This is a genomic window from Labrys sp. (in: a-proteobacteria) (assembly GCF_047605565.1).
GTDB classification, from domain to species: Bacteria; Pseudomonadota; Alphaproteobacteria; order Rhizobiales; family Labraceae; genus Labrys; species Labrys neptuniae.
Map to the genome: position 1 here is coordinate 54172 of NZ_JASGFM010000007.1, position 115343 is coordinate 169514.

Here is a 115343-nt window from a genome sequence, read left to right on the forward strand (position 1 = left end):
GAACACCCGGATGGAAGCACCGGGTCTGAGCGGCTCGGCCGCCGAGGTCGGTGTGATCGGCATTGGCCGAGCCGCCTCGGCTGATCTCACCATCAGCCGAACGATACGCCGAATGCTTTCGCATCGATCGTCTCGTACCTTCCAAACAGGTATCTCGATTCTTTGTTCCCTACTCATGCAACGGCCCGGCTCTCGGACCTGGGGGAAAGGTCGGCAACGAGGAACCGGACCGCCGGACTCTACACTGCGAGGCCGGTCATTGGGCGACACAAGGCATCCACGACCTCACCCTTTCCGAACCATGACGGACCAAGACTGTTCCCGCTAAAATGCGTGAAACACATGGCTCGGCGAAGCTTTCTCTGGGAGGAACGCTGGCCAGGCCGCCTCGTCGGCCCCCCCCATTGCCGAGCAGCACGACTGGCTCCGGAGCCGATGGCCTCAGCCTAGCGGCATTGTCGATCGAACCGTCCACGCTCCCTTATAGTCGAGACTGCCATGCTCATCCAACGTCGCCGCGACAGGGGTCAGCACCAGCTGCGCACCAGCCGCGGCAACCGCCACTTCTTCTGCGGTATGGGCGAGAATACGGCCGATCAGTGGTTCTCCGACCCCTGGCACCAGCGTTATCGGAGCACCCTCGTAAAAGTCAGGCTGACTATGGCCAGGGGCGGGGGAGAATGTGACGATGCTCCCCACCGCAAGAGGCTCGGGAATGTCGGAAACCATGGGTGCTCTTCCTTCAGGTGCCGCGAAAGTCTTCAAGCGATATCGCTGCGGGTAGTATGGCTGCTGCTGCATTGCGCTCAGGCCGAGCCCTCAAACTCGGGTCGCGTCATCAACGCGTCGAAGTGTTCGACTTCGAAGATCTGAGGTGTCTTGCCGGGATCCCGAACAGCCGAAAAATCCGTGAACTGGTCTGGGTGGGCCCTGGCCTGCCGATACCGCATCACGGCTTCCTTCAGGCTGATGTCATGGCCTTCGAAACTGACGATTTCTTCGGGATCGTAATCAAACATCGAGGTCATTGTGCTGCCCTCCCCAGCATCGAACCCGCGAACGGTACGAAAGATCCCGTTGCGACATTCATCTGCAGCAATGCCACGCGAAACTTTCAGCCTCGCCGCTGGTTCCAGGAAACGACTCGATCGGGAAAGTTCCATGCCAGAAGCCGATTGCCCGCCGCCGCGGGCGACCTATCGTTTGCAGCTGAACGCCCGCTTCAATTTTGCGGCGGTCGAAGCCATAGCCGCCTATCTCGCCCAATTGGGAGTGAGCCACGTCTATGCCTCCCCGTTCCTGAAAGCGAGGCCGGGCAGCAGCCACGGCTACGACATCGTCGATCACTCGGCCCTCAATCCCGACCTCGGCACCAAGGAAGATTTCGATCTGATGATGCAGGCCCTACGCGCCAACGGCCTGGGCCTGATCCTCGATTTCGTCCCCAACCATATGGGCGTGAACGGTGCCGACAATCCCTATTGGCTCGACGTGCTCGCATGGGGCCAGGAGTCGGCCTATGCCGGCTGGTTCGACATCGACTGGCAGCCCGAACCTTCGCATCTCAGGGGCAAGGTCCTGGTCCCCGTTCTCGGCGACCAGTACGGCGCAGTGCTTGCCGGTGGTGGCCTCGAGCTATGTTTCGATGCCAGGGCCGGGGAGATCGCCATCTGGGCTCACGGCGCCCACAAGCTCCCCATCCATCCCGGACATTATGGCCGTGTCCTTGGGAGCGACCATGCCGCGCTCGAAAAACTGAGCGATGCCTTCTCCCACCTCGAAGGGTTCCACCCGCATGAACAGCGCAGGGCCGGACAACTCAAGGCCGATCTTGCCGCTTTGGTCGCAGCCGAACCGACGGTGACGGAGGCCGTCGCGGAGCGTCTGGGGCGTTTCGCCGGCATGGCCGGCGAGCTGGAGAGCTGGAAACGGCTCGACCAGCTGATCGCCGACCAGCATTGGCGCGTGGCTCATTTCCGTGTAGCCGCCGACGATATCAACTACCGCCGCTTCTTCAATATCAGCGATCTTGCCGGCTTGCGCATCGAACATGAGGAGTTGTTCGACCACGCCCATCGCTTTGTCTTCGAGTTGATCGCCGAGGGTGTGCTGGACGGGTTGCGCATCGACCATATCGATGGCCTGCTGGATCCCAAGACATACTGCCGGCGCTTGCGCGAGAAAGCGCCGCGGCCAATCTACCTGGTCGTCGAGAAGATCCTCGGAGAAAATGAGGAACTGCGGGAGGATTGGCATGCCGACGGCACGACCGGCTACGAATTCGCCAACCTCCTTACCAATCTGCTGATCGACCCGAGCGGCCAGGCACAGCTCGATGAGCTTTATCGCCGCTTCACCGGCGAGCGGCGCAGCTTCAAGGCCATCAGCCGCGAGGGCAAGCTGGCCATCATGGCAGACGAAATGGCCGGCGAACTCGACGGGCTGGCTCGCGAGGCTGCCCGCATCGCGCGTTCCAATCCGCGCACTGCCGATTTTACCCGCAATGTCCTGCAGCGTGCACTCAGGGAAATCGTCGCCGGGTTTCGTGTCTATCGGACCTATGTCGATGCGGAGGGTGCCAGCGCTGCCGACCTTCAGGAACTCGAAAGTGCCTTCACCCAGGCGCGGCGCTCGGGGCGTGGCATAGACCATTCGGTGTTCGACTTCCTGTTCTCACTGCTCGGCGGCGAGGCCGTTGCAAAGCCCGGCAGCGGTTTCAGCCGGCAGGACGTCATGCGTTTTGCCATGCGGTTCCAGCAATATACCGGGCCGATCATGGCCAAGGGGGTCGAGGATACCGCCTTCTACCGCTACAACCGCTTCATTGCCGCCAATGAGGTTGGCGGCCACCCCGGCCATCTCGGCGCCAGCGTCGAGGCTTTCCATACCGCCAATCTCGCCCGCCATGCGGGCGCCATGCTCGCGACGTCGACGCATGACACCAAACGTGGCGAGGACTGCCGGGCACGCCTTGCCGTTCTCAGCGAGATCCCGGTGGATTTTACCGAAGCCACCGCCCGCTGGCGGTCCATGCTCGACGGGAATGAGACCAGGCCTGATGGCAACGACATCTTCCTGCTCTTCCAGTTGCTCGTGGGTGCCTGGCCCGTGGACCTCGTCTCCACCGATATCGGGGCGTTGGAGCGGTTCCAGGAGCGCCTGCAGCTGGCCATGCTCAAATCGGCGCGCGAGGCCAAGGTTCACACCAACTGGGCAGCGCCCGACGAGATTTATGAAAAGTCCCTGCACGACTATGTTGCGGCCGCTTTCGCGAACCAGGATTTTCTTGCCGATTTCATCGGCTTCGAAAAACGCGTCATCGAACTCGGTGCTGCCAATAGTCTCACGCAGACCGTGTTGAAGTTCACCGTGCCCGGCGTTCCCGATATCTATCAGGGGGCGGAGGCCTACGATTTCAGCCTGGTCGATCCGGACAATCGCCGCCCGGTCGACTGGGTCTGGCGCCGAGAGAGCCTGGGAAATATTCGGCCGGTCGCGCGAGACAACCTTCTCGACGGAAGCGCCAAATTGGCCACCATCGCCAAGCTGCTCGAGTTGCGCCGCCGGCATGAAGCCTTGTTTGCCGTAGGAGACTATCGGCCCATCGAGATGGCAGGCGATCGCGTCATCGCCTTCTCGCGACAGCATGGCGACTGCGCCCTCGTCGTCGTGGCCGCGCGGTTCCCCGGTCGTGGCGCCATCGACGGCTTTCTGCCCCTCGCCCACCATTGCCCCGTCTATGGCGATCTCCTCTCTGGACGCCAGATCACCCCCGGCAAGGAAGGCATCGATCTTGCTATGCTGCTGGCAGAGCTGCCCGCCGCCGTGCTGGTGCCGCAGACACCGCCGGCAATCCGGCACTCGCAGCCATGATCATGCCGCCAGGCCACTACGAACCACGCTTCGGCCCCGTCCTGCGCGACGGCAAGGTTCTGTTTCGCCTTTGGGCGCCCAGGCAATGCCGGGTCGGCCTGCAATTGGGACAGACGACATATCCGATGCACAACCATGGCGGCTGGCATTGCCTGCCGGTGGCCGCCGACTTTGGTGCCCGATATCGCTTCGTGTTGGAAGACGGCATGACCGTGCCGGATCCGGCCAGCCGCTTCCAGCCCGAGGACGTCCATGGTCCGAGCGAGCTGGTCGACCCGGCGGCCTATCGCTGGCGCAATACGGACTGGCAGGGACGCGCCTGGCACGAAACGGTGCTTTACGAGCTTCATATCGGAACTTTCACGCCGGAAGGGACTTTCGCCAGCGCGGCGCAACGGCTCGACTATCTCAGGGAACTGGGGGTGACCACCATCCAGCTCATGCCGGTGGCCGATTTTCCGGGGAAACGCAACTGGGGCTATGACGGCGTCCTTCCCTTCGCGCCGGACGCAGCCTATGGCCGGCCGGAGCAACTGAAAGCCTTCATCGACGAAGCGCATGGCCTCGGCCTCTCGGTGCTGCTCGACGTCGTCTACAATCACTACGGAGCCGAGGGGAACTATCTGCCGCTCTATGCTCCCGTCTTCACCGAACGCCACCAGACCCCTTGGGGCCCCGCCGTCAACTATGACGACGAAGGGTCTGCCGAGATCCGGGCCTTCACCATCGAAAACGTGCTCTATTGGCTGGAAGAGTTCCGCCTCGACGGATTGCGTTTCGATGCCGTGCACGAGATACGCGATGCCGGGGACCGTCATCTCCTTGCCGAGATCCGCGCCGCGGTCGGCGCCCTCATCGGCAATCGTCCTGTCCATCTCGTGCTGGAGAATGAGGAAAACAACGCCGAATGGCTCGCCCGGCAATCGGAAGGAACACCGGCCTTCACCGCGCAATGGAATGACGACGTCCATCACGCCCTGCATGTGGCCGTGACCGGCGAAAACGCAGGCTATTACGGGGACTATGCCCATCGGCCCGAATTGCTCGGCCGCGCCTTGGCACAGGGCTTTGCCTTCCAGGGCGAAACGATGGCCTATCGCGGCAGTCGTCGCGGGCAACCCTCGGCCCATCTGCCGCCGGATGCCTTCGTCGCCTTCCTGCAGAATCACGACCAGATCGGCAATCGCGCCTTTGGCGACCGCATCCACCACCATCATCCGCTCCGAGCCGTGAAGGCCGCCGCGGCGGCCTATCTCCTGGCACCGCAGATCCCCATGCTGTTTCAAGGCGAGGAGTGGGCCGCCTCTACGCCTTTCACGTTCTTCTGCGACGTCGAGGGTGAACTGGCCGATGCGGTGCGCGAGGGGCGGCGCAACGAGTTTTCGCGCTTTCCCGACTATGCCGATCCGCAAGCGCGCGAAGCCATTCCCGATCCCGTCAGCGAACAGACCTTCCGCTCCGCCAAATTGCTGTGGCCGGAACGGGAGAAGCCCCTGCATGCGGACATGCTGAATTGGTACCGGCGCATCCTATCGGTTCGAGCCACGAAGATCGTACCGCTCATACCGACCTTCCTGCAGGCCGGTATGTACACAGTCGACGAGAACGGGGTCGTCTGCGTCGATTGGCGCAGCACCAGCGAAACGGTGCTCCGCCTCGTTCTCAATCTCAGCGACACGCCGAAACCGATGGAGACGGCCATCCAGGGCCAGCCCATCTGGACAGAAGGCCAATGGGAGGGCGCAACGCTCGGCGCCTGGACCGCAATTTGGACGCTTGAAACACCGGAGAGGCCGCCGGCGTAATGTGTCTCGACGACGCCGGCAGCCCCACCAGCGCAGCCAGGAGGCAATTTCTCCCGCATCGTCCCGATCTCATGTAGAATGCGTGTCTCAGACATAGCGAGGCTGCATCCCGAGGGCTTGAATCGGCGCTCATATGCCAGGACGGCACTGCTTAGATGGCAAAGCTATCCCCTGCCCAAATCCGTGCATTGACCGCGCTCGAGGCGGGCGTCGAAGTCAGGATGACGCCCGGTGGCGTGCCGATCGGGCACATGCCCGACGGCGTTCGATCACATCGGACCTTTTGGCGTCTGCGTATCCTGGGCTTCGTTGCCATCAAGCCCCGGCCATCGGCCAATTACTGGGAAATTACAGAGGCTGGCAGAACCGCGCTGCAGGCGGAGAAGTAGCGCAACAGGCAGGCCCGATCGGCCCCCTAGATCGCCTTCGACCGTCGACGCCGGCCATTTTCGGGCATGACCAATAACGGAACCAAAGCCTAAAAATCTGCTCCAGAAGGCAGCAGGACTTTTGGGGGATGCAGCAGGCATGCCCGAGCCAGGGCGACGACCGGTGAGACGGACGTGAGGAACTATCGCGCCGCTCATCGGTTGAGTCCTTGTCGACTTTAGACAGCCCAACTCGCCCGCTGCCTGACAGGCCAGCGGGCTGTTCTTTTCCAAGAGGAGAAGGCGTAGAGGGCGCTCGCGAACGCGAGAAGCGACACGCAGTGGGCATCATGCCCACGGTCCTAGTACAGGGCCTGCTAACCCCAAAGGAGCAGGACCGGTGAAACCGATTTTCTGTATTTTCGAACGCAGCTTCGACCGCCATCCGATCGAGGTGAACGTGAATCTCATCCTCTATCTGGAGGGCAATGACGACGGCACGACGACCATGTATTTCAGGAGAGACGAATTCGTGGTCGTCAGGGGCACCCTCGCGGACACCCGCAGGCATATCGAAACCTGCACGTCGATGACCCCGCCGGCGGACGTCGCAGCCTGAAAACAAGGAGCAATTGCCGCCGGCAGGAAACCCGCATTGCTCCCTTCCCCTGCTTGCCCGCTCGCTGTTCCCAAGCGCGGCGGGCAATTTTTTTAACCATAGGATTTCAGGCGGTCTTGATCCCGAAAACGCCATTGCTAGATTTCCGCACTGGAAGAGCCATCATTGCGCTCGCGTTTGTGTGGGATGGTAGGAATGGACGAAGCGCAGGAGACGACGGGTCGTTCTGAAGGGACAGAGACCAGAATCCCGATATTCTGTACATTCGAACGAAGTTTCGACCGACATCCGATCGAAGTGAACGTGACTCGCATCTGCTATATCGAGGGCAATGAGCCCGACAGCTCGACCCTGTATTTCGACAGGGAGCACTTCGTGGTCGTTCATGGCAAGGCCGAGCAGATCCGGGCACGGATCGAAACCCGGGTTTGGCAGTCGCAGATCCTGCTCCGATAGCCCCGCTCCCGCGCAACAAGCGGTCCGGCTGCGAAGCCCTGCGCTCGGCGAAAAGCAGCGTTGCCGGGCCATCTCGGCTTGCGCCACGGGCTCGATCAGCCCGCCATATGGTTCATCATCGACCCCACGCTAAGAGCACCGCAGGGCTCGAGTGGGGGCGCGAATGCCGGTGACCGGGTCTACGGTGCTACCTCAACGGCAACTGCAGTCCGGTCAGGAGGATTGAGAGATCCGGTGAAATTGGTCTGTAATGCGAGGCTATCGGTACCCGTAAAGCCCGGATTCGGCCGATACGTGACTGCAGTCATCGGTATCATCCTGGCATTGCATTTGTAGAGATGGCTTGTCGTCGGGTAGGCGGGATGGTCTTTCACGTGAACAACCGTGGCAATGCCATTGCGCGGAGGCGTGATAATCTTGACGGAAGGTGGCAGGTCATACATGACGCAATCGTTGGCGACCTGATACGCGCTGTACACCGTGACGGACTGATCTTTTTTCGTATGGCGAGTAACGGATGGGCCAACCCTCAACCCCTTCTCGAGTGGTTTATTGTCGGCACAAGCTCCCAAGACACATGCTACCCCTAACGGCAATAAGATATAGACCTGCCTCATGACTTGCATACCTTTCCCTGAAACTTCGACTAATCAACGACGAAGGGGATCTGAATGCAAGTTTAAATTTATCCGAACTACATACACGCGCCAACTACAATAATTCGAATAATTATCTTCATATAAATTCTTATTTTAGTGGAGGTTATAATGTGTTTTTAAATTTAATTTCGTATTATTATAGTTTACGAGCCTAAATTTATCTATAAATTCAAAATATTTATTATTATAATCTTAGTTTTTATATAAAATTACGTCGTCTCATGCTTTTTCATGCCCTCGACGCCTGAATTAACTGATACGGCCACCAGGATAAGCATTGGCGACCTTTGTGACGGCGCCGAGAAGGCGCCCGGCGATCTAATTGTCGATCTCGGTTCGCCCCCTGTCTCAGAGGCCGGCATATTCTAAGTCGGACAGGAAGGAGCCACACGGATCGGAGAAGCGTGCATTTGCAGGCACGGCTGGCGTCAGATGATGCCATGCTCTTTTAGAAGTGCCTGCTCGTCGCCTGATACCCAACCAAATATCTTCGCCTCGGAATCCAGTATCTGAACGAAATAGTGGACATCAAAATCGATCACTTTGTGCCCTCGACCCTTCTGGGCATAGGTGGCGGTCCAAGCGACATGGGCTAGGCAATGACATTCGTCTATGGAGGAAAGGCGGACATTGCGTATGCGCATCTCTGTCGTCCCGATTGCCCGATAATGTGCATATCCCTGCACGATCGCCTGTTTGAACTGATCGTCGTTCTTTCCAGTCATGACGTCGGCGGGTGCGGCGCCGATAAATTCGGGCGCGTACAGTGAGGCGACCTCGTCCATGTCCGCATGGCCACCGAGAGACTGATTGCAGAAGTTCTCGTATCGCTCGAATAGCTTCCTTACAGCCGCCTCCATCATAGCGTTCTCCTGGAAACTCGGTACTGGACAGCCAGAACTGCGGTGCTTCCCATCCGTTCCAAGCACAATTCCGCCACCGTACGCTATCGCCATTCCGCCGGGCGGTTCGAGCATTCCTCGGGAACCGAATGCCACCGAGCGAGTTCGTAAGCTCGCATAGCAGACGAGAGGGCGCCACATCGATCCTGCGCACAGATTGATTTGCAGCTTTCGATGTCGGCGCCAGAGCAACAACAAGAACATCTTGCAGCAAGGCGGAACAATGAGCGGGACTGAGGGGGACCTCGATCCAAGAACGGAGCGCAGCCCGGCTGTCGAGCCAAGCAAGCCACGTATACTCAAAGTTCTCGGCCCGGGCTTAATCACCGGCGCTTCGGACGACGATCCCAGCGGAATTGCGACTTATTCCCAGGTGGGTGCGCAATATGCCTATGGCGCGAGCTGGACCCTGTTGTTTTCCTACCCCCTCATGAGCGCCATCCAGATGATCAGCGCCCGTCTCGGACGAACCACGGGACGAGGCATAGCCGGCAACCTGCGCAGATATTATCCCAATTGGCTGGTCTATACGGGCGTCTGCCTGCTGGTGATCGCCAACATCATCAATATCGGGGCCGATATCGGCGCAATGGGCGACGCCGTCAAACTCATCATCGGCGGCCCGGCCCTGGTCTATGTCGTGCTTTTCGGAGCCGGATGCGCAATCGCGCAGGTATTCCTGCAATACAAGAAATACGTTCGCATTCTCAAATGGCTCAGCCTGGCCTTGCTGAGCTATGTCGCGACGCTTTTCATCGTAAAGATCGACTGGGCGGCTCTCGCGACGGGATTCTTTACGCCGCATATCGAGCTTTCCTCCGACTATCTCATGGCAATTGTCGCAATCTTTGGCACCACCATCAGCCCGTATCTCTTCTTTTGGCAGGCCTCGCAGGAAGTGGAGGACCTCAAGGAAAAGCCCAAGCGCCACCCTTTGAAGGATAGTCCGGAACAAGCCAAGGAGGCCGATCAAAGGATTGAACTGGATACGCTCGCCGGCATGGGCGTTTCCAACTTCATTGCGCTGTCCATCATGGTCACGGCGGCCGCGACGCTCAATGTGCACCACATCACCGACATTGGCAGTTCAGCGCAGGCGGCTGAAGCGCTGGAGCCCGTTGCAGGCAAATTTGCCGAGCTTTTGTTTGTCATCGGCATCGTGGGAACAGGGCTCCTGGCCGTGCCGGTGCTGGCCGGATCGGCCGCTTACGGGCTCGGAGAAGCGCTGCGCTGGCCCACCGGACTGGCCCGCAAGCCCAAGGACGCCAAGGCCTTCTATGCCACGATAGCGATCGCAACCATGCTCGGCGTGGCCTTGAATTTCGCCCCCGTCAATCCGATCCAGGCCCTTTTCTGGAGCGCCGTGGTGAATGGCGTCGTCGCTGTGCCGATCATGGTCATCATGATGCTGATGTCGACCGACAAAAGAATCATGGGCGAGCAGGTGATCGGCGGCTGGCTGCTTGGCCTGGGCTGGCTCTCCACGGGTGTCATGGCGCTATGCGCCGTAGGGATGGGCGCGTCTGCCGTCTTGAACTAGCCGTATCGACGAAAAGCCGCTGCCTCGGCCAGGGAGCCTATTGCACTTCCATCTCCCGCACCGACAACGGCCCCGTTCGTAGTATCGGCGACCATCGTTGCACCGACAAACGCCGCGGCAATCCAACAGGCAGCACCTGCCCCACACCGGGCGCTGAGTTCCGGCCGATCAAAACACCGACAACGGCGAGGCAACATGTCCCGGCGGAGATCGCAGTACGGCTCGCCCCCGATCGACACTGGCAACGGGACCCGTAGTTGCGAAATCGGCCGGGCGCTCAAGCAGGAAGAGGACACGCGGGGCGCCATGCCCCTATCCTACTTCGCCTCGATCGCCAGGTTGGCGAAACAACATTTAACAAGATCAAGCTTCATCCCGTGATCCGGCCGGCCTACCCTCTTCCTTGCTTCCATCGCGCCCGGCGGAAGCAATCGCCAGCAGTATTCACAGTCTGCTGGCGAGGCCCGGCCGCCTCTCCATTCGATCGAGCGGCCGGGCTCCTTCAGGCTGTTTGATTGCCGTGGAATGTCGAGATGATCTGCGGCAGATGGTCGGCGAGGAACTGGCTCGCCTGGGCCGGATCAACGCCGAACTTCTCCGCCAGCGACGTGACCATAGGCGAACCCAGGGCCTGGGAAATCTGGTCGGCAGTGACCGCCTGATTTTCTCCGTTGCCGATCCACGACGAAACTGCTTCGCCCAGTCCGCTTTGCGACAACTGGGTCGTCAGCCCCTGCAGGCCATCAATACCGTGTTGCCCGAGGAGATCGGGCAAGTGCTGTGACACCAAATCGGAAATCGAGCTTCCAGTCTGCCCTTGCAATGCACCAAGAATGTTGTCGAGCAATCCCATGACATCCTCCAGAAATGATAGTTGGCTTGCCTGCAAAGGCTAGCAACTCGTAAACAGCCCCCGCCCCACAGGGTAACGCTAGGTAACATTATGATGCAAGGCCCGGTCGCCCTTTCATTGAACGATCGGCCAGGCTCCGTTGGCCGCGGACGCCGGAAACAACTCTTAACAACATCCCGCTTCGTTCCGGGACGCTGCCGATTTAGCCTTCAAGCGCTCCTGACCACTCGGGGGAGCCGCCGGCTGTCCCGCAACGACATGGCCGGCAGGCCCGGCCGCATGCCGCCGACTGATCCTCGCGGCCGGGCCACCCCAAACCGGGCCGAAGCCCTCCGTGTGCCCTCCCCCGTTTCACCGGACAGTCGACCCGGGGTCGAGATAGCCCTGATGCGCTGGCGAGGGAAGCTATCCCAGGGCGGAATGGACTGCTCCAGGCAGTTCAAGCCCAAGATCACGTCAGTCTTGCGATGATGCGATCGGGTATTTCTGGCTCAAAAGACATCGTAACTGGTTGCGGGCTATGGCACCTTTGATTTGAACCTGCGATCGCAAACGCCTGCTTCTATTCACACGAGAATGAAGCGCCAAAAGCAAACCCCGCCAAGTCATTGCTTGAACGAGAATTCGTAAATCATCCCCCATAGGCGGCGACAGCCGGCCCGAACATGCCTGGTTCCAGCTTGGCGCCAAGACCGGAACGTTGCGGAACGGTATCCGTTGCAATGCAATCCCACCGGACTGGAACAATTCGGGGCCCAGCGAGATATATCTGGAAAGCATAGCCGGCAGGTCGCGAATCCGACGCGAACTCCTGGTCATGTATCCGGCAGGCCGGCTGGGAGAGTCGCGCGACATCGGCAATCTCGCGGTATCGCTTGCCTCCAATGAGAGGCGATTTGCGACCGGGCATGTTTTTGTGATGGACGGAGGCCGCACCAAGAAGCTGCCGCATCAGACGGGCTCGCCTGGAGGGCACCCAACTTCCGTTTCACGGCGAAATTCAGTGTGGTGTAGCAATAGTGCAGTGGGCACGAGTGACAACGACAGTCGGATGAACCAACCCCTTATACAATACTAATTATTTGAAGCAGGTATTAAACTGTAGAAACTTGAGAGGTGTTTTGACAGCTTTGGCAAGCCCATGCCAATTCTCAGCATCAAAAAACAGGCTATCTCCTGTTTCCAATTTATGACTATTCAAGCCATGGCGATATATCATCTCACCTTCCAGCATGAAAATTAAAACATACCCCTTTCCTTGGGATGACATGTTCGAATATTCATTATCATAAATCACCACCAAAGAGGGGTTGGTGTTAAGAAGATCGTTATAAGAATCGACAGAGCCAAGATCTAAATTATAGACACCTTTCTGGACAGGGAATACACTCGATCCAATCACATCGGCTTGCCTGACAAAGATAACTTTACGACGCCTCTCTGTTCGTTTTATCAGCGTAGACAATGAAACGCCCAGAATTCTTGCCAAGGACTGTATGATCGTCAGGGAGGCCGTGATGGTGCCTCGTTCAATCTTCGACAGGGTACCACCTGAAATTTGAGCCGCGCGTGCAAGATCGACGGCAGAGATCCCTTCACGCTCCCTGCAGACCCGTAGCTCTCGACCGATCGCGACCGGAAGGCGTTCCTTCTTTCTTCTTACCGACAATCGCGCCCTCCCACCGCCAAATTGCTCAATGGCATTGTGCCGCCTTAAGCCGATGCATGCGCTCCAGCAGGGAAGGAGACGCCGGCTCGAACGCCGACGTAGTCCGGCTGACCGGCTCTCCATCGATGATGCCCGCTTGTGCCCTCGCGGAAAGATCGCCACGAGCGCATGCCGTTTGCCCTGCCGTTGGAGCAGGATGTCCGCGCCGGCCTTTCAGGCAAGCCCTCCGAGGAAAGCCGCACCGGTAATCGCAATAACGGCTCCGGCCGAACGGACGAGAAGTTCTCCGCGGCCGTTTCGCGATCTGCCGATTGCCAGGCCGGCTCCCACGCCGATGGCATGCAGCATGGCGGTTCCGAGCATGAAGCCCACGCCATAGGTGAAGCCGCCGATATTCTCTGGCATCTCGGCTCCATGCGCATAGCCATGGAAGATCGCGAAAAACCCGACGAGAGCCATTGCCACCGGTACGGCCGCGCGCAACCGAAAGGCAACGGCGGCGCCCAGCACGAGTACGGAAAGGCCGATGCCCAGTTCGACAAACGGCAGCGTTACGCCGGCTAGTCCCAGTACGCCGCCGAAAGCCATGACGGCCACAAAGCTCAACGGGACGAGCCAGATCGCCCGCCCGCCCAACTGGGCAGCAAACAATCCGACGGCGACCATGGCCAGGATATGGTCCGGTCCACCGACGGGGTGCAGGAAACCATGCGCGAGCCCGCTGGTATCGCCGATGCCCGTATGGGCATTGGCAGCGGCTGTCATGGCGCCGACAAGGATCGCAGCAACCAATGGAACGGTGCAGCGGGATTTCATGGGCTATCTCCTTTCGAAATCAGTCAGCGGCCCCCGAGATCTCATTTTCTCCGGGGCATGGGCGAATGGCCGAACGCGGCTTGGCAACACAGCGAGAACAGCCGGTCGGTGGCTTTGCGAGCCGCGATCGCATCTGCGGCAAGACAGCGAATGCCCAAGCCGACCGCGTTGGGGAGGACGCTCACACCAATGATGGAACGGCCCTCGACCTGCGAGCACTGCAGGTCAGCCTGGGAAGGAAGACGGGCAGGAGGAGCGAGGACGAGATAGCTCGCCATGACCTGCCAGCGCCCCATCGGTGAAGTTTGGCTGCACAGCGCATCGCCGCCGAGCCGGAAACTATCGCGGACGACCAGCCTCCCGCTCGAATTGCGGATCACGACATCCGAACTGAGCTGGTCGAAGCGGCGTCCTTCAGCCCGGGGATCATGCGTGGTGAATGCATCGCAAAGGAACATGACCGCGTCATCCGCCAGGCGCGCCTCCAGGCTGGCAGCAAAGGACGCACCTGGAAAGAGCACGAGCGGGTCGGGCGCATAGGCCAGAAAAGCCCCGCCCTCGACCTCGATGACAGTCCTCTGTTGAGCGGGCCGGCCCTGGCAATCATGAACGATCGTGGCGGCCTGGGTCGTTATGTGGGCGGCAGCGCCCGCCCCCACTCGAAATCGGCATGAGAGCCGTTCCCCTCGATAGAGACCTCCGGATGACGATTGCTGATAGAGCGTAAGCAAGGAAGGAATGGCCGGATCCAGCCGGAAAGGCCGCGTCAGATGAAACGGGTAGGAGACGAACTGGCGCGCGAGCGTCGTTCGCGCACCATGCCGGATGAAGTCCAATTCGAAACGGCCCCGATGTTCGGCCATGATGTGCACGGCCGGATCACCAGGTGACGATGGTGGCTGCCAATGCTGCGTCATCGGAACAACACGTCGGCCAGGATGCGGTCCACGATTGCGCCGATGCCCTCGGCCTTGCGGCAATTGGTCAGCACCAGCGGACGACCGTGGCGGGCCGCGCCGGCCTCGCTTGTCATGCGGTCGAGATCGACGCCGACATGGGGCGCCAGATCGCTCTTGTTGATGACAAGTAGATCGCATTTGAGCACGCCCGGGCCATTCTTGCGGGGAATGTCGTCGCCTCCTGCCACATCGATGACGAACATCCACCAATCGACGAGGTCGAGCGAGAAGGTGGAGGCCAGATTGTCGCCGCCGCTCTCGATCAGGATCAGTTCGGCATCGGGAAAACGCTGCTCCAACTCGTCGGCAGCGGCGATGTTGAGGGTGGGATCTTCCCGAATGACGGTATGGGGACAGGCGCCAGCCTCGACAGCCGCAACCCTCGCCGGATCGATCAGGCCGGAACGCCGCAGACGCTCGGCATCTTCCGCCGTCACGAGATCGTTGGTGACGACCGCCAGCGAGACACCTCGTGCCGCAAAAGCCGGGATCAGTCGTTCGATGAGCGCCGTCTTGCCCGAACCGACCGGCCCGCCAATGCCAACCCTGGCAGCGCCCACGCGGGTCGATGGCCGATCCTTCAACAGATACGTCGCGTCCATGGCGTCACCTCAGCATATAGCGTTGTGCCAGCGGCAGCTCCCGCGCCGGCTCACATGTGGCAAGCTCGCCATCGACAAAGACGTCGAAGGTCTGGGGATCGACGCGTATCTGGGGGCAGACGTCGTTATGGAGCATGTCCTTCTTGGATAGCCCCCTCGATCCCCGGGAGGGCAGCAGCGCCTTCTTCAAATCGAGCGTGGAGGCCAGCCCTCGGTCGATGGCGGCCGGATTGACGAAGCAGGCCGACAGCGCCTGCCTGGCCCGCCCGAACGCTCCCCATTGCGGACGCAACAAGAGGGGTTCGCAGGTCATCAGCGAGGCTGCGCTGTCCCCCATCGCGCCCCAGGCTATGAAACCGCCCTTGATGACCAGTTCGGGCTTGATGCCAAAGAAGGCCGGGCGCCAAATCACGATATCCGCGATCTTGCCGTCCTCGAGCGAGCCGACATGGTCGGCAATGCCGAAGGTGCGTGCCGCATTGATGGTGTATTTCGCGACATAGCGTTTGATCCGCTCATTGTCGCCAAGACGCGTCTTCTCCTCAGGCAGGCGCCCTCTTTGCTGCTTCATCTTGTCGGCGAGCTGCCAGGTCCTGCAGATGACCTCGTTGATGCGGCCCATGCCCTGGCTGTCCGACCCCAGCATCGAGATCGCGCCGATATCGTGCAGGACGTCTTCGGCGGCGATCGTCTGCGCCCGGATGCGGCTTTCCGCAAAGGCCACGTCTTCGGGTATGGAGGGGTTGAGGTGATGGCACACCATCGTCATATCGAGATGTTCGTCGAAGGTATTGATGGTATAGGGATTGGTGGGATTGGTGGAGGACGGCAGGCACCACGGTACGCCGGCAACACGGATGATGTCGGGCGCATGACCGCCTCCCGCACCTTCGGTGTGGTACATGTGGATGGTGCGCTCCTTGATGGCGGCCAGCGTATCTTCCAGGAAACCGGACTCGTTCAGCGTGTCGGTATGAATCTGGACTGGAAAGTCCATATCGTCGGCAACCGACAGGCAGGTGTCGATGGAAGCGGGCATCGTGCCCCAGTCCTCGTGCAATTTGAGGCCGAGGCAGCCCGTTTCGATCTGTTCGACCAGCGAGGCTGGCTTGTGCGAGTTGCCTCGCCCGAGGAAACCGAAATTGATCGGCCATTGCTCGGCGGCCTGCAGCATCTTGCCGACATTGAAAGCGCCGCCGCAATCGATGCCGACGGTGATGGGCCCAAGCGAACCGCCCAGCATCGTGGTGATGCCGGAGGCGATCGCGTGCTCGCAAAGCTGGGCGCTGTCGAAGTGGACATGGACATCCAACGCACCGGCAGTGGCAATGAGGCCCTCGCAATCACGCACCGTCGTCGCCGCCGAGACGATCAGGCGAGGGTCGACATTGTCCATGATCGCTGGATTGCCGGCCTTGCCAATACCGACAATACGCCCGTCCTTGATGCCCAGATCGCCCTTGACGATCCCGAGCACGGCATCGATCACCGTGACGTTGCACAAGAGAAAGTCCAGCGCCCCCTCGGCGCTGGTCACGCCCGCGGCTAGGCCCGCGCCATCGCGCAGTGTCTTTCCACCGCCATGAAGACACTCGTCGCCATAGGTCGCGTAGTCCTTCTCGACCACCGCGATGAGCGAGGTGTCGCCGAGCCGGAAGCCGTCACCCGTGGTTGGTCCATACATCGCGGCATAGTCGCGCCGGGAGAGCGATGCCATCTGTCTTCTCCTTTCAAGCGCCACGAAAACCGGCGGCACGAGCACGCTCGAGGGCCGCTGCCTTGGCGTTGGGATCCCGGGCCGAGCCGTCCGACAACGCATTCAGTCCCGAAAGCATCTGCTGCCCGCCGAATGTGGTGAGCTCCACTTCTCTCTCCTGCCCCGGCTCGAACCGCACCGCCGTACCGGCGGCGATATCAAGGCGCATGCCGAAGGCGGCGGCGCGGTCGAACTCCAGAGCCCGGTTGACCTCGAAGAAATGGTAGTGGGAGCCGATCTGCACGGGACGGTCGCCGGTATTGACCACCCGAACAGCCCGTTTCTCCCTGCCGGCATTGAGTTCGATTTCGCCTTCCTCGCTGACGATCTCTCCCGGCTCGAAACTGTCGTGAGGGCCGTCGGGGGCAGGACGCAAGGGATCGTGAACCGTGACCAGCTTGGTGCCGTCCTTGAATGTCGCCTCCACCTGCAACATGGGAAGCATGGCGGCGACACCGGACATGACGTCGTCCTGCGTGAGAATCTGCGATCCCAACGCCATCATTTCCGCCACGGAGCGTCCCTCGCGTGCCCCTTCGAGGATCTCGTCGGAAATCAAGGCCACGGCTTCGGGATAATTGAGCTTCAGGCCCTTGGCGCGTCTCTTGCGGGCCAGTTCGGCCGCGGTGAAGATGGTCAGGCGTTCCAATTCAGTGGGCGTCAGCAGCATGAATGTGCTTCCCTCTTTGACCGGGCTAGTTGGAAAACAGCCGCTGGCCGCCGCCGCGATGAAAAGAGACGGCGATTTCAGTCAGCGGATTGAACGAGCGGATCGGTTCGTCGTCGGCCACCGGCTCGCGACAAATTCCGGCAATGACCGGCAGGGCCGCGGTGAGGATGGCCTGCGCTTCGATGGCACCGATCAGACCCAGTCTGATCGCGGCGGTAGCCAGCGATGCGGCGGCCTGATAGCCGCCGATCGAGGCAGCCGCGGTTTCATCGAGCCCGACCGACCGCCAAAGCAGGCCCTGCATGACGGCCAGATGTCCGCAGGCGGAGCCCTCACGCACCAATGCCCGGTAATCCGACGCTTTGGGCGTACCGATGCGGGCGTGGGTCGTCAGCAGCGCCATGCCGTTCCGGCGCGAGCCGGCCCTGAGACCATCCACGAAGGTCGACGCTTCGACCTCGCGGTCCAGCTCCGCCACCCCTGCCAGTTCGCTTCCGCAGCGATGAGCCCTGATCAAGGCGACGCGATCGGCCCCGGCCCAGCGATGGCCGAGCTGCGTGAGGATGAAATCGGCAAGGTCCCAGCCACCCAGCGTCTCCTTCAGGAGCGCTGACGCTTCCAGCCCCTGGGAGAACGCAAAGCCTCCGGATGGAAACTGGCTGTCGGCATGCTGCAGCGCCACCAGCAAAGGGCTCGGATCGAGCGTGCTCATTGGTGCTCTTCGGCCGCCAGAACAGCTCCGCTCCTGACCAGCGGGTCTATGCGCGCAATATAGTCGGCGGCCGGGCCATCCAGCGAGACCAGCAGGTCCTTGCCCTCGAAACGCACGCGCCAATGCAGATTGCCGGCATGATAGCCCAGCTCCAGCGCTTCCTCGGCCCCACGCGGTGAAAGCCTGAGCCAGCGCTGTTCGCCGGCTTTGACGACGATGGCCCTCCTGGCCTCCATGAGCAGCACCGCCCCGTCGAACAGCTTCTGGTCGCGCGGAAGCGTGATGGCGAGCTCTTCGCCACGTTCGGTCCGGGCGAGCAGGCGGCGACGATCGAGATCCCCGACAGCGATCTTGACCACCTCCAGATCACCGTGATGTTCGAGATGGTGAAGATGCTCATGCAGGCCGGGATCGGTGCTGGCCCCGACAAGGCTCTCGATGCGAAGCATGCTGGGTTCCTCCCATTGTCTGGTTGCGGCGCCTGTCCTCGCAGCGCGCTACAGGCTCATATGCCGGTGGACGAGTTCGTGAGTGAGTTCGCTGGTCGGTCCGGCCGCCGCGACGCGCCCCTTTTCGAGAATGGCGAAGCGGTGTGCCGCTGTTCGAGCAAAGCGGATCTTCTGTTCGACCAGGATGATCGTGAGGCCGTGATCACGGTTGAGCGCGATGATTGCCCGCTCGATATCCTCGACGATGTTGGGCTGGATGCCTTCGGTGGGCTCATCCAGGATGAGGAGGCTTGGATCGGTGGCGAGAGCGCGGGCGATGGCCAATTGCTGCTGCTGGCCGCCCGAGAGGTTCGTTCCCCGCCGTCCAAGGTGGTCCTTCAGGAATGGAAAGAGGCTCCAGACAAGCGGTGGCACGTCGGTCTTGCGATCGGTGCGCGCATTGCAGCCAAGCAGGATGTTGTCGAGCACGCTCATGCCCGGAACGATTTCCCGCCCCTGGGGCACATAGCCGATGCCACGCCGGGCGCGATCATGGGTCAGGGCCCTGCCGATCTCGTGGCCCTGGAATTCGATGCTCCCCGTGGTGCGCACCCCGATGCCGAGAAGGCTGCGCAGCAATGTGGTCTTGCCCACGCCATTGCGTCCCAGGACGCAGAACGTCTCGCCCTTGCGTATCTCCAGATCGAGGTCGTGGATGATATGGCTGGTACCATAGAAGGCATTGACATGGCTGATCTTAAGCATGGCTGAGCGTCGCAGAACCGAGATAGGCTTCGATGACAGCGGGGTTCTTCTCGATGTCATCCGCCGTTCCCTCCGCCAGGACCGAACCTTGGTGGAGAACGGTTATGGTGCGGCAGATCCTGCGCACGAACGCCATGTCATGCTCGATGACGAGCACGGTGTGTTCACCGGCCAGCGCCAGCAGGAGCTCGGCGGTCTTGTCGGTTTCGGCAGCCGTCATTCCGGCGGCTGGTTCGTCGAGAAGAATGACCTTGGGATCCTGGCTGAGGACCATGGCCAGCTCCAGCCATTGCAATTGGCCGTGGGACAATTCCCCGGCCTTGCGCTTCATGAAGGATGACAGCCCCGTCCGTTCGGCGACCGCCAATTCCCGGTCGGTCGGCCCCCGCGAGAAGCGCCGGAACAGATTGTCGCGAACCTTGACGTAGCGGTTGCTTGCGATCTGCAAATTCTCGAGCACCGTCATCTCCTTGAAGACGGCAGGTGTCTGGAACTTCCGGCCGACGCCGCCACGCGCAATCGCCGCCTCGCCGATGCCGGTGATGTTGCGGTCGCGCAGCCAGATCTCGCCTTCCGACGGCAGCACCTTTCCGCACAGCAGATCGAGCAGCGTCGATTTGCCGGCACCGTTCGCACCGATGATGACCCTCAGTTCACCATCTTCGATCGACAGGTCGACATTGCTCACGGCCGGAAAGTCGTCGAAGCGGACGGTGAGATTGCGGGTCGTCAGAATGGGCGGAGTCGCTGCCTGCGGTCGTGCGGCCTCTATCCTGGTCACGGCGTTCATGGGTAGGCCTCCCGTCGTGAGGAATTGTCACGCGGGGTGCGTTCGAACCACGCCTTGATGAGGCCCACGATGCCGTTGGGCATCACCAGCACCACGAAAACGAACAGCCCGCCCAGGATGATCGGCCAAACCGGCTGGAGGACGGCATTCTCGCTGGCATAGGAGCCGACGAAATTCACCAGCAAAGCCCCGATACAGGCGCCCAGCAGGGACGCCCGCCCGCCGGTCGCAGCCCAGATCACCATGGAGATGCTGAACGACGTCGCCATCAGGGAGGGTGAGGCGAACTCCGCCGTCAGGGTGAACAACATGCCTGCCAGCCCTGCTATGGTGGCCGAGAGGCAGAACACGAATAATTTGTAGCTCTCGACGTCATAGCCCAGATAGCGGGCCCGGGCCTCGTCCTCGCGGATCGCCTTGAGAACCTGTCCGATGCGAGCGGAAAGAAGCAGGCGAAGCCCGAGCACGACGAGAAACAGAATGCCGGCAACGGCGTAATAGACGCTGGGTCCGTAAGGGTCGAATTCAAAACCGGCAATCGTCAGCGGGGCAAAGCTGGCAAGGCCGTTGAAGCCGCCGGTCAAGGGCTGATTGTTGATCACGAGCAGTTGCCCGATCAGCGCGAACGCCAGGGTGATGATGCTGACATAGACGCCCGTCGTGCGCCGCTTGAACATGACATAGCCAAGTCCCGCGGCCAGGGCACAGGGCACCAGCAATCCCGCGATCATGCCGACCGCGACCCATCTGAAGGGAATCCACAGGAAGGAGCCCGGGGTGACGCAGCAAAGATCGCGCACGGCGTCCGGCTGCATATTGAGCAGCATCAGATCCGGCACCGGGTTGTTTTCGGGCACCGCCAGCGTGAGCGACATGGCAAGCATATAGGCGCCCATTCCAAAGAACAGGCCCTGGCCCAGGCTGAGTATTCCCGTATAGCCCCAGGCCAGACTTATCCCGACGGCACAGATTGCATAGACGAGATAGGTCGCAACCCGGTTGGTCCAGAAGCTGTTGAGGAAGAACGGGAGGGCGAACACCACCGCAAAGAACACTATGTAGGCGGCAATGGAAGTGCTTCGATATGTCATACGCTCATCCATGTCTTTGGGAGTGTCAGCGGCTCTTGGTCACGAACAGGCCTTGCGGCTTGAACAGCAGGATGAGGATGACCACGGCAAACAGAACGGTGCGGCCATACACATCATTGAGCCAGGTGGCGACGAAGCTCTGAACCTCGCCAAGTATTCCGGCAGCGGCGAAGGTGCCCAGCAGCTGGCCCACGCCTCCGGCGACCACCACGAGAAAGGCGTCGACGACATAGGAAGTTCCCATGTCCGGCGACACTGTCTTGAACCCGGAGACGAGAACACCTGCTACACCCGCAAGACCGCAGCCATAGGCGAAGGCAAGGGCATTGACCTTCTTGTCGTTCACGCCGCAGGCGGCAGCCGTGTTCCTGGCCACCGATACGGCTCTTAGCTGGCTACCAAAGCGCGTGCGGTAAAGGAGCCACCAGGTCGCGGCCCCAAGCAGGACGGCAACCCCGAAGACAAAGGCCCGATAGACGGGGATATTGGCTCCCAGCAGATGCCAGGTCTGCTGCAGCTCGACCGGTACCGGGACATTTTGCAGGTCCGCTCCGAGCCCATCGATCTTGATGCCGAACAGGGCCAGCCCGAAATGGATGCGGACGAGCTGCTGAAGAATGAGGGCGATGCCCCAGGTCGCCAGCAGAGTATCAAGCAGACGTCCGTAGAGACGGCTGACGACCGAGCGTTCGATCGCCAGGCCGAACATCGCCGTGACCAGGAACGCCAAGGGCAGGCACAGATAGATATTCAAGCCCAGATGACGGGTCGCCAGCACGGTGACGTAGGCACCGATCATCACCATCTCGCCATGGGCGAGATTGATGACTTTCATGGTCCCGTAGATGATCGCAAGACCGAGTGCGACCATGAACAGGATCGATCCGATGCTCAGCCCGATGACGAAGGTTTCCATCTCAAACCCGATCGCAAGTGGCCGGTGGCCGTGCAGTGCCTGCAGCGGCCTGGAGTCCGACCGATGACGCGTTAGAGCGAAGCGCCGCTCGTGGTGCAGAGGCGTTTCTCCGCGCTTTCCCCGACGCTGGAATAGGGCAGCGGCAGCAGCGGCTCGGGATATTGGTCGACGATGTCGAGCAATCCATCGGCCCGTGTCTTGCCGATGCGGGGCGTCAGGTAGCTGTGGAGGTTCTGCGGGTCGATCGTGACCTTGCCTTGCGGGGCGTCGAAGGACATTCCGCCGACGGCCGAAACCACCCCCTTGGCCGTGAATTCACCCGCCTTCTCGGCCGCCATCGCCCACATGTGAACGCCGATATAGACCGCCTCCATTGCGGCATGGGTTACGGCATCGGCGCCGGCATAGGCCTTGAACGCCTTCACGAAAGCCTGGTTCTGCGGCGTTTCGACGGTCTGGAAATAGGGCAGGGATACGTAGCTGCCGAGGGCATATTCCGGCCCCATGGCCTTGATCTCGACCTCTGTCGTGGTCGACGAGCACAAGGGCAGCTTGTCGAAACTATAGCCCTGGTTGCGCAGCTCGCGATAGAAGGCGACGATCGAATCCCCGACGACATTGGAAAAGATCACATCCGCGCCGCTCGCCCCGATCTTGGACACCATCGATGCCCATTCGGTGTGGCCGAGCGGCAGATATTCGTCGCCGACGACCTCCATGCCGATCTTCTGGCAGATTGTTTTCGAAGTCTTGGCCATGCCCCGCGGAAAGGCATAGTCGGAACCGACGATGAACAGCTTGCTACGTCCAAGCTTCTTCTTCAGCCAGGGCAGTGAATTCTCGAGTTGCTGATTTGGGACCGCCGATCCGGCATAGAGTACGTTCTTGGAGCACTCTTCTCCCTCGTACCAGGTCGGCCATACCAGCAGGCTTTTGCGGCGCTCGACCACGGGCAGCACCGCCTTGCGGCTGGCGGTGGTGTAGCAGCCGAAAATGACCGGCACCTGGTCTTCCATCACCAATTTGCGCGCTTTTTCACTATAGGTGCGCGGCTCGGAAGCAGGATCTTCGATCACGGGGCGCAATTGCTTGCCGAGCACGCCTCCTTTGGCATTGATCTCGGCAATTGCCATCTGGGCACATTGATTCATCGATTTCTCGACGATCGCCGTCGTGCCTGTGAGCGAATACATGATGCCGACCGGCACCTCTTCGGCTGCCCAGGCGCGATCGCCCAGACGCAGGATGGCTGGTGCTGCCAATCCCATGGCCGCGAATCCGCTTGCCTTGAGAAAGGCACGCCTTGTCTTATCGTTCATTACCCCTCCTCTGCGCCTCGATGGGCGCGTCCTTGTCTTCGAGCCGCCCCTCGCGGCCGTGCAGGATCATTCGGAAGTCTCGCGAGCGCGCCGAGCACGCCCTGACCGTTGCGGTCCAGCCTCACCAGCTCAGCAGGAGGGCTGCAGTCGAAAGATGATGAACCGGGCTCCTTCTTTTCGATGTGGGTCCTGCCGCATGGGCGCGCACGAGCCCCAGGCGACAAGGTCTGGACAAAGATTTTCGGATAGAGAGTAAAAGCATTGCCTCGCACGCGCCGGCTCGCGCATGCTCAGTGTCGCCGATACTGCAAGACAGGGAGGCCAACAGCCTTGTCGGCCTAACCAAAACAAAAAACCCGCCAACTCCGAACGGGAGTTTGCGGGCTGCACAGCCAAATGGCGAAGACTACACTGTCGATCGCCGAGAGTGACGCCGTTTCACCGGACGTCAACTAAGTTTCATACTAGGCACGACTTTCCTTGAACGTCAAGAGCTCATAAGCATTGATAATTGCGGTGGCGACATCGTCCATCGCCACACGTTTGCCCATCGCCTGTTTGCGTATGCTTTCATAGGCTTCCGGTTCGCTGAGCCCCTGTGTTTCCATAAGAATGGTCTTGGCTCTCAGGATCCGGTTGTTGCCGGCGAGTTTGCGTTCGAGCTTGCGGATCCGCTTGGCCGCGCTTTGGCGCTCCATCCACAGCGAACGGGCGATGATCAGGTTGGTGAGCAATCCAAAGGGACGAATGGGCCGCTCGATCACGGCCAGTGCACCGCATTCGAGCACCACCTGGAGCGTGCTCGGATCTTCGAACGACACGACGGCCAAGACAGCAGGGTCCGAGGGTTCGACAGGCCTGAAAAGGCGCAGAATCTTGTCCCGGTTTTCTTGTTCGATGGAGACCAGCACGACGACTGCGGTCGCGCTGACGGCCTGAGGCAGCGGCCATGTCGTTTCACAGCTGCAGCCGATGCGGCGCAGATGTTCGACCAGCGCCACGCCCTGGGCATCGGGTGGATGTATGACCTGCACGCGCAGGCCCTTGAGATCCTTGAGCAGATGGGCTGTCATCGCCTGCTCCCATCAGGCCTTGCGACGCGCGGGGGTCAGACCGCTGGCCCAGCCGTCATGCGCTGCGGTAACGAAATAAGGGTCCGGCCTTACCCGTGCCTCCGACTCCCAGATGACGTCGAATTTGCCTTGCGGATTGAGCCTGCCGATACGCGCCCACAGTTCTGTATGATGGTTGTCGGGGTCGATACGAATCCGCCCCTGTGGCGCGTCGAATTCCAAGCCCGCCAGATGGCGCACAAGGGCGTCGGGATTGTCGGTCCCGGCCCGTTCAAGCGCCGCTGCATAGAGATATGTCTGAAAATACGCGGCTTCCGCGCTGGCAGTCACCGGCGCATCCTCGCCGAAACGCTGTTTGAAGGCCGTGACGAAGCGCCTGGCGGCCGGCGTGTCCAAAGTCTCGAAAAACGACGCTGCCGTCAGGTGCCCTGCGGCCAATCCCGACGGCATCAGGGCCACCTCCGCCTCTGTGGTCGCCAGGCTGGCAATGGGCATCGCACTGGGGTCGAAACCCGCTTCCCGATAGGCCTGGTACAGAAGCACCGCCCCCGTGCCGACGACGTTGGACACCAGCACGTCCGGCTTGAGCTCCTTTATACGTTTGATGACCTTGTCGAAATCCTTTCGAACCGCTTCAACCGGAACATAGATCTCATCTAGAATCGTTCCGTCTGCCAAGGTAACCAGGTCGCTTACGACTCGATTATATTCATATGGAAAAACATAGTTTGAACCAACCAACAGAAATCTCTTGCCGTAATTCTCGATCAGATATTGCGCCAATTGGACAGCATTCTGATTTGACGATGAACCCGTGTAGAAGCAATTGTTGGAATATTCAAATCCTTCATAAAATGTAGGATAGAATAATAATCCGCGATAGGCCTCGATCTCCGGAAGAACGGCCTTTCGTGCCGTCGACATATAGCAACCGAAGATGACCCGGATCCGATCTTCGGTCAGGAGCCGAACAGCCAGTTCGCGATATCGACGCGCCGAACATTCAGGATCGTAGAATGTCGGCGCAATTCTTCGCCCAAGCACGCCTCCCGCAGCGTTGATTTCTTCGGTGGCCAGGAGCGTCGCATTTGCTTCGGCTATTTCCGCGGCAGCTGTTACGCCGCTCTTGGAAAATAGAACGCCGATTTTCCAATCGTCATTGGTCACAACTATCACCTGAGAACGGAGCACAGACAGGAATACGCCTGTCGGGCCGGTCGACACAGGCGAGAGCGAGAAACGCCACTGTTTCTCTGGCTATAGGAGTATACTTGCAAGGTTGCGAGTGCAATGCGTCAGCAGCGCGTGGCGGCATGGAGGGGCGCCAAAGTGGCGATGCCGAGCGTCTTGTGCCGAGGCCTTGTCGCAGATCGATCGTCAACCTTGGCCGCAGCCTGAGGGTTCCTCCATTTCAGAGGAGCGTGTTTATGCTCTCAGGCAGCGCCTTTGTGAGCGTCGGCGATCTTTTCCGCCATCATGATCGTCGGGAGGTTCGTGTTCGCACAGGGAATCGTGGGCATTAGCGAAGCATCGCAGACGAACAATCCTTGCAACCCACGCACCTGTCCCGTGGCATCCGTCACCGCCATCCTGTCCCCGTCGGGACCCATGCGGCAGGTGCCGGACGGATGCCAGACGCCGCCGACGGTTTCGGCGATATAGGCCTCGAGCTCGCCACGGTTGCCGACCAGCCTGAGGGGATCGTCGTAGTTCGACAGCATATGGGGAAACACCTTCTCGCGCAGCCGGCCGATCAGATCGAGGCCCACCGCTCCGATCCCAGTGATGACGGCGCCGGGCGCGCTCGGCTTGGAAAAACGCTTGCCGATCTCCGACATGCCGCCGGCGTAAACGCCGGAGACCACCGAATTCACCGTCGGGTCGAGCGCCAGGCTCACGGCGCGCTCGAAGGCATCGGCCAGGCGTACGAGGTCGCGCCTGTCGGAGAGCATGCGGAAATCGATGCGCGGCGGACCGTCCGGGGATGCGGGATCGAGCAGGAGCTGGCCACGCGAATAGGACTTGTTCACCCAGAAGAAGACGGAACCGAGCTGGCGCCCCACGGCATGCCAGGCCGCGCGGGTGACGAAGTTCATATGCATGTCCCCCGGCGGACATCCTTCCAGGCCGGAGGAGAAGCGATAACCGATGGGAATGTGGTAGTCGGGCACGCCCCGCTGGCGTGCGGCCGGCCTTAGAAAGGGCACGATACCGGCCGAGGGATGCTCCATCAGGTTCTGGCCGACGCCGGGCAGGTGATGCAGGGCCTCAATGCCGCAATCGCCCAGATGGGGGGCCGGACCGATGCCCGAGCGCATGAGGATGGCGGGCGAGGACAGCGCGCCGGCGCTCAGCACCACCCGGTTCGCCTGCACGATCTGGCTGGCGCCTCCCCGCATGGCGATCACGCCAACGGCCCTGCCATCGGCCAGGACGATGCGGGAGGCGGTGGTGTGGGTCCGGATTTCCAGGTTGGGGCGCGCCCTGACCTGCGGCGTCAGATAGGCCCAGGCCGTGCTGACGCGGCGGCGCTGCTCGTCCATGTTGACGGCCATTTCGAAAGTGCCCTCCTCCCACGCGCCGTTCTGGTCGGGCAGGAAGGCAATGCCGCGCGCCTTGCAGACCGCCAGCATGGCACGGGTGAAGGGCGTCCAGATCTCCTCGCCGCGCCGACGGATCGGAAACGGGCCGCTCCTGCCATGGAAATGGTTGTCGAAATCGAGGTCCCGCTCGAGCTTCTTGAAATAGGGAAAGCAGGCCTGCCACGACCATCCTTCCAGGCCCATGTCCCGCCATTCGTCATAATCGAACGGGGCGCCGCGATTGGCGCCGATGCCGTTGATGGCTGACCCGCCGCCCAGGACCCGGGCCTGTTCATAGCGGGTGCTCTTGCTTTCCGGCCGGTTGGAACCGCCATAGGGCAAGGATGCCTTGAGGCCGTCCCAGGTGTAGCGCGGGTTGGAATAGGCAATGCCGGGATAGGGCGAGGCAAGATCGGGAAAGTCCTCCGGGCGCGCCGCATCCATGCCCGCCTCCAGAAGGATCACGCGGACGGCCGGATCCTCGGTCAGCCTGGCGGCAAGCACGCAACCCGCCGACCCGCCGCCGACAATGACATAGTCCACCCTGTCCGGCTCGGCGGCGGTCATGGCGATGCTCCTGTTGCAAATCCTGGCTGAGGTTCTATTGGGCGAGGTCGATCGTCATCGTCTTGAGGTCGCACATCTCCATGAGCGTGTGCCGCCCGCCGGTCCGGCCCAGGCCGCTTTGCGTTCCCGCCGCGCCGCCCGCCGGGATATGGGGTTCCCAGTAGCAGCTCTTCTCATTGACGTTGACGATGCCGACCCTGAGGCTTTCGGTATAGAAGAACGCCTTGGCGATCGTGCTGGTGAAGACAGCAGCCGAGAGCCCGAACGGGCTGGAAGCGGCAAGCTCCAGCGCCTCCTCGTCGGTCTCGAAGGTCAGCACCGGCGCCACCGGGCCAAAGGATTCCTCGATATTGAGCAGGCTTTCGCGACCCAGCCCGGTAACCACCGTCGGCTCGAAATAGAGATTTGTCGGCATGCCGGCAGCGATCCTGCCGCCGGTCACCACCTGGGCCTTGCGCGCCAGGGCATCGTCCATATGGCTCAGCATCTTGTCGAGGCCTGCGGCATTGTTCAGGGGCCCCATGGTTGTCGCGGGATCGAAGGGATCGCCCATGCGCACGGCAGCGGCCGCCTTGACCAGGCCCTCGACGAAGCGGTCATGCACGGATTGATGCACGAGGATCCGTTCGGTCGCGGTGCAGATCTGCCCGGCATTGGCAAAACAGCCGGCCCCGACCCTGGCGGCTGCCCTGTCGATATCGGCATCGGGCAAGACGATGGTGGGGCCATTGCCGCCCATTTCCAACAGCAGCGGCTTTCCCGCCCCGCGGCTTGCGATCCGCGCGCCCGTGGCCGAACTGCCAGTGAAGCCCACGGCATGGGTGCCGGGATGGATCACGGCCTCGTCGCCGACTTCGGCGCCATCGCCCAGCACCAGATTGACCACCCCATCCGGCAGGCCAGCCTCGATCAGGCACTCCATCAAGGCCACCGCGATCAGCGAGGTGGTGGGAGCGGGCACCCAGACCACCGTATTACCGGTGGCGATCGCGGGACCGAGATAATAGAGGCAGGGCAGTGCGAGAGGAAAATTCCAGGGCGTTATGATGGCGAAGACGCCCTTGGGCTGCAGGAAGCTGAAGGCGCGCTTATGAGGATCGGCGACGGGAAAGGCCGACGTCTCCAGCCATTTCATCTGCTCGGCCGCGTTGCGAAAACCGAGGGCAGCGCCCGCGACCTCGGCCTTGGCCTCGGCATGGTAGGGCTTGCCCTGTTCGAGGCAGAGCAGGCGCGCCAGCTCATCGCCCCGCCGCTCGATTTCCTCGGCAATCTTCAGGCAGAGAGCCGCCCGAGCGAAGACGCCCATCCGGCGCATGGCTTCGCGTGCGCCCTCCGCCGCCTGTACGGCCCGGGAGACATCCTGGCGGGTGGAGAGCGCCAGATAGCCCAGCGCTTCGCCGGTTGCCGGACTGTCGATCTTCAGGAACCGGCCGGAACTGCCGGCTGTCCAGGTCGATCCGATACGATTTGTACCCAGTCGTAGACCTTGTTCGGGTTCGTTCACGATGGCCATGCCGCGCAGATGAGGCCCATCGAGGGAAGTTCTGAACTGAACGGTCATCATGAACTCCTTTGACCATAGTTGGACTGGATGGCGAGAACGGCCTCGCGGCTGCGGCTGACGGCGGCCTCGAACAGACGCGCGCCTGCCGAGGGCGAGGCCTGCGACGGCGTGCCGATCACGCCATTGTCCCGGATGGCTTCGAAGGGGCGCCATACGGTGATGGCGGGGGCCGCGAAAAGATGCGGGTCGGGCCAGCTCGGTGGTGTCGTCCCGGCGGGGATAAGGGTCTCGCGCACGGTTTGGGGCAGCACATGCATCATCAGCGAGGTTTCGAGTGCGCAGGCATGGCCCGTTCCGCCAGCGGCGTCTGGCAACACCTCTGCGGCGATGTCGGCAATCAGATCGAAATAGGAAAAGCCAGCGGACACCATGCCGCGCTGACCCAGCGTGGTCACCGCGACCTGGATGGCAGCCCTGTTGCCGCCATGCCCATTGAGGATGACGGGCAGGAAGCCGTCGACCCACAGGCATTCGCCGAGATCGGCCAGGACCGCGATGAAGGTCTGCGGACTGAGGCTCATCGTGCCGGGAAAGGCGCGGTGGTGCTGGGACGAGCCATAGGCGAAGGGCTCGCAAACCCGCATGCCCGTTTGCCCTTCGGCGACAGCCCGCGCCACCGCGCTCGCCAGCCAGATGTCGACGCCGAGCGGCAGATGCGGGCCGTGCTGTTCGACGGCGCCGGTCGGCAGCAGCGCGACGGGGCGCGAAGGCTGCGAGGCTGCCAGCGCCCGCACATCGGGACTGGTCATGGCGGCAAAGGCGGATGACCCCGGGCCGTCCTGTCCGGGAAGAGGTATCGTCATCGGGCAATCTCCATGAGGCGGGCCTTGGCGTGGGTCATGGCCGCGTCGGCCAGCAGCGCCAGCATGATGATCGCGCCCTTGTAGAGCTCCAGGCTGGACGGGTCGGTTCCGAAAATACGCAAGGCGGTGGTGAGGAGGCTGACGATCAGCGCCCCGACGACCGCGCCCCAGACCGTGCCGCGGCCACCGAATATGCTCGTCCCGCCGAGGACAGCCGCAGCGATCGCATCCAGCAGCAGCGAGGTGCCCCCGATATTGGGCGTGACCACCGGCACGCGGCTGATCATGATGACGGCCGTGAGGAACGCGAACAGGCCAGAGGCGGCATAGACCAGGATGGTGTGCCGCGCGACCGGGATGCCTGCCAGTTCGGCCGCGGCCGGATCGGAACCGAGCGCATAGGTGCGCAGGCCGAAGCGGCTGCGGCGCATCAGCACCATGGCCAGAAGCACGATGATCACCGTGGCGAAGATGACGTGGGGCAGGCCGAAAGAGCGTTCGACGCCGACGAATTTGAGCACGGGCTCGCGAACCACCAGCACGCCCTTGGAGGCGACGGCCAGCGTGGCGCCCTGCAGGGCCACCATGGAGGCCAGCGTCGTCACGAAGGGCGGTATGCGCAGAAGTGCGATCACCAGGCCGTTCGCCAGCCCCACCAGGAGCATGGCGCACAGCCCGATCGCCAAGGCGCCCGCCAGCCCCATTCCCATGTCGATGAGGCTCGCGACCAGCACGGCGCAAAAGGCGACGCCGATGCCGGCCGACAGATCGATGCCGCCCGTCAGCAGCACGATCATCGCGCCGAGTGCCAGCACCGCCACGGGCGTGGCTTGCGATACGATGTTGATCAGGCTCTGGCCGGACACCACCCTGGGATCCAGCGAGCCGAAGACGATGGTCAATCCCGCCAGCAGGATCAGCGGAGAAAGATCGAGAATGCGCGGCAACATGCCTTTCCTCATCGCGATCGTCATGTGCCGCTCGTATCGCTGCCGGATGTTTGCCAGGGGACCGGCCGGTTTGGCCGTCGCACGATCGCCGAAGGCCAGCGCCATGACCTGTTCTTCGCTCGCCCCGCGCGCGAGTTCGCCGACCGAATGGCCTTGGCGCATGACCACGATGCGATCGGCGACGCCCAGCACCTCCGGCAGTTCGCTCGACACCATCAGGATGGCAGCGCCCTCTTGCTTGAGCCTGGCGATGAGGCGGTGCAGCTCGGATTTGGCACCGACGTCGACGCCGCGCGTCGGTTCGTCGAGCAGGATGATCCTGGGTTTGGTCGCCAGCCATTTGCCGATCACGACTTTCTGCTGGTTGCCGCCGGAAAGCTCGATCGTCGCCTTCCCAGGCTGTGCCGGGCGCACGCCCAGCGAGCCGATCAGCTCGCGCGCCAGCGCGGCGATCCGCGCCGGGGAGAGAATGCCGAGGCGGCTATGGCCCCGGATCCAGGCCAGCGAAAGGTTGTCGCTGACCGACATGGTGCCGACGAACCCTTCCAGATGGCGGTCCTCGGGAATGTAGACGATGCCCGCGCGATTGGCGGCCTTGAGGTCCCCTCCCCGCTGGGGCTTGCCGAAGATGGTGATCGCCCCGGTTTGCGGCGCGCCCATGCCCGCGATCAGGCGCAGCACTTCCGAACGGCCGCTGCCCATCAGGCCGGCCAGTGCGACGATCTCGCCGCGATGCACGTTGAGCGAAGCGGATTTGAGCCGCTTGCCGTCGGATAGCGCCTCGACCTCGATGGCCCTTTCGCCGATATCGGCCTGGCGATGGGGGAAGACGTCGCCGACGTCGCGTCCCACCATCATCGCGACGATCTCGGCCTCGCTCGTTTCGGCGGTGCGGCGCTCGCCGATGAACTTGCCGTCGCGCAGCACCAGGACACGGCTGCACAGGTTGAAGATCTCCTCCATCTTGTGGGAGATGTAGAGGATACCGGCGCCGCGGGCCTTGAGCCTGTCGATCAGCCCATAGAGCTGGTCGCGCTCGCGGTTGGAGAGCGCGCTGGTCGGCTCGTCCATCACCATGAACCAGGCATCGGACAGGACCGCGCGCGCGATCTCCACCATTTGCTGCCGACCCACGGACAACGTGCGAAGTTCGGCGTCGACCGCAATGTCGAGCGAAAACTCGTCCATGACGGCCTGGGCTTCGCGGCGCATCCGTGCCCGGTCGAGCAGGCCCAGGCGCGTGCGCGGCTCGCGGCCGACGAACAGGTTCTCCTCCACCGTCAGGTCGGGCGACAGGCTGAAATGCTGATGGATGACACTGATGTCGCGCGCCTCGTTGGAGGAATGAAAGTCGACCGTCTTGCCGTCGATGACGATCTCGCCCTCGTCGGGGCGATAGATCCCGGAGATGCACCTCACCAGGGTGGACTTGCCGGCCCCGTTCTCGCCGGCGAGCGCGACCACCTCGCCGGACGAGACAGTAAAGGACACGCCGTCGAGCGCCTTGACGCCCGGAAACAGCTTGCCGATCCCGCGCAGGACAATGCTGTGGGCACCGCCCCCGCCGGCGGGCGACGTGGCGAGTGCGCTATCGGTCCTTTTCGGTGCCGTGCGCCGCAAGTTGGAAAACAGGGAGGTCACGCTCTCGGGCTGGCTGGCCAGCACAGCCGCCAGGATCAGCGCCGCGGTGATGTAGTAGATGACGATCTGCGGCACCTGCAGGAAGGACAGGCCGGTATTGATCACCCCGAGCAGCATGGCGCCGAGCGCCGTTCCCCAGATCGAGCCTTTGCCACCCGACAGTTTCGTGCCGCCGATGATGGCGGCGGTGATCGCGGTGAATTCCAGGCCCGTGCCCGCCAGAGGCTGAGCGGAGCCGAGGCGGCCAATGGTGAGGATGGCGCCGAGCCCCGCCGTCGCGCCGGCGATGAGATAGACGGAGATGCGGACCGGGCCGACCGGCACCATCGAGGCACGGGCGGCCTCGGCATTGCCGCCGACCGCATAGATCCAGCGCCCGTAGACGGTGCGCTTGAGCACGAACCACCAGGCCAGCAGAACGACCAGGGCGATGACGACGGACACCGGCAGCAACCCGAACGTCTCCCGTCCGGCATAGAGCACGACAGGATCGGCGATGGTGATGCTCGATGCCCTGGACAGGCTGAGCGAAAGGCCACGGGCGAAAGCCATGGTGGCAAGCGTGGCCATGAACGGCGAAATACCGGCGAACCCGATCAGGATGCCGTTGAGGAGACCGATGAGCGCGCCGCTTGCGATCGCCGTCGCCAGCGTCAGCACGGCCGATCCGGAAGCGGCATGGACGAGGCCGGCGGCCACGCCGGCAAAAGCCAGCGTGCTGCCCACCGAAATATCGATGCCGCGTGCGATGATGACGGCGGTCATCGCGAAGGCGATCAGGGCAATCACCGAACTCTGCTGAGCGATGCTGACGAAATTGCCAGCCGTCAGGAAACGCGGATCGATCCAGCCGAACACGACGACCGCGAGCACGAAAACGAGGATCAATACCGGCTCGTTCCGCCTGAAAAGGCTCGATAATTTCAGCTGGGACATGATTTCCCCCAATAGGGACCGGGCCGGTCGTCATCTGCGGCGCGGCGAGGCGCGCTGCCGCACACAGGCAGGCGGCTGCCGGCACGGATCGGCCGCGCCGGCAGGTGGCGTTCGGCCTATTTTCCGACCGTCATGGCCGAGACCGGCACCTTGGGACCAAGCTGCTCGGTGTAGTTCTTGGCCTCGATGGCCTGCTTGTCGGTGTTGATATGCTCGAAGTTCAACCCGGCTGCCTTGAGCTTCTTCGCGGTTTCGTCGGAGGTGACGAAATAGGTCGGCATATAGAGATCCTTCGGCAGCTTCTCGCCATTGGCCAGGCGGGTCGCGACCGCGATGTTCCAGTAGCCGACGCGATTGGCGCCGGTGAGGACATCGAGCACCATCTTGCCGCTGTCGATCAGCTCCTTCATCTCGGCATCGCCGTCATAGCCGCCATAGATCAGGTTCGAACCCATCGAACTGGCGACCGAATCCGCCGCCAGGCACAGGCTGTCGGAGATGCAGGCGATCGCCTTGAGGTCGGGATAGGTCGTCAGCCAGGTCTGCGCAGCGTTCGTCGCCTTGGCGGCATCCCAATTGGTCGGCTCGACGCCGACGATCTTGATCTTGGGATATTCCTTGGCCAGGGTTTCGACGAAGCCCTTTTCGCGGGTGTCGGACACGAAATTGCCGCGCGAGCCGACGAGCAGGGCGATCTCGCCTTCCCCGCCGAGCGAGGCACCGATGGCACGGGCCACCATCGCCATGTTCTCATAGTCGGGATAGAGAGTGGAATAGTTGCCATCCGCCTCCACCTTGTTGCCCATGGTGACAACGGGGATACCGGCTGCGAGCGCCTTCTTGATCACCGGTACCAAAGCATTCTTGTCGAGCGGGTCGACCAGAATGGCGCTGACGCCCTGGTTGATGAAGTTCTCGATGATGGCGACTTCCTTCTCGAGGCTTCCTTCCGCGCTCTGCCAGGTGGAGCGCACGCCATAATCCTTGGCAGCGACGTCGCCCGCCTCCTTCATGCGCACATAGAAGGAGTTTTGCAGGTCGATGGCGGCGACGCCGAGGACCTTGTCCTTGGCCTGCGCCAAAGACGGCATGGCAAGCGCGAACGCGAGCAGCGCCGCCGATGTCTTGAAGATGCTACGCATATGAACTCCTCCTTTGCCTGGATGGCCTTTGGTCTGGACTTTTACGTGCTTCTTGTTTGGACGTACTTCTTGTTTGTCTTGGCCGTGCGCCGCCTTCCTGCGAGGCGTTTCTGGCTGCATGAGATGCGGCGCAGCATTGCGCCGGTCGTGCAAAATCCTCCCTCAGGCGGAAAGCCCGTCCACGCCCGCGCCGCAGACCAACCCGGCGACGCGTTCGCCGGGTTTGGGCCTGACAGCACCGGCCATCAGCGCCGCCAGCGAGGCCGCGCCGCTTAGATCCGCGGCGATGCCGAACTCGAACCAGAGAAGCTCGGCAGCGCGTTGCATCGCCTCGTCGCTGACCAGGACGATGTCATCGACATGGCGCCGTGCGATCTCGTAGATGCTCTCATCCGTGCGGCCGCAGGCCATGGTGGCGACGCGCGTGGTCACTTGCGGCAGACGCACGACATGGCCGGCAGCGAAACAAGCATGGAGGGTCGGCGAACCCACCGGCTCCACGCCGACGATGCGGGCCTTCGGCTTCATCGCCTTGACGACCTGCGACACCCCGGCGATGAGGCCGCCACCACCGATGGCGATGATGTAGAGATCGGCGTCCGGAATCTGCTCCAGCATTTCGACGCCGATGGTGCCCTGCCCCGAAACGATGGCATCGTCGGCGAAGGGGTGCATGTAGAAGGCGCCGCTCTCCCGGGCATGGGCCGTCGCGGCCTGATGGGCCTCGTCCCATACGGCGCCGGCATAGCGCACCTCGGCGCCCAGTTTGCGCAGCTTCTGCTCCTTGAGCGGGCTGGCATTGGTCGGCAGGAAGATGGTGGCCGGCACGCCGCTCTGGCGGGCCATATAGGCGGTGGCCAGACCATGATTGCCGCCGGAGGCCGCGACCAGACCCTTGGCGATCGCATGGGCGGACAGCGATTTGACCCGATTGACGGCGCCGCGGATCTTGAACGAGCCGCTGACTTGCAGGCATTCGAGCTTGAGATGGGTGCCGCTCGGAATGGTGGCGTCGGAGCAATGCTCGAGCCTGAGAACGGGCGTCCTGCGGATATGGGGCCTGACGCGCTCGACGGCGGCCTTGATCGCCTCAACGCTCATCGGCTCGCCCCTTCAGTGCAAGCGCCTCGGGATATTCGTCGGCGATGACGAAGCAGCAATTGCCCGGCCTGACCCGGCCCGGCTGGCGCTTGGCGAAGACAACGCCGTCAATGGCGTAGCGAAGCTCGACAGGCTCGCGGGCCGGCGAACGCGGGAAATGGATGCGGCCGGCAAGCTCGCCTTTCCTAGCAATCGTACCCAATTGGCCGATCGGCTCGAACACACCGTCATCGTCGGCCAGGATATAACCCCGGCTGCCGGGCACCTTGAGCACGCGCTTATTGGCCCCTTGGGGCAGTTCGGGCGGCCCCTTCAGGACGCCGGCATGTTTGAGGACATTGCGAATGCCGCGCCGGCAGATGGCAAGGGCGTCCTGGCTGACCAGGCCTCCGCCGGCCATTTCGGTGCCGATGACGACGAGGCCCTGCAGATTGGCGGCGGCGGTCGCCGTGCGCGTCTCGCCCAGATTGTCGACCATGACCACGGTGGGAGCGCCAAAGGCGAGCGTCGCCTCGATGTTGAGCCGGTGTCCCTCGGGCGTCGGCGACGGCTCGATGATTGCGCTCGGCAGGATCATCAGCGAGGACCCGCCCGAATGCAGGTCGAGGAAGTAGTCGGCGAGCGGCATCAGGCAATCATGGACATAGGCCGCTATCTGCCTGGTGAGCGTACCGTCGAAATCGCCGGGAAAGCAGCGATTGAAGTTCAGCCCGTCAACTGGCGAGGTGCGCGTTCCAGCTTCGACGGCGCGGATATTGATCGCGGGTATGGCGATGATGCGACCCGAGACTTCCGAGGGTTCGATGTCGCGCAGCAATTCGCCGAGCGCCAGGGGACCTTCATATTCGTCGCCGTGATTGCCCGCCTCGATGAGCACCGTCGGCCCGCTGCCATTCTTGACGACGGCCAGCGGCACCTGGACTGCGCCCCAGGCGTCGTCGTGGGGAGACTGGGGCACGCAGAAATAGCCGATCTGCTTGCCGGGCTGTTCCAGGTCGACGGTCGTGAACACACTGTTTCTGCGTGGGCTCACCGGCTTTCGGCGGATCGGCTCCGAAGTCCCGGCCATCAAATCCGTCATGGGCTTCTCCCTTTCGCCCAGATGATGATGGTTTTATATATGATGTCAAGTTTGAATATAAAACCATAGGCACAAGCCGAGAGAATTCTCTATGGTCTGCGCCCATTGAGGGAATCGCGCATGAGCAGCATCGAAGACCGGGAAAAGCCCGCCTATTCCGCACCGGCACTGACCAAGGGACTCGAGGTTCTGGAACTTCTGGCGGAGGCTGGGGTGCCCTTGACGATGAAGGAGATCGCGGATGGGCTCGGCCGGTCGAAAAACGAGATCTTTCGCATGCTGGTGGCCCTCCAGGAGCGCGGCTATATCGAGCGCGATCCGGAAACCGATGCCTTCTACCTGACCGATCGTCTGTTCAAGCTGGGGCTGCATACGCCGCGCCAGCAGGACCTCTTGACGGCAGCCATGCCGGAACTGGCGGCCATTGCGCTGGAATGCCAGCAATCGCCTCATCTGGTGGTCGTCAATCACGGCCTGACCGTCGTCATCGCCGCGGTGCCCGGCGGCGACGACATGTCCTTTACGCTGCGCCTTGGTTATGGACGCCTTGCGACGGATTCAACCTCCGGCCAGGTCGTGCTCGCCTTTCAGCCACCTGCCGTCGCCAGGAAGGTCATCGAGGAAAGCCAGGGGCGCAGTGCCGTCCCGATCGATCGTGCCGCATTGGAAGCCAATCTTGCCGCCATTCATGCCCGGGGGCACGAACTGCGGTCGAGCCGGGATTTCGTCGGCATCACGGATATATGCTGCCCGATTTTCGGTGCCGACGGCTTCGCCGCCGCGTCCATCATCATCGCCTATGTCAACCGGCACGCCCACGACAACCAGGCTCGGCACGAAACCACGCTTGGGGTATTGCAGGCCTCCTGCAGTCGCATCTCGGCAAAACTCTCGCCCCGGCTGCGTGTTCAGCATCCTGTCTGATGCCGTCCTCCTCGCTCGCCGGTTCTCGATCCGTCGCTTGCAGAAGCGCTTTTCGCTGGCTCGGCCCGCGCGTGAGCCCGTGGAACAAACGGAAGGGTATATTCCGCCCTCCGGGTCAACGAGAAGCCGCGCCATGATGGGGTCTTCCATCCAACTGGTTGCGAAAGCCCCGCCCTCATACCTTTCATCGCGATCCGGCCGAACGCGGCCAACCCGGTCGCATCGGGCCTACCCGCCGGGAGCGACCAATCGCCCCCTCCCGGCGAGCGAGGTGGCTCACTTGGTCGCGGCGCTGATCCAGCGGTCGAACTCGCCCTGATTGGCAGCAATCCATTCGCCGGCGATCTTCTTCATGTCCGCATTTGTCTTGGCACCCTTGCCCAGGGCCCCCTCCCACTCGCTCCATGTATTCAGCGGCCACTTTGCCTGCGCAACGAACTTTCCGACTGCCGGATTGGCGGCCAGGAATTCCTTGTTGGCAAGGGTGCGCCAGTTCCATGGGCCGACAGCCATCCGGCACGGGTTCTGACCGCCGGCGCAGCCTGCGACATCCGGCACCTCATGCGTTTTCGGCTTGTTCACGCCCGGCGGCAGGGCGTCGTAGGGTATCGGCAGCCAGACCACGTCCTTGGCCGGCTTCAAGCGGTAGACGATCCAGGACGGGCTCCAGGTGTAGAGCAGGATCGGTTCGCCCCGGTCGGCTCTGGCGAATGCCTCGGCAATCAGCGGTTCATACTTTGCACGGATCGAGCGCACAGTGTCGCTCAGGCCGAATTCCTTGACCTGGAAATCGACGACATCGCCACATTTCCAGGCCGGGTCGCAATTGATCAGATTGGCCTTGCCATCGCCGTCGCTGTCGAACAGCGCCGCGATTTTCGGGTCCTTCAATTGGGAGACATTGGTGATGTTGTGGGCTTCAGCGGTCTTCTTGTCGATCATATAGCCATTGATGCCGCCCCCGATGATCGTGCCGTCACTGATCAGTTCGGCGGCGTCGGCGACCTTCTCGATGGCCGGCTGGGCCTGCGGCCAGTTGATGTCGCCGGTCATGTCGAGGTCGCCTTGCGAAATGGCCTGCAGGATCGCCGACATGTTCATCGTGGACAGTTTGACCTCATAGCCGAGCTTTTCGAGGCCGGCGATCAGGATCTGATCCTGAACATAGTTCGCGCCGAGGCTGTCGGAGGACACGAAGCGAATGGTCTTGCCTTCGCCGGGGCTGCCCTGAGCCAATGCCGGTCCGGCGATCAAGGCCGAGAACAATGCCGCAGCGCAGGCAACGCCTTTCCATGTGGTGCGCAACACGATCATACGGTTTCCTCTTCTGGAGATGCTGCCGGCCTTTTTTGAGACAGAACCGGTTTGTCTGGTCGATGAGCTGGATGCGGGCGGGCCCGCGACGGCGTGATGGGGCGCAACAGCCGCGACAGCGTCGCCCGCAGGCTTCCACCCTCAGTCGCCCTGTCTTGACGGGCGAGGCCCTGTGTCATGCGGTCGAGCACCATGGCAAGCAGCACGATGGCGATGCCGCCGACGGCCGCCATGCCGACATCGAGGCGGCCAAGCCCCTGCAGCACGACCAGTCCCAGCCCTTCGGCACCGATCATCGCCACGATCACCGACATCACCATCGCCGTCAGCACCGTCTGGTTCAGGCCCCCCAGGATCGTCGGCATCGCCAGGGGCAGTTGGACCTCCCACAGAAGTTGGCGATCGGTGGCGCCGAACGCCCGGCCGGCCTCGACCATCTCGGCATCGACCATGCGGATTCCCAGATTGGTGAAACGGATCAACGGTGGCACCGCTGCCACGATCACGGCGACACCGCCTGCAATTGTGCCGACACCGAACAGCATGACCACAGGCACGAGATAGACGAAGCTCGGAGTCGTCTGCATCACGTCCAGAATTGGACGAACCACCGCCCAGGTGCGATCGCTGCGCGCGCACAGAACCCCGAACGGAATGCCGATGATCACACAGATCACGATCGCGGTGGCGATCAGGGACAGCGTCGTCATGGCATCGGACCACAAACCGATGAAGGCGATGAACACGAACGAAACGAGCGTGAAGATACCGACGCCACGCGAAGCGACGCGCCACGCAACCAAAGCAAACAGTACGGACAGGATCGGAAACGGGATCAGATGCAGCAGTCCATTGATCGCGTTGAGCAGCGTCTCGACCGGCCATTTGATCGTCTGGAACAAGGGACGGAAGTGCAGTGCCAGCCAGCGGACGCCGTCCTGGATCCACTGATCGAGCGGGATGACGTAGAGGTTTTGGACATCGAACATGGGGTCAGCCTCCCGTCATCCGGGACTGCGCGGGCGCAGCGGCAGGCGTTGCGATGCGTCCGAGAATCCGCACCGGGTCGACCCGGCCGAGGAACTGGCCATCGTCATCCACGACGGCAATGGGCCGATCGGCCCGGTAGATGCCGGCAATGTCGGCCAGGCGGGCAGTATGGCGAACCGCTTCGTAATCCTGCGTCAGCAATTTCCTTACATCCATGCCACGACGCAAATCGCCGATACGGGTACCGTCGATCACGCCGGCGATGCGATGGCGCTCGTCGACAACGAATGTGGTGCCGCTCTGGCCAGCCATGTCCGCTGTTTCATGGCATCCGTTCAGGGCCAGGGGCTGGCAAGGCTCCATGACGGAGGCGGCGTCGAACAGCCGGGCCCGGTCGATATCGCGGGTGAAGGCCGCAACATAAGGATGTCTTGGATCGAGCACGATCTCCTGCGGCGTTCCTTCGCGCATCACCATGCCATCGGCCATGATCGCGACGCGGCTGCCCAATTTGAGAGCTTCCTGGAAATCATGGGTGATGAAGAGGATCGTTTTTTTGAGCGTGCGTTGCAGACGCAGCAATTCGTCCTGCATCTCGCTGCGGATGAGGGGATCAAGGGCGCTGAAGGCCTCGTCCATGATCAGCACGTCGGCCTCCGTGGCCAGCGCTCGCGCGAGACCGACGCGCTGGCGCATGCCGCCGCTGAGCGCCTTGGGCAAGTGATTGGCCCAGGCCGACAACCCGACGACATCCAGGACCTCGAGCGCCTTCCTGCGGCGCTCGCCTGCGCCAACTCCACGCAATTTGAGGCCAAACTCGGCATTCTCGATGACGGTGCGGTTGGGCAGCAGCGCGAAGTGCTGGAACACCATGGAAACCCGGGTTCTGCGGATTTCACGCAGACGGGCCTCGCTCGTCCCGGTGACCGGCTCGCCATCGATCGTGATCGTGCCCGCATCCGGCTCGATCAGTCGGTTGATGCATCGCGCGAGCGTCGACTTGCCGGAACCGGACAGACCCATGATCATGTAGATCGATCCGACAGGCACCGAGATCGACACGTCACACAGCCCAACGACCTGCCCTGTTCTGGCCAGCACCGTTTCCTTGGTCTCACCCGACTTCAAAAGGTCCAGGGCACGATCCGGCGCGTTGCCGAAAATCTTGTACAGATTTCTGATCGCTATGCGGTCCGTCACGTCGTTCTCCGTTCCCCTGCAGGCCTTGCGCAAAGTTTTGGCCAATGCTGCATGCCGCCATTCCAGCCAGTAAAAGGCCCGCACCGAGGATCGTCTTCCATCGCGTCGGAGGAGCAGCTTGCCTGTGTATCCTAGGAAAGGCAGCATGCGCGGTTGCGCGGTACCATCGTAATTAGTTTTGGGACATCATCGGGAGGAAATACGTGCTCGCGTCACTGACCAATCCAGCCCTTGTGGTCGTGGACATGCAAAACGACTTCGTTCGCATGGGAGCTCCCATGGAAGTGCCTGCTGCCCGCGGCACGATTGCGCCGATCCGAGCCTTGCTGGCTGGCTTCCGCAGCCGCGGTCGCCCGGTGGTCTTCACCCGCTATGTCGCCGACATGCGTTACAGGCCGCTCGCAGCCAAGCTCGACTGGCTTGGCCTGCTCGATGCGCCGACCAGGGCCTGTGTGCCAGGCTTCCAGCGTAGCTATGGCGATGTGGACGGCACGCGCGACGCAGCCGCCGTCATCGATGAACTGCCGCCCCACGCCGGTGAGCCGGTTATCGACAAGATCTATTTCAGCGCCTTCCACGAAACCGATCTGGACGCTCGGCTGCGTGAACGCGGCATCGACGGTCTGGTCTTTACGGGAACTGTGACCGAGATGTGCGTCGAGGATAGTGCCCGACACGCGGTGCACCATGGATACCCCACGATCCTGGTCAGCGATGCGGTGTCGTCAAATCACCCGCCGAGCCACCAAGCGACACTCGATGCTTTTGCCCGCAACTATGGCTGGGTCATGAACAGCGCTGAAGTCCTGGAAACGTTCGGAATGCAGGCAACGACGTAACCTCTCGAACATCCAGGCTAGCGCAGCGGTGAGAAATCCGTCGGTATCAGAATACGGTTTTCCAACGTGTCGATCGTCTCCGTCAACTTCGCCGTGAAAGCCTGCCAGGCGGGATCGGCGGCCAGCCGGCGACGCCGCTCGGCTCGGTCGTTCAAGTCCTGATAGCCCCACAGATGCACGACGTGATTCAACGGCCCGATCTCGGTCTGGAAATAGCCGATGAGGTTGCCGAGGATCGGCTGCTGAATGGCAAGGCCTTCCTCCCGCACCAGTTGGAGATAGCGCGAGAGCTTGCCCGGCTTGATCTTGTAGATACGCTCTTCGACGATCATGTTTCTTCCGGTGCCTCCCCGGCCTCCGCTGCCATCTCCTGACGTACGGTGCGGGCAACGCGGAAGGCTTCCACGCCCGCCGGCACGCCGCAGTAAACGGCGATCTGGATCAGTGCGGCCCGCAATTCCTTGTCGGTCAAACCGTTGCGGATCGCGCCGCGGAAATGCACCTTGAATTCATGCATCCTGCCCAACGCCGCCAGCATGCCCAGGTTCAGCAAGCTGCGCTGGGACAACGACAGACTGTCGTCGGTCCAGCACTGGCCCCAGCAATATTCGTTGAGGACATCCTGGAATGGCGCAGAAAATTCATCGGCATTCGCGCGTGCCGCATCCACATAGCCGTCGCCAAGAACGGTCCGGCGCACCTTTTCGCCCTGCGCCCGAAGATCCTTGTCCATGTCCAACTCCCGACCCATCAAGAAAGGAAACTTCGCATCAGCCGAGCGACCTCGGCCGGTGCCTCGATCAGGATCGAATGACGCTTGCCGGACAGGATGTCCAGCCGTGCGTTGGCAATGCGCTCATGCATGAGCCTGGCCATGCGCGGATTGGAGCCCTGGTCCTCCTCCCCCGTCGCAATCAGCGTGGGGCAGGCAATTGCACCGATTTCGTCGCCGAAATCGCTTTCAGCGAGCACTCGATAAGCCGCCGCATAGCAATCGGGATCATTGGCCGCATTGCGCTGGCGCAGCCTCGCCATCAGGTCCGGATTGGCGTGCTGGAATGCCTCGCTGAACCAGCGGCCGACAGAATTGTCATAATGCGAGCCCGGTTCCTTGGTCTGAAGCAAGCGCAAGCGGTTGAGCACGCGTTCCTTCTCATCCTCGTTGCGACCGGCAACGGTGGCGAGCAGCAAGAGGCTCTCGATACGGCCAGGATGATCAAGTGCTGCACGCTGGGCGATCAGGCCACCCAGCGAAAAACCGGCGAGCGCGAACCTGCCGAAGCCGGCATTGTCGGCCAAAGCGAGCAGCTCGCGCACGAAATCATCAATCTCGTAGCGCCCCTTTACCCGCGCCGAGCCACCGTGGCCGCGCAGGTCGAAGCGCAGGATGCGAAAATGCGGCGCAAGGCGCTCCACAACGCCGTCCCAGGCCTCGAGATAGGAACCAACCCCGTGCACGAGGACGAGGGGCCGCGTTCCTTCCCCCTCGAGCCGGTAGCGAATAGCGACGCCATCGATGTCGAGTGTGGTGTCGATCGTCGTGGATGCCAGCTTCATCATCATGCAATTGCCCGTGCCCGCTGCTTCGCGGCGTCGCGTTCGCGCGCCGCAAAAACCGGCATGACCTCGCGGGTGAACAGGTCCAGCGACTTCTTCTGCACCTCGATCGGCAGGTTGAAGGCCAGGCCGAGGCAGAACTGGTCAACGCCGGCGGCCTCATAGACCAACAGCTTCTCGATCACCTCGTCGGGCGTGCCGAACAGGAGGTTGTCGCGGATCGCCTGCGGATCGTATTCGCTGCGATTGGCAACCGTCTCGTAGGGCACCGCCTTGGGGAAGCCGTTGGTCACCGTGCCGATATTCTGGAACAGGTTTTCGAAGGCGCGGCCATAGTCGATGCTGGCACGCACCGGCACTTCCCACTCCTCCGGGCGAGCGTAAACACAGCTCCGGCGCAACATCATGAAACGGGGACGCGCCACATTCGAATGGTCGGAGACGGCCTTGTTGAACTTGTCGGCCAGGATACCAACCTCGGCCATCGGCCGCGACAGCGGCGTCGACAGGATGTTATAGCCGTTGCGCACGGCCCAGTCGAAGGTGCCGGGGTCGCGCGCAGCCACCCAGATCGGGGGAGACGGCTGCTGCAAAGGCTTGGGCACGGAGGTCGCAAGCGGGAACTTGTAGTACTTGCCCTCATGGGCATAGTCGCCCGCCCATAGCTTTTGTACCGCCGGCAAGAGCTCCTGCATGTAGGCAACCCCTTCCTGCTGGGGAATGCCACCGGCCATGCGGTCGAACTCATACTGATAGGCGCCGCGGGCAATGCCGAATTCCAGCCTGCCTCCCGTGAGGTGATCGCAGAGCGCCGCCTCGCCGGCCAGGCGCAGAGGGTTCCAATATGGCGCCACCACAGTAGCCGTTCCCAGGCGAATCCGCTCGGTATGGGCGCCCCACCAGGTCAGGATCTGGAATGGATTGGGAGCAATCGTGAACTCGATCGTGTGATGCTCGGCGGACCAGACCGTCTCGAAGCCCCCGGCATCGGCCATGCGCACGAGCTCGAGTGTCTCGTTGACCACTTGCTGCATGGGCTTGTCGGGGCTGAACCGCTCCATGGCCAGGGCGATGGAAAACTTCATGACGAATACCTCTTCAGATAATGCGGCCGCGTCGATGCGCGAAGGCCGTCAGCGCAGGCGGATGACAAACGGGTCCTGGGTGGCGCCGGAATAATCGAGGACGACGTTCTTCAGGCGGGAGAACTCGCGCATGACCTCGAAGCCGCCGCGCTTGCCGTAGCCGCTTTCCTTGAAGCCGCCGGAGGGCGACATGTAAGCAGCGGAGCGATAGGTATTGATCCACACCGTGCCGGCATCGACATTGCGGGCAAAGCGCATGGCCCGGTCGATATCGCGCGTCCAGATGCCCGCTGCGAGGCCGTAATTGGTGTCGTTGGCGAGCGCGAGCAATTCGGCCTCGTCGCGGAACGGCACGACGCCGACGACCGGGCCGAAGATTTCGTCGCGCATGAAGCGCATGTCGTTGCGGGCCTCAGCCAGCACCGTGGGTTCGTAGTACCAGCCCTTGGCAAGTGCTTCGTCCTGGGGACGACGACCGCCAATCGCCAGGCGGGCCCCATCCGCGACGCCATAGCCGACATATTGCTCGACCTTGGCGAGCTGGGCCTCCAGCGCCAAGGGCCCGAGTTCGGTGTCCTCCACGGCCGGGTTGCCGATGCGGATGCGCGACGTCCGCTCGACAAGCCGCTCGAGGAACTCATCATAGATAGCTGCCTCCACGAAGCAGCGCGATCCGGCGATGCAGGTCTGGCCCGCCGCGGCAAAGACGCCGGCGACCACGCCGTTGACGGTCCGGTCGAGATCGACGTCGCCGAACACGACATGGGGTGATTTGCCGCCGAGTTCCATCTGGGTGGAGACAAGCCGGCCTGCGGCATTGGCGGCGATGCGCCGTCCCGTCGCGGTGCTTCCGGTGAAGGTGATCTTGGCGACGTCGGGATGCAGGGTCAGGGCCTCGCCCGCGGTGGCACCACCGCCTGTCACCACGTTGAAGACACCGGGGGGAAAGCCGGCGCGGTCGATCAGTTCGGCCAGCGCCAATGTCGAAGCCGACGTATGCTCGGAAGGCTTGGCGACGATGGTGTTGCCGATCGCCAGGCACGGCGCCAAAGTACCGCTCAGCAGCATGAGCGGCGAGTTCCAGGGCGAGATCATGCCAATCACGCCGATCGGCTCGCGCAGCGTGAAATTCAGCATGTCGAGCTTGTTGACGGGAATTGTCTCGCCATGCAGCTTGTCGGCCATGCCGGCAAAGTAGAGATAAGTGTCGGGTGCTGCGCGCATCTGGGCGCGCATTTCCTTGAGCAGCTTGCCATTGTCGCGCATCTCGATCGCCGCCAGTTCGTCGGCGTTCTCGGCGATGAGGTCTGCAAGCCTGCGCAGCATCCTGCCACGCTCGGTTTGGGTGATGCGGCGCCAGGCCGGATCCCTGAAGGCCTTCTTCGCGGCCTGGACTGCGGCGTCGACATCCTCGGCGTTACCGTCGGCTGCCATGTACCAGGGCTCGGCCGTGGTCGGATCATAGCTTGGTAGGTAGCGGCCCGAACTCGGTGCCACACGCTCGCCTGCGATATACAGGTCCTGGCGCGACCCTTCGATCGCCTTCAGCGTCAGTTCCATCGTATCAGCCTTTCGTGATCAGGGTATCGGCGGTCACGCCGTTCGGCGCACGCCAGGGGCGCGGCGCGCCATCGATCATCGCCACGCGGCCTCCGGCGCTGGAGTCGACATAGATGCCGAAGCGGGCCTCGCTGCGCTCCTGCAGATAGCGGCGCAGCATGGCCCTGATCTGCCGCACCGGGATCCGATCCCAGGGAAGGTCTTCCGCGGCGAAGAACGTCAGCGACCGCGGCAGTTCGGGCAGCGTCCGCAGCGTGGCGGCCAATTCACCCCGGTAGACGATGTAGCCCGGCTCACGGTCGGCGACATCGAACACCGAATAGAGGAATGCCTCCTCGGTCAGGAGGGCGACGGCCCCCTTGTCGTCAAGGGCGACTTCGTTGCCCGGCTTGCGGTACCTGGCCGTTGGGAGTTCCCAGCCGCCCCTGCCGTCATCGCGCAGCAGGATGCGCCCCTCATGCTCGACGAGATAGCCGATCATCATGCGATGCGAGGGTGTCCAGCCCTGGGGCATCGGGTGCGCGACGGTGACATAGCTGCCCCGGCAGAAGCCAAGCGGCGGAACCGGGCTGGTGCCGAAGGCGCGCACATGTCCGATCAGGATCATGTGATCGCCGGCATCGACGCGATCGTGAACGGTGCAGTCGAACCAGGTGAGACTGTCGGTGAGGACCGGCGTACCAGTATGGACTGTGTCGTGGTTGATCGCGTCGAATTTGGTCGCCGACTTCGAAGCGAAAACGCTCGCGACATCCTTCTGGTGCTCGTGCAGGACGTTGACCGCGAAATGCTCGGCGTCGCTGAAGACGGGAAAGCTGCTCGCTTTCTTTCCTATGCATACGAGCAAGAGCGGCGGATCGAGCGACACCGAGGTGAAGGAGTTGGCGGTCATGCCGCGCGGCGTTCCATCCGCCTCGCGCGTCGTCACGACCGTCACACCGGTCACGAAGGTGCCGAATGCCCTGCGCAATTCGACGGGATCGATCGGGCTTTGCTCTTGTTCAGTCGTGGTCACCATGCGCCCTGCCTTTCCAGCTTCCGGAAAGGATAGGGACGGCGGGCGAGGGCTTCTTCCTGCGTTCCGCAGGAGAGAGTTCCCTCATCCTCCTAGGTGAAGAAGCAGCGGGTCACATGAGCGCATCCTGCGACAGGGTCTCGTTCAGCCGCAGGGCCAGTTCCAGCGCAAATCGCCGCTCGGGTGTGTCGATTTCGATTCCGAACAGTTCCTGGATGCGGCCGAGGCGATAGCGCAGCGTGGTCACGTGAAGGCCCATCGCATCGGCGCATGCCTGGCTGCGACAGCCGCTCTCCAGATAGGCAGCCAGGGTCGGGATGTATCCGGTGCCATGCTCGGCATCATGACGGGATACGGCACCGATGGTGACATTGAGAAACGCGCGAACCTCGTCGGTGTCGGCGGCCGAGAGCAACAACGGGAAGGGACCAAAGTCCTGGGAAGCCAACAAACCGGTGCGGTTGAATCGTATCCCGAGCCGGATCATGCGCGCGCATTCCTGCCAGATCTGCCGATGTTCCTGCAGGCCGCTGCAGGTCCTGCCGATCACCACGATCGGCTTGCAGCCCAGCAGCCACTGGGTTTCATCGATGATTTTGCGCACCAGCAACTTGGCAGTGTTCTCACTGTCGCGGGCTCCGCCCGGCACGCGGCACAGGATGATGCCGTCGAGATTGGCCACCGTGGCGGTTTGGCCCTGTTGCGCTGCCAGCCTGGCAATGGAGCGATGCAGTTCCTCCAGCGCGCCGTCGTCCATGCCGGCCTGGCGAGGCAAGCCGATGGCGATGAGCCTGGCCGGCGCCGCCATGTCGATGTCGAGGCGGCGGGCACGAGCAACCAGATCATCCGGATTGCGCCAGTCGCCGGAGACGATCTCGGCGAACAGTTCGCTGGCCGTCTTCGACTCCGTCTGGAAGCGCAGATGGCTGCGCATCATCTGCACGCTCAAGGCTGATTTAGCGCTCTCGAGCAGTAGATGGTCGAGATCGCCGAAATCGGCACCGCGAGAAAAGACGACCAAGGCGCCAACCATTCTCTCATCGACCCTGAGCGGTTCGACCATGGCCGGCAGGTTGAGATGCTGCCCGCAGACATTGAGATAGAGCTTGGCATGTTCGGAGCGCGTGTTGCCGGCGACTTCGCGGGCAATGCGCAGGAGCTGGCGATTGACCCCGGCATTCACCTCCTCGCGCCACCGTTCGTCGTCGAATGTCTCGGGCTTGGGCGAACGTCCCGTGACGACGAGATTTGCCGTCAGGTCGACCACGACCGTGGGATGGTGCATGAAGGTCTCGACCAGAGCGGCCGCCGAAGCAACCGATCCGTCCGACAGGACCTTCTGCATCAGGGCAGAATGGGCGGCGAGCACATTCTGCAGACGTTCAGCGGCGCGGCGCTCGGCCTGCAGCCGGTTGGATCGATCGACGGCGATGGCACCGAGATGGGCAATCGTCTCCAGAAAGGCGAGGTCTGCATCCGAGGGCTCGACGATGCTGCGCGACTTGACCGACAGGACCATGGCCCGCCCCTCCATGTCGCGGCAGCCGAGCGGCAGCACCACGACGGTATGGTAGCCACGCTCAATGGCCTCCTCCTGATATCCCGGAAACTCCGATGCCACCTGCGCATCACGGATGATCACGGGCTCGTTGGTGGTCAGTGCGATGAGGGAGGGGCTGGTGGCGAGGGTCCAGCGGTCGCGATACAGCGTGCCGAGCCGATTGGGATCGTGCCGGGCCAGGACAACGGCGTCGCCACTGCCTTCGTCGACACTCATGACACCGCCCATGGACCAGACCGTATTGTAGCAGCCCGCCTTGACGAGATGCAGCAGCGTGGTGCCGAGATCGCCACCGGAATTGATCAGGCTGGCGATATCCCTGAGCGTGCGCGACAGCGGCCGATCGATGACGTTCATCAGACCCTCCCGAGTTCCGTTGAGGCTCAACTAGCGGACCCCATCATCACTGTCGAAGGATTTCAATGCGGCAATCTCCTCCGCTTCATAGGAGGAGAGCTCTTGAACAAGCCTGTAGCGTCCTGTGCCATGCCGGCGGCGGCTGCCGTGATGCAAAGCCCTCCGGCCAGAGCCGAGTGACGAAGGAATATCATGAGTCTGGAAATCCGAAAGATCGTTCGCCACGCCGAAGAGGTGTTCATCGAAGGTGGCAAGGCCGGCCCCATGCCGATATTGGCGAGCGCAGTGGCAGCCATCATCAAGAACCCCTGGGAAGGACTTGAATTCGTGGAGGATCTGCGCCCGGTGGTCCTCGACGTGGCACCGAAGCTGGCGGGCGCGCTGGTTCCTCGCCTGCTCGAATTGTGCCCCAAAGACCGGATCGAGGCTTATGGCAAGTCGGCCATCGTCGGCCTGGCCGGTGAGATCGAGCATGGCTCGGCCCTGATCCATACGCTGCGCTTCGGCAACGTCTTCCGTGAAGCGGCCGGCGGGACCAGCTATCTGAGCTTCACCAACACGCGTGGACCGGCCGGCGCCCAGGTGTCCCTGCCCATGACCCATAAGACAACGGTGGGCCAGCGTTCGCACTTCATCACCCTGAATTTCTCGGTCAGCGACGCGCCGGACCGCGGCGAGATCCTGATTGCGATCGGCGCCGCCGATGGCGGCCGCATGCATCCACGGATCGGCGACCGCTTCAAGGACATGGAGGAGATGGGGATCACGCCGCCGAAATCGTAAGGATGGGATGTCGCGGAATTCGGGCCCATGGCTCGATCCGGCAACAAGTCACCGCTCGAGCTCGTTGAGACATCCGCCCAATGCCGTGGCGGCACGGCGAGCCGTCGGCAACGCTTGAAGCAGCAATTCAGCGTCTAATCGCTGCCTCAAGAGCCAAGAAGCCGGTTTGAAGGTGTGCTTCCATGTCGTGGAAGAGCCACCCTCCATTGATCCAAGGCAGCCTTGGATACCCAAAGCGTTTTCCAGAAAAGTTGACAGATTTTTCGATTAAGAACACGCGACGGAACAAAGAGTTAGAGTAAAATGGCGCTTCGAAGAAAAGCCCTTTTACTCTAGGCATCAACGTTTGTCGGCAACACTATCATGTCATGAATTGTGACGTTGCGGGGGCGGCTGAGTATATAGACAACCGCCTCTGCCACTTCGGAAGGCTCGATCAACGCACCGGCGTCTTTTGCGGCCTGCAGCCGATCCGGCTCCCAATCCGACAGCAATGCCGAGATCACCGGTCCTGGCGAAACCTGCGATACTCGAATGCCGTGCTTGTTGACCTGTCGCCGCACGGTCTGGGTAAAGCATGTGATTGCCCATTTGGAGGCCGAATAGACCGGCTCATGCTTGATCGCGGAGTGCCCTGCTAGCGACGACGTCACGATGATATCGCCACCGCCCTGTTCGATCATATGCGGCAGGACAGCATGAACGTTCTTCATCACGGCATTCACGTTGAGATTGAGCATTCTGTCGATGGTCAATGCATCGGTGTCCACCAGATCGCCGCCGATATAAGTACCTGCATTGCAATAGAGGATGTCGATCCTGCCAACTTTGGCGATGACTTCCGGAATCATCGCGGCACAACTGGCGGCGTCCAGAAGATCTGTTACCTGGGCAATGGCCTTTCCGTTCGAACTTGCCACCAACTCATCCAGCGCTGCGGCGTTGCGATCGACCATGACCACTGTGACGCCCGCCTTCATCAGAGCTTCGCATGTTGCCAGTCCAATGCCCGAAGCGGCACCAGTGACGATAGCCGTTTTTCCTTGCAGTTCAATAGACAATGTCACCTCCTGGAGAGCAGATATTTTATTTTTAAAAAGCGTTGGACGTTTACCCGATGCAATTCATCACTTCATAAAGATCAGATTGAAGGGAAACATTCGACACTCAGTCGAAGAGGACAGCGATTTTATTCACTCTATATTGTACTCCCTTGCAATTATTCCGGTGCCGGCAAAGAAAACGTGCTCTTTATCCAAGCCCTTCATAATTGAAACTCCTAGCTACATGACGGATCAATTCGATCCTGCAATCTGCATCGGGATGGGTCCTGGACGGCGATCAAAAGGCCTTCCAAAGTTCAAATAGTACATGAAATTTGTTTCAGCAACACATTACGCATCCCACCTGCATCGGGGAAGCGCGGGTTTGCCTAGAGCGTTGATTTAGAGCGGTTGCCGCCCCGACCGCTCGCTGGGCAAGCGCCAGTTCGACAACAGGCAGCATCGGCTCGCTCGGCTGGCTTTTCCGAGAGCGTGGGTGGCGGGTCAGAGCCAGGTTGTCACGCCGACGCCATCGGAGGCGATCTTATGAATCTTGTTCGTTGCAATTTATTTCGGAAATATGTTACATACCTTGCGTTCACGGCAACCGCTCAGCCGCGAACGCAGTGCAAGCCGTGATGTCCCAAAACGGGGGCCATCACGCTCGGACGTGATCGTAGCGGTGCGACCGACGCCGACCGAGAGGCCCGACGCGCGCTACACGACAACAACAATCAAACAGATTGTCGCCAATGGAGGAACCCATGAGATTCTTGGCCAAGATCGGCCTGTCGCTAACAGCGCTCTTGCTGGCGGGTGTTGCCGCGCGGGCTGAAACCATCACGGTTGCAACCGTCAACAATGACGACATGATCATCATGCAAAAGCTGTCGTCTGAGTGGGAGAAGGCCACAGGCAACAAGGTCAACTGGGTTGTGTTGGAAGAAAACGTGCTGCGCCAGCGCGTGACCACGGACATCGCCACCAAGGCAGGCCAATTCGATATCGTCACCATCGGTGCCTATGAGACGCCGATCTGGGGCAAGGCCGGCTGGCTCGCATCATTGAACGATCTTGGCGACGACTATGACTACAAGGACGTGTTCGAGCCGTTGCGCAATGGCTTGTCGGTCGATGGCAAGCTTTACGCCCTGCCCTTCTATGCGGAGAGTTCTTTCACACTCTACCGCAAGGACCTGTTCGAAAAAGCCGGGCTGACGATGCCCGAGCAGCCGACCTGGGACCAGATCGCACAATTCGCCGACAAGCTCACCGACAAGTCGAAAGAGCAGTATGGTATTTGCCTTCGCGGCAAGCCCGGCTGGGGCGAGAATATGGGCCTGATCACGACCATCGTGAACACCTTCGGCGGTCGCTGGTTCGACATGGAGTGGAAGCCGCAGCTGACATCCGATCCATGGAAGAAGGCGATCGGCTTCTATGTGGATCTTCTGAAGCGCGACGGCCCGCCCGGCGCGACATCCAATGGATTCAACGAAAACCAGGCCCTGTTCGCAAGCGGAAAATGCGCAATCTGGGTCGATGCGACGTCGGCAGCCGGACGACTCTACAACAAGGCGACATCCAAGGTCGGGGATGTCCTGGCCTTCGCCCAGCCGCCCGTCAACGTATCGCCAAAAGGCAATGGCTGGTTCTGGGCCTGGTCGTTGGCCGTTCCTTCTTCCACCAAGAACCTCGACACGGCCAAATCCTTCGTGAAATGGGCGACGTCCAAGGAGTATGTGAAGCGGGTCGGCGAGACCGCCGGCTGGGTTGCCGCACCGCCCGGCACCCGCCAGTCGACCTACGACAATCCGGAGTACAAGAAGGCTGCGCCCTTCGCCGGCATGGTCCTCAAGGCGATCCTGACCGCCGATCCCACGAATGCCACCAAGGAACCGGTTCCGTACAAGGGAATCCAGTTCGTTGCGATCCCTGAGTTCCAGGCCATCGGCACCTCGGTCGGCCAGGCCATCGCGTCCATCCTCGCCGGACAGCAGACGGAAGATGCTGCCCTGGGTGCAGCACAGGACGAGGTCACTCAAACCATGCAACAGGCCGGCTACATCCAGTAACCGCCTGTCCTGCCAGGGCTCCGGGCGCTCTCCCCGCCCGGAGCCCTTCTATCCGCATGCCTTCAACCAAAGCCACGAGGGCCCATGTTCCAGACATCCACAAGCCGGCGGGCTGTGCGCACCGGCCCTCTCCTGGCTCCGGCAGTCAGTGTCCTGCTGCTCTGGATGATCGTCCCGCTGGTGATGACGCTGTGGTTTTCCTTCCAGCGCTACAACCTGCAAAACCCGCTGATCACAGGCTTTGCCGGCATCAACAACTACAAGTTCCTGCTGCTGAACAAGACGCTTTGGATCTCGATCGTCAACACGATCATCCTGGTCGGCTCGGTGCTGGCGGCGACCGTGATCTTCGGCGTGCTTTTCGCCGTCGTCTATGACGTCGAGTTCCCGGGGCGCAATATCGCCCGCCTCCTGGTCATCGCCCCCTTCTTCATCATGCCAACAGTGGCGGCACTGATCTGGAAAAACCTGCTGATGCATCCCGTCAACGGGTTGTTCGCCTGGATCACGCGATCACTCGGGCTCGGCGTGGTGGACTGGTTCAGCCAGGTCCCGATGCTGTCCGTCATCATGATCGTAGCCTGGCAATGGATTCCCTTTGCCACCCTCATCCTCATCACGGCCATGCAGTCGCTCGACCGCGAACAGATGGAAGCAGCGCGGATGGACGGGGCCAAGGGCCCCACCATGTTCTGGTTCATCGTCCTGCCGCACCTTTTGAGACCGATCTCGGTGGTGGTGATGATCGAGACGATCTTCCTGCTGTCCGTCTTTGCCGAGATCCTGGTCACCACCTCGGGCGGGCCGGGCAATGCGACCACCAATCTGACCTACTTCATCTATCTCAAGGCCTTGCTGCAATGGGATGTTGGCGGCGCCTCCGCCGGCGGCGTCATCGCCATCGTGCTCGCCAACATCGTCGCCGCCTTCCTGGTGCGCACCGTCGCCCGCAACCTGGAGACCTGAGTATGGCAATGCGTGGATCAAGAAGGCGGGTGGTGCTGGCCGGCGTCGTCGGCTGGCTCGGGGCACTCGTGATGTTCTTCCCGATCTTCTGGATGCTGCTGGCAGCCTTCAAGACGGAGATCGACGCCGTCGGCCCACCCGAATTGTTCTTCCGGCCGACGCTCGAGAATTTCGTCGAGGTCAATGCACGCGCGAACTACTTCGCCTACGCGCTCAACAGCATCCTGGAATCGCTCGGCGCTACGGCAATCTCTCTCGCGCTGGCCGTGCCGGCAGCCTATGCAGCCGCCTTTTTTCCAACCAGTCGGACCAAGGATCTCCTGCTCTGGATGCTGTCGACGAAAATGATGCCCGCAGTCGGCGTGCTGGTGCCGATGTATCTGCTCTTTCGCGACACCGGCCTGCTCGACACCCGCATAGGCCTCGTCATCCTCTTCACCCTGTCGAACCTGCCCATCGTGGTGTGGATGCTCTATTCCTTCTTCAAGGACGTGCCGCATGAGATCCTGGAAGCGGGCCGCATGGACGGCGCCCGTGTCGGCGCGCAGATCCGCCATCTCCTTCTACCGCTGACCCTGCCCGGCATTGCTTCCACCGCTCTTCTCTCGATCATCCTGTGCTGGAACGAGGCGTTCTGGAGCCTCAATCTCACCGCCTCGCAGGCGGGGCCGCTGACCGCCTTCATCGCCTCCTTCTCCAGCCCCGAAGGCCTGTTCTGGGCCAAGCTGTCGGCAGCCTCGACCCTGGCGGTGGCGCCAATTCTGATCTTCGGCTGGATGACGCAGCGCCAGCTTGTCCGCGGCCTCACCTTCGGCGCCGTGAAATGACCCCCAATTTCCCTTTGTGAGGACACGACATGGCAGAACTCAGCCTCAAGGGCATCCGAAAGTCCTTCGGCGCCGTCGACGTCATCAAGGGCGTCGACCTTCATATCGCCGACAAGGAATTCTGCGTCTTCGTCGGGCCGTCCGGGTGCGGCAAGTCAACCCTGCTCCGCCTGATTGCCGGGCTGGAGGAGATTTCCGCCGGCGACCTGTCCATCGATGGAGCACGCGTCAACGATGTGCCGCCGGATGAGCGCGGTCTCGCCATGGTCTTCCAGACCTACGCCCTTTATCCGCACATGAATGTTCGCGAGAACATGGATTTTGCGCTGCGCCTGGCCGGCGTTGCCAAGGCCGAGCGGGATGCCAAGGTCGGCGCCGTGGCTCGCCTCCTGCATCTCGACCACCTTCTCGACCGCAAGCCGCGCCAGCTCTCCGGCGGTCAGCGCCAACGGGTCGCCATCGGCCGCGCCATGGTGCGCCAGCCCAAGGTCTTCCTGTTCGACGAGCCACTTTCGAACCTCGACGCAGCCCTTCGGGTGCAGATGCGCATCGAATTGGCGCGCCTGCATGAAGACCTCGGCGTCACCATGATCTATGTGACCCATGACCAGGTAGAGGCCATGACTTTGGCCGACAAGATCGTCGTGTTGCGTGACGGTGTGATCGAACAGGTAGGCACGCCGCTGGAGCTCTACCATCACCCACATAATCGCTTCGTGGCCGGTTTCATCGGTTCGCCCACGATGAATTTCATCGAGGTAGCGGTCGACGGCGTCTCGGCAGACGGCGTCAAAGTGGCGTTGCCGGGCGGCGCGGCCCTCACCGTGCCCGCCTCGGGCGGCAGTGTTGCCAGCGGCGAGACGCTAACGCTCGGTATCAGACCCGAACATCTAACAAGATCGGAGGGCGGACAGCTCTCTGGTGAGGTGATGGTTGTCGAGCGTCTGGGCGGCCAAACCTTCCTCTACGTTCAGGTCACACCCGACAACCTCTTCATCGTTCAAGCCGATGGTGCCGATACCTCGAGGGTACATGACCGCGTTGCAATCACCTTTAAGCCTGCCACGGCCCATCTTTTTCGGCAGGACGGCACCGCGCTGCCTTCACTGCGCAGAAATCCCCTCGCCGCATAGGGTGGGGTGATGATCCCCATGCTCTCAGGAATGCACTGATGTACCTTGATAAATACAGCCTCGAAGGCCGGACCGCTTTCATCACCGGCGGCGGCCGCGGCATTGGCCTGGCGTCGGCCGAAGCCTTGCTGGAAGCCGGAGCGACGGTGGTGATCTCCGATTACAATGCAGAGCTGCTGGCCAGTGCTCGCGCCCATCTCGACGAAGCCGGACACAAGGTTGACTGCGTGGTCCTGGACGTCACCAAGCCTGGCGAGGTCGCCCAAGCAGCAGCCCAAGCCAACAGCAAGCATGGCGGTGTCGACATTCTCATCGCCAATGCAGGCATTGCCTGGCCTGACACGCCCGGCGAAGCCATTCCGGACGAGATCTGGAACCGGATCATCGACGTCGATCTCAATGGCGTCTACTGGTCATGCCGGGAATTCGCCAAGCCGATGCTCGAGCGGGGCTTTGGCTCGATCGTCACGCTGGGCTCGATGTCGGGCCTGATCTCCAACAAGCCCCAGCGGCAGGCCCATTACAACGCAGCCAAAGCGGCCGTGCATCATCTATCCAAGTCCCTTGGCGGTGAATGGGCCGAGCGGGGCGTACGCGTGAATTCCGTTGCACCAACTTATGTCGACACGCCGATGTCGAACACCAGCTTCACTGACCTCGAGCGCTTTCCGACCTGGATGGAAATGACGCCGATGAAGCGCGTGGCAAGACCGGACGAAATCGCCTCGGCCATCCTGTTTCTTGCTTCGGACGCCTCCAGTGCCATCACGGGAACGACCCTCGTGGTGGATTGTGGCTACACGATCTGGTGATGCTTCACCCGACGACTTCGTCAATCCAGCCAAGCAGCCGTTCGTGATCGAGCGGTTGCGTGGTATCGACGTCGAAGATCGGGCCGCGCTGCAATGGCTCCGCCCGCCTGGCAAGCGCATCAAGTTCGGGCAGGAAGGCTTCGCCCGGATGTCCAGCATGGCGCATATCGAGCCGTTGGCGATAGCGTTCGACGAGGATTTCCGGCGGTGCATGGCACCATACTTCCGCCGTGCTGCCGACCCCTGCGCGAACAAGATGGGCCTCCAGCACATCGCGGGGCTGAAAACCGAACCAGGCATCGACGATGAAGATCATGCCATCGGGAGCATCTCTCACGATCGACCATATCGCCTGATAGCTCGCTCGTCCCAACTTGCGATTGAACTCGCGATCCCCGACGCCGAGATGGTCGAAAAAAGGCTCCTTCACGCTATCCAGCGCAAGGATTGGCCATCCGCGTGCGTCCGCTACAAAGCGGGCAACGCTACTCTTGCCGGTCGCCGGCACGCCATTGACCAAGATAGCCTTCTTCATGGCGAAAACAGATCATCCTTCATTCCAGCCAATGCTGCACCAATGACACCGGCGTCATCGCCCAAAACGGCAGGCCTGACCGGGCATTGATACCATGGCGACAGGGCCGGGGCCCATTCCAATGCCGCGCATGCCGTTGCGCCCAACCCGCCGCCGAGCAGGAAGAGTTCGGGATCCACGCTGGCGACAATGCTGTCGATCGCAGCCCTGAGCGGCACCGCCCAAGCCTCGATCACCCCTGTTGCCCTCGCGTCTCCGCTGCGCGCGAGAGCAAGAACCTCGTCCGCGCTCGTTCCAACCGCGAGTCCGGCGGCGGCGATATGGCGGCCGAGAGCCGTGCCGGAACTGGTGGTCTCGACGCAACCGATCCGGCCACAATTGCAGACGGTGCCGCCAAGATCGACTGTCACATGGCCAAGTTGGCCGGCGCTGCGCTGCCCCCGCATCACGGTCCCGTCCAGCACCACTGCGCCGCCGATACCGGTGCCAATCGTCAGCATCGCCACATGGCGACAGTCGCGGGCGGCGCCCGCGGCAATCTCGCCGACAAGCGCCATGTTGCAATCATTGTCGATGAAGGCGCTTTTGCCGGTCTCGCGCTCGATCGCTTCGGCAAGCGGTATGGTGGACAGGTCGACATATCCGCCCGAGAGCACCTGATTGCGGCGCGCATCGACTCGCCCGGGAACACCGATGCCAACCGCTGTAATGCCAGGCCTGTCGAGGGCCCTAATCAGGGCAATGAGGCGGGAGGTCAGCGCCGTCGGATCTCGCAATGTCCTTTCAACGAGGCGCTCCAGGATCTGTCCGGATGCATCGATGCAAGCAGCCCGCACATTGGTTCCGCCAATATCGATGCCGATCGCCAAAGGGGGCTTATGCATGACAGGCTGGCCCGTCAGGCAGCTTGCGCGGCTTTGCCGGCGTAGCGGGCGACCACAGCCTGAATTTCGCGCAGGCGCGGGACCGCAATTGTCGAGAGACGGTCGGCCGTCTCCTTGCGGTCGAGCGAGATGCAGTCCTTCCACAGGGCACGACCGGCAATGACTCCCGAAGCCCCGTTTCTCATGGCCGTCTCGACTTGACCAAGGAAGGTCGAGTGATCGACGCCTGCCGACAAAACCGCCCATGGTACCGCACCGGCGAGACGAGTGACGCCGGCACAAGCTTCCGCCGTGCCCGGATAGGGCAGCTTCAAGACCTTCGAGCCGCAGTCCAGACAGATCCTGGTTCCCTCCAGAACCAGTTCGGGCACCTTGGCGACATAGTCCTCGCGGCTTTCACCCGGCAGTTCATAGGTCAGGAATTCGACCACCAGCAGGAGATCTTCACGCGCGAAGTCCTCAATGCAACGGCGCAGAATGTCGATGTTATGGATATTGGCCTCGGGCCGATCCGCACGAAGATACACCATGATCTTGCCGCCCGTGCCCCCCATCGCGCGCACATGGCGGGCATCGATTCCAGGAACCAGGCGCGACAAGCGATAGCCTTCCGGCGTCTTGTCGAACCCAGACGCATCGAGGCCGATCAGGAGGGCCACATCGCGGGCAAGTACGCCGTCATCCACCACCTTGGGGACGGCACAGATCGGATCGAGCAGCACGCAGGAAGCCGCACTCGCCAGATATTGGACGATGTCGGATTTGGTTTCGCCCAGCGTCGCGTCACTGATCTTGGCCTGTTCGGCCGGGTCGTTCGCCAACAAGGAGCGCATGCCGCCACGCTGGTCGCAGGCAATAACCATCATCATTCCATTGGGGGCGCAGATCTGCTGGTAACCGCGAAGCTCCGACGTCGTCATCCTGGTCATGAGACCCTCTCCTAATATCTGTGCTCACGGCCGAGCGCCGGACGCGTTTGACCATGCCCTTACGCTTGCAACGACGTAAGAGACCTGCGGCTCTGATCGATTTGCGTTGAACAAGACGCAAATATGCTGCACGGCTCGTGTCCTGCCTGAAAGAACGCGATGCCTCTTGTTTCACAAAGCGACGTGTAACATATTTCTGAAAGGAATTGCAACCTGTCTGAGAATGCTTCCATGGATGGGTCGGCCACGCGTAAGACGCTGCATCTGGTGGCGCGCCTGCACTATGAATCGGATCTCTCACAAGTCGAGATCGCACGGCGCCTGCAACTCTCGACCGCCACCATCTCCCGCTTGCTTCGAAGAGCGCGGGAGGAAGGGATCGTGCGCATCGAGATTCGCGACTTCGTTGCGCCAGAGGAGATCAGGCGCGACTTGATAAACGCTCTCGGCCTCAAGCAAGCCGCCGTGGTGGACACCGTTGAAATTGGCTTGCTGGATTCGCTTGCCCAGCCGGTCGGCACGCTTCTCAAGGAAGCGGGGCTGAAGGATGGCTCTGTTCTCGCCATTGGTTGGGGCCGAGCGGTGCGCGGCGTGATCCGAGCCGGTCTGCCGCGTATTCCCGGCGTGATCACGGTGCCTGCAACGGGCGGTATCCAGCAAGCAGCGCCACATTTCCAGATCAACGAGTTCGTGCGCCAGGCGGCCGAACAGCTTGGTGGCGAACCAAAATTCATCTTTGCGCCCTATTTGCCGGCCCCTCAGTATCGCGATGCCTTTGTGAGCGATCCTGCCGTCCGCGAGCTCATTACCCTTTGGGACCATATCGACGTTGCCCTGGTGGGGGTTGGACTGCCGCATACCGTCGACCCCATCCATGCCGGCACCGTTACGTCCAGCGAACGGGCCCTCACCCATGTCGCGGGGGATGTCATCCGGCATTATTTCGACGAGGACGGCACCATATTGCCATGGGATGGCAACAACAGCCTGATCGCCGTTTCGCCGGCCCAAATGCGGGCCGTGCCACTCGTCATCGGCGTTGCCGTATCACCGGCAAAGGCGAAGGCAATCATCGGCGCGGTCAGAGCAAAACTGATCAATGCAGTCGTCACGGATGTGGCCACCGCCGAGGCCATCCTCGGCGAACTACAAGCATGAAGGAGAGGAAACCCCACGAGCCTCGAAGCACGCTATTGCAGCGGAGGCTTGGCTTCTTTTTTCTTAACGATGGGCCGGAGCTATCGGCTCCGCTTCTCCCATTGCCAGGTCCAGGGAACACCGGGGTCGATTTCCGGTCCTAAATAGAGGCGGGTGGCGCGGAACCTATAGGTGCGGCCAAGAAGCGTATCCACGAAAATCCGGAACTTCTGGAGCAATGGCTGGCCGGCGAGAAAACCGAGAGCGGCGCGGACGGCCACGAAGCTGCCAAGAGGCAGCATTGCTACCGACGTCGCTTTCGGTCCGAACCATGGCCTGTGATGCAGATGCCTCTGCGAGGCGACCCGGCTCGAGCTCCCTTCCCCGAAGCAGGGAGTTTCTTTTTCGCAAAGAGGCGGCCGTGAGTCGCAAATACTTCGATCAAGTTGCATTTATTACAAGAATTTGTGGAATAATTTGAGCCAAATCTCATGTAATATGAGCTCGATGCAATTCATGATCGTAAATAATGAAGTTCCGATCATCGGAGCTTGGTCTCGGGGGAGACAATTCTAAGATTCGAAAAACGCCGAATGTCGGTAACGTCTGTCGAAATCCTTGATGGCGACGTTGATTTCGCGGAACAGGCATATCAATGCGTGCGCAAACAGCACGATCGATATGACGAACAGGAGGGAAGCCCCCCATTCGCGCTGCATACCAACCAGGGCGTTGAAGAATACGATCAGAATCACTGTTGCCACACAGATGCCAGCAGCGACGATCGAGCGGATGCCGCGATAAAGCAGGCGCCCCCGCCGGGTCAGCCACTTGGCCAGGAGAGCGCGATCCTGCCCGTCGAGATGCGCCAGCTTCTTTTCCTCGAGCTCACGGATGCGATCGCTGACACGCCAAAGGCGGTTCATCAGAAGAGTCAGAAAGGCGGCAACCGCAAGCAGTAGAAAAGCCGGTGCCAACGCCTGTGGCGCGATCAGGGAAAAGCGTACGCTAGTGATTCTCAATGCAGCGTCGCTAAGCCATATATAGAAATCCGACGACATAGCTCTGCATCCTGTTCTGAAGTAAAATGTCCCAAGGTCGCGAAAGGCGGACTTTGGCAAACTACGCAGCAATCGATAATAGGTCCATTACTGCCTCAACCACTTCCTTCGAATCCGCCTGACCGAGGCTTTTTGCTCCTTTCTGGCATGTCTTCACTGCAGGCGCCTCCCGGATCGGATCGCCCGGCTGGACAAGGATCTCATCTACGGCGTGCATCCATGCGATTCCCCTGCCCTATGCCGCCAACATCCTGAATGAAACCGCCTTGGGCGATGTTCGCACGGGAAGCAGCATTCTCGATCTAGAAAGCTGGGTCGATGCGGATAAGGCCGCCAAATATACGGGCTGGTGGAGCTGCGAGCTCTTCCGCAGGCGCCAGCATCAGGACAACAGCCATGCCATCGCTGCCGCAGCGAGGTTCGACAAGTGACCGCCCTACTCGGGCGTGGGCGCCTTTGGACGGTGCCAGCCAGTCTTGCTTAACACCGGGCTTGCGTTGGGCTCTCTTATAGGGTACCCCCCTATCATATTCTTGCTGGGGTTCGCCATGCATACGATCAAGGAAAAAACCCGACTCATCGCCAGGGTTCGCCGCATCAAGGGCCAGGCTGAGGCGCTCGAACGAGCGCTCGAACAGGAACTGGGCTGCGCGGATGTACTGATGCTGGTCGCATCCATGCGTGGCGCGGTGAATGGTCTGACCGCCGAGGTCATGGAAGACCATATCCGCCATCACATCGTGGATCCGGACAAGGAAAACTCCAGCCAGGCGCAGGGAGCGGCCGAATTGATCGAGGTCTTGCGGACCTATATCAAATAGAAAGACCCGAACGTGGTTTCGATCTCCGACATGCTTCAGCAAGGTTCCACGAACCTTTGGCTGTTCATCCCCAGTGCCATCCTTCTGGGAGCGTTGCACGGCCTAGAGCCGGGACATTCCAAGACGATGATGGCGGCTTTCATCATAGCGGTCGGAGGTACCGTGACTCAGGCTGTCTTGCTCGGCCTGTCGGCGACGATCTCCCATACCGCCGTCGTCTGGGCGGTCGCGCTGCTCGGACAATATTTCGGGCGCAATTGGAGCAGCGAGGCAACGGAGCCCTATTTCCAGGTGGCTTCGGCGATCCTGATCGTCCTCATCGCCGCCTGGATGTTCTGGCGCACCTGGCGCGAGCAGCACCATAGCCACGATCACGATCATCACCACCATGGCGAGGAGGTGCGGCACATCAACATCGGCCATGGCACGGTCACCCTCGAGGTGTTCGAGGACGGCGTGCCGCCGCGCTGGCGGCTGAGCTTCGAAAAGGGCGAGCGATTTCCTGCACATGAGGTCTCCGTCGAAACCATCCGTCCGGATGGTGCGCGCCAGGTCTTTCACATGGCCGATCGCGGCGCCTATCTCGAAAGCACCGAGGAAATCCCGGAGCCGCACGCCTTTTCCGCCGCCCTCAATCTGGGGCATGGCGATCACCTGCACAGCTTTCCCCTGGAATTCACCGAGCATGAGCATGACCATCGGCATGAGCACACGGATCTTGGCGCAGAGGAGGACGCCCATGCGCGCGCCCATGCCGAGGATATTCGTCGTCGCTTCGCCGGTCGTACTGTAACCACGGGGCAAATCGTGATGTTTGGCCTGACAGGCGGGCTCATCCCCTGCCCGGCTGCCATCACCGTGTTGCTGCTGTGTATTCAGCTCAAGCAGCTCTCCCTGGGCTTCCTGCTGGTCCTTTGCTTCAGCATCGGGCTCGCCGTCACCATGGTTTCCGCCGGTGTGCTGGCAGCGCTGAGCATCCGGCATGTCGAAAAGCGCTGGTCCGGGTTCTCGGCCTTTGCCACGCGCGCACCTTATGCCTCGGCCGCCGTGATATTCTGTGTGGGTCTCTACATGGCCTGGTCGGGCTTGCACGCTTTGCCGGCGTGAATCCAAGCGGATCTGTCTTCTGATCCCAGCCCGACGGCAGATCTCCGCCACCGTCACACCATCGGTACCCTGCTTGAGAATGAACGCCTTCTGGGTCTCCGAAAACCTGCTTGCCTTCGTTGTCCTCCGCTCCTCCCAGCCTAGGGATTCGGCCGCGGAAAACTCCAGCTCAAAACGGTCCTGTTTCCTGGGAGTAGATCAGCCGCAGGGATGCGCCCTCACCGGAACCCAAACGATGCCGTTGGAAGCTCTTTGCTCAGGGATGCTGCTGGACGCTGAGGCCGCCATCGATGGTCAGGCAGGCTGCGTTCATGAACGGGCATTCGTCCGAGATCATGAACACCGCGGCAAGCGCGATTTCCTCAGGCGTGGCGATACGCCCGCCCGGATGCAGCTTCAGCGTCTGCGCCTTGGCGGCCTCGGGATCGGGGAAGCTGTTCCAGTAGTCGATCACTTTCTGGGTGGAGACATAGCCAGGCGCGAGCGCGTTCACCCGCACGTTGCGCCCGGCATATTCCAGCGCCAGCGACTTGGTCATGCCGAGCAAGGCGTGCTTGGCCAGGGGATAGGGGAAGGTATGGGGAATGATGGTGAAGGCATGCGTCGAGGCAATGTTCAGAATGACGCCGCCATCGCCTGCAATCATCCCTGGCAGGACCGCCTTGCAGCAGTTCCAGGCTCCCTTGAGGTTGATGTCGAAGCATTGCTGCCACTCTTCGTCCGTCGTCTGCAACGGCTCGGCAAAAACATTGATGCCGGCATTGTTGACGAGGGCGTTGATCTCGCCGATCGTCGAGGCGGCCTGTGAAACGGCACGCGCAATACCCTGCTCGTCGGTGATATCCACGGCCCGGTGAGCGATCGGCGCGCCCTGCCCCGTCAATTCGTTACCGACACCGGCAAGAAGCGCCTCGTCCCGATCGATCAGGAAAACGCCTGCCCCTTCGTCCAGGAAAGCCCGGACCATCGCCAACCCGATGCCCTGGGCGGCACCCGTCACCAGAATACGCTTGCCTGTAAGCCGACCCGTCATCCCGCCCATGCCCCTACCATTCGGCCAGGCTGCCATCCTCATGGCGCCAGACTGGGTTGCGCCAGCGATGCCCCTCCCGGGCCCGCTCGATCACATAGTCCTCGTTGACGTCGACCCCCAGGCCCGGCCCCTGCGGGATGGAGACGAAGCCGTCCTCATAATGGAACACCTCCTTGTTGGAGATGTAGTCGAGAATGTCGTTGCCCTGGTTGTAATGGATGCCAAGGCTCTGCTCCTGGATGAAGGCATTGTAGCTGACGGCATCGACCTGCAGGCAGGCCGCGAGTGCGATCGGACCCAGCGGGCAGTGCGGCGCAAGCGCCACGTCATAGGCCTCCGCCATGGTTGCGATCTTGCGGCACTCGCTGATGCCTCCCGCATGCGACAGGTCGGGCTGGAGAATGTCGACATAGCCGTCCGCCAGCACGCCCTTGAAGTCCCAACGCGAATAGAGCCGTTCACCGAGTGCGATCGGGGTGGAACAATGATTGGCGATCTCCTTGAGAGCCTCCTTGTGTTCGGACAGCACGGGCTCCTCGATGAACAGGAGCTTGTAGGGGTCAAGCTCCTTGGCCAGCACCTTGGCCATCGGGCGATGGACGCGGCCATGGAAATCGACGCCGATGCCGATATGGGGCCCGATCGCCTCGCGCACGGTGGCGATGGTCGCCACCGCCCGGTCGATCTTGTCATGCGTGTCGACGATCTGCATCTCTTCCGAACCGTTGAGCTTGATCGCCTTGAAACCGCGTGCCACCGCTTCCCTGGCATTGCGGGCGATGTCAGCCGGGCGGTCGCCGCCGATCCAGGAATAGACCTTGATCTTGTCGCGGCATTGGCCGCCCAGCAGCGCATGGATCGGCTGTCCCAGCGCTCTCCCCTTGATGTCCCACAAGGCCTGGTCGATGCCGGCGAGCGCGCTCATGTGAACCGCGCCGCCGCGATAGAAGCCGCCGCGATAAAGCACGTTCCAATGGTCTTCGATCAGCATGGGATCCTTGCCGACGATGTAGTCGGCCAATTCGTGCACGGCCGCCTCCACCGTCAGAGCGCGCCCTTCCACGACGGCCTCCCCCCAGCCTGACAGGCCCTCATCGGTCTCGACCTTCACGAACATCCAGCGCGGCGGGACGATGAAGGTGGTCAGCTTGGTGATCTTCATGGCACTATCCAATGATCTCTATGGGATCGGCCCCGGGCCTCGCCCCCGGCCGCCCGCCGTAAGTCATGAATGAAGGATGAGGTCCGCAGCCTTCCCCGCGGCGGCGAGTACGGCGGCATTGGTGTTGCCGCTGACGATGGTCGGCATGATCGAGGCGTCGACGACCCTGAGGCCCGCGACTCCGCGCACCCGCAGATCCGGCGTGAGAACCGCCTCGGGATCGGCATCGTGGCCCATCCTGCAGGTGCCGACGGGGTGATATCCGGTCTTGACCGTGCGCCGGCAATGCGCCGCTATCGCCTCGTCGCTCGTCACGGCAGGGCCCGGAAAGATCTCCTTGTCGATCAGGTCGCGCAGCGGGGCGGCGGCCAGCACCTGCCGCGCAAAGCGGAATCCTGCCATCGTCGTGGCCAAGTCCTCGGGATGGCCGAAGATCTGGGTGTCGATGATGGGGTCCGTGAGAGGATCGGCGCTGGCGAGCGTCACGCGGCCGCGCGCCCTGGGACGCAGCAGCAGCGAATTGATGGTGACACCATCGCCGGGGTCGGTGCCCATCACGTCCCTGTCGAGATAGACTGTCGGCACGCAGAACATCTGGATGGTCGGTTCGGCACTGCTCCCGGTCGGATCGAAGAAGGCGCAGGTTTCCACGCCGGTGGTCGAGGCCGGCCCCGTGCCGAACAGCAGATATTGCAGGCCGGCCTTGATCATCGGCCAGCCCCGGTCCTGCTGGTAATAACCAAAGCTCCCGCGGGTGGTGGCGACGACCGGACACTCGTAATGGTCCTGGAGATTGCGTCCAACGCCGGGCAGCACCACTTTGGCAGCAATGCCATGGCGGGAGAGCTCGTCCTCGGGACCGATGCCCGAAAGCATCAGCAGTTTCGGCGTCTGGTAGGCCCCCGCCGCCAAGATCACTTCGGTACCGGCGTCGGCCTTGTGGTGGCTCCCGCCCTGCAGATAGTCGACGCCGACCGCACGGCCCTGCTCGATGCGGAGCCCTGTCACCGTCGCATCGGTCACGATGGTCAGGCGGGGATCACGCATCACCGGGGCAAGAAAGGCCGTCACGGCGCTGCAGCGACGGCGGGTCGCCCAGTCGATGGTGTGCTGCATGAAGCCGACACCGAACTGGGAAGCGCCGTTGAAATCCGGATTGTAGGGAATGCCCATGCCCTGCAACGTCTTCACATAGGTCCGAGTCATCGGGCTGGTATGGCCGAGATGCGAGACCTTGAGCGGGCCGCCGACACCATGGAAGGCACCGGCCAGATGGTCATTGTCCTCCTGCGCCTTGAAATAGGCCAGCATGTCCTCATAAGACCAGGCACCGTCATTGACAGCGCCCGGCGCGGTCACGGCTGCGTTCCAGCGCGCATAGTCGCCGGGTTGGCCGCGCATATAGACCATGGCGTTGACGGTGCTGCCGCCCCCGAGCACACGCCCTTGCGGCACGATCGGCCCGCGCCCGTCGAGCTGGGGCTGCGGCGCGGTCTTGTGCATGGCCAGATAGGTATCCTTGGCCAGGAACTTCATGTAGCCGGCCGGAAAGTCGATGATCGGGCTGGCCTTCGCCGGTCCGCGCTCGATCAGCAGCACGCGCGCCTTGGCCTGCCCAACGAGATGGGAGGCGACGACACAGGCCGCGCTGCCACCCCCGACGACGATGAAATCGAACTGCCCCTTGTCGGACATTGCAGACTCCAGGACTCAGGCCTGTTGACGGGAATGATCGCCGCCCTGAAGCGGCCGGCCGGAAAGACATTGCGGTCGAAGCCGGACAGTACCGGCCAATCTCTCCCCGGGCCCGAGAACCTTGAGATCTCCCAGATCGGGCAGATTGTGGCCATTGGCCAGGTGCGACATCGGCTCGAAGCAGAAATAGTCCCGCCGGAAGGAGGGATCGAACTGCGTGTCGGAAACAAAGAGGAAGGCATGCCTGAACACCGGATCGGCCTGGAGGCGAAGCTGCATGTTCCGTTCCGGCCAGGTGATCACGGCAAGACCATCCCAACCTTGCAGGCCATTATTGACCCATCGATCCGGAATGGAGCGCGGGGCGAAAAAGTCGAGCACCTCGGGAATGGCGACGGGCTCGCCGGGAAGCCACTCCTCCACCTCCGTCCACAGCGCAGTCGCCTTCGCCATCAGCGTCGTCGCCGGCGTCAGGGGGAAATAGGGGTGCCATCCCAGCCCGAACGGCAGGGACGCACGGCCTCGGTTGGTCACCGCCAACCGCATCTCGAAGGCCCCGTCGACAAGGGCGAAACGCTGCTCGGCCTCGTAGACATAGGGCGTGCCCTTTCCTGCATGCGAGAACACCATGGCAAGGCTCGTCGGCCCCTGCGCGGTGATGTGCCAATCGGCCTGCCAGCCCTCCCCATGCAGATAATGCCTGTCCCAATCCGTGTTCGGTTCCAAGACATGGTCCTGTCCCTCGAAGCGAAAGCGGTTATCCTTGACGCGGTTGCCGAAGGGCACCAGCGGGTAACAGGCCGAGGACAGGGCGTCGGCGTCCGACGAGGGCGCCGGGCGCAGGAGAGGAATGCGCACGCCTTCCTCTTCCCACCACAGGCCGAGGACGAGGCCGCCCGCCGTCGACAATTGCGCGCGCAGGGAGCCGTGCTGGAGATCGACAACCGGCATGTCCTAGCCCTTGTTTCGCGCCATGGAGCGCTTGATGGCCTGGATATTGGCCAGCACCGCGACGACGATGATCAAGCCGCGCACCACCTGCTGGAAGAAGGGATTGATCCCCAGCAGCACCAGGCCGTTGCCGATCAGGGTGATGACGAGCACGCCCAGCAGCGTGCCGAGCATCGAGCCGCGCCCGCCGGAGAGCGACGTACCGCCCACGACGACGGCGGCAATGACGTCGAACTCCAGGCCGCTCGCGGCGGTGGCATTGCCCGAGCCCAGCCGCGAAACCAGGAGGATGCCGGTCACTGCGGCCATGGCACCGCCGATGGCAAACAGCATGACGCGGATGCGTGTGACATTGATGCCGCTGAGGAAGGCAGCCTGCGCATTGCCGCCAATGGCGAAGACGCTGCGGCCGAAGGCGGTCTTGCGGCTGACGAAAGCGAAGACGCCGAAGAGCACGAGCATGATGATCGCGGCGGGCGGAATCCCCAAGACCGGCCGGTCGAGCGCGTCGACGATGTCGTTGCGTCCGATCGACACCGGCAGGGCATCAGTGATGAACAGGGCGATGCCGCGCAGTGCACTCCACAGGCCGAGCGTGGCCACGAAGGAGGGCACGTCGAAATACGCCCTCAGCACACCGGCGATCGAGCCCAGCAGCCCGCCGACCATGATGGCCAGGGCGAAGGCCGGCACTGTCGGCACGCCCCATTGCAGGAAATAGGCCAGGACCACCGAGACGAAGGCCACCATCGGGCCGACGCTCACATCGATCTCACCCGCGATGATGATCAGCGTCGCGGCCCAGGCGGCGATGCCGATCGTGGCGGCATCACGCAGGATGTTGATCTGGTTGTTGAACGACAGGAAGCCCGTAGCGCTGGCCGTGAACACCACATAGAGCACGATGATGGCGACGAACAGGCTCAGTTCGTTCATATGGCGAGAGAAATCGAAGCCTGCGCGGGCACTTCGGTTCGAAGCGGCAGCCCCTGCGGTTCTGTCCTGTGACATCGGGTATCCTCGTCAGTGTCCGGTGAGGCAGGCGGCCATGACGGCATCCTGATCGATCTCGGGCGCAGTGAATTCTTCGGCGAGCCGACCCTCGCGCAGCACGAGGACGCGATCGCAGACCAGCGGCAGCTCCTCGATCTCGCTGGAGACGAAAACGATGCCGCAGCCCTCAGCCGCAAGCTGCCGGATGATGGCGTAGATCTGCGACTTGGCTTCCACGTCCACGCCGCGGGTAGGCTCGTCGAGCAGCAGCACGCGGCTGCGCGCATGCACCCAGCGGCCGATCACCACCTTCTGCTGGTTTCCGCCCGACAAAGTGCCGATTGGGGTGTCGGTGCGGGCGGTCTTCACATGGAGATGCTCGATGATCCGGCGGGTCGCCTGCGCCATCAGGCTGGAGGACAGCACGCCGCGACGGCTGACGGCGGCAAGATCCGTCACCAGCGTATTTTCGTCGACGCCGAGCAAGGGAACGATACCTTCCTCCTTGCGGCTTTCGGGCGTGTAGCCGAAGCCGCGCTCGACCATCTGGCGATAGCGCGCGCCCGTCACCGGCTTGCCGTCCACGCGGATCTCGCCGCGGTCGGCCCTGCGCACGCCCATGATGGCCTGCAGCAGTTCGGTGCGCCCCGATCCCAGGAGCCCGGCAATGCCGAGGACCTCGCCCTGCCGCAGGCGAAAGGACACGGATGACAGTTTCGGCGCCAAAGCGAGATCCGTCACTTCGAGCAGGGTGTTGTCCGCGACCCGGTTCTCCAGCTGTGCGGCCGGCCCGCTTTCCGAGCCGAGCATGAGGCGAACGATCTGGCGCGTGTCCGCCCCCTTCACGTCGACGGTATCGATCACCCGTCCATCGCGCATCACCGTGGCGCTGTGCGCAACCCGGCGGATTTCGTTCATGCGGTGACTGACATAGATCACGGCGATGCCTTCCGCCGCGATGCGTGTCACCGCCGCCATCACCCGCTCGGCCTCGGCGGCCGCAAGCGAGCTGGTCGGTTCGTCCAGGATCACCAGCCGGGGCTTGCCGATCAGCACACGTGCGATCTCCAGCAATTGCCTTTCGGCCGGCGAAAGGCTGGCGACGAGCCGCCTGGGCGACAGGTCGAGCCCCAGCCTTGCCATGGCCTCGGCGGCCTCGGCCTCCATCCGCGCCGATTGGATGACACCGCCCTGGCGTGGCCAGTGGCCGAGGAACAAATTCTCGGCCAGCGACATCCCGGGCACCAGGCTGAGCTCCTGATAGACCACACGCACACCGCTGGCGAAGGCGGCCTGTGCGCGGGCGGAGCCGGTCTGGCCGAGTGCCTGGCCGGCAATCTCGACCAGGCCGCTGTCGGGCAGCTCGGCACCGGTGAGCAGGCGGATCAGGGTCGACTTGCCGGCACCATTCTTGCCCAGCAGGGCCCTGACCTCGCCGGCCGCCACCTCGAAGGTGACGTCGTCGAGCGCCAGCACGCCGGGATAGTGCTTGGTGCAATTGCGGATGGAGGCAACCCGTTCGGCGTCGGCCAACGGGCCTGGGGAAATGGCTGGCGTCATGTCGCTATCCTTGCCTGGCCGCAACGGGGAAGACCTCAGGCGATCCCTAGAGCAAAGCGCGTTCAAGCGTGAACGCTTAATTGCTCTAACTCCTTGTTCTGACGCGTCTTTGCGTCTCTTGGTGATTCCACCAAATCGCAAAACGCTTTAGGGAATGCCGTCGGCATGCGCCTTGAGCCAGGCCTGCCCGTCCGCTGCGCTCTTGTAGACATCGATGTCGTAGGCGACCTTGATGCCCGCCGGCGGCTGGCCGTCGATCGACTTGATCGCCTGGGCCAGGGCGAGCTTGCCCAATCCCTGGCCCGAGATGTCGACGACACCCTTGATGACGGAGTTGTCGGCCAGTTCCTGGGCGATCTCGGTGGTCATGTCACCCCCGAACACCACGGTCTTGCCGACGCGTCCCTGGCTCTTGACGGCACGCGCCGCGCCGAGCGTGGCGCCACCCGCCTCGCCGAAGAAGGCATCGAGGTCGGGATGGGAGGACAGCATGGTGCTGGCGACCGAGACGGCCTTGTCGAGGATCGCGCCCTCCTGGTTGGCGACGATCTGGGCACCGGGCACCTTGGCCTTGAGGGCCTCCTCGAAGCCCTTGCGACGGGTGACGCAGACCTCGACGAACTCGCAGTTGAGCACCGCGATCTTGGGAGAATCCTTCTTCTGCGCGATGAAGTACTCACCGGCCACTTCGCCCAGCTTGTGCCCGAAATCATAGGGATCGCCGACGGCATAAGCCGAGACATATTCCTTCATGTCGGCTTCGTTCAGGCAGGTGTTGTAGCAGACCACCGGAACGCCGGCATCATGCGCCCGACGGATGGCACGATAGGAGCCGTCGGCGGAGACCGGAGAGACGATGATGGCCTGGACGCCGGCCGAGATCAGCGAGTCGATGAAGGAGGCTTCCTTGGTCACGTCGCCCTGGGCGTTGGTCTCCACGATGTCGAGCTTGCGCCCTGCCTCGGCACCGCCGGTCTGGATACCCTTGCGAACGCCCGCGTAAAAACCCTGCGCATCCATATAGATGGCGCCGACCTTAAGGTCCTTGCCATCGGCCAGCGCGCTTCCGGCCGCGGCGCAGATGGAAGCGGCAATAGCCGTCATCACTGCGAATTTCGAAAGCTTCATCGGTTCCTCCCCGTCTTTTGATCGTTGGCCAGCCCCGCAACGCCGGATCGAGCCTGCAAGCCGCGGCATGCCTGGTTGCGGCACCATAAAAATAATCGTATTATTGTCAAGATAAATACTATTTATTTTCGACTCGCATCGGGACGCGCAGAAATGTGTGGCCAGGCGCCCTTGGCAAGGCGAGCGGCGTTGCGTCTGGCGTGATTTTGTTTTCCAGCTCGCCTCGCATAGCCTTGCCGGTGCCGAAGTCGCGGCGTGAGGGAACTGAAAGTGACTGACATCAGGATCGGCTCGGCACTGACCGAGAATGGCAATCCGATCGCCGCCCACGGCAAGCGCAGCGTCCGGGAAGCCCTGTTGCGGCAATTCGTCGAGAAGATCGTTTCAGGCGAGTTTCCCGAGAACGCGACCCTGCCCAACGAGGCGGAGCTGACGCAGCAGCTGGGCGTGAGCCGCACGAGCCTGCGCGAGACCATGCAGTATCTGTCCGCCCTGGGCATGATCCGCTCGCGGACCCGGGCCGGCACCACGGTGCTGCCGCGCGAGAACTGGAACTATCTCGATCCGCTCGTGCTCGACGCCGTGCTGAAATTCGGCACGGACGAGCGGTTCTATGTGTCCCTGATCGAGGCGCGCCAATTGCTGGAGCCGGCGGCCGCGGCGCTCGCCGCCGCTCATGCGGGCGCCCGGGAATTGCTGCATATTTCCAATGCGTTGGAAGAAATGGTCGAGGCCAATTCGCGCGACAACGAAGCCTGGAGCCGGGCCGACCTCGACTTCCATACGGCCATCATCAATGCGAGCGGCAACTGGGTCTATCGCCAGTTCGCCACCGCCATTCGCGCCGCCCTGCTGGCGAGCTTTCGTCTCACCAACCGGGCGAGCCAGTCCCATGAAAATGCCATCATGAAGCATCGGGCCGTGTTCGATGCCATCCGATTGCGCGAGCCCGAGACGGCCCGGCAGGCGATGATGCGCCTGATCGACGTGGCCCGCGACGAGATCACCGAAGCGTTGCGCCAGGCCAAGGCGCCCACATAAAAGTTCAGATCCCGACGCTCTTCGCGCAGGCCGCAACAGAACCGAATAGATGGGCTCGGCGGTGAAGCCCATCCAGGCCGGGATGCAAGCAGCGATAATCAAAAATGGCGAGCGCAATCTCCAGGCCCTGGCCCCGCATTTTTACGGTTTGACCTGCACCGCACCGGCCCATTCGGGCCCCAAACATCAGCGATAGGCCGGCAGCAGATTGCCATGCGCGGCGATGAGATCGTCGACCAGATGCCAGATCTGGTCCGGCGATAATTCCGCCGCGGTGTGTGGGTCCAGCAATGCCGCCTGGTAGACCGCCTCGCGGCGTCGTTCCAGGGCCGCATACACCGTCAGTTCCTGCACATTGGTGCTCAACCTGATCACGGCCGCGAGCTGACGCGGGAGAGAACCGACCTTGATCGGCTGGATGCCGTTGCGGTCCACATGGCAGGGCACCTCGACCACGCAGTCGGGCGGCAGATTGTCGATAAGCCCCTGATTGCGGACATTGCCGTAGATCAGCCCGGGCTGGCCCGTCACCAGCGCGTGGATGATGCCGGCGGCATATTCGTTGCTGCGGCAGATCTCCACGGGCGCTCCACCCTCGAGCTCGGCGCGCAGCTTGTTCCAGCCGGCGATCTGATCCTCGCAGCGGGTGATATATTCGTCGAGGGGGATGCCGTAGCGCTCGATCAGATCGTCGCGCCCGCGCTTGATGTACCACGACGTATATTCAGAGAAATGCTCGGAGGACTCGGTGACGAAATAGCCGAGGCGCCGCAGCGCGTCGAAGCGGATGCGATCGTCCGGCGGCACCTTGCCATCCGCCGCCAGCGCCTTGAGGCGAGGATAGAGATCTTCGGTGCTGCCGTCCCGGTGGCGCTTGTTGAATTTCAGGAAGAAGGCGACATGGTTGATGCCGGCTGAGACATAGTCGATATCGCCGATATCCTCGCCGAGGCAGCGGGCGAGATGCGCCGAGGTGTGCTGCACGCTGTGGCATAGCCCGACCGTGCGCAGCTCCGGCGCGATCTCGCCGATCGCCCAGCAATTGATCGCCATCGGGTTGACGTAGTTCATCAGGAGCGCATCGGGGCACAGATCCTCGATATCGCGGCAGATCTCCTGCAGGACCGGAATGGTGCGAAGGCCTCGGAAGATCCCACCGATGCCCAGCGTATCGGCAATGGTCTGGCGCAGGCCATAGCGCTTGGGAATGTCGAAATCGACCACCGTCGCGGGTCGATAGCCCCCGACCTGCATCATCAGGATGACGAAATTCGCGCCGGCGAGCGCGACGCGCCTCTCGGTCGTGGCCTCGATGCGCACGCGCGGCAGGTCCAGCCCCTCGCAGATGCGCCGGGCGACGATCTCGGAGGTCTTCAGGCGCTCGCCGTCGATGTCGTGCAGGCTGATCACACAATCGGCAAACACACCGTTACTGAGCACGTCGCTCAGGATCGATTGGGCAAAGACCGTGCTTCCGGCACCGACGAGGCAGATCTTGGTCAAGGGAGGGCATCCTTGCTGGTTGGGACATCACCGGGCCGCACAGGGCAGATCCTGCTTGCCGGTTGACTGGAAGGCGGCCTTTATTCCATTCATGAAAACAGGATGTCTTCCGGCTTTCGGACGACTTATTCCGGAATCAAAGCATCGAGTTCGCGAGCCATGGCGAGGCAATCACCGGCCTTTCAAGACGAGCACGCCGGTTGGGCCGACCTGTTCGACGGCAGCTCCTTCCATGTCGAGAGCCACGTCGCCGGCGCGATGGCGACGGCGCACTGGCACGATCATGTGGAGCTCAACCTGCTGCTGGAAGGACGAATGACCTATCTCTTCCAGGGACGGCAGGAAACCGTGGAAGCGCGGCGGCTTGCGCTCTTTTGGGCCGCGATCCCGCACCGGGCCATCGAGGTCGCGCCGGGCTCCAGGCTGATCTGCCTTTACATCCCCTTCCAGGACTTCATGGCGCTGCCCATCGCAGGCTCGATCCGGAAAGCTGTCATGCACGGCGCCTTCCTGAAAGCGGCACAGATCCAGACGACGGATGCGGGCACATTCCAGCGCTGGGTCGACGAATGGCCAGGCGCCGATCCCGCCCGGCGGCGCCTGCTCCTGGACGAGGCCTGCCTGCGCGTGCGCCGCCTGGCACTCGATCCGCTCGAGGCGAGCGATTCCGCCCGACGCGAGGGTGGTGAGTGCCGTGACGGCCGATCCCCGTCGCTCGACCATGCCGAGCGGATGATCGAGATCATCAATCTGCGCTTTGGCGAAGAGCTTTCCATCGCCACGATCGCTGCTGCGCTCGGGATCCATCAGACCACCGCCACATCGGCGTTCCGACGGGTTCTTGGCATGTCGATCAACGAATACATCGTTCGCTTTCGCCTGAGCCGGGCCCTGCATCTGCTGGCCGACACGGACCAGCCGATCCTGGACGTGGCCTATGCCTGCGGATTCGGCTCGGCCAGCCGGTTCTACGACGTCTTCAAGCTCCGCACAGGCGTGACGCCGCGCCAGTTCCGCAGCCAGCTCTCCGCGCGTTGACGGCAAGGCTGAAGAGCCGATCCGAGCCTTGACGCGAGCCGGCCGACCCCTGGCGCCCGCTACGTTCCAACCGCTATCCCACCACCGATCACATGTCCGACGGCCGATCCGGAGAGCTTGCTGCGGCTCCCCCCGCAGCGAAGAGGGCGCTGCCGGAACGCTTCCGACCCATCCTTTCTGGGTTCAATAAAATCATAAAAAATCATAATCTTGATTGACTCTGTCGTTTTATTGGCATTCATTGATTTTATTGGAGCGGGTTGTGACCTGCCATTGTAGCGGGGAAGGCATGTCTCAGGGGTCGAGCAAACTGGAACGCCTCGATGCGATCCGCGGCCATCTCTACACGCATGGTCCCTCCACGATTCAGGCTTTGGCCGATGCCGCAGGCGCCTCGCTCGCCACCATCCGCCGCGACCTGCAGATCCTCGAGGAGCAGGGCATCATCGACCGGGCTCATGGCGGAGCGCGCATTGCGGAAGGGTCGAGCGTCGAGGTTGCCTTCAGCGCACGCGAGGGCCGGAACCTGGCAGCCAAGCGGGCGCTTGCCGCGGCCGCTTATGAAAAACTCGCCCCGCACGCGACCATCTTCCTGGATGCCGGCACCACGGTGCGCCAGCTCGCAAGGCTCCTGCGCATCAATCCGATACCGATGACCGTGTTCACCAATGGCCTCCTGGTGGCCCAGGAACTGCTGGATGTACCCAAGCTGCGCGTGGTCGTGATCGGCGGTCAGCTGCGCAACGAGAATGCGTCCCTGGTCGGACCGGAAGCAGAGGCGATGCTGGAGCGGCTGTGGTTCGACCAGCTCTTCCTCGGCGTCAGCGCCATCGGCCCGGATGCCACGATCTACAGTGTCGACAGCGCCGAGGCGAGCCTGAACGCCCGCATGCTCAAGCGCGCCGAGAAGCGCTTCATCGTCACCGATTCGAGCAAGTTCGGGGTGATGTCCACTTACGCGGTGGCCCCGCTCGCCCCCTCGATCAGCATCATGACCGATGCCAGCCTGTCTTCGGACTGGCAAACGCAGCTGCATGAGGTCGGCGTGCCGCTCACCCTGGTGGACGTGCCGGCAGGTGCTTCCTGATGGCCGGGATCCTCGCAATCGACGGCGGCGGCACCAAGACGATCCTGGCGACAGCAAGCCGGGACGGCGTGATCGGCACCTGGCTGGAAGGCGCCGGCATCAACCCGGTCGACAATCCCGATTGGCTCGCCGGCTTCGAGGCACAGATCCGGGCGGCCGGTGCGGCTGCCCAGGCCTGCGACCATGCCGTGCTGGCGCTCCCGGCCTATGGCGAGATTGCAGCGGTGACGCAGTCCCAGAACCAGGCAGCCGCGTCGGCGCTTGGGCAATCCCACGCCATCCTCAATGATGTCGAAGCGGCGCATGTTGCAGCCTTTGCCGGCGGGCCCGGCGTCCTGATCCTGGCGGGGACGGGGTCGATGGCCTGGGCCCGCGACGAGCATGGCAACGACCTGCGCGTCGGGGGCTGGGGCGATGCGTTCGGCGACGAGGGCAGCGCCTTCTGGATCGGTCGGGAGACGATCGCCCGCGTCAGCCAGGCCCTCGACGGACGCCTGACAGCACCGGCTTTGGCCGACGCCTTCTTCGCTTTCCTGGCGCTCGATCGGGCCGATCGCCCGCACGCCTTGCTGCAATGGCACGTCGAGCTATCCCATCCTCGTTCCCAGATCGCAGCCTTGTCGGTCCTCGTCGATCGCCTGGCCGAGACAGGCAACGCCACCGCCGTCGCCATCCTCGACGAGGCCGCCGAACATCTCGCCCGCCATGTCGGGGCGGCCTGGCGCCGCATGGATGCCAAGACGTGCCGATCCTGGAGCTATGCCGGCGGCGTGTTCGCCAGCGGGCATGTACTGGCGAAGGTTACGGCTCGTGTGGGGGTCTCTCCCATGCCGCCGCGGCTTCCTCCGATTGGCGGCGCGCTGCTGCGCGCCGCGCAAGACCTCGACTGGCCCGTGGATCAAGCATGGATCGAGCGCCTGCGCGCCTCGATCACAGAACATGCAAGCCGCGCGAGGAATGGCCGCAGCTGACCATACAAAGAGGGATCATTGACATGTTACGGCACGGATTGCGTGCGTTCGTCGCACTTTCTGCGTTGATGCTGGCCCAGCCGGTCTGGGCGGACGACGCCAAGCCCCTGGCAGGGCAAAGCATCTCGGTCCTGCTGCCTTCCGGTCAGCGGCCTGGATTGGCGGAGGATTTCGAGAAGGAGACCGGCATTCACGTCGATCTCCAGTCGCTGTCCTGGAACGACATCCGAGCCAAGCTCGTCACGTCCCTGCTCGCAGGCAGCGCGCCGGCCGACGTCACCGAAGTGGACTGGTCGTGGACCGGCCAGTTCGGCGCGGCCGGCTGGTATACCCCCCTCGATGGCCTGCTCGACGAGGCCACGGTCAAGGACATCGCGACCAGCCCGATCTTCCGTTATGACGGCAAGCTGATCGCCCTGCCCTACAACAATGATTTCCGCGTTCTCATCGTCAACAAGGAGCACTTCGACAAGGCCGGCATCACGGCCATGCCCAAGACGCTCGACGAATTGCTGGCTGCCGCGCGGACCCTCAAGGAAAAGGGTGTTTCCAAATACCCGATCGGCATTCCCCTGTCCCCCGCGGAGGGCACCTCGACCGCCTGGTATCTCCTCACCAAGGCCTTTGGCGGCGAACTCTTCGACAAGGACTTCAAGCCCTTGTTCACCGACCCGTCATCGGCGGGCCACAAGGCCCTCGCCTTCGAGATCGATGCCCTCAAGCAGGGCCTGGTCGATCCCGCCGCACCCGGCCTCATCGACATGGACGTCCATCAGCTCTTCATGGATGGTCAGGTCAGCATGGAGATCTGCGGCGAGGTCGGCCGGCTCGCCCTCTTCAACGACGCCAGCAAATCCAAGGTCGCCGGCAAGGCCGTGGCTGCCCTCTTCCCGACCGCAAGCGGCGTGACACGCAGCCTGGGCCTGCCCGAGGCCATGGGCATTCCCGTCACGTCCCAGAAAAAAGAGGCGGCGCTGGCCTTTGTCAAATGGATGAGCGCCAAGGAGCAACAGCTCAAGAATTATACGGAAGCCGGCACGCTGGCGACACGCACTTCGGCGCTCGAAGACCTGAACAAGGCCGGCAAGCTCGAAAGCGGCAAGGTCCTGATCGAGCAGGCCTCTACGGCCGGCGGCCTGTTCCCGCAGGGAACGCCGATCTGGTATCCCCAGTTCAGCTCCGCCGTGTATACGGCCATCAACCAGGCTGCCAAGGGCCAGCTGAGCGTCGATGATGCGCTCAAGCAGATCGCGGATGAAACCGAGCGAGCCATGCAGCAATGAGCGTGACGGCTCTGACCCGGGCCAGCGCGGAGCGGAACAGCGGTGCCAGGAACGACGCCTGGCTCGGGCTGGTGCTCGCCGCTCCGATCGTCGCGACGATGATCGGGCTGGTGATCTGGCCAGTCATCGCCACCATGTGGCAGAGCCTGCATCGGGTCGATCCGATGCAGGCGGGCACCCCCTTCGTCGGCCTGTCCAACTACACGGCCCTGTTCACCGACAAGAACGCCCTGACGGCCTGGGCCAATACGCTCTTCTACGTCGTCCTTGCGGTCACTCTGGAGACCGTCGGCGGCGTGGCTGCGGCCGTGCTGCTCAACAGGCTGACGATCGGCCGGCGCTGGCTCCTGGCAATCGTGATCCTGCCCTGGGCCTTGCCGGGCGTGGTCAACGCCATCGTCTGGCAGTGGATCTACAATCCCAGCCATGGCCTGCTCAACGGCCTCCTCACGGCCATCGGCTTTGATTTCGACCGGCATGTCTGGTTCAACGATCGCAGCTCGGCCCTGATCCTCGTCACGGTCGTGCATGTCTGGCGGACCATGCCGCTGACGGTCGTGATCGTATTGGCGGCCCTGCAATCGATCCCCAAGGATATCTACGAGGCCGCCCGGATCGACGGCGCCAATCGCTTCCAGCTCTTTCGCATGATGACGCTGCCTCTCATTCGCAGCGGCCTGGCGATCGCCCTGGCGCAATCGACGGTCACGGCCTTCAACCTGTTCGACGAAGTGTGGATCCTGGCCGGCTCCAGCCTCGATACCCGCTCCATCTTGGTCCAGGTCTATCTGGAGGCTTTCCAGAACCTGCGCTTTTCGCGGGGCATGGCGCTGTCGGTGCTGGTCATGTTCATTTCACTGGCGGTTTCGCTCGTCTTCGTTTCACGCGTCTATCGCGAAACCAGGCTCGATTGACCCATGCGCGCCCTCCTTTCCCGTTTCGGTCTCATGCTGGCCTGCTCCGTCCTGGTGCTGTGGTCACTGGTACCGGTCTACTGGGCTTTCGCGACAAGCCTGACGCCGACACCCGACCTCACCGCCAGCACGGTGCACTTCTTTCCGCAGACGCTCACCCTGGAGCACTATGCCAAGCTGTTCGGGATTGGCACCACCATGGCCAATGATACCATGGTCTGGCAGCAATTCCGGGCCGCGCTGGTCAACAGTATCGTCACGTCCCTCGGTGCGACCATCCTGTGCGTCGCCCTGGCGGCGGCGGGAGGCTATGCCTTCGTGCGCCTGAACTTCCCGGGGCGCACGGTGATCTTCATCCTCGTGGTCGCCACCTTTGCGATACCGGGATACACGGTGCTGATCCCGCTTTATCGGATCATGACGACACTGCGCCTGGTCGATACCTATCTGGGCGTCACGCTGATCTATGTCTCGGCCTTCCTGCCGCTGTCGCTATGGCTGATGCGCAGCGTCTATCAGTCCCTGCCCCTTTCCATCGAGGAGGCAGCCCAGATCGATGGAGCGAGCCGGCTCTACATCCTGGCCAGGATCGTGCTGCCGATGGCGGCTCCCGGGCTGGTCGCCGCCGCCATCATCACCTTCCTGGGCGCCTGGGGCCAGTTCATGGTGCCCCTGATCTTCTCGCCCACCATGGCAACCAAGCCGCTCACCATCCTCGTCCCCGAATTCGCGACGAAGAACTTCGTCGATTACGGCCTGATCAACGCGGCCGGCTCGGTCGCGATCATCGTGCCGACGCTGATCGTCATCTTCCTCAACCGGTACCTGGTCAGCGGCCTCGTCGCCGGCGCGGTCAAGTGACCGACCACCGAACCTATCCAACCCAGTGAGTATAGTCATGAACGTCACCGAGCGTGTCATCTTCGAACAATTCCCGTTCTGGCAGCAGGGCCTTGGGGCAGCGCTTCCCGCGATCGATGCGCCGATCACCGTCATCATCGGTTGCGGCACCTCCTATAACCTTGCCGTCTCGCTTGCCGCCGTCTTCAACGCCCATGGCCGCAGGGCCATCGCCGTGCCGGGCGGCGAATGGCTGAGACGTCCCGAGGCCTATCTGCCCGATCCCGCCGGTGCGCATGTCATCGCACTCTCGCGTAGCGGCGAGACCACCGAAACCGTCGCAGCTGCAGCCGCCAGCCGCGACGCCGGACTGACGGTCACGGCATTGACCTGCGAACGCGAGAGCACCCTCGCGCGCGAAGCCGATCATCTCGCCTTCACGCCGACCCATGGCGAAGAAGGTATCGTCATGACCAGCTCGGCCTCGCTGATGCTGCTGCTCGGCCTGAGGATGGCAGGCGTGGCGATCCCCTCCGCCGTGACGGAACAGGCCGAAAGCCTGGCGAAAGCCCTGGACGAGCGATTGGCAGGACACCTCGCCGGCCGCAGCCATTTCGTCTATCTCGGCGGCGGCGCGCAGTACGGGGTCTGCCTGGAAGCCTCGCTCAAGCTTCAGGAAATGAGCCAGAGCTATACCCAGGCCTTCCATCCGCTCGAATACCGGCATGGTCCGGTCAGCCTGCTCGACGAACAGACGCTCGTGGTCATGCTCTACGATCCGCGCACCGCCCAGGAGGAGGCCCAGCTCGTGGCGGAGCTGCGCGAGAAGGGCGCCCTCGTGGTCGGTCTGGGCGGACCGGGCGACATTTCCCTCGATCTCGACGTCGCCGACGAATTGCGCGGCCTGGTCTGCCTGCCCGCGCTTCAGCTCCTGGGCGAGCGTGTCGCCCAACGCCGCAATGTCGATACAGTGGCACCCCGGCATCTGACCAAGGTGGTCAAGCTGGCGTGAAGACCGCGCTTTCGCCAAGTTTCCTGGCCGGTGCGCAGCCCCTTTGCAGGGGCTGACTTCACTATGCCCGGCCCGTTCGATTCTTGCTGACGGGAACACGGGTTACAGGTATGGCCCAATTTCCATTCGCGGCGATACTCAGATCACCTCAAAGAAGTGCGTTCCGTCGCGGTCGAGCTGCGCGACAAGGCCGTATTCCCATTCGAGATAATCCTCCATCGCCTGGCGCGATGCGTCGGTTCCTTCATAGGGGCGGCGGTAGCGGTCAATGCGGATGGATGCGAGACGTTCTTCGCCTTTGGTTACGGGGAGTCCATCTGCGATCCAGGCGCCCGTGCCGCCTTCCAGGACAAACACCTTTGAGGCCGTCAAGGTCGCGACTTCCTTGGCCGCAAAGGCGGCGAGAGCGCCCGAACCGCCTGTGACGACAATGCGCTCGGCAGGCCCGACGGCCTGAAGCGCCGGAGCGATCTGCGAGCGCAAGGCCCACCAGGCCCCTGGAACGTGGCCTTTGACGTAATTTGCCGAACTGGTCACGTCGATGACAGCGGTGTCTCCATCCTCGAGCCAGTCTCGCAGGTCTTGCGGGGAAACAAGCGGTACTTGGGGAACCGGAACGGCATCGAAGCGGATATCTTCAAGCTGACGGCGCTCCTTGTCTTCCACCGGATCGACGACAAGGACTTCCCACCCCATCTGCGACAGCCAGGATGCAGTCATATCGGCGCGGGTGCCGTCGTCGTCGGCCAGCAGGATAAGCGCGCCTCGGACCGGCACCGCGTGGTCGGTCTCCTGGACGAGCTGTCCTCCCGGAACATTGACAAATCCGGGCAAGTGGCCGCTGCGATATTCCTCGGGATCGCGAACATCGATGCGATAGATCGAACGCCCGGGCTGGACTATCGCGTCGGCCGCGGCCAGCGAAATACGCCGGACACCGGCACGCTCGGCCACCTGGCGAGCATCGATTTGGGCGGCTTGCCGGGCCTGACGCGTTGTCTGGGACGATCGCTGAGTTGCGCCATGGTCGAGCGCAAACCCGGCCAGGGTCCAGCCAATCGTGCCGTTCCGCAATCCAGCGACCGGGTTGGGAATGCCCGCATTGATCAAGGACTGCGTGCCGATAATCGAGCGTGTCCGGCCGGCGCAGTTGACGATGACCGTGATTTTCGGATCGGGAGCCAAGTCGCGCACCCGGAGCACCAACTCGGCACCCGGGACCGATATGCCGGTGGGAATACTCATGGTGTTGAACTCATCGAACCGGCGCGCATCGAGGATGACAGGCGGCGTTTCGGAGCCGATCAGGCGTCGCACCTCCTCGGCAGGCAACAAGGGGGTATGACGACGTGCTTCGACGAACTCGCCGAAGGATTTGGAAGGCACGTTGACGTCGATGAACAGTTCGTAGCCCGCTTGCGTCCAGGCGGCCAGCCCCCCGTCGAGCAGGTGAGCGTTTCCATACCCCCAGGAAGCGAGCTTTTGCGCCGCCAGGGGTGCCAGATCGCGATAATCGTCTCTGCCATAGAGCACAATCAGGATATCACGCCTCGGTATGCGCCTGGGAACGTCGAGTTCCAGCCTGCCGACGGGGAAGTTCGCTGCCCAAAGAGGGTGCCCCTTGGCAAAGGCATCCTCCTCCCTCAGGTCGGCAAGCAGGATTTCCCGCCTTGCCAGCAGTTCGGCACGCACCTGCGCCGGCGAAAATGCAGGAAAGATCGGGGTGGTGACGTCGGGCGAAGCAATCTGCTGGTTCATGGCAAACATGTTGGAGCGCGAGGAGACTGATGGCACGTTCAAAAGAACGCCCCGGTTGGTGGCAGGCGTCCACTCAGCAGGTTCTGGCCGAGGAGCCGTTCCTTGTAGAGCCTGGGATTGTGCGAGGCGATGACCTTGATATTGCGCCAATGCCGATCCAATCCGCTGTTTTGGGACACGACCGAGCCGGAGCCGAGATCGATGAGCCAGTTTGCGATCTGTGGCGCGAGATCGTCGATCACCACCTTGGCCTCGGCAGCCGAAAGCGACGCTGCAAGGACACGTTCATACTCCGCTTCGGTTCCATAGGCATCCCAAGCCGTCTGTAGCGCGGCGATCGCACGCTCGATCGTTGCTTCCACCGCAGCGGCATAGGCGCGGATCCGCCCGAGCTGGGCCTGCAGCACCGGTTCGTCGGCAGGGCGTTCGGCTTCGCCATGATAGAAGTTGCGTCCGCGCGCCCGCAGCACGTCGACCGCATCCAGTGCGATCCTGCGCACCACGCCGGCGATACAGTTGGTGAGATAGACCTGATGGAAGGTGAAGCGCCATGGCGCTGCCCCCTCGCGTGCCGGCGGATCCAGCGGATAGACCTGATGGGATGGGATGGTGACGCCGTTGAACTCGGCCGTGCCGGACCCCGTCAGTCTTTGACCGAATCCAGCCCAGTCGTCCTCATTTTCGACGCCATCACCGCGATCAAGCACATATTGGACCGTTGCATTTTCGCGGTTTTCGATGGCAAGCCCGACAAAGGCGTCGTTATAAAGATTGCCGGTCGCATAGACCTTCCGCCCGGACCCGCGATAGGCCTGCCTGGCCTCGTCCCATTCTATCCGTGACAAAACCCTCGTCGGCGTTGCGCCGGCGGCGGTTGCGTCACTGTCGGCAAAGCTCAAGCCGATTGTCTTTCCGGCGGCGGTCAAAGCCAGGACATGCGCGTGAAACGGGTGCTGGGGTCGACGCAGGGCTGCCTCGACCTGCCAAAGATGGTTGCGAAACGCATGGGCAATGTTGGAATCGGCAGCAGCCAGGTCGCGTGCAACGGAAAACAGCTGCGACAGCGAAGCACCCGCGCCGCCGGCTTGCTTCGACAGGCGCAGGGACCCGAAACCGAGTGCTTTCATCTCGGCGATCTCCTCCCGAGGAAGACGACTGCTGATTTCGCGCTCGACAGCCGTGCGAGCGATATGCTCGAGCGCTGCAGACAGGCCGAACGATGCTGCGATGGGCGAGACCAACCGGGGGCTCCCCCCTGCCGATGCGCTGAGGTCAGACATCTGGATGCATTCCTTCAACGCTCAGACCGCGGCCGCCAGCCTGCCCTGTACCCCGGCATCGAAGCGCGGCAGGCCAAGATTGTCGCGCAGGGTGAGCCCCTCATAGGCCGTGCGGAAGCGCCCGAGCTTCTGCAGGATCGGAATGACCTCATCGGCAATCAGGTCGAGGCCATCAGGTTGCACGTCGATGTTCAAATTGAAGCCGTCGGCGCCTTTGGTATCGACCCAGTGTAACATGTCCTGGACGAAGCCCTCGGGCGTACCCACAAAGACGCGGTGCCCGCCAGTGATGTTCGAGAAGAGAAGCTCGCGAATGTTCCAGCCGTGCAGCCGGGCCTCCTTGAGCATTTCCGCGCGGTGCCAACGCGAGGCGATCGGCACGAGCGACACATTTGCCTCGCTTTGTTCGAACGGTATCGGTGCGTCGAGATCTTCGAGAAGCGCTTCATCGACCGCGAGGTGGCGTGCCAGTTCCGCACGTAAGGCGACAGAATCGAGGAGATCATCGAGGTCGCGCTTGTGACGCCCGGCCTCTTCCTCCGTCGAAGCCAGGATCGGAAACAGGCCGGGCATGACGAGCAGATGTTCCGGATTGCGGCCAAAGCGTTTTGCCAATGTCTTGACCTCGGAATAGAAGGCGCGTGCGCCTTCGACGATGCGCTGCCCGGTGAAGAGCGCATCCGCGTAGCGCGCACCGAAGGCTCGGCTGTCGGAGGATTGGCCGGCCTGGAAGATCACGGGCCGGCCCTGCGGCGTCTCCGGCACGGAGGATGCGCCACGCGCGGAAAAATGCTCTCCCTTGAAATCGAGGGAGCGCAGCCGCGAGGGATCGAGATAGACCGTCGACTTCGGATCGGCGACGAGCGCTTCCTCGGGCAGGCTATCCCAAAAGGCCGTGACGATTTGCACGAACTCTTCGGCCCGCTTGTATCGTTCCGCCTGATCCCAGCCCTTTTCAACGCCATAGGCGTTGAGGGCAGGCGGATTTTGCGACGTGATGATGTTCCAGGCCGCGCGGCCGCGGCTCACATGGTCAATGGAGGCGATCTGCCGGGCGATCGTGTAGGGATGGCCGAACAGGGACGTCGTGGTACAGACGAGGCCGACATGCTCGGTATGTGCTGCCAGATTGGCGACCAGGATGGCCGGATCGAGCGCGCGCCAGGGGCGTGTATGGGATTCACTCACCAGTCCTCCCGGGTTGTCGGCCAGGAAAATGGCGTCGATCAGGCCGCGTTCGGCTGATTTGGCGATCGCCACGAAATGATCGATGTCGGTCGACAGATGGCGCTTGTCGTCGAACGTCTTCCAGGCCGCGTCGTGGCGGCCCGAGGCGAGCACGTTCACGCCGAGGCGAACATGGTGTCGTGACATGGACGAGGCCCCCTATACCTGAACGCTGTAATCGGCGACCTTGAGATGCGATTTGATGATCTTGCGATCCGCCAGCCAATCGGCAGCCCGTTGGAATCGCGCCGTGAACTCGGCATCCTTTGGTTCGTAGAAGGTGTTGACGCGCTTCAGGCTGGCGAGATAATCGCGCACCTGGTCGGCATATTTGCCTTCCGCCTGGGCGATCCGCTCGGATTCGACCGTATTATGTGTCTGCCACTCGCCTTCCTTGTAGTAGGCGTCCAGCACCGCCCGCACGAGTTCGGAGTTCTCCTGCGAAAACTTGCGCGTCGATACCAGCGAACTGTAGTCGATCAGGAAATCGAGATCCTTGCCCTCGTTGAAGATGTCTTTGGCATCGTTCTCGAAACGGGAAATATCGACGCCGGGTGACCACATGGACCAGCCATCGACCTTTCCTTGCGCAAAGGCGGGAGCTGCATCGGGCGGATTGAGATAGACGAATTCGACCTTGCTCGGGTCGATGCCGTTCTTTTCCAGGGCAGCGACGACCAGAAATTCACCGAGACCGGCCTTGTTGACGGCGACCTTTTTGCCGACGAGATCAGAAACCGAGTTGATTCCACTGCTCTTTTTCACGATCAACGCGGTCGAGCGCGGCGCGTAGACGTTAAAACCATTGAAGACGAGCGGCGAGCCCGCCAGCATGGCGGCCAGTGCCGGTGTCGTCGAGCCCCAGAAGCCGAAGTCCGCGCTGCCGCCGACCACCGCCTGCAGCGAGGGCGCGTGGTTGGGAAAAGGGCCGACCCATTCGACCTTGATGCCCTTCTCGGCGAGGTCCTTCTCAAGGACGCCGCGCTGTTTTGCGATCAGGGGAATGCCGCCCCGCCCCCAGCCCAGACGCACGATGTCGGTGTTGCGCGTCGGTTTTTTCGGCTCGTCCGCGAATGCCGGGCTCAGCCGCGATACGGCGGCACCGGCCAGCAACAGGCCACCTGCCTGCAGGAGAGAGCGGCGGCTCGGATTGGAGTTCGTCACAGTCTTATCCCAGGTCTAGAGGTTGAAAGAACGGTCAGTGCGCCGTCACGCCCAATTCCTCGAGCAATTGCCGCCTCAACTCGCCTTGCCCGTGGTCGGCCGGTCGGTAGGAAGCAGCGATCTGCCCGGCGCGCATGACGAGAATGCGGTCGGCAAGCACGATGGCTTCGTCCACGTCATGGGTTACGATCAGCACGCCGGGGCGATGCCGGGCCACGAGTTCGCGGACGAGCGCATGCATTTTGATGCGTGTCAGTGCGTCGAGCGCCGCAAAAGGCTCATCGAGCAGGAGCAGCTTCGGCTCACGGACCAGAGCCCGGGCAAGCGCAACTCGTTGCGCCTGGCCACCAGATAGATTGCGCGGCCAATCATCTTCGCGGCCAGCCAAGCCCACTTCCGCCAGCGCCCGCGTCGCTCCCGCGCGGCCTACGCTGTTCTCATGACCCAGGGCGACGTTGGCCCAGACCGGTGCCCACGGCAGCAGCCTATGTTCCTGAAAGACCACAGCTGGCCGGCCCGGGGCGTCGATCTGCCCATCGTCCGGTGCATCCAGTCCGGCGAGTACGCGCAACAATGTCGTCTTGCCGCATCCACTCTCTCCCAGCAACGCAACGAATTCTCCTTCGTGGATGTCGAGATCCAGTGCTTCGATGACGACACGCGAGCCATATCGCCGTTCCAGGCCGGAGACGGAAACGGCAAGCGGGGCTTGCTCGAATGGGGCACGACTTGCCCACTTCTCCTGGGTGATCGGCCTGGCGAGGTCCACCAGCTGGTTCATCACCTTGCTCCCTTTGCAAAATTCGGGTGCCACCCGAGCAGCTTGGTCTCGAGCAAGCGCGCAAGGGCATCGGCCGCCACGCCGATGATGGCGTAGATGATGATGGTCAGGAGAATGACGTCGGTTTGGAGAAATTCGCGCGCATCCATTGCCAGGAAGCCAATGCCCTTGGTGGTTGCCAACGTCTCGGCCACGACCAGGGCCAGCCAGGCATGGGCCAGCGCATAGCGCACGCCGGTCAGGATGGAGGGCATGGCACCGGGAAGCACGATGCGTCGAACGATCGCCGGCCACTCCATTCCCGTGACCTTAGCCAGTTCCATGAGCTTGGGATCGATCTGTCGGATGCCCAGCACCGTGTTGATGTAGATGGGAAACAGAACGGCCAGGGAAACCAGGAAAATCTTGCCGCTTTCATCGACACCGAACCAGACGATGACGAGAGGCAGAATTGCCAGGAAGGGCACGGCGCGGACCATCTGGATCGAGCGGTCGAGCAGAGCATGCGCCAGCGGCGAAAATCCCACCGCGACGCCGAGCGCAAACCCGACGCTTCCCCCAATCACAAAGCCCGCGGCAGCACGCAGCAAGGAGGCTCCGAGATGAAGAAACAATTCCCCCGTCCTCGCGAGCTCCCAGGCTGTCTCGGCAACGCGGCTAGGGGCGGGCATGACCTGCTGAGCGATCAGGCCGAGCCGGGAGGCACTTTCCCAGGCACACAGCACCAGGAGCGGCGCCAGCCATGACAAGGCGGTGTAGAGGGTCCTTCTGCTCAATACGGCGTTGGCCCGCATCGAAAACGGCTGCGAAAACGAACCGACTTGCGCCATCATTTCTCTCGATCAACCCAAAAGACTCTATAATCTATATATTGAGTAGATTTTAGGATGGCAATCTTTTCTCGCCTGATCGCGCCGCCCCGCTTTGGGCAGTCCCTGACATCCGCATCATTTGTCGCGAAGCGGGTGACCTTCCTGGCGAAGCCCCCAATCGCGTCGCCTCAGCAAAGGTCGGCCGCTGATATCGACCAACGGCCTATCTGTTCAGCCAGGTTCCAAACTAAAAGGCAAAACGCCACCAAGCGGCAGGACTTCGATGGCGAGTGATTTATGACAGATTTGGTTGTGGGGCCCCGCAACCACCGATACCAGCACTCGATAGAAGTATTTGTTGGACAGGGGCAATATACGATCTTGCGTTGATTATCGATCCTGGCGGGTCATCACCAGCCGATATATCGATGCTGTTCGCATGCCTTTCGAATGCCGGTTTCAACCAGACGAAGCCGATGGCGCGGCAACAGCAACCAAAGTCGCAGCAATTGTCAGGCCGGGTGATGCCAGGGCAACACGCGGCCTGCGCTGTTTCGCTGAATGCCTGCAACAACCCTGAACGGCTGTTCGGCTATATCAGGGCATCGTGCTTCGTTTCATATGTCCTGTCTTGCATCTCCCAAGCATTGGTCCTGCAGTTCCCAACGTCGGTATGAGGGTTCGTCCGTCGGCGCGATCTCGGTGGCCAGCAGGACATAACAGCCGGGGCAGAAGACCTGGCGCAGGCCGATGGGCCGGTCGGTGAAATGCGAAGGCTCGGCGCGCACGCCGGGGCCCGCAGCCTGGGAAGGTCGCTCGCGGCGGATAGCGTTGGCGAAAGGATCGCCGGCGCTCGTTCCCAGGGGGTGGTCGCAATGGCTGCAGACGATGCTGCCGTCGGTGTGCAGGCGGGCGTTGTCGTCGATCTTCATGGCTCCTCACTCCGCTGCCTGGTTGGGGACGGGCTCGCCGACGCGTTCGCAGCGCAGCTGCGTGCGGCGCCGGCGCGTTGCCAGGTCATCCGCGCTGCCATCAGTGTTCAGCAGCACGCCATAGATGTCGTTGGCCGCCTGGGCGGATACCTTGCGGGCCTCGACGTCGCGGGCGACCAGGACCGGATCGCGCAGCAGCGGATCGCCATAGCCCCCGCCGCCCTGCCAATGGGTATAGTAGACGTCCTGCGCGCCCAGATGCGTCTCCAGGTGGGCCTCCAGAACATCGGCGCTGCCGCCGGCCTCCTCCAGGGTCGCCGGAATGCGGCCGGCCGCGAAGAGCTCGGCAACGCGCGCATTGCGCTTGAGCACGTCATACTGGGTGCCGGCGGGATAGCCCCCGCTGCTGCCGGTTGCCTGCGGCAGCGCCTTGCCGGTGGCCGAGACCACCAGATGCACGCCGCCGATCGGGGAATCGTGCGGTATGAAGCAGCTTGATCCGCCCATGCCGCCGCGGAAACGTCCCGGCCCGCCGGAATCCGTCTCCTCCCGCCGCCATAGATAGAGCATGGGGAAGCTGAACTCGTTGATCTCGACGTCGGCGACGCGCCCCATCGGGATGCAGTTGAGGCCACCGGTGTCGACCCCGTCCTGATCGACACGCGCGCCGAGGCCGCCGGCCATGGAATCGCAGATCATGGTCACGAAGGGATTGCCGCGCTGGTCGAGCCCGGCCAGGACGGCAAGGTCCCAGGTGCCGCAGCATACGCACATCAGCGATTTGCGGTGCTCGGGATGCACGTCGAGCATGCCGGCGACGCATTCGGAGACCACGTTCTGCGTGGCCCACGCCGAAGCCACCGAAGCCTTGCCGATGCCGGCCGGAAAGTTGCAATTGTTGATGGTGCCGGGCTCGCTGACGATTTGGAGGCAGCGATAGAGGCCACCCGGCGACCAGGGAATGTCGCCGCACAGCATGGTCAGCACGATCGGCATGATGCCGCCGCGCAGGCCGGCAAAGGTACAGTTGGCGAAGCCTTCGGTTTCCTTGTCCGTGCCGGTGAAGTCGAAGGTCAGCCTGTCGCCTTGCTTCGTCATGGTGAGCAGGATCTTGTAGAGATTGCGGTCGCTGTGGCGGAAGGAATCCTGATGGGCGACGCCACTCCAGGTGCCGTCCGGCAGCGCCCGCAGCTTGGCGCGCAAGCGCGCCTCGGCATCGTTCATCATGCGCTTCATTACCGCCTTGACGGTAAGCGCGCCATATTTGGCGATCAGGGCGGCGAGGCGCTCCTGAGCGATGTTGTTGGCGCCGATCTTGGCCCGCAGATCGAGGGCGATCAGGCGCGGCACCCGGGAACGGCGCAGATACATGTCCTCGATGTCGGCGCGGATGCTGCCGGCCTCGACGATCTTCACCGGCGGGATCGGCGTCGATTCCCAGAAGACGTCGCGCCCTTCCACCGACCAGCTTCCAGGCGAGACGCCGCCGAGATCGACCTGATGGCAGACGACGGCCGTCCAGGCAAAAACCTCGCCATCATGGACGAGCGGCGCGAAGACGGTGACATCGTTCTGGTGCAGCCCGCCGCCGACCCAGGGATCGTTGCATAGGAACATGTCGCCGGCCTGGAAGCCGGGTTGCCGGGAGCGGTTCTCCAGCGTCCATTTGACGGCCATGTCGACAGAAGCGGCCAACTGGGTGTTGTAGAGGCCGACGACGACGGAATCGCCGCATTCGTCGAGAATGGTCGCGCCGAAATCGTTGCAGTCCGTCACCACCACGGAGCCCGACATGCGCTTGAGGCCATCGCCCATTTCCTCGGCAATGGCGGCGAGGCGGTGGCGGATGACCTCATAGGTCAGGGGATCGACGGCCTCGATGTCCTTGTCCGTCACCTGGTGCAGCCTGGCCCCGGATGCCAGCTTTCTGGTCTCGTCGGGTGCCTTCGGCTGATAGGCGAAGCGCTCCGACCCTGCGATTTGAATGAGCGGCATGGTTTTCTCCCTCAGCCCTGTTCCGCGACGCGAATGGCGAGATTGCCATAAGCGTCCACCACACCAGCGAAGCCCTCCGGCAGCGCGACGGTGGTGGTCGGCGTCTCCACCACCGCCGGTCCCGATAGTTTCGACCCGGCGCCCAGGCTGCGATAGTCGTAGATCTTGGTGTCCTGCCAGCCCTTGCGCGTGTCGAGGAACACCTTGCGGATCGCAGACGGCGTCGGGTCGGCGTTCGCGCTGTCATGCGCGGCGAGATCGGCGCGGATCGGCAGGATGCCGATGGCGCGCACCCGATAGGTGATGATCTGCAGGCCGGCATCGCTGAAACCGGCGCCCTTGCCGTAGATGCGCTCGTAGAGCTCTTCGAAGCTGGCGCCGATGCCGGCGATCTCCGCCTCCCCGAGCGGACCACCCGGCACCGGGGTGGTCACTTCGGCCATCTGCATAGTGTAGCGCAGTTCGGCTTCGCGCTCATAGACCACCTTGGCAAAGCGCAGCCTCTGCTGGACCAGACGCTCGGCGAGCTCGGCTTCGAGCTTTTCGAAATTGCCGTTGAGCGTGGCCGGATCGATGGGGAAATTGCCGGGATCCGACATTTCCGCCGTCAGCACGATATCGGAGGAAGCGAGCCCATAGGCCGAGAACACCGCAGCCGTCGAGCCGAGCGGCACCACCACTTCCGAGACACCGAGATCGGCCGAATAGTTGACCGCATGCACCGGGCCTGCCCCACCGAAGGAATAGAGCACGAAATCGCGCGGATCATGGCCGCCATTGACCACGACGCTGCGCACGAGATCGGCGGTCTGGGCATTCTGGATGGCGTAGATCGCGGCCGCACCCTGCTCCACCGTCAGGCCGAGCGGTTCGGCGATCCGGGTGCGGATCGCTTCGGCCGCCAGTTCCTTCGATAGTTTCTTGCGGCCGCCCAGGAAATTGTCGCCATTGATGATGCCGAGCACGAGGTCGGCATCGGTGACGGTCGGCTCCTGACCACCCTCGCCATAGCAGACCGGGCCGGGCCGGGCGCCGGCGCTGCGGGGGCCGACACGCAGATTGCCGCCGCCGTCGATCCAGGCGATCGCGCCGCCGCCGGCACCGATGGTGCGGACATCGACCATCGCGGTGTTGATCTGGTGCTGGTGCAGCACGGTGGTCGTGGTGGTGCTCGGCTTGCCGTCGCGCACCAGGCCGACCAGGAAGGTGGTTCCGCCCATATCGGTGGAGATGATGTTCTTGTGCCCGAGGCGTTCGGCCAGACGCAGGCAGCCGATCACGCCGCCGGTGAGTACGGAGCCCAGCGTGCTGACGGCATGCTTGGGCGCGTCGGCTGCCTGCACGCAGCCGCCGGAGCCCTGCATGATCAGGAGGGAACCTTCGAATTTCTTGGCGCGCAGTTCTTCCTCGAGCGGGGTGAGATAGCCCTTCAGAACCGGGCCGACCTGCGTGTTGATGATGGTGGTGGCGCTGCGGGTATATTCGCGGATGCGGGGGCTGGTCTCATGCGACAGCGCAACATAGAGCTCCGGCGCTTCCTCCTGGATGAGCTCGCGGATGCGCCGCTCATGCACCGGATTGCGGAAGGCCCAGAGTAGCGAGACGGCGATTGCCCGCACGCCGTCGTCGCGCAGCCTCCTCACCGCGGCGCGCACGCCCTTCTCGTCGAGGGGAACGATGACAGCGCCCTTGTGGTCGATGCGCTCGTCGATCTCGATCACGTCGCGATGCGGCACCAGCGGCGCCGGCTTGTTGGTCCGCGAGATGTTCTGGACGGCGCTCGGATCGAGCCCGGCATAGCGCCCTTCCAGATTCATGATGCGGATGGAATCGGCGTGGCCCCTTGTGGTCAGGAAGCCGACACGCGCCACGTCGCCGGTGACGACGGCGTTGAGCGTGGAGGTGGTGCCGTGGACGATGTAGTCCGTCTGCGACAGCAGCTCTTCCACGCTGCTCCCGACATTGTTCGCCAACTCGCCAAGCACGTTGATGAAGCCGCGCGAAAAATCGGGCGGCGTCGAATGGGCCTTGGCGGAGACCAGCACGCCTTCGGTGCTGGCCAGGAAGCCGTCGGTAAAGGTACCGCCGGTATCGACGCCGATTACATAGGTCATGGATCCTCCCTCTGTATTGTTTTTTGATTGGGCAGCATCGGCACGCGGAAGCGGAACGCGCGTCCCCCGCATGATTGTCAGCACACAAAAACTGGAATGCGGCCGGGCTTGCCCTGAAGGTTTCGCCTTCACTCCCCGCATGCCTCGAAGGCCTACGGATGCTCTTCCACCCATTAAACAGCATACATAAATTCAGTATGCTGTCAATATGAATGTGACGCCCCCCGCAAAGCTCGAATTCGAGTTAATGCTGGGCGCGATTTACCCTCCCCTGGAGGGGTCGGCATTTCCTCTTGGAAGTGCCTGGGGTCGACGCGAAGCGGCGGGGTGGGGTGATTTCCTGGCAAGACTTACCCGTTTCGTCATCATGACCTGCATGTTTCCACCCCACCCCGGCCTTGCAGGCCGACCCTCCCTACGCAACTCAAGGGAGTTGCGGACATCCAGGGGAGGGTGTTGACGGTCCTCATTAACTTGGATTCGAAGCCCTGGCCGCCCCGCCGACACCGGCTCAGCCGGGCAGCAGTCTTTTCCATCACCCCTTCGGCAGCATGATGTTGATGGTCTTGGTCTCGGTATAGCCCAGCATCTCCTCGATGCCTTCCTCCCGCTCGATCCCCGAACTCTTCATGCCGCCGAAGGGAACGCCAATGAAATGCGCCGAAGAACCGTTGATCCAGGTGTGGCCGGCGCGGATCTTGCGCACCATCCGCAGGGCGTCGTTGATGTCGTTGGTCCACACCGCCGCCGTCAGGCCGTATTCGGTACTGTTGGCCTTCTCCACCGCCTCCTCGAAGCTGCGCCATTTGCCGACGGACAGGATCGGCCCGAACACCTCTTCCTGCCACAGCCGCATGCCCGGCTCGACATCGGCATAGACGGTCGGCTCGACCCAATAACCCCTCTCGAACATCGGACCATCGGGGCGCTTGCCGCCGGTCATCAGGCGCGCGCCATCCGTCTTGGCGCTCTCGAAGAAGGACAGCACCTTTTCCAGCTGGACCCGCGAATTGACGGGCCCCATGCCGGTCTCGGGCGATTGCGGGTCACCGAGCCGGATCGCCCTGACCTTCTCGACGACGCGCTCCAGCACGGCGTCGTAGATGTCGGCATGCACGAGGAGGCGGCTGGTCGAACCGCAGGACTGGCCCTGCCAGGCGAAGTTCATGCCGCGGACCGCCGCCTCGGCAATCCGCTCCGGATCGACATCCGGAAAGGCAATGAAGGGATTCTTGCCGCCGAGTTCCAGGCTGACATGCTTCACGCCGACCTCCGCCGCCGCGCGCTGGATCGCCCGCCCCGTCTGCGGCGAACCGATGAAGGCGATGCGCTTGACCAGGGGATGCTGGACCAGGGCGTTGCCGACGGTCCGGCCGTCGCCGGTGACCACGTTGAAGATGCCGGGCGGCAGTGCATCCCGCGCGATCTGCGACAGGATCATGGCCGAGAGCGGGCTGGTTTCCGGCGCCTTGACCACGATGGCATTGCCGGCGGCCAGTGCCGCCGCGGTCCTCGCCACCGCGAACATCAGGGGATGATTGAAGGGGGCGATGCGCACCACCACGCCATAGGGCTCGCGCAAGGTGATGTGCAGGTTTTCATGCGTGGAGGGGATCGTCTGGCCCTTCAGTTCATGCGCGAGGCCGGCATAGTAGTCGAGGCTGTCGACCGCGAAGCCGACATCGCCACGCATGGGCGTGATGGTGTTTCCGGTATCGGCGACCTCGACCTTGAGGATCTCCTCCGAGCGGGCGCGCAATGCCTTGCCGAAATCGCGCATGGCGCGGCTGCGCGCCAGCGGCGTGAGCGCGAACCATTCCGGCCAGGCCGCATCGGCGGCCCGGATGGCCCGGTCGACATCCTCGACCGTCGCACGCGGCACCCGGCCGATGACCTCTTCGGTCGCGGGATCGATCGACAGGTCGAACGCGCCGTTGCTGGCATGCACGAGTTCGCCGCCGATCAGCATGCGGTCCGCCTGGGTGACGTAGTTCATCGGATGGTGCTCCTCCCGTTCAACGTGCCGGTCGACAGGCCCGTTCGATTTTCCAGCCACCGGCCTCACTTTCCGCAGGGCGTAGAACCGACGCGCATCGGAACGGATCATGGTGGCTCATTTGATAATTGACAGTACACTGATTATCAGTTAACTGTCAATTATCAAATGCCTGATCGAACACTGCCAGGATCGCGAAGCCGGGGGTGCCTGCCCCGGCCCGCCGCAGGGCCTGCGACGCCGTGCGGGCGGCACCGATCCCAATGGCAGGGACGGAGGAGACACTCGAAATGCAACACAAGATCGTCATTGCCGGCGCGGGAATTGGCGGCCTGGCCACCGCGCTCGGCCTTGCCCGCAAGGGATATGCCAGCATCGTGCTCGAGCGTGCCCCGGCACTGGGCGAGATCGGCGCCGGCATCCAGCTCGGCCCGAACGCCTTCCATTCCTTCGACTATCTCGGCGTCGGCGATGCCATGCGCAAGCTGGCCGTCTATGTCGACCGGTTGCGCATGATGGATGCGCTGACGGCCGAGGAGATCGCCTCCATCGACCTGACCGAACCGTTCCAGAAGCGCTTCGGCAATCCCTATGCCGTCATCCACCGCGGCGACATGCACCGTGTCCTGGTCGAGGCCTGCCGCGCCGATCCGCTCATCGACTTGCGCACCGGCTGCGCCGTGACCGGCTATGAGGAGGAGGGCACCAGCGTCACCGCGTTGCTCCAGGGCGGCGAGCGCGTCAGCGGCAGCCTGCTGATCGGCGCCGACGGCTTATGGTCCAACATCCGCACCCAGCTGGTCGGCGATGGCGCGCCGCGGGTGACGGGGCATACCACCTATCGCAGCGTGATCCCCACCGAGCAGATGCCGGAAGATCTGCGCTGGAACGCGGCGACCCTGTGGGCGGGCCCCAAATGCCATATCGTCCACTATCCGCTGTCGGACTGGAAGAGCTTCAACCTGGTGGTCACCTACCACAACAACGCGCCGGAACCGGTTGCCGGCAAGCCGGTCAGCCAGGAGGAAGTGCTGACCGGCTTCCAGCATGTCCATCCCCGCGCCCAGGACATCATCCGCCACGGCAAGGATTGGAAATTATGGGTGCTGTGCGACCGTGATCCGACCGATAGCTGGACGAAGGGACGGGTCGCGCTGCTCGGCGATGCCGCCCACCCCACCCTGCAATATATGGCGCAGGGTGCCTGCATGGCGCTGGAGGATGCGGTCTGCCTGTCCGACGAGATCGCTGCCCATCCCGGCGACCACGAGACCGCCCTCGCCTCCTACCAGCATCGCCGTATCACCCGCACGGCGCGCATCCAGTTGATGTCGCGCGCGGTCGGTGATCACATCTACCATCCGGCGGGCGTCCACGCTCGCTTGCGCAACGAGATCATGTCGGCCAAATCGCAGGAGCAATGGTACGACACGCTGCAGTGGCTGTATGGCAGCAACGGCCTCGGCCTAGCCTCGGCTCCCCAATCCATTTCGGCGGCCTGACCGCCGCGCACCGATCCAGCCCTTCAAGAATATTTCGAGGACCTTCTCATGTGTGTCGATAAATCCCACGCTTCCGAAGATGCCGCCGGTGTCGTCGTCGCCGATCAAGCCAGTGCCGGTGCGGCACCATCGCCAGCGCTGATCGAGGACCTGGTCAACGCCAACCACATCCTGTTCGACCAGGGCGTCGTGGATGCCTTCGGCCATGTCAGCGTACGCCATGACGGCCGGCCGGACCGCTTCCTGCTGGCGCGCAACATGGCGCCGGGGCGGGTGGCGGCCGAGGACATCGTCGAGTTCACGCTCGACGGCGATGCCGTCAACGCCGAGGGACGGCGGGTCTATCTCGAGCGCTTCATCCATGGCGAGATCTATCGCCGCCGCCCCGACGTGATCGCCGTGGTCCACAGCCATTCGCATGCGATCGTGCCCCTGAGCGTGTCGAAATCCACCAGGCTGCGGGCCCTGTTCCATATGGCCGGCTTCATCGGCCAGGCCGCTCCGGTGTTCGAGATCCGCGAGGCCGGCGGCGACAGCACCGATCTCCTCATCAGTAACAACGCGCTCGGCCGTGCCCTCGCCGAAGAGTTCGACGCCAGCGACATCGTGCTGATGCGCGGCCATGGCTCGACCGTCGTCGCCCAGTCGCTGCCACAGGCGGTCTACCGGGCTGTCTATGCCGAACTCAATGCCCGCTACCAGCTCGAAGCCAGCCGGCTCGGCGAGATCACCTATCTCAGCGAGGGCGAGAGCCGGACGGCTGCGCAGAACATTGAGGCGCAGGTCCATCGTCCCTGGGATCTCTGGGTCGAGCAGGCGAAGGCACGTCGCGGCCGGGGCTGAGGTTCGAATCCGGCGGCCAAGCTGCTTTGATTTGCTGCGGGCGATGATCTAGAGGCTGTTATGGACCATGGATAGGGTTTTGACGTGAGCGATTTTGCCCGAGGATGTCCGCACTTGCTTCGCAAGTGCGTGGGAGCGTGAGGACGCAAGCCTTGCGGCTTGCTACGACACGCGACGCGCTCATCGAGCAAAAGCGCCACGCCCTTTCGGGGTGAGGTGAAGACTGGCCATCTGCAGCGTCGCTTCGCTTGCCAAGACACAAGTCTTGGCAGCGCTCGCTCCTCCCATCCGGCCAGTCTTGACCTCATCAAAACCCTATCCATGGTCCATAACAGCCTCTAACTATCGTCCCGCGAAAATTGGGTAGCATGCAATGACAGAGCTCTATGGCATGCCGGGACATCTCATCCGGCGCGCACAGCAGATATCGAGCAGCATCTTCGCCGAGGAGTGCGATGGCTTCAATCTGACGTCGGTGCAGTTCGCGGCGCTGTTCACTATCCGCGCCAATCCCGGCCTCGATGCCACGCGGCTGTCGAGCCTGATCGCCTTCGACCGCTCGACCATCGGCGACGTGCTCGAGCGCCTCGAGGCAAAAAAATGGATAAAGCGGCGAGCCAGCCCGACCGACAAACGCGCCAAGCTGCTTTATCTCGCGCCGGCCGGCGAAAAGCTCCTGGGCGATGTCGAGCCGGCTGTCCATCGCGTGCAGGAGCGCCTGCTCGCGCCGCTGCCGCCGGAGAGCCGCGCGACGATGATGCGCTTGCTCACGGAGTTGGTCAGCCTCCACAACGAGAGCACGCTCCCCTGATCTGCGCGTTCGGACGGTGAGGAAGCGCGGCATCCGACCATCCGGCGAACGCCCAATCGACCTTCGTATCGGCGGTCGATTTTATTGACAGTATACATATTATATGTATACGTACTAAATTGAAAAATCGAACGGGCGCGCCCTCCTGGCTACCCTCCGAAGAGGCGGCCAAGGCAAATCGCGGGGCCACGCCCGCTCGACTTCGACAAGAAGCCAATAAGGATCCCGGCCGGATCTCTTCACGGATGACAGCCGGCCGTTCCGGGAGGAAACAAGACATGGCGAGCCCTTCGCTCAATGTTTCGCGGCTGATCGACGAACGGCCGATCAGCAGGCTGCAGATCGCGGTGATCGGCCTGTGCGGCCTGATCAACTTCTTCGACGGCATGGACACCCAGTCGATCGGCGTGGCGGCACCGTTCATCGCCAAGTCGCTGGGCCTGACCATCCCCCAGCTCGGCCCCGTCTTCTCGGCCGGCCTGTTGGGCGCGGCCCTCGGTGCCATCGGCTTCGGGGCCATTGCCGACAGGGTCGGGCGCAAGCGCCTCCTCATCATCGCGGCGCTGCTCATCGGCGTCTTCACCCTGTTCACCGCCTTCGCCCAGTCTTTCCATAGCTTGATGCTCTGCCGTTTCCTCGCCGGCGTCGGCCTGGGCGGCGCCACGCCCTGCTTCATTGCGCTGACGGCCGAATATACGCCGGAGCGCCACAGGGCGAGCTGCGTGACCTTGATGTGGTCCTCCTTCCCGCTCGGGGCGATGGCCGGCGCCTTCGTCAATTCGCGGCTGATCGAGCATTTCGGCTGGCAGATGATCTTCTACATCGGCGGCGTGCTGCCGCTGGCCATTGCCGCCATCCTGGCGATCTGGCTGCCGGAATCGCTGAAATTCCTGATCGCGCGCCGCAACGATACGGCCAGGGCACGCCGCATTCTCCGGCGCATGGGCCTTGCCACTCTCACCGACGGCACCGTGCTGGTGGCCGATGGCGACAAGACCGAACGCGCCTCCTTCGCCTCGGTTTTCCGCGGCGGACGCGCGCTCGGCACGCTTCTGCTCTGGGGGCCCTTCTTCACCGGCATGGGCGTGCTGACCCTCACCGTGCTGTGGACGCCGTCCCTGATGGGCATGAACGGCATCTCGCCGGCCGATGGCGCCTTTGTCGTCGCCTTCAACGGTCTCGGCGCCTTCTTCGGGCAGGCCGTCGCCGGCCGCTGCATCGAGCGGTTCGGCATCATCCCGACCATGGTGCCGGCCTTCATCCTCGGGGCGGCCGCCACGGTCGGCCTGGGCTACAGCGTGGCGTCCGTGCCCGCAGCAGCCTTGTGCATCGGGCTCGTCGGCCTCTTCCTCGGCATCGGTACGGCCGGCGCCATCGCCATGGCCGCGGAAGTCTATCCCACCGCCATCCGCGCCACCGGCGTCGGCCTGAGCATGGCGGTCGGACGGTTCGGCCAGGTCTGCGCGCCCTATTTCGTCGGCCAGATGCTCGCCATCGGCGCCCTGCCCAGCGTGATCATGATCAGTGCCGGCGGCGCGGCCATCGTCGGCGGCATCTTCGTGCTCTTCTTCAAGCTATGGCTGTCGCACAGGCCCGCCACGGCCGCCTCCGAACTGAAGGCAGTGTCCTGATGGCCGGCGGGACTCCCATCCCGGATGCCGGCACCTACGATTTCGTCGTCGTGGGCGGCGGCTCGGCCGGCTGCGTACTGGCAAACCGGCTGACGGAAGGTGGCGCCAGCGTGCTGCTGCTCGAGGCCGGCCAATGGGATCGCGATCCCCTCATCCATATCCCCGTCGGTATCGGCAAGATCTTTCCGCAGCGCCTGCATGACTGGGGCTATTTCATGGAGCCCGATCCCGGCATTGACGGCCGCGGCATCGAATGCGCCCGCGGCCGGGTGATCGGCGGCTCGTCCTCGATCAATGTGATGGCCTATGTGCGCGGCCATCACAGCGACTACGATCGCTGGGCACGATCAGGCCTCGACGGCTGGTCCTATGCCGACGTGCTGCCCTATTTCCGCCGTTCCGAAAACTGGGAAGGCGGCGGCAATGCCTATCGCGGCGGCGAGGGTCCGCTGCGCGTGCAGCGCACTCGTTATCGCGACGCCATCCTGGCCGATTTCATCGAGGCCGGCCGCCAGGCGGGCTATCCGGTGACGACGGACTATAATGGCGCGCAGCAGGAAGGCTTCGACTACATCCAGGAAACCATCCATGCCGGCAGGCGCAACAGCGCCGCGACCGCCTATCTCCGCCCGGCGCTCGGCCGCAAGAAGCTGCGCGTCATTGTCGGTGCGCGCGCCGACAGCATCGAAATGAGGGATGGCCGCGCAACCGGCATTCGCTTCACGCAGGGCGGCCACGCCCAGCTGGCCCAGGCGCGCCGCGAAGTCGTGCTGGCCGCCGGCGTGATCAATTCGCCCAAGCTGCTGATGCTCTCGGGGATCGGCGATCCCGCCCATCTGGGTGAGCACGGCATTGGCGTCAAGATTGCCAATCCCGGCGTCGGCGCCAATCTGCGGGACCATCTCTCGGTGATGGCGAGCTACCGGCGCAAGAGCCCGAGCTGGTTCCAGCAGGAAATGCGCTATGATCGTCTTGCCATGGCCATGCTGAAATCGCTGCTGCGCAAGGACGGCTTTGCCTCGGACGTGCCGATCGGCGTGACCGCCTTCCTGAAGACGCAGCCGGACCTGGCGGCGCCGGATGTCCAGTTCCTGTTCCTTGCGGCCCCCTTCCCCGCACGGCCTTATCTGCCGCCTTTCACCAGCCCGGTGCCGGACGGTTTCGGCTGCCGGGTCGCGCTGCTGCGCCCCGAGAGTGCCGGCTCGATCAGCCTCAGCTCCGCCGATCCCGACGCCAAGCCGCGCATCACGCCGAACTTCCTGACCTCGGGGCGCGACCGCGACACGCTGCGCGAAGGCCTGCGCATCCTGCGCAGGACCATGGGCCAGCCGGTCATGGCTCCTCATATCATCGAGGAAAACGCACCGGGTGCCGCTGCCCAGGACGACGAGGCGCTCGACGCCTTCATCCGCGCGACCTCGGTGACCGTGCATCACCCGGCGGGAACCTGCCGGATGGGCGGGGCGCAGGATTCACGCCGCGTCGTCGATGGGCACTTGCGGGTGGCCGGCGTGGACGGGCTCAGGATCGTCGATGCCTCTGTCATGCCGGACCTGGTCGGCGGTAACATCAATGCCGTGGTGATGATGATCGCGGAAAAGGCGGCCGACCTGATGCTTGGCAGGCCTGCCTTGGCACGTGCCGATGACATGCACCGGGGCACCCTTGCCGCATAGGGATATCCGCAACAATAAGAGCATTGTTTGACAGGTGACACCGCCCCTCACCCTTACCCTCGCCCCGTTCTTACGGGGCGAGGGTAAGGGTGAGGGGCGGCGCAAGGCGGAAAGAAGCGTTTATTCTTGGATGTTTCGTGACGGAATGAAACGGCAATGCTGCGCAGCATTGCCGTTTTCGATTAATCGATCCACTACATGAAGACTTCGGAAGCCCTTGCCAACTCGGCCTGTGGATCAAGCCTCCCAGTCGGGCTGTTTCTTGGGATGGGCATCGGCAAAGGCCGGAAGGGCCTCGCAGGCGGCATGAACGGCCAGGAGGCGCGGCATGGCCGACAGGTCGGCGCCGAAGCGCTGGGCCGAGAAGACCTGCGGCACCAGGCAGATATCGGCAAGGGTCGGCGTCTCGCCGAAGCAGAAGGTCGAAGGCGCGCGCCGTGCGAGCAGCGTCTCGCAGGCGGCAAGGCCCTCGATGATCCAGCGCTGGCACCAGGCATCGAGCGCTGCCTGGTCCGCCGCGAAATTGGCCTTCAGATAATCGAGGACGCGAAGGTTCTGCAGCGGATGCACGTCACAGGCGATGATTTGCGCGAAGGCCCGCGCTTCAGCGCGCAGGTTCGCTCCCTGCGGAAGCAGCTTCGGCCCCGGCCGCGTCTCGTCGAGCCATTCGATGATGGCGAGCGACTGGGTCAGGCGGAAGCTGCCCTCCTCCACCGTCGGCACCAGCGCCTGCGGATTCAGGGCCCGGTAAGCCGGGGTCTTCTGCTGCCCGCCATCCTTGCGCAGATGGACCGACGAAAATTCGTAGGCCACGCCCTTCAGGTTGAAGGCAATGCGGCAGCGATAGGCCGACGAGGAGCGGAAATAACCGTGGAAATGGATCATTCCGCTGCCCCGATCGTCAGCTCGATCGGATCGAGGCCATCGATGCCGCCGGTGATGACGTCGCCGGCCACCACGGGCCCGACGCCGGCCGGCGTTCCGGTCATGATCAGGTCGCCCGGCTGGAGATGGTAGTAGTGCGAGAGATGGCTGACGATCTCCTCGACCTTCCAGATCAAATCGGCGAGATGGGCCTCCTGCTTGGTCTCGCCATTGACCGCCAGATGGATGCGCTGCGGCCCGATGGCGGCGAAATCGGACACCTTGGTCACGGCGGCGAACACGGCGGATTGCTCGACATCCTTGCCGAGGTCCCAGGGGCGCTGCTTGGCGCGCGCTTCGAGCTGGAGATCGCGGCGCGTCATGTCGAGGCCGCAGGCATAGCCATAGATCGCCTTGGCGGCCGCGGCGCGATCCGCCTTGAAGACCGGTGCGCCGATGGCGATCACCAGTTCCATCTCATAGTGGAAATTCGAGGTACCGGGCGGATAGGCGACCGTCGCGCCGCTCTGCTCGGCGGTCAGCGCCGATTTGGTGAAATAGAACGGGGCTTCGCGGTCCACTTCCACCCCCATCTCGGCGGCATGGGCGGCATAGTTGCGGCCCACGCAGAAGATGCGGTGGATGGGATAGGCCGCTGCCTCGCCCTTCACCGGCACGGTTGGCCAGGCGGGGGACGCAAACAGGTTCGTGCTCGTCATCGGTTTGTTCCTTTTGCTGTGATGCCAGCGACGCTTGGGGAGCGGTGCGAAATAGGTCGGGCGTTTCGAGGGGCCGCTTCCGGGTGCACGGGCATCTTGCCCGTTCTTGAAACCGCGGCGTTTGCTGGTCACCAGAAAGTACGGGCAGGATGCCCGTGCACCCGGAGAACCGGTTACTTGTTTCGCGCGCCCCTCTTAGCCCCGGAATTCGGGCGGCAGGTCGCGCAATCGTGTTCCATTGTCGAGTTCGAGCGCCCCGCGCCAGAGCCGGCGCGCGCGCTCCATCGCCGTGGCGCGCAGGGGTCGCAGAGCCCCACCGGCGTCGGCGGCAGGCACGTCCCAGCCGCTGCCCGGCAGGTCGCGCCAGACCACGTTGAGATGCACGGCGGCATGGTCGAACAGATGGCGCAGCGCCCTGGCGGGCAAGGTGGCGCCGAGCGCGATGTCGTCGATCCGCCCGGCCTCGCCGTCATAGAAAGGCGGGATCGGCTCGCCTGCCGTCGCCGCCTCCGCTTGCCGGCTGATCGCCCGCGCCTGATAGGCGACGTCGCAGATCACATGCGCCCGGGTCCAGCCGGGCGTACGGGAGGGTGCGTAGAGCGCGGCATCGCCGAGTTCGCCGAGCTTGCGGGCGAAATAGGCCGTGCCCAGCCGGGCGAGCCGCAGATCCTCCGCCGGCGCCTCCGGCGCATCGTAGCGCGCACCGAGCCCCTGCCGCTCCTGCAGAGCCCGGCGGGCGGCGTCGAGATCGCTCATCAGTCACCGCCCTCGACCAGCGTGCGGTCGAAATTCAGGCGCTCGATGATGGGGGCATCGGAAAAGCGGAACAGGTCGAACGGGGTCTCGGCCTGGAGCGACCAGGCAACCCAGGAGGGAACCACGAAAATGTCTCCCTTTTCGAGTTTGTGCGTCACGCCCGCCATCACCACGGCGCCCCGGCCCTCGAATACCTGGAACACCGAGGAACCGACTTCCCGCCGCACCGCCGTTTCGGCGCCCTGGCGCAGGCGGTGGAACTCGGCGCGGATGGTCGGCATCACGTCGCCGCCGGTGGTCGGGTTGACATAGCGGATTGCGGCATGGCCCTGCTCCACCGTCGCCGGCTGGCCTTCCTCTTCGAGCAGCAGCTGCTCGGTGAGTGCGCGGTCGGTATACTCCCAGCGATAGGCGCCGATGGGCGAGGACACCGTGTTCTGCAGCCCCGACAGCGGGCGCAGGCCCGGATGGCACCACAACCGCTCGCTGCGCGAGAACCGCGGCGTAGCGTAATCGGTCACGCGTTCCGAACCGAATTCGAAGAAGCCGACATCGTTCTGGTAGGAGAAGGGAATGTCGAGGCCGTCGATCCAGGCCATCGGCTGGTCGGTTTCGTTGTGATGGCCGTGGAAGTTCCAGCCCGGCGTCAGCAGGAAGTCGCCGCGGCTCATGCGCACGGGATCGCCGTTGACCACCGTCCAGACCCCCTCGCCCTCGACCACGAAGCGGAAGGCGTTCTGCGAGTGGCGGTGTTCGGGCGCCGTCTCCTTGGGGCCGAGATACTGGATGGCGCACCAAAGGGTCGGCGAAACATAGGCCTCGCCACCGAGGCCGGGATTGGCGAGGCCGATGGCGCGGCGCTCGCCGCCCCGGCCCACCGGCACGAGATCGCCCGATGCCTGGGCCAGCGGGAACAGATCCGCCCATCTCCAGACATGCGGCACCGCCTTGGGACGGGGATGGTGCGGCATCAGGTCGCCGAGCTGGGTCCAGAGCGGATTGAGGTGCTGATCCTTGAAATCGGCATAGAGCTTGCGCAGTGCCGGCGTATCGTCCGGCTGCATCGCATTGGCCATCGTCGTTTCTCCCTGAATAAATTAGTACGTATACTTACTAATTGAGATTGTCAATGGTTGTCGCGATTGCGGGCCACTGATAGGAAGCGGACATGGCGTTCATCCATCACCTTCCCGGCCACCTGATCCGGCGGCTGCACCAGCTCTCCGTCGCGACGTTCACGCAGAAGACGCAGGAAGCCGGCTTCGACCTGACCCAGCTGCAATTCGCGGTGCTGTCGATGCTCGAAGAGAACCCGGAAATCGACCAGGCCACGCTGGCCATGCTGGTCGACATGGACAAGGTGACCATCGGGGACGTGGTTTTGCGGCTGGAGACGCGCGATCTGATCCGCCGGGTCGTCAAGAAGACCGACCGGCGCGCGCGAACGCTCACTTTGACCACGGGTGGCAAGGCCCTGCTGGCCGATGTGCGCCCCCTGGTGGTCGCGATTCAGGACGACATTCTCGGCTCGCTGTCAGCGGAAGAGAAAACCAGTTTCATGGCTCTCGTCACCAAGGTCTGCCGGCCAGCCGATTGAGCGTCTTTCGTGATTGAGGCTATGGTGCCTAGCCATCCAGAGCCGATCGCAAGAGCGTGTTGCTCCAGCGGGAAAGGTCCCAATGCCGAGCGCCGATACGTCTCCAGCCGCCAAGGGGCACGACGCGCGGCGCTTGTTCGCCTCCCAGGCCAGCCTCCACAAACTCGAGATCTTCTGCATGGTCTGCGACCTGCAGAGCGTAACGCGCGTGGCCGAGCGGCTGCGCATCGCCCAGCCCGTGGTCAGTGCGCATCTGCGCTTCCTGGAAGACAAGGTCGGCGCCAAGCTGTTCGAGCGCAGCGGACGGCGCCTGGTCCTGACGCGCGAAGGCGCCCGCGTCGAGGCCTGGGCACGAGACATCGTCACCCGAACGCGTGAACTGGAGCGCGAACTGGCGCTGTCGGGCGACGGCGAAGCCGGCAGCGCCGTGGTCTCCGCCTCCATGACGGTCGCTTCCTACGTGCTGCCCCCGCTGTTCGCCGCCTTTCGCCGGACCCTGCGCGAGGGCGGCATTACGGTGCAGGTCTCCAACCCGCAACTCGTCACCGCCAGCGTCAGGGACGGGTCCTGCGATTTCGGGCTCTGCATTCTCGATCCCCGCCATGATGTCGACGGCCTCAGCGTCGAGAAGCTGTGGACCGAGCAGCTGGTCTTGGTGGTTGCGGCCGACAGCACCCTGGTCGGCGATAGCGCCGACGCCGAAACCATCGCCAGCCTGCCCTTCATCTCCTCGCCCCGCCAGCAGGTGCGGCGCGAACTGGAAGAGGATGCCCTCTATGCCCATGGCATCCGGCATCGCGAGGTCATCCTCGAATTCGGGCATCCGGAGGCGATGAAGCAGGCAGTGCGCCATCATGCCGGCGCGGCCTTCGTACTGGAAAGCTGCGTGCGCGACGAACTGGCCAGAGGCCTGCTGCGGCAGGTCGAGACACCGGGCCTGGACCTACCCGTTCCCGTCTTCCTGATCTACAAGCGGGGCAAGGCCTTCTCGCGGTTCCAGTCGCGGCTGATGGACTTCGTGCGGCAGGCTGCCGGCGACGGCCGGCTGCCGAGTTTCGAGCCTCCTGCGGCAGCAGGGTGACGGGCTGAGGATGCGTCCGTCGATAAACGAAGCGAATTGGCTTGGCCTTTGTCATTGCCGGGCATGAAAAGACAAGGGTGGTGCTTCAACTATCTCGGGACGATGCCCAGGGCTCCGAACTCGAGTTAACGAGGCACGACTTTACCCTCCCCTGGAGGGGGAGGGTCGGCCTGAAAGGCCGGGGTGGGATGAAAATGCGCGATTCTTGATGATGAAAAAGGCCTCTTCTTGCGAAGTAGCCACCCCACCCCGACGCTACGCGTCGACCCTCCCCCTCCAGGGGAGGGTAAAGTTGCGCCTCATCCTCTGAAAACAATCTTCGTTAGCCTGAATTCGGAGCCCTGGGACAATGCCCGAGCAAGCCCATTCGCCATCCATGAATGCATAGGCATTTGGCTATGTACCGACGCGAATTATATATTGGATTGTCGTAAAGCCCGGGCGTAGAACCCGATCCATGCTCGCGGGGAAAGAGAGCCCCGCGCCGGGACAGAATCCGATCTCAAGCGCGCTTCCAGCCGCTGTGCCAGGCACGGCGGCCCTCGCGCTCGGCCACGGATCACCCGGTATCAAGCTGGGAGGAAGGCCATGTATCTGGGTGTCGACATCGGCGGCACGTTCACCGATCTCGTCCTCTTGGACGAACAGGGGGGCCTGGTCACCACCAAGGCCCTGTCCACGCCGGGCGAGTTGGAGGTCGGCGTCTTCAATGCGGTGCAGGATGCCGCTGCGCAACGCGGCATGACGGGCGAGGAATTGCTGGCCCGCGTCGTCGCCTTCGGCCACGGCACGACGCAGGCGACCAATGCGGTGATCGAGCGCGACGGCGCCCGCACCGGCCTCATCGCGACCCGCGGCTTCGGCGATACGCTGGCGATCCAGCGCCTGATGGGCTTCACCGCCGGCGTGCCGGTCGACCGCCTCGGCTGGTATTCGCGCCGGCGCTATCCCCAGCCGATCGTGCCGCGCCATCTGGTGCGGGAGATCCGCGAGCGCGTCGACCATGCCGGCAAGGTGCTGGTTGCGCTCGACGAGGACCAGGTGCGGGAAGCCGTTCGCTCGCTGGCGAGCGAGGGCGTGCAGACCTTCGCGGTCGCCTTCCTGTGGTCGTTCCGCAATCCCGAGCATGAGCGCATCGCCGCCCGCATCATCGGCGAGGAAGTGCCAGGGGCCTATGTCAGCCTGTCGAGCGAGGTGGCGCCCGTCATCGGCGAATATGAGCGCACCGCCACCGCCGCCCTCAATTCCTACCTCGCCCCCAAGGTCGTCTCCTATCTCGACGGCATCGAACAGATGCTCAGGAAGCGCGGCTTCAAGGGCGCCTTTTCCATCCTCAATTCGGCCGGCGGCGTCATGCCGGTCGCCGAGGCCGCGCGCCGGCCGGTGACGCTGGTCACCTCAGGCCCGACAGGCGGGGTGATGGGCTCGGTGCACCTGGCCAAGAAGCTGGGCTATCGCAATCTCATCACCACCGACATGGGCGGCACTTCCTTCGACGTCGCCATCGTGGTCGACGACAAGCCGCTGATGTCCACCAATCACGAGGCCGGCGGTTTTCACATCGCCACGCCGATGATCGAGGTCCGCGCCATCGGTGCCGGCGGCGGTTCGATCGCCCGCGTGGTCGACGGCCAGCTGCGCGTCGGGCCGGACAGCGCCGGCGCCCGGCCGGGACCGGTGTGCTATGGGCGCGGCGGCAGCCTCGCCACCGTCACCGACGCCGATGTCGTGCTCGGCATCATCGATCCCCAGACCTTCCTCGGCGGCAAGATGAAGCTCGACAAGGCAGCGGCATCGGCCGCCATCGACGAGCAGATCGCCAAGCCGCTCGGCCTCACCACCGAGGAGGCCGCCGCCGGTATCCGCCGCATCGTCGACGCCCAGATGGCCGATACGCTGCGCGAGGTCACCATCGGCCGCGGCCATGATCCGCGCGACTTCGTGATCTTCGCCTATGGCGGGGCCGGCCCGGTCCATTGCGCCGGCTATGGCGCCGAGCTCGGCGTGCCCAAGATGGTGGTGCCCGTCACCTCCATGGCGCATTCGGCCTATGGGGCGCTCGCCGCCGACCTGCAATTCGCGGTCGAAAAATCGCTGTTGATGCGGGCCGGCGGTGGATCCCGCACGCCGGCCGACGGCCTGGTCGCCTCCGAGATCGCCGCGGCCTTCGCAACGCTCGAAGCCGAATGCCTGGACGCCATGCGCCGGGCCGGCGTCACCGGCGAGGACGTCCAGCTCCTGCGCACGGCCGATCTGCGCTATCGGCGCCAGACCAATGATCTCATCATTCCCGTGCCGGCTGGCGAGATCGCCGCCGCGACGCTGGACGACCTCGTCGCACGCTTCGAGGCCACCTATGAGCAGACTTATGGCAAGGGATCGGCCTTCCGCGAGGCCGGCCTGGAATTGACCAATGTCCGCGTCGAGGCCTTCGGCAAGGCGCGTCGGCCCGAAATCGCCCTCGTGGCCCCCTCGGGCGAGCCGACGGTCGGCAGGCGCCGGATCTTCGAGCCCGTCGCCGCCGCGTGGATGGAGTGCGCCGTCTACAATTGGCGCGAACTGCCGAAGGATTTCACCGTCGTCGGCCCCGCCGTCATCGAGCATCCCGAAACCTCGGTCTTCGTCGCGGCCAGCCAGATTGCCCGGCTCGACGCCACCAGCAACATCACCATCGAGCAGCGTTAGGAAGACTGCCATGTCTACAACTGACAACGCCATCGATCCCATCACCTTCGAGGTCGTGCGCAACAAGCTGCAGGCGATCACCGAGGAACAGGCGATCACGCTCAAATCGGTCTCCGGCTCGCCGGTGGTGACCGAGGCGACCGACTTCAACAACGGCCTCTATCTCGCCGACGGCTCCATCGTCACCATGGGTCCCCAGGTGCTGTTCCACACCGGCACGATGTCCTCGGTCATCCGTTCGATCAATGCCGAGTTCGCCGAGAATCCGGGCATCCGGGAGGGTGACATGTTCATCCTCAACGATCCCTATCGCGGAGCCATCCACCAGCCCGACGTCTCGATCGTCGCGCCCATCTTCCATCAAGGCCGCCATGTCGCCTGGGCCGGTTCCTGCGCCCACCAGCTCGACGTCGGCGGCATGAGCTTCGGCTCCTGGGCCATCGGCGCCACCGAGATCCAGCAGGAAGCCATGCTGCTGCCGGGCATCAAGCTCGTCGAGAACGGCGTGCTGCGCCAGGATCTGTGGCAGATGATCATGGGCATGACCCGCCTGCCCCATGTGCTGGGGCTCGACCTCAAGGCGATGATCGCCGCCAACACCGTGGCGGCCCGCCGCCTGGTCGAACTGATGGACCGCTATGGCGGGGATACCGTCGAGACCATCATGGCCGAGGAGATCGCCAGTTCCGAGCGCCAGATCCGCCAGGTTCTTTCAACTCTACCCGACGGCATCTTCCGGGCTCGCGACTATATCGAGCATGACGGCCATGAGAACGTGCTTTACCGCGTCTGCGTCACCGCGACCAAGAAGGGCGATCGCCTCACCCTCGACATGACGGGCACCTCGCCGCAGGCGCCCGGCTTCATCAACTGCACGGCCTCGGGCATGCGCGGCGCCGCCCTCACGGGGCTGCTGCCCATCCTCGCGCCGCGTATCCGCTGGAACGAGGGCATCCTGCGCGCCGTCGATTTCGTCGCGCCGGAGGGCATCCTGTGCAACGCCTCCTGGCCGGCGCCGATCTCCTCGGGCACGATCTCGACGGCCTGGATCGTCCAGAACGTGGTGGTTTCGGCCCTGTCGCGCCTCGTGGCCTGCTCGCCCGATCATGCCGGCGAGAGCCAGGCCGTCACCAAGGGCCACATGATGGTGATGACCCTGGCGGGGCAGGACCGGGATGGCGCACCATTCGGCACCTTCCTGCTCGACTCCACCGCCGGCGGGGGCGGTGCCTTCCCCGACCATGACGGCCTCGACGGCTCGGGCGATTTTTGCGTGCCGCGCCCGGCCATCGCCAATGTCGAGGCCAATGAGGCGAACGGGCCTTTCCTCTATCTCTTCCGCGCCTTCGTGCCCGACAGCGGCGGCCCCGGCCGCCAGCGCGGCGGCGCCGGTGCCGCCCTCGCTATCGCACCCTATGGCACCGACGCCCTGCAGGCGATGATGCTGGGCCATGGCGTGGAGGTGCCCAATGCGGTGGGCCAGTTCGGCGGCCTGCCCGGCGCCTGCGGCCGCAACGTCATGCGCCGCGACGCTGGCGATCCGGCCACGCTGGCAGGCCTTGCCGGCGATCTCGACGAATTGCTGGCTACCGGGGTCGATGAACTCGGCCCCAAGCCCGGCCGCATGCGCCTCAGCTCGCGCGACGTGCTCGGCTATGCCTTCCAGGGCGGCGGCGGCTATGGCGACCCACTGCTGCGCGATCCCGCCGCCGTGCTCGGCGATGTCGCCAATGGCCATGTCAGCCTCGCGGCTGCCGCAGCCCAATATGGCGTGGTGATCGCGCAGAGCGTCGTCGACCGCAAGGCCACCGACGAAGCCCGAGCCGCGATCCGCATCCGGCGTCTGGGCGGCACCTCGCCGACACGGGCAGCGGGCAAAGGCGAGCTTGCGGTCGCGGACGGTCGCTTTGCCTGCGGCTGCGGCTGCGATCTCGGCCCTGCCACGGCAAACTGGAAGGAGAAGGTGCGCAGCTATCGCGTCGAGCCGGAGACCTATGGGCCGCATATCCGCACCCATGCCGATCTCGAACTGCGTGAGCATGTCTGCACCGCCTGCGGCACCCTGCTCGAGGCCGAGGTCGTGCGCAAGGACGAAGCTTCCCTGGTCACGCTGCAGCTCGAAGCAGCCGCCTGACCCACCGGCAGGAAAGGAATTCATCATGCAACCTTATCCTTCACAGGGCGCTGTCGTCGTCACCGGTGCCGGCCAGGGCATCGGGCGCCGGCTCGCTCTCACGCTCGTCGGCGAAGGCGTCGATGTGTGCATCGCCGACTGGAACGAGGAGAAGGGCCGCGCGGTGGCCGAGGAGGACACGCCGGGAACCGGCCGGCGCCTGTTCGTGCGCACCAATGTCGCCGATGAAGCCAGCTGCCAGGCCGCCGTCGACGCGACGCTCGCAGCGTTCGGCGGCGTGTTCGGCCTCGTCAACAACGCCTCGATCTTCTCGACCCTCAAGATGCGTCCCTTCTGGGAAATCCCCTCCGACGAGTGGGACCAGGTCCAGGCCGTCAATCTCAAGGGCGTCTTCAACATGACGCGAGCCGCCCGTGAGGCCCTGGCCGCCTCGGGCGAGGGCTCGGTCGTCAACGTGGCGTCCTCGACCATCCTGTTCGGGCGGCCCAATTATGCCCATTACGTCTCGTCCAAGGCGGGCGTGATGGGCCTGTCGCGGGCGATGGCGCGCGAGCTCGGCGGCCAGGCGATCCGGGTCAACACGCTGACGCCGGGCCCGACCTTCACCGAGGTCGAACGGGCCACCGTCACCCCCGAGCAGAAGGCCGCGATGATTGAGCAGCAATGCCTCAAGCGCGCCGGCGGCCCCGACGACATCGCCGATGCCATCGCCTTCCTGCTCTCGCGCCGGGCCCGCTGGATCACCGGACAGCTCCTCAATGCCGATGGCGGCATGATCACCCATTGATGTCAGGCACCCCGCAGGGGCGGCCGGAAAGAGCACGCAGACATGGCTTACGCGATAGAACAGGACAGGATGCTGATCGGCGGCGAACTGGTCCACGCCTCGGGCGGCGAGTTCGACCTTTCCATCAACCCCGCCACCGAGGAGGTGATCGGCCGCTCGCCGCGCGGCACGGCCGAGGATGTCGAGCGCGCCTTTGCCGCTGCCGATGCCGCCTGGCCTGCCTGGGCCGCTCTCACCCCATCCGAACGCGGCGCCCGCATGCGCGCCTTCGGCAAGGCCTTGCGTGCCCGCGCCGAGGACTTCCTGAGGATCGAGGTCGCCGATACCGGCAACACCATCACGCCGATGCGCGGCGATGTCGGCCATGCCGTCGACAGCCTGACCTACTATGCCGGCCTCATTCACGAACTCAAGGGCGAGACCATTCCGGCCACGGCCGAGAACCTGCATCTCACCCTGCGAGAGCCCTATGGCGTGGTGGCGCGCATCGCGCCCTTCAACCACCCGCTAATGTTCGCCGTCGCCCGCACCGCCGCCATGCTGGCGGCCGGCAATGCGGTGATCGTCAAGCCGCCGGAAACCAGCCCCCTGTCGGCGCTGCTGCTGGCCGAGGTCGCGCGCGAGGCCCTGCCTGCGGGCGTGTTCAACATCGTCACCGGCCCCGGCGCCACGGTGGGCAACGCCATCGTCCGTCATCCCGGCATCAAGCGCATCGCCTTCATCGGCTCGCCCCAGACCGGCCGCGCCATCCAACGATCGGCGGCAGAGGTGGCCGTCAAGCATGTGACGCTGGAGCTGGGCGGCAAGAATCCCCTGATCGCCTTTCCCGACACCGATCCCGACATCATCGCCGCCGCCGCCGTACGCGGCATGAATTTCAGCTGGCAGGGCCAATCCTGCGGTTCGACCAGCCGCCTGCTCCTGCACGAGGACATCCACGATGCCGTGCTCGAACGCGTGGTTTCGGCGGTTGCCGGCCTCAGGCTCGGCGATCCCTTCGACCCCGCTACCGACATGGGCCCTGTCAATTCACGCATCCAGCATGAAAAGGTGCTGTCCTTCTTCGAAACCGCCAGGCATGACGGCTCGCGCCTGATGACGGGCGGCCGCAGGCCTCCAGGCGAGCGCTTCGCCAAGGGGTTCTGGGTGGAGCCGACGGTCTATGCCGACGTCAAGCCCGGCATGCGGCTGTGGCAGGAAGAAGTCTTCGGCCCCATCCTGTCGGTCGGGCGCTGGAAGACGGTGGATGAAGCGGTGGAACTCGCCAACAGCACCGAGTATGGCCTGACCGGCGCGGTGTGGACCAACGATATCCGCAACGCCCTCAACGTCGCCCGCAGGATCCGCTCCGGCCATGTCTGGATCAATGGCTGCTCCAACCATTTCCTCGGTGTTCCCTTTGGCGGCATGAAGAATTCTGGCGTCGGCCGTGAGGAAGGCATCGAAGAGATGATCTCCTACACCGAGGCCAAGACCATCAACATCATGCTGGGGTGAGCGAACAGCCCGGCATGGCCATATTGCGCTCCCGATCATCTCCAGCTCTTCGATCGCCGGCCGATCCAGGACAGGCGGTCCTGCACTGACAAGGTACGGTCTTCGCTGGATAGCTACTGCTTTTCCATGCCCTCGAATCTCAAGCTGGAATGTCTCAGCGAGATTCCAGAAAATCGGATAGCACGGCATTGAACGGCGATGAGGCTTCGATGTTGACGAGGTGCCGACCGACGAGTGAGACGTGCCGTCCCCGCTCGACGGCAGCGGCAAGGGCCTCGAGGTCCGAAGGGGGACAAACCGGATCGCCCTCCCCGGAAATGGCAAGAACGGGGCTTGCTATCCCGGCGATCTCTCCACGAAGATCGGCGTTGGCAAGGGCGTTACAGCAGCCGACATATCCTTCCGGCACGGTCATCTCAAAACGGTCGAGGACGTTTCCCACGGCATCGGGATTGCTGGCGATGAAGGCCGGCGTGAACCAGCGTTCAGCCGTGGCCGCCACGAACGCGCCGAGACCGTCTCTCCGCACGGCTTCGATACGGGCATTCCAGCTTTCGGGCGTCCCGATCCGTGCAGCGGTGGCACAGAGGACGACCTTGCCGAGACGGTTCCCCGCATGGACGGCAAGCCATTGACCCGTCAGGCCGCCGAGGGAAAGGCCGCAGAAATGGGTCCGCCCGATAGCCAGCGCGTCGAGCAGCGCCAGAACGTCGTTGCCGAGATCGGCAAGCGCGTAGGGCGCCAGCGGCGCCGAGGAAAGGCCATGGCCGCGCCGGTCGTAGCGCAGCACGCGGTAGCTCCGCGACAGCGCCGACGCCTGCCCGTCCCACATGGTAAGGTCGGTTCCCAATGAATTGCAGAACAGCAGCCACGGCCTGTCCGCGGCATCCCCGTCGATGCGGTAGTGAAGGCGGTGACTGGCGAGATCGAGATAAGGCATGGCGGCTTTCGGCGTCACTACGAGGGG

General features: G+C 63.1%; 101 protein-coding genes and 1 pseudogene. 37 read left to right on the forward strand and 65 right to left on the reverse strand.

Going from position 1 to position 115343, the window contains the following annotated elements; genetic code table 11:
- Positions 1–441 precede the first annotated feature (441 nt).
- A complete protein-coding gene (locus QM672_RS09360) occupies positions 442–729 on the reverse strand; it encodes a hypothetical protein (RefSeq protein WP_311939570.1) in 288 nt (95 codons plus the stop codon).
- Between the two features lie 77 nt (positions 730–806).
- Positions 807–1163 carry a hypothetical protein gene (locus QM672_RS09365; protein ID WP_415082133.1) on the reverse strand — a complete coding sequence of 119 codons (357 nt, stop codon included), beginning with the start codon at positions 1161–1163 and terminating at the stop codon, positions 807–809.
- Between QM672_RS09365 and treY the strand changes: the two genes are divergently transcribed.
- The 4 genes from treY (at position 1162) to QM672_RS09385 (ending at position 7121) form a co-directional block, all read left to right on the forward strand.
- On the forward strand, positions 1162–3873 hold the full coding sequence (gene treY, locus QM672_RS09370) for a malto-oligosyltrehalose synthase (protein WP_415082135.1): 2712 nt from the start codon (positions 1162–1164) through the stop codon (positions 3871–3873). The genes QM672_RS09365 and treY overlap by 2 nt on opposite strands.
- On the forward strand, positions 3870–5678 hold the full coding sequence (gene treZ / locus QM672_RS09375) for a malto-oligosyltrehalose trehalohydrolase (RefSeq protein ID WP_415082137.1): 1809 nt from the start codon (positions 3870–3872) through the stop codon (positions 5676–5678). Before treY ends, treZ begins: the two co-directional genes overlap by 4 nt.
- A 768-nt stretch (positions 5679–6446) precedes the next feature.
- Positions 6447–6665, forward strand: a complete 219-nt coding sequence (locus QM672_RS09380; RefSeq protein ID WP_311939580.1) for a hypothetical protein — start codon at positions 6447–6449, stop codon at positions 6663–6665.
- Between the two features lie 195 nt (positions 6666–6860).
- On the forward strand, positions 6861–7121 hold the full coding sequence (locus tag QM672_RS09385; protein WP_311939582.1) for a hypothetical protein: 261 nt from the start codon (positions 6861–6863) through the stop codon (positions 7119–7121).
- Positions 7122–8208: 1087 nt separating this feature from the next.
- Here QM672_RS09385 and QM672_RS09390 read toward each other — a convergent pair.
- On the reverse strand, positions 8209–8640 hold the full coding sequence (locus QM672_RS09390) for a nuclear transport factor 2 family protein (protein WP_415082284.1): 432 nt from the start codon (positions 8638–8640) through the stop codon (positions 8209–8211).
- 265 nt (positions 8641–8905) lie between these two features.
- Between QM672_RS09390 and QM672_RS09395 the strand changes: the two genes are divergently transcribed.
- Complete coding sequence (locus tag QM672_RS09395) at positions 8906–10222, forward strand: Nramp family divalent metal transporter (RefSeq protein WP_415082140.1); 1317 nt, start codon at positions 8906–8908, stop codon at positions 10220–10222.
- Between the two features lie 502 nt (positions 10223–10724).
- Here QM672_RS09395 and QM672_RS09400 read toward each other — a convergent pair.
- Positions 10725–11075 carry a YidB family protein gene (locus QM672_RS09400; protein ID WP_367625831.1) on the reverse strand — a complete coding sequence of 117 codons (351 nt, stop codon included), beginning with the start codon at positions 11073–11075 and terminating at the stop codon, positions 10725–10727.
- A gap of 700 nt (positions 11076–11775) precedes the next feature.
- Here QM672_RS09400 and QM672_RS09405 point away from each other — a divergent pair.
- Positions 11776–12153: an SDR family oxidoreductase gene (locus QM672_RS09405; RefSeq protein ID WP_415082142.1), complete on the forward strand. Its 378-nt coding sequence runs from the start codon at positions 11776–11778 to the stop codon at positions 12151–12153.
- Here the strand turns inward: QM672_RS09405 and QM672_RS09410 are convergent, their stop codons facing one another.
- The 22 genes from QM672_RS09410 to QM672_RS09515 all read right to left on the reverse strand — a co-directional run bounded on the left by QM672_RS09410 (position 12154) and on the right by QM672_RS09515 (position 37008).
- The gene (locus QM672_RS09410; RefSeq protein WP_415082144.1) at positions 12154–12744 is read right to left on the reverse strand and encodes a helix-turn-helix domain-containing protein; all 591 of its coding nucleotides are present in this window, start codon (positions 12742–12744) and stop codon (positions 12154–12156) included. It abuts the gene before it with no gap.
- A 213-nt stretch (positions 12745–12957) separates the two neighbouring features.
- On the reverse strand, positions 12958–13560 hold the full coding sequence (locus QM672_RS09415) for a HupE/UreJ family protein (RefSeq protein WP_415082146.1): 603 nt from the start codon (positions 13558–13560) through the stop codon (positions 12958–12960).
- 41 nt (positions 13561–13601) lie between these two features.
- The gene (locus QM672_RS09420) at positions 13602–14477 is read right to left on the reverse strand and encodes an urease accessory protein UreD (RefSeq protein ID WP_367625827.1); all 876 of its coding nucleotides are present in this window, start codon (positions 14475–14477) and stop codon (positions 13602–13604) included.
- Entirely contained in the window at positions 14474–15121 is a 648-nt protein-coding gene (ureG, locus tag QM672_RS09425; protein WP_367625826.1) for an urease accessory protein UreG, read from the reverse strand. Before ureG ends, QM672_RS09420 begins: the two co-directional genes overlap by 4 nt.
- Positions 15122–15125: 4 nt before the next feature.
- A complete protein-coding gene (ureC, locus tag QM672_RS09430) occupies positions 15126–16838 on the reverse strand; it encodes an urease subunit alpha (RefSeq protein WP_367625825.1) in 1713 nt (570 codons plus the stop codon).
- 13 nt (positions 16839–16851) lie between these two features.
- On the reverse strand, positions 16852–17547 hold the full coding sequence (locus QM672_RS09435; protein ID WP_367625824.1) for an urease subunit gamma: 696 nt from the start codon (positions 17545–17547) through the stop codon (positions 16852–16854).
- Positions 17548–17572: 25 nt separating this feature from the next.
- The gene (locus QM672_RS09440) at positions 17573–18259 is read right to left on the reverse strand and encodes an urease accessory protein UreF (protein WP_415082150.1); all 687 of its coding nucleotides are present in this window, start codon (positions 18257–18259) and stop codon (positions 17573–17575) included.
- The gene (ureE, locus tag QM672_RS09445) at positions 18256–18708 is read right to left on the reverse strand and encodes an urease accessory protein UreE (protein WP_311939600.1); all 453 of its coding nucleotides are present in this window, start codon (positions 18706–18708) and stop codon (positions 18256–18258) included. Before ureE ends, QM672_RS09440 begins: the two co-directional genes overlap by 4 nt.
- Before the next feature lie 48 nt (positions 18709–18756).
- Entirely contained in the window at positions 18757–19452 is a 696-nt protein-coding gene (gene urtE, locus QM672_RS09450; protein ID WP_311939602.1) for an urea ABC transporter ATP-binding subunit UrtE, read from the reverse strand.
- Positions 19445–20242: an urea ABC transporter ATP-binding protein UrtD gene (gene urtD / locus QM672_RS09455; RefSeq protein WP_367625820.1), complete on the reverse strand. Its 798-nt coding sequence runs from the start codon at positions 20240–20242 to the stop codon at positions 19445–19447. Before urtD ends, urtE begins: the two co-directional genes overlap by 8 nt.
- Complete coding sequence (gene urtC, locus QM672_RS09460) at positions 20239–21333, reverse strand: urea ABC transporter permease subunit UrtC (RefSeq protein WP_311939607.1); 1095 nt, start codon at positions 21331–21333, stop codon at positions 20239–20241. Before urtC ends, urtD begins: the two co-directional genes overlap by 4 nt.
- Before the next feature lie 25 nt (positions 21334–21358).
- Positions 21359–22249 (reverse strand): urea ABC transporter permease subunit UrtB, encoded by an 891-nt coding sequence (urtB, locus tag QM672_RS09465; RefSeq protein WP_311939609.1) that lies wholly within the window; start codon positions 22247–22249, stop codon positions 21359–21361.
- Positions 22250–22320: 71 nt separating this feature from the next.
- Positions 22321–23568 carry a transporter substrate-binding domain-containing protein gene (locus QM672_RS09470; protein WP_311939611.1) on the reverse strand — a complete coding sequence of 416 codons (1248 nt, stop codon included), beginning with the start codon at positions 23566–23568 and terminating at the stop codon, positions 22321–22323.
- 464 nt (positions 23569–24032) lie between these two features.
- Positions 24033–24641 carry an ANTAR domain-containing response regulator gene (locus QM672_RS09475; protein ID WP_068290287.1) on the reverse strand — a complete coding sequence of 203 codons (609 nt, stop codon included), beginning with the start codon at positions 24639–24641 and terminating at the stop codon, positions 24033–24035.
- 12 nt (positions 24642–24653) lie between these two features.
- The gene (locus QM672_RS09480) at positions 24654–25808 is read right to left on the reverse strand and encodes a transporter substrate-binding domain-containing protein (protein ID WP_311939615.1); all 1155 of its coding nucleotides are present in this window, start codon (positions 25806–25808) and stop codon (positions 24654–24656) included.
- A gap of 266 nt (positions 25809–26074) precedes the next feature.
- Positions 26075–27790 (reverse strand): GMC family oxidoreductase, encoded by a 1716-nt coding sequence (locus QM672_RS09485; protein ID WP_415082155.1) that lies wholly within the window; start codon positions 27788–27790, stop codon positions 26075–26077.
- A 34-nt stretch (positions 27791–27824) separates the two neighbouring features.
- Positions 27825–29351 carry an aldehyde dehydrogenase family protein gene (locus QM672_RS09490; RefSeq protein ID WP_415082157.1) on the reverse strand — a complete coding sequence of 509 codons (1527 nt, stop codon included), beginning with the start codon at positions 29349–29351 and terminating at the stop codon, positions 27825–27827.
- On the reverse strand, positions 29351–30157 hold the full coding sequence (locus tag QM672_RS09495; protein ID WP_415082159.1) for a creatininase family protein: 807 nt from the start codon (positions 30155–30157) through the stop codon (positions 29351–29353). Before QM672_RS09495 ends, QM672_RS09490 begins: the two co-directional genes overlap by 1 nt.
- Entirely contained in the window at positions 30154–33684 is a 3531-nt protein-coding gene (locus tag QM672_RS09500; protein WP_415082161.1) for an ABC transporter permease subunit, read from the reverse strand. The genes QM672_RS09495 and QM672_RS09500 overlap by 4 nt, the downstream gene beginning before the upstream one ends.
- Before the next feature lie 116 nt (positions 33685–33800).
- A complete protein-coding gene (locus QM672_RS09505; protein WP_415082163.1) occupies positions 33801–34826 on the reverse strand; it encodes a sugar ABC transporter substrate-binding protein in 1026 nt (341 codons plus the stop codon).
- 162 nt (positions 34827–34988) lie between these two features.
- The gene (locus QM672_RS09510; RefSeq protein ID WP_367625811.1) at positions 34989–35927 is read right to left on the reverse strand and encodes a threonine/serine dehydratase; all 939 of its coding nucleotides are present in this window, start codon (positions 35925–35927) and stop codon (positions 34989–34991) included.
- Entirely contained in the window at positions 35917–37008 is a 1092-nt protein-coding gene (locus QM672_RS09515) for a succinylglutamate desuccinylase/aspartoacylase family protein (protein WP_415082165.1), read from the reverse strand. Before QM672_RS09515 ends, QM672_RS09510 begins: the two co-directional genes overlap by 11 nt.
- 120 nt (positions 37009–37128) lie before the next feature.
- On the opposite strand from QM672_RS09515, the gene QM672_RS09520 reads away from it, so the two are divergent.
- Positions 37129–37932, forward strand: coding sequence for an IclR family transcriptional regulator (locus tag QM672_RS09520; protein WP_415082167.1), 804 nt, complete (start codon positions 37129–37131; stop codon positions 37930–37932).
- Positions 37933–38208: 276 nt separating this feature from the next.
- Here the strand turns inward: QM672_RS09520 and proX are convergent, their stop codons facing one another.
- The 3 genes from proX to QM672_RS09535 are packed head-to-tail and all read right to left on the reverse strand — an operon-like array spanning position 38209 to position 41436.
- Positions 38209–39246 carry a glycine betaine/L-proline ABC transporter substrate-binding protein ProX gene (gene proX / locus QM672_RS09525; RefSeq protein ID WP_311939634.1) on the reverse strand — a complete coding sequence of 346 codons (1038 nt, stop codon included), beginning with the start codon at positions 39244–39246 and terminating at the stop codon, positions 38209–38211.
- On the reverse strand, positions 39243–40235 hold the full coding sequence (locus tag QM672_RS09530) for an ABC transporter permease (RefSeq protein WP_367625809.1): 993 nt from the start codon (positions 40233–40235) through the stop codon (positions 39243–39245). The genes proX and QM672_RS09530 overlap by 4 nt, the downstream gene beginning before the upstream one ends.
- A 4-nt stretch (positions 40236–40239) precedes the next feature.
- Positions 40240–41436 (reverse strand): glycine betaine/L-proline ABC transporter ATP-binding protein, encoded by a 1197-nt coding sequence (locus tag QM672_RS09535; RefSeq protein ID WP_311939639.1) that lies wholly within the window; start codon positions 41434–41436, stop codon positions 40240–40242.
- 203 nt (positions 41437–41639) lie between these two features.
- Between QM672_RS09535 and QM672_RS09540 the strand changes: the two genes are divergently transcribed.
- Positions 41640–42275, forward strand: coding sequence for a cysteine hydrolase family protein (locus QM672_RS09540; RefSeq protein WP_415082170.1), 636 nt, complete (start codon positions 41640–41642; stop codon positions 42273–42275).
- Positions 42276–42292: 17 nt separating this feature from the next.
- On the opposite strand, the gene QM672_RS09545 is transcribed toward QM672_RS09540, so the two are convergent.
- The 7 genes from QM672_RS09545 to QM672_RS09575 all read right to left on the reverse strand — a co-directional run bounded on the left by QM672_RS09545 (position 42293) and on the right by QM672_RS09575 (position 49410).
- A complete protein-coding gene (locus tag QM672_RS09545; RefSeq protein WP_311939643.1) occupies positions 42293–42607 on the reverse strand; it encodes an NIPSNAP family protein in 315 nt (104 codons plus the stop codon).
- Positions 42604–43008 carry a carboxymuconolactone decarboxylase family protein gene (locus QM672_RS09550; RefSeq protein ID WP_311939645.1) on the reverse strand — a complete coding sequence of 135 codons (405 nt, stop codon included), beginning with the start codon at positions 43006–43008 and terminating at the stop codon, positions 42604–42606. The genes QM672_RS09545 and QM672_RS09550 overlap by 4 nt, the downstream gene beginning before the upstream one ends.
- Before the next feature lie 17 nt (positions 43009–43025).
- Positions 43026–43838, reverse strand: coding sequence for an alpha/beta hydrolase (locus QM672_RS09555; protein WP_311939647.1), 813 nt, complete (start codon positions 43836–43838; stop codon positions 43026–43028).
- Entirely contained in the window at positions 43835–44917 is a 1083-nt protein-coding gene (locus tag QM672_RS09560) for an LLM class flavin-dependent oxidoreductase (RefSeq protein WP_311939649.1), read from the reverse strand. The genes QM672_RS09555 and QM672_RS09560 overlap by 4 nt, the downstream gene beginning before the upstream one ends.
- Before the next feature lie 48 nt (positions 44918–44965).
- Complete coding sequence (locus QM672_RS09565; protein ID WP_367625806.1) at positions 44966–46477, reverse strand: aldehyde dehydrogenase; 1512 nt, start codon at positions 46475–46477, stop codon at positions 44966–44968.
- A gap of 4 nt (positions 46478–46481) precedes the next feature.
- Positions 46482–47495 carry a flavin reductase gene (locus QM672_RS09570; protein WP_415082174.1) on the reverse strand — a complete coding sequence of 338 codons (1014 nt, stop codon included), beginning with the start codon at positions 47493–47495 and terminating at the stop codon, positions 46482–46484.
- A gap of 109 nt (positions 47496–47604) precedes the next feature.
- Positions 47605–49410 (reverse strand): helix-turn-helix domain-containing protein, encoded by a 1806-nt coding sequence (locus tag QM672_RS09575; RefSeq protein ID WP_367625804.1) that lies wholly within the window; start codon positions 49408–49410, stop codon positions 47605–47607.
- A 192-nt stretch (positions 49411–49602) separates the two neighbouring features.
- On the opposite strand from QM672_RS09575, the gene QM672_RS09580 reads away from it, so the two are divergent.
- Entirely contained in the window at positions 49603–50193 is a 591-nt protein-coding gene (locus QM672_RS09580) for an amino acid synthesis family protein (RefSeq protein ID WP_415082176.1), read from the forward strand.
- 332 nt (positions 50194–50525) lie between these two features.
- On the opposite strand, the gene QM672_RS09585 is transcribed toward QM672_RS09580, so the two are convergent.
- A complete protein-coding gene (locus tag QM672_RS09585) occupies positions 50526–51254 on the reverse strand; it encodes an SDR family oxidoreductase (protein WP_311939657.1) in 729 nt (242 codons plus the stop codon).
- Between the two features lie 746 nt (positions 51255–52000).
- On the opposite strand from QM672_RS09585, the gene QM672_RS09590 reads away from it, so the two are divergent.
- The 5 genes from QM672_RS09590 to QM672_RS09610 all read left to right on the forward strand — a co-directional run bounded on the left by QM672_RS09590 (position 52001) and on the right by QM672_RS09610 (position 57049).
- Positions 52001–53311, forward strand: coding sequence for an ABC transporter substrate-binding protein (locus QM672_RS09590; RefSeq protein WP_311939659.1), 1311 nt, complete (start codon positions 52001–52003; stop codon positions 53309–53311).
- An 84-nt stretch (positions 53312–53395) separates the two neighbouring features.
- Entirely contained in the window at positions 53396–54277 is an 882-nt protein-coding gene (locus tag QM672_RS09595; protein ID WP_311939661.1) for a carbohydrate ABC transporter permease, read from the forward strand.
- Positions 54278–54279: 2 nt separating this feature from the next.
- Complete coding sequence (locus QM672_RS09600; RefSeq protein ID WP_415082180.1) at positions 54280–55104, forward strand: carbohydrate ABC transporter permease; 825 nt, start codon at positions 54280–54282, stop codon at positions 55102–55104.
- 29 nt (positions 55105–55133) lie between these two features.
- Positions 55134–56237: an ABC transporter ATP-binding protein gene (locus tag QM672_RS09605; RefSeq protein ID WP_415082182.1), complete on the forward strand. Its 1104-nt coding sequence runs from the start codon at positions 55134–55136 to the stop codon at positions 56235–56237.
- 38 nt (positions 56238–56275) lie between these two features.
- On the forward strand, positions 56276–57049 hold the full coding sequence (locus tag QM672_RS09610; protein ID WP_415082184.1) for an SDR family NAD(P)-dependent oxidoreductase: 774 nt from the start codon (positions 56276–56278) through the stop codon (positions 57047–57049).
- A gap of 4 nt (positions 57050–57053) precedes the next feature.
- Here the strand turns inward: QM672_RS09610 and QM672_RS09615 are convergent, their stop codons facing one another.
- Genes QM672_RS09615 through QM672_RS09625 form a run of 3 tightly spaced genes read right to left on the reverse strand, consistent with a single transcriptional unit; the run spans position 57054 to position 59397 of the window.
- Complete coding sequence (locus QM672_RS09615) at positions 57054–57569, reverse strand: AAA family ATPase (protein WP_367625797.1); 516 nt, start codon at positions 57567–57569, stop codon at positions 57054–57056.
- A gap of 11 nt (positions 57570–57580) precedes the next feature.
- Positions 57581–58468: an ROK family protein gene (locus tag QM672_RS09620; protein ID WP_311939670.1), complete on the reverse strand. Its 888-nt coding sequence runs from the start codon at positions 58466–58468 to the stop codon at positions 57581–57583.
- A gap of 14 nt (positions 58469–58482) precedes the next feature.
- A complete protein-coding gene (locus QM672_RS09625; RefSeq protein WP_311939671.1) occupies positions 58483–59397 on the reverse strand; it encodes a tagatose-bisphosphate aldolase in 915 nt (304 codons plus the stop codon).
- Between the two features lie 231 nt (positions 59398–59628).
- Between QM672_RS09625 and QM672_RS09630 the strand changes: the two genes are divergently transcribed.
- A complete protein-coding gene (locus tag QM672_RS09630) occupies positions 59629–60555 on the forward strand; it encodes a sugar-binding transcriptional regulator (protein ID WP_394314489.1) in 927 nt (308 codons plus the stop codon).
- A 551-nt stretch (positions 60556–61106) separates the two neighbouring features.
- Here QM672_RS09630 and QM672_RS09635 read toward each other — a convergent pair.
- Positions 61107–61595, reverse strand: coding sequence for a DUF2721 domain-containing protein (locus QM672_RS09635; RefSeq protein ID WP_415082188.1), 489 nt, complete (start codon positions 61593–61595; stop codon positions 61107–61109).
- A gap of 266 nt (positions 61596–61861) precedes the next feature.
- On the opposite strand from QM672_RS09635, the gene QM672_RS09640 reads away from it, so the two are divergent.
- The 3 genes from QM672_RS09640 (at position 61862) to QM672_RS09650 (ending at position 63523) form a co-directional block, all read left to right on the forward strand.
- Entirely contained in the window at positions 61862–62026 is a 165-nt protein-coding gene (locus QM672_RS09640) for a hypothetical protein (RefSeq protein WP_415082190.1), read from the forward strand.
- 117 nt (positions 62027–62143) lie between these two features.
- The gene (locus QM672_RS09645; RefSeq protein ID WP_311939677.1) at positions 62144–62416 is read left to right on the forward strand and encodes a metal/formaldehyde-sensitive transcriptional repressor; all 273 of its coding nucleotides are present in this window, start codon (positions 62144–62146) and stop codon (positions 62414–62416) included.
- Positions 62417–62428: 12 nt separating this feature from the next.
- Positions 62429–63523: a nickel/cobalt efflux transporter gene (locus tag QM672_RS09650; RefSeq protein ID WP_415082192.1), complete on the forward strand. Its 1095-nt coding sequence runs from the start codon at positions 62429–62431 to the stop codon at positions 63521–63523.
- A 21-nt stretch (positions 63524–63544) separates the two neighbouring features.
- Here QM672_RS09650 and QM672_RS09655 read toward each other — a convergent pair.
- The 8 genes and pseudogenes from QM672_RS09655 to QM672_RS09690 all read right to left on the reverse strand — a co-directional run.
- A pseudogene (locus QM672_RS09655) lies at positions 63545–63691 on the reverse strand (transposase); the annotation flags it as partial.
- A gap of 88 nt (positions 63692–63779) precedes the next feature.
- Entirely contained in the window at positions 63780–64556 is a 777-nt protein-coding gene (locus QM672_RS09660; protein WP_367625794.1) for an SDR family oxidoreductase, read from the reverse strand.
- A gap of 13 nt (positions 64557–64569) precedes the next feature.
- Positions 64570–65718 (reverse strand): galactonate dehydratase, encoded by a 1149-nt coding sequence (dgoD, locus tag QM672_RS09665; protein WP_311939682.1) that lies wholly within the window; start codon positions 65716–65718, stop codon positions 64570–64572.
- Positions 65719–65781: 63 nt separating this feature from the next.
- Positions 65782–67413 carry a GMC family oxidoreductase gene (locus tag QM672_RS09670; RefSeq protein ID WP_415082195.1) on the reverse strand — a complete coding sequence of 544 codons (1632 nt, stop codon included), beginning with the start codon at positions 67411–67413 and terminating at the stop codon, positions 65782–65784.
- Positions 67414–67428: 15 nt separating this feature from the next.
- A complete protein-coding gene (locus QM672_RS09675) occupies positions 67429–68364 on the reverse strand; it encodes an aldose 1-epimerase (RefSeq protein ID WP_415082197.1) in 936 nt (311 codons plus the stop codon).
- 3 nt (positions 68365–68367) lie between these two features.
- A complete protein-coding gene (locus QM672_RS09680) occupies positions 68368–69375 on the reverse strand; it encodes an ABC transporter permease (RefSeq protein ID WP_415082199.1) in 1008 nt (335 codons plus the stop codon).
- Between the two features lie 12 nt (positions 69376–69387).
- Positions 69388–70917 carry a sugar ABC transporter ATP-binding protein gene (locus QM672_RS09685; RefSeq protein ID WP_415082201.1) on the reverse strand — a complete coding sequence of 510 codons (1530 nt, stop codon included), beginning with the start codon at positions 70915–70917 and terminating at the stop codon, positions 69388–69390.
- A 147-nt stretch (positions 70918–71064) separates the two neighbouring features.
- Positions 71065–72045, reverse strand: coding sequence for a substrate-binding domain-containing protein (locus QM672_RS09690; protein WP_311939691.1), 981 nt, complete (start codon positions 72043–72045; stop codon positions 71065–71067).
- A gap of 270 nt (positions 72046–72315) precedes the next feature.
- Here QM672_RS09690 and QM672_RS09695 point away from each other — a divergent pair, with 270 nt between their 5' ends.
- Complete coding sequence (locus QM672_RS09695) at positions 72316–73086, forward strand: FadR/GntR family transcriptional regulator (RefSeq protein WP_415082204.1); 771 nt, start codon at positions 72316–72318, stop codon at positions 73084–73086.
- Between the two features lie 186 nt (positions 73087–73272).
- Here the strand turns inward: QM672_RS09695 and QM672_RS09700 are convergent, their stop codons facing one another.
- Complete coding sequence (locus QM672_RS09700) at positions 73273–74589, reverse strand: alpha-glucosidase/alpha-galactosidase (RefSeq protein WP_415082206.1); 1317 nt, start codon at positions 74587–74589, stop codon at positions 73273–73275.
- 159 nt (positions 74590–74748) lie between these two features.
- Here QM672_RS09700 and QM672_RS09705 point away from each other — a divergent pair, with 159 nt between their 5' ends.
- From QM672_RS09705 to QM672_RS09735, 7 genes are all read left to right on the forward strand, one after another.
- Entirely contained in the window at positions 74749–75627 is an 879-nt protein-coding gene (locus tag QM672_RS09705; RefSeq protein ID WP_415082208.1) for a helix-turn-helix domain-containing protein, read from the forward strand.
- Between the two features lie 289 nt (positions 75628–75916).
- Entirely contained in the window at positions 75917–76714 is a 798-nt protein-coding gene (locus tag QM672_RS09710) for a DeoR/GlpR family DNA-binding transcription regulator (protein ID WP_311939699.1), read from the forward strand.
- On the forward strand, positions 76714–77685 hold the full coding sequence (locus QM672_RS09715; protein WP_415082210.1) for an N-acetylglucosamine kinase: 972 nt from the start codon (positions 76714–76716) through the stop codon (positions 77683–77685). Before QM672_RS09710 ends, QM672_RS09715 begins: the two co-directional genes overlap by 1 nt.
- A 23-nt stretch (positions 77686–77708) precedes the next feature.
- Positions 77709–78968 carry an ABC transporter substrate-binding protein gene (locus QM672_RS09720; RefSeq protein WP_311939702.1) on the forward strand — a complete coding sequence of 420 codons (1260 nt, stop codon included), beginning with the start codon at positions 77709–77711 and terminating at the stop codon, positions 78966–78968.
- On the forward strand, positions 78965–79882 hold the full coding sequence (locus QM672_RS09725; RefSeq protein WP_311939704.1) for a sugar ABC transporter permease: 918 nt from the start codon (positions 78965–78967) through the stop codon (positions 79880–79882). The genes QM672_RS09720 and QM672_RS09725 overlap by 4 nt, the downstream gene beginning before the upstream one ends.
- A 3-nt stretch (positions 79883–79885) precedes the next feature.
- Positions 79886–80743, forward strand: coding sequence for a carbohydrate ABC transporter permease (locus QM672_RS09730; RefSeq protein ID WP_415082213.1), 858 nt, complete (start codon positions 79886–79888; stop codon positions 80741–80743).
- 37 nt (positions 80744–80780) lie between these two features.
- Complete coding sequence (locus tag QM672_RS09735) at positions 80781–81734, forward strand: SIS domain-containing protein (protein WP_415082215.1); 954 nt, start codon at positions 80781–80783, stop codon at positions 81732–81734.
- 138 nt (positions 81735–81872) lie between these two features.
- On the opposite strand, the gene QM672_RS09740 is transcribed toward QM672_RS09735, so the two are convergent.
- The 10 genes from QM672_RS09740 to QM672_RS09785 form a co-directional block, all read right to left on the reverse strand.
- Positions 81873–83492, reverse strand: coding sequence for a rhodanese-related sulfurtransferase (locus QM672_RS09740; protein ID WP_415082217.1), 1620 nt, complete (start codon positions 83490–83492; stop codon positions 81873–81875).
- Between the two features lie 38 nt (positions 83493–83530).
- Positions 83531–84733: an acyl-CoA dehydrogenase family protein gene (locus QM672_RS09745; RefSeq protein ID WP_415082219.1), complete on the reverse strand. Its 1203-nt coding sequence runs from the start codon at positions 84731–84733 to the stop codon at positions 83531–83533.
- 60 nt (positions 84734–84793) lie between these two features.
- Positions 84794–86146, reverse strand: a complete 1353-nt coding sequence (locus QM672_RS09750; protein ID WP_415082221.1) for an NtaA/DmoA family FMN-dependent monooxygenase — start codon at positions 86144–86146, stop codon at positions 84794–84796.
- Between the two features lie 12 nt (positions 86147–86158).
- Entirely contained in the window at positions 86159–87163 is a 1005-nt protein-coding gene (locus QM672_RS09755; protein WP_311939716.1) for an NrtA/SsuA/CpmA family ABC transporter substrate-binding protein, read from the reverse strand.
- A 34-nt stretch (positions 87164–87197) separates the two neighbouring features.
- Positions 87198–87944, reverse strand: a complete 747-nt coding sequence (locus tag QM672_RS09760; RefSeq protein WP_415082223.1) for an ABC transporter ATP-binding protein — start codon at positions 87942–87944, stop codon at positions 87198–87200.
- Positions 87944–88738, reverse strand: a complete 795-nt coding sequence (locus QM672_RS09765) for an ABC transporter permease subunit (RefSeq protein WP_376717712.1) — start codon at positions 88736–88738, stop codon at positions 87944–87946. The genes QM672_RS09760 and QM672_RS09765 overlap by 1 nt, the downstream gene beginning before the upstream one ends.
- A 635-nt stretch (positions 88739–89373) precedes the next feature.
- Positions 89374–89688 carry a hypothetical protein gene (locus tag QM672_RS09770; RefSeq protein ID WP_311939722.1) on the reverse strand — a complete coding sequence of 105 codons (315 nt, stop codon included), beginning with the start codon at positions 89686–89688 and terminating at the stop codon, positions 89374–89376.
- Positions 89689–89694: 6 nt separating this feature from the next.
- Positions 89695–91683: a hydantoinase B/oxoprolinase family protein gene (locus QM672_RS09775; protein ID WP_311939724.1), complete on the reverse strand. Its 1989-nt coding sequence runs from the start codon at positions 91681–91683 to the stop codon at positions 89695–89697.
- An 11-nt stretch (positions 91684–91694) separates the two neighbouring features.
- A complete protein-coding gene (locus tag QM672_RS09780; RefSeq protein ID WP_311939726.1) occupies positions 91695–93797 on the reverse strand; it encodes a hydantoinase/oxoprolinase family protein in 2103 nt (700 codons plus the stop codon).
- A gap of 535 nt (positions 93798–94332) precedes the next feature.
- Positions 94333–95904 (reverse strand): aldehyde dehydrogenase family protein, encoded by a 1572-nt coding sequence (locus QM672_RS09785; RefSeq protein ID WP_415082226.1) that lies wholly within the window; start codon positions 95902–95904, stop codon positions 94333–94335.
- A gap of 179 nt (positions 95905–96083) precedes the next feature.
- Between QM672_RS09785 and QM672_RS09790 the strand changes: the two genes are divergently transcribed.
- From QM672_RS09790 to QM672_RS09810, 5 genes are all read left to right on the forward strand, one after another.
- Positions 96084–97295 carry a 3-hydroxybenzoate 6-monooxygenase gene (locus tag QM672_RS09790; RefSeq protein WP_415082228.1) on the forward strand — a complete coding sequence of 404 codons (1212 nt, stop codon included), beginning with the start codon at positions 96084–96086 and terminating at the stop codon, positions 97293–97295.
- A 48-nt stretch (positions 97296–97343) separates the two neighbouring features.
- Positions 97344–98138, forward strand: a complete 795-nt coding sequence (locus QM672_RS09795; protein ID WP_415082230.1) for a class II aldolase/adducin family protein — start codon at positions 97344–97346, stop codon at positions 98136–98138.
- 373 nt (positions 98139–98511) lie between these two features.
- Positions 98512–98949, forward strand: a complete 438-nt coding sequence (locus QM672_RS09800; RefSeq protein ID WP_311939733.1) for a MarR family winged helix-turn-helix transcriptional regulator — start codon at positions 98512–98514, stop codon at positions 98947–98949.
- A 278-nt stretch (positions 98950–99227) separates the two neighbouring features.
- A complete protein-coding gene (locus tag QM672_RS09805; protein WP_415082233.1) occupies positions 99228–100580 on the forward strand; it encodes an MFS transporter in 1353 nt (450 codons plus the stop codon).
- The gene (locus QM672_RS09810) at positions 100580–102256 is read left to right on the forward strand and encodes a GMC family oxidoreductase (RefSeq protein WP_415082235.1); all 1677 of its coding nucleotides are present in this window, start codon (positions 100580–100582) and stop codon (positions 102254–102256) included. The genes QM672_RS09805 and QM672_RS09810 overlap by 1 nt, the downstream gene beginning before the upstream one ends.
- 237 nt (positions 102257–102493) lie before the next feature.
- Here the strand turns inward: QM672_RS09810 and maiA are convergent, their stop codons facing one another.
- The 4 genes from maiA to QM672_RS09830 all read right to left on the reverse strand — a co-directional run bounded on the left by maiA (position 102494) and on the right by QM672_RS09830 (position 105671).
- Positions 102494–103141, reverse strand: a complete 648-nt coding sequence (maiA, locus tag QM672_RS09815; protein ID WP_415082237.1) for a maleylacetoacetate isomerase — start codon at positions 103139–103141, stop codon at positions 102494–102496.
- Positions 103138–103839, reverse strand: coding sequence for a fumarylacetoacetate hydrolase family protein (locus QM672_RS09820; RefSeq protein WP_415082239.1), 702 nt, complete (start codon positions 103837–103839; stop codon positions 103138–103140). The genes maiA and QM672_RS09820 overlap by 4 nt, the downstream gene beginning before the upstream one ends.
- 195 nt (positions 103840–104034) lie before the next feature.
- Positions 104035–104595: a maleylpyruvate isomerase N-terminal domain-containing protein gene (locus QM672_RS09825; RefSeq protein ID WP_415082241.1), complete on the reverse strand. Its 561-nt coding sequence runs from the start codon at positions 104593–104595 to the stop codon at positions 104035–104037.
- Positions 104595–105671, reverse strand: coding sequence for a cupin domain-containing protein (locus tag QM672_RS09830; protein ID WP_415082243.1), 1077 nt, complete (start codon positions 105669–105671; stop codon positions 104595–104597). The genes QM672_RS09825 and QM672_RS09830 overlap by 1 nt, the downstream gene beginning before the upstream one ends.
- 92 nt (positions 105672–105763) lie before the next feature.
- Between QM672_RS09830 and QM672_RS09835 the strand changes: the two genes are divergently transcribed.
- The 6 genes from QM672_RS09835 (at position 105764) to QM672_RS09860 (ending at position 114376) form a co-directional block, all read left to right on the forward strand.
- Positions 105764–106192: a MarR family winged helix-turn-helix transcriptional regulator gene (locus QM672_RS09835; protein ID WP_367625769.1), complete on the forward strand. Its 429-nt coding sequence runs from the start codon at positions 105764–105766 to the stop codon at positions 106190–106192.
- A gap of 82 nt (positions 106193–106274) precedes the next feature.
- Positions 106275–107273, forward strand: coding sequence for a LysR family transcriptional regulator (locus QM672_RS09840; protein WP_149250248.1), 999 nt, complete (start codon positions 106275–106277; stop codon positions 107271–107273).
- Between the two features lie 588 nt (positions 107274–107861).
- Complete coding sequence (locus QM672_RS09845; RefSeq protein WP_415082246.1) at positions 107862–109958, forward strand: hydantoinase/oxoprolinase family protein; 2097 nt, start codon at positions 107862–107864, stop codon at positions 109956–109958.
- A 10-nt stretch (positions 109959–109968) separates the two neighbouring features.
- Positions 109969–112092: a hydantoinase B/oxoprolinase family protein gene (locus QM672_RS09850; RefSeq protein WP_415082248.1), complete on the forward strand. Its 2124-nt coding sequence runs from the start codon at positions 109969–109971 to the stop codon at positions 112090–112092.
- 25 nt (positions 112093–112117) lie between these two features.
- On the forward strand, positions 112118–112879 hold the full coding sequence (locus QM672_RS09855) for an SDR family NAD(P)-dependent oxidoreductase (RefSeq protein WP_187829380.1): 762 nt from the start codon (positions 112118–112120) through the stop codon (positions 112877–112879).
- Between the two features lie 42 nt (positions 112880–112921).
- The gene (locus QM672_RS09860; RefSeq protein ID WP_415082250.1) at positions 112922–114376 is read left to right on the forward strand and encodes an aldehyde dehydrogenase family protein; all 1455 of its coding nucleotides are present in this window, start codon (positions 112922–112924) and stop codon (positions 114374–114376) included.
- Positions 114377–114530: 154 nt separating this feature from the next.
- Here QM672_RS09860 and pcaD read toward each other — a convergent pair whose 3' ends face one another.
- Positions 114531–115316, reverse strand: coding sequence for a 3-oxoadipate enol-lactonase (pcaD, locus tag QM672_RS09865; protein WP_415082252.1), 786 nt, complete (start codon positions 115314–115316; stop codon positions 114531–114533).
- Between the last annotated feature and the right edge of the window lie 27 nt (positions 115317–115343).

Coding starts and splice junctions, on each gene's coding strand:
- QM672_RS09765 (WP_376717712.1), bottom strand. CDS start 88,738: ATGCGGGCCAACGCCGTATTGAGCAGAAGGACCCTCTACACCGCCTTG.
- QM672_RS09485 (WP_415082155.1), bottom strand. CDS start 27,790: ATGACCGCCGCCGAGCCGGACAGGGTGGACTATGTCATTGTCGGCGGC.
- QM672_RS09600 (WP_415082180.1), top strand. CDS start 54,280: ATGGCAATGCGTGGATCAAGAAGGCGGGTGGTGCTGGCCGGCGTCGTC.
- QM672_RS09725 (WP_311939704.1), top strand. CDS start 78,965: ATGAGCGTGACGGCTCTGACCCGGGCCAGCGCGGAGCGGAACAGCGGT.
- QM672_RS09805 (WP_415082233.1), top strand. CDS start 99,228: ATGGCGAGCCCTTCGCTCAATGTTTCGCGGCTGATCGACGAACGGCCG.
- QM672_RS09560 (WP_311939649.1), bottom strand. CDS start 44,917: ATGAAGTTTTCCATCGCCCTGGCCATGGAGCGGTTCAGCCCCGACAAG.
- QM672_RS09770 (WP_311939722.1), bottom strand. CDS start 89,688: ATGAAGATCGACGACAACGCCCGCCTGCACACCGACGGCAGCATCGTC.
- QM672_RS09675 (WP_415082197.1), bottom strand. CDS start 68,364: ATGCCGGTTGTCGATCTCCAGCACGGCTCCCTGCGCGCGCAATTGTCG.
- QM672_RS09730 (WP_415082213.1), top strand. CDS start 79,886: ATGCGCGCCCTCCTTTCCCGTTTCGGTCTCATGCTGGCCTGCTCCGTC.
- ureG (WP_367625826.1), bottom strand. CDS start 15,121: ATGGACGCGACGTATCTGTTGAAGGATCGGCCATCGACCCGCGTGGGC.
- QM672_RS09835 (WP_367625769.1), top strand. CDS start 105,764: ATGGCGTTCATCCATCACCTTCCCGGCCACCTGATCCGGCGGCTGCAC.
- pcaD (WP_415082252.1), bottom strand. CDS start 115,316: ATGCCTTATCTCGATCTCGCCAGTCACCGCCTTCACTACCGCATCGAC.
- QM672_RS09510 (WP_367625811.1), bottom strand. CDS start 35,927: ATGAGCGTTGAGGCGATCAAGGCCGCCGTCGAGCGCGTCAGGCCCCAT.
- QM672_RS09685 (WP_415082201.1), bottom strand. CDS start 70,917: ATGACGCCAGCCATTTCCCCAGGCCCGTTGGCCGACGCCGAACGGGTT.
- QM672_RS09860 (WP_415082250.1), top strand. CDS start 112,922: ATGGCTTACGCGATAGAACAGGACAGGATGCTGATCGGCGGCGAACTG.
- urtC (WP_311939607.1), bottom strand. CDS start 21,333: ATGACATATCGAAGCACTTCCATTGCCGCCTACATAGTGTTCTTTGCG.
- QM672_RS09595 (WP_311939661.1), top strand. CDS start 53,396: ATGTTCCAGACATCCACAAGCCGGCGGGCTGTGCGCACCGGCCCTCTC.
- QM672_RS09735 (WP_415082215.1), top strand. CDS start 80,781: ATGAACGTCACCGAGCGTGTCATCTTCGAACAATTCCCGTTCTGGCAG.
- QM672_RS09825 (WP_415082241.1), bottom strand. CDS start 104,595: ATGAGCGATCTCGACGCCGCCCGCCGGGCTCTGCAGGAGCGGCAGGGG.
- QM672_RS09520 (WP_415082167.1), top strand. CDS start 37,129: ATGAGCAGCATCGAAGACCGGGAAAAGCCCGCCTATTCCGCACCGGCA.
- QM672_RS09690 (WP_311939691.1), bottom strand. CDS start 72,045: ATGAAGCTTTCGAAATTCGCAGTGATGACGGCTATTGCCGCTTCCATC.
- urtB (WP_311939609.1), bottom strand. CDS start 22,249: ATGGAAACCTTCGTCATCGGGCTGAGCATCGGATCGATCCTGTTCATG.
- QM672_RS09720 (WP_311939702.1), top strand. CDS start 77,709: ATGTTACGGCACGGATTGCGTGCGTTCGTCGCACTTTCTGCGTTGATG.
- QM672_RS09505 (WP_415082163.1), bottom strand. CDS start 34,826: ATGCGTAGCATCTTCAAGACATCGGCGGCGCTGCTCGCGTTCGCGCTT.
- QM672_RS09420 (WP_367625827.1), bottom strand. CDS start 14,477: ATGACGCAGCATTGGCAGCCACCATCGTCACCTGGTGATCCGGCCGTG.
- QM672_RS09845 (WP_415082246.1), top strand. CDS start 107,862: ATGTATCTGGGTGTCGACATCGGCGGCACGTTCACCGATCTCGTCCTC.
- QM672_RS09715 (WP_415082210.1), top strand. CDS start 76,714: ATGGCCGGGATCCTCGCAATCGACGGCGGCGGCACCAAGACGATCCTG.
- QM672_RS09795 (WP_415082230.1), top strand. CDS start 97,344: ATGTGTGTCGATAAATCCCACGCTTCCGAAGATGCCGCCGGTGTCGTC.
- QM672_RS09545 (WP_311939643.1), bottom strand. CDS start 42,607: ATGATCGTCGAAGAGCGTATCTACAAGATCAAGCCGGGCAAGCTCTCG.
- QM672_RS09610 (WP_415082184.1), top strand. CDS start 56,276: ATGTACCTTGATAAATACAGCCTCGAAGGCCGGACCGCTTTCATCACC.
- QM672_RS09570 (WP_415082174.1), bottom strand. CDS start 47,495: ATGGTGACCACGACTGAACAAGAGCAAAGCCCGATCGATCCCGTCGAA.
- QM672_RS09680 (WP_415082199.1), bottom strand. CDS start 69,375: ATGTCACAGGACAGAACCGCAGGGGCTGCCGCTTCGAACCGAAGTGCC.
- QM672_RS09785 (WP_415082226.1), bottom strand. CDS start 95,904: ATGATCCGTTCCGATGCGCGTCGGTTCTACGCCCTGCGGAAAGTGAGG.
- QM672_RS09475 (WP_068290287.1), bottom strand. CDS start 24,641: ATGACAGCCCATCTGCTCAAGGATCTCAAGGGCCTGCGCGTGCAGGTC.
- QM672_RS09625 (WP_311939671.1), bottom strand. CDS start 59,397: ATGACCAGGATGACGACGTCGGAGCTTCGCGGTTACCAGCAGATCTGC.
- treZ (WP_415082137.1), top strand. CDS start 3,870: ATGATCATGCCGCCAGGCCACTACGAACCACGCTTCGGCCCCGTCCTG.
- QM672_RS09855 (WP_187829380.1), top strand. CDS start 112,118: ATGCAACCTTATCCTTCACAGGGCGCTGTCGTCGTCACCGGTGCCGGC.
- QM672_RS09580 (WP_415082176.1), top strand. CDS start 49,603: ATGAGTCTGGAAATCCGAAAGATCGTTCGCCACGCCGAAGAGGTGTTC.
- QM672_RS09495 (WP_415082159.1), bottom strand. CDS start 30,157: ATGACGATACCTCTTCCCGGACAGGACGGCCCGGGGTCATCCGCCTTT.
- QM672_RS09830 (WP_415082243.1), bottom strand. CDS start 105,671: ATGGCCAATGCGATGCAGCCGGACGATACGCCGGCACTGCGCAAGCTC.
- dgoD (WP_311939682.1), bottom strand. CDS start 65,718: ATGAAGATCACCAAGCTGACCACCTTCATCGTCCCGCCGCGCTGGATG.
- urtD (WP_367625820.1), bottom strand. CDS start 20,242: ATGAACGCCGTGACCAGGATAGAGGCCGCACGACCGCAGGCAGCGACT.
- QM672_RS09810 (WP_415082235.1), top strand. CDS start 100,580: ATGGCCGGCGGGACTCCCATCCCGGATGCCGGCACCTACGATTTCGTC.
- QM672_RS09820 (WP_415082239.1), bottom strand. CDS start 103,839: ATGACGAGCACGAACCTGTTTGCGTCCCCCGCCTGGCCAACCGTGCCG.
- ureE (WP_311939600.1), bottom strand. CDS start 18,708: ATGCTTCGCATCGAGAGCCTTGTCGGGGCCAGCACCGATCCCGGCCTG.
- QM672_RS09530 (WP_367625809.1), bottom strand. CDS start 40,235: ATGTTCGATGTCCAAAACCTCTACGTCATCCCGCTCGATCAGTGGATC.
- QM672_RS09775 (WP_311939724.1), bottom strand. CDS start 91,683: ATGCCGCTCATTCAAATCGCAGGGTCGGAGCGCTTCGCCTATCAGCCG.
- QM672_RS09575 (WP_367625804.1), bottom strand. CDS start 49,410: ATGAACGTCATCGATCGGCCGCTGTCGCGCACGCTCAGGGATATCGCC.
- QM672_RS09440 (WP_415082150.1), bottom strand. CDS start 18,259: ATGAGCACGCTCGATCCGAGCCCTTTGCTGGTGGCGCTGCAGCATGCC.
- QM672_RS09605 (WP_415082182.1), top strand. CDS start 55,134: ATGGCAGAACTCAGCCTCAAGGGCATCCGAAAGTCCTTCGGCGCCGTC.
- QM672_RS09705 (WP_415082208.1), top strand. CDS start 74,749: ATGGCGAGGCAATCACCGGCCTTTCAAGACGAGCACGCCGGTTGGGCC.
- QM672_RS09710 (WP_311939699.1), top strand. CDS start 75,917: ATGTCTCAGGGGTCGAGCAAACTGGAACGCCTCGATGCGATCCGCGGC.
- QM672_RS09790 (WP_415082228.1), top strand. CDS start 96,084: ATGCAACACAAGATCGTCATTGCCGGCGCGGGAATTGGCGGCCTGGCC.
- QM672_RS09550 (WP_311939645.1), bottom strand. CDS start 43,008: ATGGACAAGGATCTTCGGGCGCAGGGCGAAAAGGTGCGCCGGACCGTT.
- QM672_RS09635 (WP_415082188.1), bottom strand. CDS start 61,595: ATGTCGTCGGATTTCTATATATGGCTTAGCGACGCTGCATTGAGAATC.
- QM672_RS09780 (WP_311939726.1), bottom strand. CDS start 93,797: ATGACCTATGTAATCGGCGTCGATACCGGCGGTACCTTTACCGACGGC.
- treY (WP_415082135.1), top strand. CDS start 1,162: ATGCCAGAAGCCGATTGCCCGCCGCCGCGGGCGACCTATCGTTTGCAG.
- proX (WP_311939634.1), bottom strand. CDS start 39,246: ATGATCGTGTTGCGCACCACATGGAAAGGCGTTGCCTGCGCTGCGGCA.
- QM672_RS09400 (WP_367625831.1), bottom strand. CDS start 11,075: ATGGGATTGCTCGACAACATTCTTGGTGCATTGCAAGGGCAGACTGGA.
- QM672_RS09365 (WP_415082133.1), bottom strand. CDS start 1,163: ATGGAACTTTCCCGATCGAGTCGTTTCCTGGAACCAGCGGCGAGGCTG.
- QM672_RS09750 (WP_415082221.1), bottom strand. CDS start 86,146: ATGTCACGACACCATGTTCGCCTCGGCGTGAACGTGCTCGCCTCGGGC.
- QM672_RS09360 (WP_311939570.1), bottom strand. CDS start 729: ATGGTTTCCGACATTCCCGAGCCTCTTGCGGTGGGGAGCATCGTCACA.
- QM672_RS09415 (WP_415082146.1), bottom strand. CDS start 13,560: ATGAAATCCCGCTGCACCGTTCCATTGGTTGCTGCGATCCTTGTCGGC.
- QM672_RS09490 (WP_415082157.1), bottom strand. CDS start 29,351: ATGACCGTTCAGTTCAGAACTTCCCTCGATGGGCCTCATCTGCGCGGC.
- QM672_RS09850 (WP_415082248.1), top strand. CDS start 109,969: ATGTCTACAACTGACAACGCCATCGATCCCATCACCTTCGAGGTCGTG.
- QM672_RS09390 (WP_415082284.1), bottom strand. CDS start 8,640: ATGGAGGCGGCTGTAAGGAAGCTATTCGAGCGATACGAGAACTTCTGC.
- QM672_RS09840 (WP_149250248.1), top strand. CDS start 106,275: ATGCCGAGCGCCGATACGTCTCCAGCCGCCAAGGGGCACGACGCGCGG.
- QM672_RS09565 (WP_367625806.1), bottom strand. CDS start 46,477: ATGGAACTGACGCTGAAGGCGATCGAAGGGTCGCGCCAGGACCTGTAT.
- QM672_RS09395 (WP_415082140.1), top strand. CDS start 8,906: ATGAGCGGGACTGAGGGGGACCTCGATCCAAGAACGGAGCGCAGCCCG.
- QM672_RS09515 (WP_415082165.1), bottom strand. CDS start 37,008: ATGACGGATTTGATGGCCGGGACTTCGGAGCCGATCCGCCGAAAGCCG.
- ureC (WP_367625825.1), bottom strand. CDS start 16,838: ATGGCATCGCTCTCCCGGCGCGACTATGCCGCGATGTATGGACCAACC.
- QM672_RS09740 (WP_415082217.1), bottom strand. CDS start 83,492: ATGAACCAGCAGATTGCTTCGCCCGACGTCACCACCCCGATCTTTCCT.
- maiA (WP_415082237.1), bottom strand. CDS start 103,141: ATGATCCATTTCCACGGTTATTTCCGCTCCTCGTCGGCCTATCGCTGC.
- QM672_RS09435 (WP_367625824.1), bottom strand. CDS start 17,547: ATGCTGCTGACGCCCACTGAATTGGAACGCCTGACCATCTTCACCGCG.
- QM672_RS09800 (WP_311939733.1), top strand. CDS start 98,512: ATGACAGAGCTCTATGGCATGCCGGGACATCTCATCCGGCGCGCACAG.
- QM672_RS09630 (WP_394314489.1), top strand. CDS start 59,629: ATGGATGGGTCGGCCACGCGTAAGACGCTGCATCTGGTGGCGCGCCTG.
- QM672_RS09645 (WP_311939677.1), top strand. CDS start 62,144: ATGCATACGATCAAGGAAAAAACCCGACTCATCGCCAGGGTTCGCCGC.
- QM672_RS09470 (WP_311939611.1), bottom strand. CDS start 23,568: ATGAACGATAAGACAAGGCGTGCCTTTCTCAAGGCAAGCGGATTCGCG.
- QM672_RS09760 (WP_415082223.1), bottom strand. CDS start 87,944: ATGAACCAGCTGGTGGACCTCGCCAGGCCGATCACCCAGGAGAAGTGG.
- QM672_RS09620 (WP_311939670.1), bottom strand. CDS start 58,468: ATGCATAAGCCCCCTTTGGCGATCGGCATCGATATTGGCGGAACCAAT.
- QM672_RS09555 (WP_311939647.1), bottom strand. CDS start 43,838: ATGATGATGAAGCTGGCATCCACGACGATCGACACCACACTCGACATC.
- QM672_RS09500 (WP_415082161.1), bottom strand. CDS start 33,684: ATGTCCCAGCTGAAATTATCGAGCCTTTTCAGGCGGAACGAGCCGGTA.
- urtE (WP_311939602.1), bottom strand. CDS start 19,452: ATGCTTAAGATCAGCCATGTCAATGCCTTCTATGGTACCAGCCATATC.
- QM672_RS09660 (WP_367625794.1), bottom strand. CDS start 64,556: ATGACGGGTCGGCTTACAGGCAAGCGTATTCTGGTGACGGGTGCCGCC.
- QM672_RS09385 (WP_311939582.1), top strand. CDS start 6,861: ATGGACGAAGCGCAGGAGACGACGGGTCGTTCTGAAGGGACAGAGACC.
- QM672_RS09590 (WP_311939659.1), top strand. CDS start 52,001: ATGAGATTCTTGGCCAAGATCGGCCTGTCGCTAACAGCGCTCTTGCTG.
- QM672_RS09670 (WP_415082195.1), bottom strand. CDS start 67,413: ATGTCCGACAAGGGGCAGTTCGATTTCATCGTCGTCGGGGGTGGCAGC.